The sequence below is a fragment of the Ureibacillus manganicus DSM 26584 genome (assembly GCF_000772945.1).
GTDB classification, from domain to species: Bacteria; Bacillota; Bacilli; order Bacillales_A; family Planococcaceae; genus Ureibacillus; species Ureibacillus manganicus.
Window position 1 is genome coordinate 1 of the sequence record NZ_JPVN01000010.1, and the last position, 115,343, is coordinate 115,343.

Annotated in this window: 107 protein-coding genes, 1 tRNA gene, 1 riboswitch and 2 other annotated features (1 of these 111 running past the window's edge); of the genes, 17 read left to right on the forward strand and 91 right to left on the reverse strand. The window is 34.4% G+C overall.

Features of this window, described 5'->3' with window-relative positions; all coding sequences use genetic code 11:
* Nucleotides 1–75 precede the first annotated feature (75 nt).
* The 8 genes from CD29_RS09265 to CD29_RS09300 all read right to left on the reverse strand — a co-directional run bounded on the left by CD29_RS09265 (nt 76) and on the right by CD29_RS09300 (nt 10,470).
* Nucleotides 76–972: a manganese catalase family protein gene (locus CD29_RS09265; protein ID WP_036185777.1), complete on the reverse strand. Its 897-nt coding sequence runs from the start codon at nt 970–972 to the stop codon at nt 76–78.
* A 291-nt stretch (nt 973–1,263) separates the two neighbouring features.
* Nucleotides 1,264–1,473, reverse strand: a complete 210-nt coding sequence (locus CD29_RS09270) for a DUF2642 domain-containing protein (RefSeq protein ID WP_036185778.1) — start codon at nt 1,471–1,473, stop codon at nt 1,264–1,266.
* A 64-nt stretch (nt 1,474–1,537) separates the two neighbouring features.
* Nucleotides 1,538–1,978, reverse strand: a complete 441-nt coding sequence (dtd, locus tag CD29_RS09275; protein WP_036185779.1) for a D-aminoacyl-tRNA deacylase — start codon at nt 1,976–1,978, stop codon at nt 1,538–1,540.
* Between the two features lie 21 nt (nt 1,979–1,999).
* A complete protein-coding gene (locus CD29_RS09280) occupies nt 2,000–4,192 on the reverse strand; it encodes a RelA/SpoT family protein (protein WP_036185781.1) in 2,193 nt (730 codons plus the stop codon).
* A 452-nt stretch (nt 4,193–4,644) separates the two neighbouring features.
* Complete coding sequence (locus CD29_RS09285) at nt 4,645–5,157, reverse strand: adenine phosphoribosyltransferase (protein ID WP_036185783.1); 513 nt, start codon at nt 5,155–5,157, stop codon at nt 4,645–4,647.
* 15 nt (nt 5,158–5,172) lie between these two features.
* Entirely contained in the window at nt 5,173–7,509 is a 2,337-nt protein-coding gene (gene recJ / locus CD29_RS09290; protein WP_036185785.1) for a single-stranded-DNA-specific exonuclease RecJ, read from the reverse strand.
* A gap of 163 nt (nt 7,510–7,672) precedes the next feature.
* Complete coding sequence (secDF, locus tag CD29_RS09295; protein ID WP_036185788.1) at nt 7,673–9,946, reverse strand: protein translocase subunit SecDF; 2,274 nt, start codon at nt 9,944–9,946, stop codon at nt 7,673–7,675.
* A gap of 209 nt (nt 9,947–10,155) precedes the next feature.
* Complete coding sequence (locus CD29_RS09300; RefSeq protein ID WP_036185791.1) at nt 10,156–10,470, reverse strand: post-transcriptional regulator; 315 nt, start codon at nt 10,468–10,470, stop codon at nt 10,156–10,158.
* Nucleotides 10,471–10,568: 98 nt separating this feature from the next.
* On the opposite strand from CD29_RS09300, the gene CD29_RS09305 reads away from it, so the two are divergent.
* Nucleotides 10,569–12,083 (forward strand): putative polysaccharide biosynthesis protein, encoded by a 1,515-nt coding sequence (locus CD29_RS09305; protein ID WP_036185794.1) that lies wholly within the window; start codon nt 10,569–10,571, stop codon nt 12,081–12,083.
* Here CD29_RS09305 and CD29_RS09310 read toward each other — a convergent pair.
* The 8 genes from CD29_RS09310 to CD29_RS20475 form a co-directional block, all read right to left on the reverse strand.
* Nucleotides 12,064–12,717, reverse strand: coding sequence for a DUF421 domain-containing protein (locus tag CD29_RS09310; protein ID WP_036185798.1), 654 nt, complete (start codon nt 12,715–12,717; stop codon nt 12,064–12,066). The two genes, CD29_RS09305 and CD29_RS09310, sit on opposite strands and share 20 nt — an antisense overlap.
* A gap of 127 nt (nt 12,718–12,844) precedes the next feature.
* Nucleotides 12,845–13,105, reverse strand: a complete 261-nt coding sequence (gene yajC / locus CD29_RS09315) for a preprotein translocase subunit YajC (RefSeq protein WP_036185801.1) — start codon at nt 13,103–13,105, stop codon at nt 12,845–12,847.
* A gap of 143 nt (nt 13,106–13,248) precedes the next feature.
* Complete coding sequence (gene tgt / locus CD29_RS09320) at nt 13,249–14,394, reverse strand: tRNA guanosine(34) transglycosylase Tgt (protein ID WP_036185803.1); 1,146 nt, start codon at nt 14,392–14,394, stop codon at nt 13,249–13,251.
* 85 nt (nt 14,395–14,479) lie between these two features.
* Entirely contained in the window at nt 14,480–15,520 is a 1,041-nt protein-coding gene (queA, locus tag CD29_RS09325; protein ID WP_036185806.1) for a tRNA preQ1(34) S-adenosylmethionine ribosyltransferase-isomerase QueA, read from the reverse strand.
* A 16-nt stretch (nt 15,521–15,536) separates the two neighbouring features.
* Nucleotides 15,537–16,535 carry a Holliday junction branch migration DNA helicase RuvB gene (gene ruvB / locus CD29_RS09330; protein WP_036185808.1) on the reverse strand — a complete coding sequence of 333 codons (999 nt, stop codon included), beginning with the start codon at nt 16,533–16,535 and terminating at the stop codon, nt 15,537–15,539.
* A 12-nt stretch (nt 16,536–16,547) separates the two neighbouring features.
* Nucleotides 16,548–17,174: a Holliday junction branch migration protein RuvA gene (ruvA, locus tag CD29_RS09335; protein WP_036185810.1), complete on the reverse strand. Its 627-nt coding sequence runs from the start codon at nt 17,172–17,174 to the stop codon at nt 16,548–16,550.
* Between the two features lie 117 nt (nt 17,175–17,291).
* Complete coding sequence (locus tag CD29_RS09340) at nt 17,292–18,134, reverse strand: phosphotransferase (RefSeq protein ID WP_052124097.1); 843 nt, start codon at nt 18,132–18,134, stop codon at nt 17,292–17,294.
* A gap of 1 nt (nt 18,135) precedes the next feature.
* The gene (locus CD29_RS20475; RefSeq protein ID WP_036185812.1) at nt 18,136–19,764 is read right to left on the reverse strand and encodes a LysM peptidoglycan-binding domain-containing protein; all 1,629 of its coding nucleotides are present in this window, start codon (nt 19,762–19,764) and stop codon (nt 18,136–18,138) included.
* 226 nt (nt 19,765–19,990) lie between these two features.
* Here CD29_RS20475 and CD29_RS09350 point away from each other — a divergent pair, with 226 nt between their 5' ends.
* On the forward strand, nt 19,991–20,521 hold the full coding sequence (locus CD29_RS09350) for a transcription repressor NadR (RefSeq protein ID WP_036185814.1): 531 nt from the start codon (nt 19,991–19,993) through the stop codon (nt 20,519–20,521).
* A gap of 62 nt (nt 20,522–20,583) precedes the next feature.
* Here the strand turns inward: CD29_RS09350 and pheA are convergent, their stop codons facing one another.
* The 36 genes from pheA to CD29_RS09530 all read right to left on the reverse strand — a co-directional run bounded on the left by pheA (nt 20,584) and on the right by CD29_RS09530 (nt 57,886).
* Nucleotides 20,584–21,459 (reverse strand): prephenate dehydratase, encoded by an 876-nt coding sequence (gene pheA, locus CD29_RS09355; protein ID WP_036185817.1) that lies wholly within the window; start codon nt 21,457–21,459, stop codon nt 20,584–20,586.
* A 31-nt stretch (nt 21,460–21,490) separates the two neighbouring features.
* Complete coding sequence (locus CD29_RS09360; RefSeq protein ID WP_036185820.1) at nt 21,491–21,946, reverse strand: ACT domain-containing protein; 456 nt, start codon at nt 21,944–21,946, stop codon at nt 21,491–21,493.
* A 96-nt stretch (nt 21,947–22,042) separates the two neighbouring features.
* Nucleotides 22,043–23,332: a GTPase ObgE gene (gene obgE / locus CD29_RS09365; RefSeq protein ID WP_036185823.1), complete on the reverse strand. Its 1,290-nt coding sequence runs from the start codon at nt 23,330–23,332 to the stop codon at nt 22,043–22,045.
* 12 nt (nt 23,333–23,344) lie between these two features.
* Nucleotides 23,345–23,866, reverse strand: a complete 522-nt coding sequence (locus tag CD29_RS09370) for a Spo0B domain-containing protein (protein ID WP_036185825.1) — start codon at nt 23,864–23,866, stop codon at nt 23,345–23,347.
* A gap of 210 nt (nt 23,867–24,076) precedes the next feature.
* Complete coding sequence (rpmA, locus tag CD29_RS09375) at nt 24,077–24,367, reverse strand: 50S ribosomal protein L27 (protein WP_036186075.1); 291 nt, start codon at nt 24,365–24,367, stop codon at nt 24,077–24,079.
* A 5-nt stretch (nt 24,368–24,372) separates the two neighbouring features.
* Complete coding sequence (locus CD29_RS09380; protein ID WP_036185826.1) at nt 24,373–24,729, reverse strand: ribosomal-processing cysteine protease Prp; 357 nt, start codon at nt 24,727–24,729, stop codon at nt 24,373–24,375.
* 14 nt (nt 24,730–24,743) lie between these two features.
* On the reverse strand, nt 24,744–25,052 hold the full coding sequence (rplU, locus tag CD29_RS09385; RefSeq protein WP_036176802.1) for a 50S ribosomal protein L21: 309 nt from the start codon (nt 25,050–25,052) through the stop codon (nt 24,744–24,746).
* Between the two features lie 14 nt (nt 25,053–25,066).
* Nucleotides 25,067–25,143: a sequence feature (ribosomal protein L21 leader region), on the reverse strand.
* 42 nt (nt 25,144–25,185) lie between these two features.
* The gene (locus CD29_RS19985) at nt 25,186–25,824 is read right to left on the reverse strand and encodes a M50 family metallopeptidase (RefSeq protein WP_140422904.1); all 639 of its coding nucleotides are present in this window, start codon (nt 25,822–25,824) and stop codon (nt 25,186–25,188) included.
* Nucleotides 25,797–26,351, reverse strand: a complete 555-nt coding sequence (locus CD29_RS09395) for a peptidoglycan DD-metalloendopeptidase family protein (RefSeq protein WP_052124098.1) — start codon at nt 26,349–26,351, stop codon at nt 25,797–25,799. Before CD29_RS09395 ends, CD29_RS19985 begins: the two co-directional genes overlap by 28 nt.
* 206 nt (nt 26,352–26,557) lie before the next feature.
* Complete coding sequence (gene minD, locus CD29_RS09400) at nt 26,558–27,355, reverse strand: septum site-determining protein MinD (protein WP_036185829.1); 798 nt, start codon at nt 27,353–27,355, stop codon at nt 26,558–26,560.
* Nucleotide 27,356: 1 nt separating this feature from the next.
* Nucleotides 27,357–28,025, reverse strand: a complete 669-nt coding sequence (locus tag CD29_RS09405) for a septum site-determining protein MinC (protein ID WP_036185831.1) — start codon at nt 28,023–28,025, stop codon at nt 27,357–27,359.
* A 23-nt stretch (nt 28,026–28,048) separates the two neighbouring features.
* Nucleotides 28,049–28,576 carry a rod shape-determining protein MreD gene (gene mreD / locus CD29_RS09410; RefSeq protein ID WP_036185833.1) on the reverse strand — a complete coding sequence of 176 codons (528 nt, stop codon included), beginning with the start codon at nt 28,574–28,576 and terminating at the stop codon, nt 28,049–28,051.
* Nucleotides 28,577–28,578: 2 nt separating this feature from the next.
* Entirely contained in the window at nt 28,579–29,478 is a 900-nt protein-coding gene (gene mreC, locus CD29_RS09415) for a rod shape-determining protein MreC (RefSeq protein WP_036185835.1), read from the reverse strand.
* A gap of 12 nt (nt 29,479–29,490) precedes the next feature.
* The gene (locus tag CD29_RS09420) at nt 29,491–30,510 is read right to left on the reverse strand and encodes a rod shape-determining protein (protein WP_036185838.1); all 1,020 of its coding nucleotides are present in this window, start codon (nt 30,508–30,510) and stop codon (nt 29,491–29,493) included.
* A 429-nt stretch (nt 30,511–30,939) separates the two neighbouring features.
* Nucleotides 30,940–31,638 carry a RadC family protein gene (gene radC / locus CD29_RS09425; RefSeq protein WP_036185840.1) on the reverse strand — a complete coding sequence of 233 codons (699 nt, stop codon included), beginning with the start codon at nt 31,636–31,638 and terminating at the stop codon, nt 30,940–30,942.
* A 7-nt stretch (nt 31,639–31,645) separates the two neighbouring features.
* On the reverse strand, nt 31,646–32,239 hold the full coding sequence (locus CD29_RS09430) for a Maf family protein (RefSeq protein WP_036185842.1): 594 nt from the start codon (nt 32,237–32,239) through the stop codon (nt 31,646–31,648).
* Between the two features lie 94 nt (nt 32,240–32,333).
* Nucleotides 32,334–32,990, reverse strand: coding sequence for a hypothetical protein (locus tag CD29_RS09435; RefSeq protein WP_052124099.1), 657 nt, complete (start codon nt 32,988–32,990; stop codon nt 32,334–32,336).
* Nucleotides 32,991–33,166: 176 nt separating this feature from the next.
* Nucleotides 33,167–34,423, reverse strand: a complete 1,257-nt coding sequence (locus tag CD29_RS09440) for a bifunctional folylpolyglutamate synthase/dihydrofolate synthase (protein ID WP_036185843.1) — start codon at nt 34,421–34,423, stop codon at nt 33,167–33,169.
* A 6-nt stretch (nt 34,424–34,429) separates the two neighbouring features.
* Nucleotides 34,430–35,716 (reverse strand): bifunctional folylpolyglutamate synthase/dihydrofolate synthase, encoded by a 1,287-nt coding sequence (locus tag CD29_RS09445; RefSeq protein WP_036185845.1) that lies wholly within the window; start codon nt 35,714–35,716, stop codon nt 34,430–34,432.
* 73 nt (nt 35,717–35,789) lie between these two features.
* Nucleotides 35,790–38,438, reverse strand: a complete 2,649-nt coding sequence (locus CD29_RS09450) for a valine--tRNA ligase (protein WP_036185847.1) — start codon at nt 38,436–38,438, stop codon at nt 35,790–35,792.
* Between the two features lie 64 nt (nt 38,439–38,502).
* Nucleotides 38,503–38,763 (reverse strand) — a binding site (T-box leader).
* Nucleotides 38,764–39,033: 270 nt separating this feature from the next.
* Nucleotides 39,034–40,053, reverse strand: coding sequence for a hypothetical protein (locus CD29_RS19690; protein ID WP_052124100.1), 1,020 nt, complete (start codon nt 40,051–40,053; stop codon nt 39,034–39,036).
* Between the two features lie 153 nt (nt 40,054–40,206).
* A complete protein-coding gene (hemL, locus tag CD29_RS09460) occupies nt 40,207–41,496 on the reverse strand; it encodes a glutamate-1-semialdehyde 2,1-aminomutase (RefSeq protein ID WP_036185849.1) in 1,290 nt (429 codons plus the stop codon).
* 1 nt (nt 41,497) lies between these two features.
* Nucleotides 41,498–42,478: a porphobilinogen synthase gene (gene hemB / locus CD29_RS09465; RefSeq protein ID WP_036185851.1), complete on the reverse strand. Its 981-nt coding sequence runs from the start codon at nt 42,476–42,478 to the stop codon at nt 41,498–41,500.
* An 11-nt stretch (nt 42,479–42,489) separates the two neighbouring features.
* Nucleotides 42,490–43,236, reverse strand: a complete 747-nt coding sequence (locus CD29_RS09470) for a uroporphyrinogen-III synthase (RefSeq protein WP_036185852.1) — start codon at nt 43,234–43,236, stop codon at nt 42,490–42,492.
* Complete coding sequence (gene hemC, locus CD29_RS09475; RefSeq protein ID WP_036185854.1) at nt 43,226–44,158, reverse strand: hydroxymethylbilane synthase; 933 nt, start codon at nt 44,156–44,158, stop codon at nt 43,226–43,228. The genes CD29_RS09470 and hemC overlap by 11 nt, the downstream gene beginning before the upstream one ends.
* Before the next feature lie 108 nt (nt 44,159–44,266).
* Nucleotides 44,267–45,094: a cytochrome c biogenesis protein CcsA gene (gene ccsA / locus CD29_RS09480; protein ID WP_036185855.1), complete on the reverse strand. Its 828-nt coding sequence runs from the start codon at nt 45,092–45,094 to the stop codon at nt 44,267–44,269.
* Nucleotides 45,095–45,229: 135 nt separating this feature from the next.
* Entirely contained in the window at nt 45,230–46,585 is a 1,356-nt protein-coding gene (hemA, locus tag CD29_RS09485; protein ID WP_036185856.1) for a glutamyl-tRNA reductase, read from the reverse strand.
* Nucleotides 46,586–46,967: 382 nt separating this feature from the next.
* Nucleotides 46,968–47,549, reverse strand: coding sequence for a ribosome biogenesis GTP-binding protein YihA/YsxC (yihA, locus tag CD29_RS09490; RefSeq protein WP_036185869.1), 582 nt, complete (start codon nt 47,547–47,549; stop codon nt 46,968–46,970).
* Complete coding sequence (gene lon, locus CD29_RS09495) at nt 47,536–49,869, reverse strand: endopeptidase La (protein WP_036185871.1); 2,334 nt, start codon at nt 49,867–49,869, stop codon at nt 47,536–47,538. The genes yihA and lon overlap by 14 nt, the downstream gene beginning before the upstream one ends.
* A 277-nt stretch (nt 49,870–50,146) precedes the next feature.
* The gene (gene clpX, locus CD29_RS09500) at nt 50,147–51,412 is read right to left on the reverse strand and encodes an ATP-dependent protease ATP-binding subunit ClpX (protein WP_036185873.1); all 1,266 of its coding nucleotides are present in this window, start codon (nt 51,410–51,412) and stop codon (nt 50,147–50,149) included.
* Nucleotides 51,413–51,608: 196 nt separating this feature from the next.
* Entirely contained in the window at nt 51,609–52,901 is a 1,293-nt protein-coding gene (tig, locus tag CD29_RS09505) for a trigger factor (protein WP_036185875.1), read from the reverse strand.
* A gap of 249 nt (nt 52,902–53,150) precedes the next feature.
* Nucleotides 53,151–54,149 (reverse strand): tetratricopeptide repeat protein, encoded by a 999-nt coding sequence (locus tag CD29_RS09510; protein ID WP_052124101.1) that lies wholly within the window; start codon nt 54,147–54,149, stop codon nt 53,151–53,153.
* 459 nt (nt 54,150–54,608) lie between these two features.
* Nucleotides 54,609–55,169, reverse strand: coding sequence for an energy-coupled thiamine transporter ThiT (thiT, locus tag CD29_RS09515; protein ID WP_036185878.1), 561 nt, complete (start codon nt 55,167–55,169; stop codon nt 54,609–54,611).
* Between the two features lie 113 nt (nt 55,170–55,282).
* Nucleotides 55,283–55,391: riboswitch (TPP riboswitch) on the reverse strand.
* Between the two features lie 178 nt (nt 55,392–55,569).
* Complete coding sequence (locus tag CD29_RS09520; RefSeq protein ID WP_036185880.1) at nt 55,570–56,451, reverse strand: NAD-dependent epimerase/dehydratase family protein; 882 nt, start codon at nt 56,449–56,451, stop codon at nt 55,570–55,572.
* A gap of 65 nt (nt 56,452–56,516) precedes the next feature.
* Nucleotides 56,517–57,569, reverse strand: a complete 1,053-nt coding sequence (locus CD29_RS09525) for a DUF4097 family beta strand repeat-containing protein (protein WP_036185881.1) — start codon at nt 57,567–57,569, stop codon at nt 56,517–56,519.
* Nucleotides 57,566–57,886: a PadR family transcriptional regulator gene (locus CD29_RS09530; RefSeq protein WP_036185883.1), complete on the reverse strand. Its 321-nt coding sequence runs from the start codon at nt 57,884–57,886 to the stop codon at nt 57,566–57,568. Before CD29_RS09530 ends, CD29_RS09525 begins: the two co-directional genes overlap by 4 nt.
* A gap of 161 nt (nt 57,887–58,047) precedes the next feature.
* On the opposite strand from CD29_RS09530, the gene CD29_RS09535 reads away from it, so the two are divergent.
* From CD29_RS09535 to CD29_RS09545, 3 genes are all read left to right on the forward strand, one after another.
* On the forward strand, nt 58,048–58,800 hold the full coding sequence (locus CD29_RS09535) for an SDR family NAD(P)-dependent oxidoreductase (RefSeq protein ID WP_036185886.1): 753 nt from the start codon (nt 58,048–58,050) through the stop codon (nt 58,798–58,800).
* A 127-nt stretch (nt 58,801–58,927) separates the two neighbouring features.
* Nucleotides 58,928–59,227: a hypothetical protein gene (locus CD29_RS09540; RefSeq protein WP_036185888.1), complete on the forward strand. Its 300-nt coding sequence runs from the start codon at nt 58,928–58,930 to the stop codon at nt 59,225–59,227.
* 32 nt (nt 59,228–59,259) lie between these two features.
* The gene (locus tag CD29_RS09545) at nt 59,260–59,808 is read left to right on the forward strand and encodes a hypothetical protein (RefSeq protein ID WP_036185891.1); all 549 of its coding nucleotides are present in this window, start codon (nt 59,260–59,262) and stop codon (nt 59,806–59,808) included.
* 316 nt (nt 59,809–60,124) lie between these two features.
* Here the strand turns inward: CD29_RS09545 and trhA are convergent, their stop codons facing one another.
* From trhA to CD29_RS09620, 15 genes are all read right to left on the reverse strand, one after another.
* Entirely contained in the window at nt 60,125–60,766 is a 642-nt protein-coding gene (gene trhA, locus CD29_RS09550) for a PAQR family membrane homeostasis protein TrhA (RefSeq protein ID WP_036185894.1), read from the reverse strand.
* Nucleotides 60,767–60,859: 93 nt separating this feature from the next.
* Nucleotides 60,860–61,429, reverse strand: coding sequence for a hypothetical protein (locus CD29_RS09555; RefSeq protein WP_052124102.1), 570 nt, complete (start codon nt 61,427–61,429; stop codon nt 60,860–60,862).
* Between the two features lie 124 nt (nt 61,430–61,553).
* A complete protein-coding gene (locus CD29_RS09560) occupies nt 61,554–61,973 on the reverse strand; it encodes a universal stress protein (protein WP_328286483.1) in 420 nt (139 codons plus the stop codon).
* Between the two features lie 165 nt (nt 61,974–62,138).
* Nucleotides 62,139–62,966: a C40 family peptidase gene (locus tag CD29_RS09565; protein WP_036185899.1), complete on the reverse strand. Its 828-nt coding sequence runs from the start codon at nt 62,964–62,966 to the stop codon at nt 62,139–62,141.
* The gene (locus tag CD29_RS09570; protein WP_235801814.1) at nt 62,963–63,748 is read right to left on the reverse strand and encodes a serine hydrolase; all 786 of its coding nucleotides are present in this window, start codon (nt 63,746–63,748) and stop codon (nt 62,963–62,965) included. The genes CD29_RS09565 and CD29_RS09570 overlap by 4 nt, the downstream gene beginning before the upstream one ends.
* 12 nt (nt 63,749–63,760) lie before the next feature.
* Nucleotides 63,761–64,693, reverse strand: coding sequence for a S66 peptidase family protein (locus CD29_RS09575; RefSeq protein ID WP_036185904.1), 933 nt, complete (start codon nt 64,691–64,693; stop codon nt 63,761–63,763).
* Nucleotides 64,690–65,637 (reverse strand): ATP-binding cassette domain-containing protein, encoded by a 948-nt coding sequence (locus CD29_RS09580; RefSeq protein WP_036185906.1) that lies wholly within the window; start codon nt 65,635–65,637, stop codon nt 64,690–64,692. The genes CD29_RS09575 and CD29_RS09580 overlap by 4 nt, the downstream gene beginning before the upstream one ends.
* Entirely contained in the window at nt 65,630–66,688 is a 1,059-nt protein-coding gene (locus CD29_RS09585; RefSeq protein WP_036185907.1) for an ABC transporter ATP-binding protein, read from the reverse strand. Before CD29_RS09585 ends, CD29_RS09580 begins: the two co-directional genes overlap by 8 nt.
* A 12-nt stretch (nt 66,689–66,700) precedes the next feature.
* Nucleotides 66,701–67,675, reverse strand: coding sequence for an ABC transporter permease (locus CD29_RS09590; protein ID WP_036185909.1), 975 nt, complete (start codon nt 67,673–67,675; stop codon nt 66,701–66,703).
* Nucleotides 67,675–68,619 carry an ABC transporter permease gene (locus CD29_RS09595; protein WP_036185911.1) on the reverse strand — a complete coding sequence of 315 codons (945 nt, stop codon included), beginning with the start codon at nt 68,617–68,619 and terminating at the stop codon, nt 67,675–67,677. Before CD29_RS09595 ends, CD29_RS09590 begins: the two co-directional genes overlap by 1 nt.
* A 123-nt stretch (nt 68,620–68,742) precedes the next feature.
* Nucleotides 68,743–70,569 carry a peptide ABC transporter substrate-binding protein gene (locus CD29_RS09600; RefSeq protein ID WP_036185912.1) on the reverse strand — a complete coding sequence of 609 codons (1,827 nt, stop codon included), beginning with the start codon at nt 70,567–70,569 and terminating at the stop codon, nt 68,743–68,745.
* Nucleotides 70,570–70,598: 29 nt separating this feature from the next.
* The gene (locus tag CD29_RS09605) at nt 70,599–71,666 is read right to left on the reverse strand and encodes a dipeptide epimerase (RefSeq protein WP_036185913.1); all 1,068 of its coding nucleotides are present in this window, start codon (nt 71,664–71,666) and stop codon (nt 70,599–70,601) included.
* Nucleotides 71,667–71,686: 20 nt separating this feature from the next.
* Nucleotides 71,687–72,481, reverse strand: a complete 795-nt coding sequence (locus CD29_RS09610) for a M55 family metallopeptidase (protein WP_036185914.1) — start codon at nt 72,479–72,481, stop codon at nt 71,687–71,689.
* On the reverse strand, nt 72,478–73,224 hold the full coding sequence (locus CD29_RS09615) for a M15 family metallopeptidase (protein WP_235801815.1): 747 nt from the start codon (nt 73,222–73,224) through the stop codon (nt 72,478–72,480). Before CD29_RS09615 ends, CD29_RS09610 begins: the two co-directional genes overlap by 4 nt.
* Before the next feature lie 253 nt (nt 73,225–73,477).
* Complete coding sequence (locus CD29_RS09620) at nt 73,478–74,533, reverse strand: DmpA family aminopeptidase (RefSeq protein ID WP_036185929.1); 1,056 nt, start codon at nt 74,531–74,533, stop codon at nt 73,478–73,480.
* Between the two features lie 424 nt (nt 74,534–74,957).
* On the opposite strand from CD29_RS09620, the gene CD29_RS09625 reads away from it, so the two are divergent.
* Nucleotides 74,958–77,228: a sensor histidine kinase gene (locus CD29_RS09625; protein WP_036185931.1), complete on the forward strand. Its 2,271-nt coding sequence runs from the start codon at nt 74,958–74,960 to the stop codon at nt 77,226–77,228.
* A 2-nt stretch (nt 77,229–77,230) separates the two neighbouring features.
* Nucleotides 77,231–77,860 carry a response regulator transcription factor gene (locus CD29_RS09630; RefSeq protein WP_036185934.1) on the forward strand — a complete coding sequence of 210 codons (630 nt, stop codon included), beginning with the start codon at nt 77,231–77,233 and terminating at the stop codon, nt 77,858–77,860.
* 108 nt (nt 77,861–77,968) lie between these two features.
* Here CD29_RS09630 and CD29_RS09635 read toward each other — a convergent pair whose 3' ends face one another.
* The 4 genes from CD29_RS09635 to CD29_RS09650 all read right to left on the reverse strand — a co-directional run bounded on the left by CD29_RS09635 (nt 77,969) and on the right by CD29_RS09650 (nt 81,195).
* Nucleotides 77,969–78,160 (reverse strand): hypothetical protein, encoded by a 192-nt coding sequence (locus CD29_RS09635; RefSeq protein ID WP_036185936.1) that lies wholly within the window; start codon nt 78,158–78,160, stop codon nt 77,969–77,971.
* A gap of 165 nt (nt 78,161–78,325) precedes the next feature.
* Nucleotides 78,326–80,326 (reverse strand): glycoside hydrolase family 3 protein, encoded by a 2,001-nt coding sequence (locus tag CD29_RS09640; protein WP_052124103.1) that lies wholly within the window; start codon nt 80,324–80,326, stop codon nt 78,326–78,328.
* Nucleotides 80,327–80,465: 139 nt separating this feature from the next.
* Nucleotides 80,466–80,690, reverse strand: a complete 225-nt coding sequence (locus CD29_RS09645; protein WP_036185937.1) for a transcriptional regulator — start codon at nt 80,688–80,690, stop codon at nt 80,466–80,468.
* A 253-nt stretch (nt 80,691–80,943) separates the two neighbouring features.
* The gene (locus CD29_RS09650; RefSeq protein WP_036185939.1) at nt 80,944–81,195 is read right to left on the reverse strand and encodes a hypothetical protein; all 252 of its coding nucleotides are present in this window, start codon (nt 81,193–81,195) and stop codon (nt 80,944–80,946) included.
* A 371-nt stretch (nt 81,196–81,566) separates the two neighbouring features.
* Between CD29_RS09650 and CD29_RS09655 the strand changes: the two genes are divergently transcribed.
* On the forward strand, nt 81,567–82,526 hold the full coding sequence (locus CD29_RS09655; RefSeq protein ID WP_036185940.1) for an aldolase catalytic domain-containing protein: 960 nt from the start codon (nt 81,567–81,569) through the stop codon (nt 82,524–82,526).
* Between the two features lie 56 nt (nt 82,527–82,582).
* Here CD29_RS09655 and CD29_RS09660 read toward each other — a convergent pair whose 3' ends face one another.
* Both CD29_RS09660 and CD29_RS09665 read right to left on the reverse strand, forming a co-directional pair.
* The gene (locus tag CD29_RS09660; protein ID WP_036185941.1) at nt 82,583–83,062 is read right to left on the reverse strand and encodes an ASCH domain-containing protein; all 480 of its coding nucleotides are present in this window, start codon (nt 83,060–83,062) and stop codon (nt 82,583–82,585) included.
* A gap of 19 nt (nt 83,063–83,081) precedes the next feature.
* On the reverse strand, nt 83,082–83,654 hold the full coding sequence (locus tag CD29_RS09665) for a YdcF family protein (protein WP_036185942.1): 573 nt from the start codon (nt 83,652–83,654) through the stop codon (nt 83,082–83,084).
* A gap of 241 nt (nt 83,655–83,895) precedes the next feature.
* On the opposite strand from CD29_RS09665, the gene CD29_RS09670 reads away from it, so the two are divergent.
* Entirely contained in the window at nt 83,896–84,183 is a 288-nt protein-coding gene (locus tag CD29_RS09670) for a hypothetical protein (RefSeq protein WP_036185943.1), read from the forward strand.
* A 243-nt stretch (nt 84,184–84,426) separates the two neighbouring features.
* Here CD29_RS09670 and CD29_RS09675 read toward each other — a convergent pair whose 3' ends face one another.
* Nucleotides 84,427–85,218 carry an alpha/beta fold hydrolase gene (locus tag CD29_RS09675; RefSeq protein WP_036185952.1) on the reverse strand — a complete coding sequence of 264 codons (792 nt, stop codon included), beginning with the start codon at nt 85,216–85,218 and terminating at the stop codon, nt 84,427–84,429.
* Nucleotides 85,219–85,861: 643 nt separating this feature from the next.
* Here CD29_RS09675 and CD29_RS09680 point away from each other — a divergent pair.
* The 3 genes from CD29_RS09680 (at nt 85,862) to CD29_RS09690 (ending at nt 88,926) form a co-directional block, all read left to right on the forward strand.
* Entirely contained in the window at nt 85,862–86,560 is a 699-nt protein-coding gene (locus tag CD29_RS09680; protein WP_197061749.1) for a response regulator transcription factor, read from the forward strand.
* A 492-nt stretch (nt 86,561–87,052) separates the two neighbouring features.
* Nucleotides 87,053–88,243, forward strand: a complete 1,191-nt coding sequence (locus tag CD29_RS20870) for an FtsX-like permease family protein (protein WP_169716173.1) — start codon at nt 87,053–87,055, stop codon at nt 88,241–88,243.
* Nucleotides 88,243–88,926 carry an ABC transporter ATP-binding protein gene (locus CD29_RS09690; protein WP_036185954.1) on the forward strand — a complete coding sequence of 228 codons (684 nt, stop codon included), beginning with the start codon at nt 88,243–88,245 and terminating at the stop codon, nt 88,924–88,926. The genes CD29_RS20870 and CD29_RS09690 overlap by 1 nt, the downstream gene beginning before the upstream one ends.
* 298 nt (nt 88,927–89,224) lie before the next feature.
* On the opposite strand, the gene CD29_RS09695 is transcribed toward CD29_RS09690, so the two are convergent.
* The 5 genes from CD29_RS09695 to CD29_RS09715 form a co-directional block, all read right to left on the reverse strand.
* Nucleotides 89,225–90,538, reverse strand: a complete 1,314-nt coding sequence (locus tag CD29_RS09695) for a short-chain fatty acid transporter (RefSeq protein WP_036185956.1) — start codon at nt 90,536–90,538, stop codon at nt 89,225–89,227.
* A gap of 558 nt (nt 90,539–91,096) precedes the next feature.
* Nucleotides 91,097–92,008, reverse strand: coding sequence for a DMT family transporter (locus CD29_RS09700; protein WP_036185958.1), 912 nt, complete (start codon nt 92,006–92,008; stop codon nt 91,097–91,099).
* A 179-nt stretch (nt 92,009–92,187) separates the two neighbouring features.
* Nucleotides 92,188–92,832: a CoA transferase subunit B gene (locus CD29_RS09705; RefSeq protein WP_036185960.1), complete on the reverse strand. Its 645-nt coding sequence runs from the start codon at nt 92,830–92,832 to the stop codon at nt 92,188–92,190.
* On the reverse strand, nt 92,829–93,536 hold the full coding sequence (locus CD29_RS09710; protein WP_081976213.1) for a CoA transferase subunit A: 708 nt from the start codon (nt 93,534–93,536) through the stop codon (nt 92,829–92,831). Before CD29_RS09710 ends, CD29_RS09705 begins: the two co-directional genes overlap by 4 nt.
* Nucleotides 93,537–93,644: 108 nt before the next feature.
* Entirely contained in the window at nt 93,645–94,514 is an 870-nt protein-coding gene (locus tag CD29_RS09715; protein ID WP_036185962.1) for a LysR family transcriptional regulator, read from the reverse strand.
* Nucleotides 94,515–94,806: 292 nt separating this feature from the next.
* On the opposite strand from CD29_RS09715, the gene CD29_RS09720 reads away from it, so the two are divergent.
* Complete coding sequence (locus tag CD29_RS09720) at nt 94,807–95,667, forward strand: YitT family protein (RefSeq protein ID WP_036185964.1); 861 nt, start codon at nt 94,807–94,809, stop codon at nt 95,665–95,667.
* Nucleotides 95,668–95,865: 198 nt separating this feature from the next.
* Here the strand turns inward: CD29_RS09720 and CD29_RS19995 are convergent, their stop codons facing one another.
* Nucleotides 95,866–97,374, reverse strand: a complete 1,509-nt coding sequence (locus CD29_RS19995; protein WP_081976214.1) for an S-layer homology domain-containing protein — start codon at nt 97,372–97,374, stop codon at nt 95,866–95,868.
* Nucleotides 97,375–97,600: 226 nt separating this feature from the next.
* Entirely contained in the window at nt 97,601–99,856 is a 2,256-nt protein-coding gene (locus tag CD29_RS09730; protein ID WP_036185966.1) for an ATP-dependent helicase, read from the reverse strand.
* A 250-nt stretch (nt 99,857–100,106) separates the two neighbouring features.
* Between CD29_RS09730 and CD29_RS09735 the strand changes: the two genes are divergently transcribed.
* The gene (locus CD29_RS09735; RefSeq protein ID WP_036185968.1) at nt 100,107–100,865 is read left to right on the forward strand and encodes a glucose 1-dehydrogenase; all 759 of its coding nucleotides are present in this window, start codon (nt 100,107–100,109) and stop codon (nt 100,863–100,865) included.
* Nucleotides 100,866–101,115: 250 nt separating this feature from the next.
* Here the strand turns inward: CD29_RS09735 and CD29_RS09740 are convergent, their stop codons facing one another.
* Complete coding sequence (locus tag CD29_RS09740) at nt 101,116–101,973, reverse strand: LysR family transcriptional regulator (protein WP_036185971.1); 858 nt, start codon at nt 101,971–101,973, stop codon at nt 101,116–101,118.
* A 392-nt stretch (nt 101,974–102,365) separates the two neighbouring features.
* Between CD29_RS09740 and CD29_RS09745 the strand changes: the two genes are divergently transcribed.
* The 3 genes from CD29_RS09745 to CD29_RS09755 all read left to right on the forward strand — a co-directional run bounded on the left by CD29_RS09745 (nt 102,366) and on the right by CD29_RS09755 (nt 106,252).
* Nucleotides 102,366–103,391, forward strand: coding sequence for an AbrB family transcriptional regulator (locus CD29_RS09745; protein WP_235801816.1), 1,026 nt, complete (start codon nt 102,366–102,368; stop codon nt 103,389–103,391).
* A gap of 95 nt (nt 103,392–103,486) precedes the next feature.
* Entirely contained in the window at nt 103,487–104,968 is a 1,482-nt protein-coding gene (gene tcuA / locus CD29_RS09750; protein ID WP_036185984.1) for an FAD-dependent tricarballylate dehydrogenase TcuA, read from the forward strand.
* 369 nt (nt 104,969–105,337) lie between these two features.
* On the forward strand, nt 105,338–106,252 hold the full coding sequence (locus CD29_RS09755; protein WP_052124105.1) for a LysR family transcriptional regulator: 915 nt from the start codon (nt 105,338–105,340) through the stop codon (nt 106,250–106,252).
* A gap of 2 nt (nt 106,253–106,254) precedes the next feature.
* Here the strand turns inward: CD29_RS09755 and CD29_RS09760 are convergent, their stop codons facing one another.
* The 9 genes from CD29_RS09760 to CD29_RS09800 all read right to left on the reverse strand — a co-directional run.
* The gene (locus CD29_RS09760) at nt 106,255–107,307 is read right to left on the reverse strand and encodes an ABC transporter ATP-binding protein (protein ID WP_036186097.1); all 1,053 of its coding nucleotides are present in this window, start codon (nt 107,305–107,307) and stop codon (nt 106,255–106,257) included.
* Nucleotides 107,297–108,292, reverse strand: coding sequence for an ABC transporter ATP-binding protein (locus tag CD29_RS09765; protein ID WP_156111887.1), 996 nt, complete (start codon nt 108,290–108,292; stop codon nt 107,297–107,299). The genes CD29_RS09760 and CD29_RS09765 overlap by 11 nt, the downstream gene beginning before the upstream one ends.
* Before the next feature lie 18 nt (nt 108,293–108,310).
* Nucleotides 108,311–109,228, reverse strand: a complete 918-nt coding sequence (locus CD29_RS09770; RefSeq protein ID WP_036185989.1) for an ABC transporter permease — start codon at nt 109,226–109,228, stop codon at nt 108,311–108,313.
* 13 nt (nt 109,229–109,241) lie between these two features.
* Complete coding sequence (locus CD29_RS09775) at nt 109,242–110,159, reverse strand: ABC transporter permease (RefSeq protein ID WP_036185991.1); 918 nt, start codon at nt 110,157–110,159, stop codon at nt 109,242–109,244.
* 75 nt (nt 110,160–110,234) lie between these two features.
* Nucleotides 110,235–111,824, reverse strand: coding sequence for an ABC transporter substrate-binding protein (locus CD29_RS09780; RefSeq protein ID WP_235801817.1), 1,590 nt, complete (start codon nt 111,822–111,824; stop codon nt 110,235–110,237).
* A gap of 18 nt (nt 111,825–111,842) precedes the next feature.
* Entirely contained in the window at nt 111,843–113,231 is a 1,389-nt protein-coding gene (locus tag CD29_RS09785) for a M20/M25/M40 family metallo-hydrolase (RefSeq protein WP_052124106.1), read from the reverse strand.
* Between the two features lie 1,026 nt (nt 113,232–114,257).
* Entirely contained in the window at nt 114,258–114,626 is a 369-nt protein-coding gene (locus CD29_RS09790; protein WP_036185993.1) for a hypothetical protein, read from the reverse strand.
* Nucleotides 114,627–115,006: 380 nt separating this feature from the next.
* Nucleotides 115,007–115,080: transfer RNA gene (locus CD29_RS09795), tRNA-Arg, on the reverse strand.
* Nucleotides 115,081–115,176: 96 nt separating this feature from the next.
* Nucleotides 115,177–115,343: the end of a metallophosphoesterase gene (locus CD29_RS09800; protein ID WP_036185995.1), read on the reverse strand. 328 nt of this gene lie beyond the right edge of the window; the window shows 167 of its 495 coding nt (coding positions 329–495); its start codon lies off the right edge, out of view; it ends in the stop codon at nt 115,177–115,179.

Genomic DNA, 115,343 nt, shown 5'->3' on the forward strand with positions numbered 1-115,343 from the left:
CACAGTGGACTTCCACCACCTAGATAGTTGCCATGCCTGGCACACATAAGAAAGACGGGATATTTCCCGTCTTTTTTACATTTTTGCTAACAATCTTTTTGCAATTGCTTGGAATTCTTCTGGACCAATTCCTGGAGCAAATTCTTCTGGTAGTTCATCTAAATTCGGTACTTTACCTGAATCTTCAGGTATTCCCTCTTTAACGATTAATTTTGCTCCTGTTTGAGGATGTGGACCTTTCCAAATTTTATTGATATCTGTATAATCACCAACATAATTCCAAGTAAATAACACATTGCCATATCCACGATCTTCATATTTTCTAGCAGCATCAAATACTCGGTTATCAAGATTTGGTATAGGTAACATTTTTCCAACATCGACCCCTGTTGCCATTTCAATAGCCTTAGCATAAGCAACTATGTGAGTTCCACCGCGCACAAGTAAGTATCCAATCATCTCTCTTGCCACAGGATGATCTGTCATTTCATATACTCTCATCTTATGTGTTCGTGCACCACATTCTAAGAAGAAATTATGCAATAAATCTAGTACTAAATTTCCGCTTGTGAATACATTTTCTCCGGTCCAAGGTAACCCCATAGAATCATGTGGAGATGAAGTTTGGGCTGTAGCAATAAAAGCTTTCGCATTTCTCATATTTTTGCCGTTTTGTAGCGGTGCAAGATCTGGTGCTCCAGGGAATGATGCGCCTTTATTTAATAAATTTATTGTTGTAGCAACTAATTCGACATGACCGAATTCTTCTGCTGTAATACTAGCTATTAAATCATAGAAGGGCTTCAACTTCACTTTTCCACGAAAATTAAAAGACTGATACATATAATTATTTAACGTACTCATTTCACCAAATTTACCACCAAGCAACTCTTGTACAGCAGATGCTGCATTCACATCTCCATATTCAACCTCGGGTAACTCAATTGCTAATCTATTCACACGTTGAAACAAAAAAACACCTCCTAATTGTCACTTGTAACATATGACTGAAAAGAGGTGTATATTCTATAGATATTGAATCAAATACGCCTTGGCGTATTTGCACCTGCCGCAAGCTTTCGGTGCAGCTTAAAACACGTGCGCCTAGATTTTATCGAGCTTGCTCGATAATTACCTTTAAAAATCTGTGGCATCCGCCGGAGGCTTTAACTTCATTCAGTCTATTTTAAACCCAATAGAATGATTTAACTCAGTGAATTATTCTCACCACATATAGAAGCAGAATACTTCTACTGAATGAAGTTAAACTTGTCGACCTAAAGTCACCCAAACAATTTCATCTGTACGGATAAAGAAAGGTACATGACAGATATCTAAAACAATATGATCTGGATAAACATGTGTTAAAAATCCATGTTGAAGTGTTTTTGCTGTCGTTTGAACTGCTACATAATTCCCAATAAACCCTTTCATTGTTTCAGAATAATAAGGGCTAGTTAAACCACTTACCATTACTCCACTCCTTTATAATCAATTCCCTTTTATAATATGGAATGGAAGAACGTAGTGATACTAACTACTTAGATTCTACAATAACAGTTACAGGTCCATCATTAATTAAAGAAACATCCATCATGGCACCAAAAACACCTGTTTCAACTTTTAGTCCATGTTTTTTCAATTCGTCATTAAAGGCTTCCCATAATGGTAACGCTGCTTCCGGTCTTGCTGCTTCAATAAAACTCGGTCTTCTGCCTTTCTTTGTTTCAGCATAAAGGGTAAATTGAGACACAGATAAAATATCTCCTCCATGTTCTATAATAGAGTGATTCATTTTACCTTCCTCATCTTCCCAAACCCGCATTTCAGCAACTTTTTTTGCTACGTATTTCACATCATCAATTGTATCAGTATGTGTTAATCCAACTAATAGGACATATCCTTTGTCAATCGCACCAGTGACTTTCCCATCAACAGTCACCGATGCCTGTTTGCTTCGCTGTATAACTACTCTCATTAATCTACCTCTACTATAAAGTTAATTGATTACTCGTTGAACTGAATATATATCAGGTAGTTGTTTAATTTTTTCAACTACTTTGTGCAACGCTGTTATATTTGATATAGATATTGTTAGATGAAGGGTAGCAATTTTGTTATAATCTGCTTTCCCTGTTACAGCTAAAATATTTACTCTCGTGTCAGTAACAGCATGCATAACATCATTTAATATTCCAGGACGATCATAAGCATATACTTCAATATCAACTGGATATTCTTTTCGTGACTGAATTTCACTATGTTCCCATTCCACTTCAATGAGTCTCTCATGTTCGCCTTCATTTACATTTGGGCAATCCGCACGGTGAACTGATACTCCTCTACCCTTTGTAATAAAACCAACAATCTCATCTCCAGGTACAGGTGTACAACAACGTGATAAGCGAATTAATAAGTTATCAATTCCTTTTACAACAACACCAGTCTCTGTGCGTTTTTTTGTTGTTGGGTTTTGCATTTCTTTCACAATTTTCGAAATCGCTTCTTCTTTTTCACGTTCTCGACGTTTCTTTTCTGCAAGACGGTTGACAAGTTGAAGTGCAGTAATTCCACCTACACCAACTGCTGCATATAAATCTTCTTCATTTGTGAAGTTTAATTTCTCGAGTACGCGTTTAACATTTTCAGAAGATAGCACATCTTTTGGATCAAAATCTTGAGCTTTAATTTCTTTTTCAACAAGTTCTTTACCCTTTAGTATATTATCCTCACGTAAATGCTTCTTGAAAAATTGCTTAATTTTATTTTTTGCTTGTGAGCTTTGGGCAATCTTCAGCCAATCACGACTTGGTCCAAAAGATTGCTTAGAAGTTAGAATTTCAATAATATCCCCAGTTTTTAAAGCGGTATCTAAAGGAACCATTTTGCCATTGACCTTAGCGCCTATTGTTCGATTCCCTACTTCTGAATGGACACGATAAGCAAAGTCTATAGGTACAGAACCGGCTGGCAGTTCAACCACTTCACCTTTAGGTGTAAACACATAAACCATATCGGAAAACAAATCGAATTTTAACGATTCCATAAATTCTTCAGCGTTCGAGGATTCATTTTGGAATTCTAATATTTCTCGGAACCACGTTAACTTTTGATCGATATTTTCTTTATTTTGTTTAACTGTTTTGCCTTCTTTGTATGCCCAGTGAGCAGCAATCCCGTACTCGGCAATTTCATGCATCTCTCGTGTACGAATTTGAACCTCTAACGGATCACCATAAGGCCCTATCACTGTTGTATGAAGCGATTGATAAAGATTTTGTTTTGGCATAGCAATATAATCTTTAAATCGCCCTGGCATTGGTTTCCATAAAGTATGAACAATTCCTAGCACTGCATAGCAATCTTTAATACTATCTACTAAAATACGAACCGCTAGTAGGTCGTATATTTCATTAAATTGTTTGTTTTGAAGGACCATTTTACGATAGATACTGTAAATATGCTTTGGACGCCCATAAATATCAGCATCTATTTCAACTAATTGTAGTTGGTCTCTTATTTCGTTCATTACATCTTCTAAGTAAGCTTCACGTTCAACACGTTTTCTCTTCATAAGACTTACGATGCGATAATACTGTTGTGGATTCAAATAGCGTAAAGCTGTATCTTCTAACTCCCATTTTACTTTGGAAATCCCTAGGCGATGAGCAAGTGGTGCGAAAATTTCTAACGTTTCATTTGATATTCTACGTTGTTTCTCGGAGGAAAGGTGTTTTAGTGTACGCATATTATGTAAACGGTCAGCTAGTTTAATTAATATCACTCGAATGTCTTGCGCCATAGCGACAAACATTTTACGATGCGTTTCTGCTTGTTGTTCTTTCTTAGAACGATATTTAATTTTTTCAAGCTTTGTCACACCATCTACTAACATTGCCACTTCTTCATTAAATTCGCGCACTAAGTCATCTCGTGTTACAGGTGTATCTTCAACCACATCGTGAAGAAACCCTGCTGCTACCGTTTCAGGATCCATTTGTAACTCTGCTAAAATGCCAGCTACTTGAATGGGATGTATAATATAAGGCTCACCAGAACTTCTAAGTTGCTCCTTGTGTGCTTCTCTTGCAACTTCGTACGCTTTTTTTACGAAATCCACATGTTCATCGTTCATATACTCTTTGACTTTCGAAAATACGTCCTCGGGCGTCAAAATTTGCTCTTTCGCCATTAGTTGTCCACCTTGCTAATAATTTTTCAAATTCGCCTTGGCGTATTTGCACCTGCCGCAAGCTTTCGGTGCAGCTTAAAACACGTGCGCCCAGATTTTTTCGAGCTTGCTCGAAAATTACCTTTAAAAATCTGTGGCATCCGCCGGAGGCCTAACTTCATTCAGTCAGAGTTTAAACCATCGCACATATGGGTTAACTGCTTGCATTTATCCACTAAGTATAGAAGTGCTAGACTTCTACTGAATGAAGTTAGATATATAAAGTTAATTGTATAAAAATTATGTATAGAATGTAAAGTTAAGTAGCTAATTACTTTGTTAAATCGTAGAATTATGAAAAATATACGAACTTTTTGTCAATATAAACAAAATCTTTCCAAAAAATTGTATAAAAATACCTCTTTTATTCTTTTTATAAAGATAAAAGAGGTACTAAAGAAATACTTTTTAAATTAATAAGAAATTAACGTTTTTACAGGGTAGCTGCCAATTTTTTCACGGCCATTTAAATCTTCTAGTTCAATGATAAATGCACAGCCTGATACAACGCCACCTAATTTTTCTACTAATTGGATTGTAGCATCCACTGTTCCACCCGTTGCTAATAAATCATCAACGATTAATACTTTTTGACCAGGCTTTACAGCGTCTTTATGCATTGTTAAAACATCCGTTCCATATTCTAAACCATATTCTACGCGAACAACCTCACGTGGTAACTTTCCTTCTTTACGAACTGGAGCAAATCCAATACCATGTGCATAAGCTACTGGGCAACCAATGATAAACCCTCGAGCTTCAGGTCCAACAATGATTTCTGCTCCAACTTCTTCTGCAAATTTGACAATTTCATCTACTGCATATTTAAATGCTGGTCCATTGTCCATAATTGTCGTTATATCTTTAAAACTGATTCCTTCTTTTGGCCAGTTTTCTACTGTTGTTACATACTGCTTTAAATCCATTAATAAATCCTCCTACTAGGAATATTGATATTCCTCTGATGTCAATTTTTCATGAAACCACTGTTTCAATTCTTGATAGTTTGCATATAAAAACTTTTGTTCGATTTCTAATTGTTGTACACGTTGTTTATATGTAGTTGCTTCTTCAAGAGTTTGTTTTGGTGCTCCTTCTACTACAGAAATCAGACCATTACTTATTGTAACAAATCCAAGTTCAAAAAACACGTTTGTCATAAATTTGATTAATTCAATATTTATTCCACTACTATTTGCTAATTGGTTAATGGAACCATGCAAATTAAAGGAAGGTCTTTGTTTTAAAAATGTATAGTACTTTGCAAACTGTTCGCGTGTAGGCATACCTGTAAAAAATTGTGGATTATGAGTATAAAATACAACATAAATTCTTTTAGGTCTTAGTTCTATTATTAACTGTTCCAACTCTTCAATTGTATTAGGCAAGTCTAAAAGGACAATATAAGAAGGGTCATGAATTTGTGGAACATTGTCAAATAAGTGTATCGGTTCAGAAATTAACTGTTGCAAGTTATTTGTTGTTTCTTTGTTAAATGCAAAATAACTTACATTTTGTTTTACAATTAGTTCAACCCACCGATTAGATTGTATCTTCCCACGTAAATCAAACAGCTGCCACTCATCGGTTTTTATATCTGTAATTAGTAACTGTGGTTTTTTCTTGCCCTGCCACTCATTAATTTGTAAATCACCAACAATTGATAACTTTACACCTGGAGAAATTTCTTCATGTAAGGCACCCTTATTAAATCCAACGGCATCAATTAAACCATATTGATCTTCTAATTCCATTTTCAAATGATTTTCAGCAGCGCCAATCTTTTTCATAGAACGTACGTTTACATCTTGTAATACATAAATTGGCTTAGAAAAACCAGTTCCAAATGGACCTAATTGTTTAATTTCTTCTATTGCCTCAACAGTAATTTCAGATAGTTCCAATGGTACATCAACCGTTAACTTTGGAGTTAACAGTTCTTCTGTTAAACACTGTTCAGCTTGTGAGTGAAGACGATTGCGAAGCTCATCCACATATTCATAAGCGAATGTCATACCAGCAGCCATTGGGTGTCCACCAAAATGTGGTAGAATGTCGCGATTTTTCGCTAACTCATTATACATGTGAAATCCTTCAATACTACGGGCAGACCCTTTTGCAGTCCCTTTTTCACGGTCAATCGATAAAACAATCGTTGGTTTATAATAGATTTCTACGAGTCGTGAAGCTACAATCCCAATAACACCTGGATTCCAACCTTCCTTTGCAATAACTATAACTTGTGAATTAGCAATTATTTCATCGGATTCAATAATTGCAATGGCTTCTTCTGTAATAGTTTTTACAATTTCTTTTCGTTCAGCATTTTTACTATTAAGTAATTTGGCCCCTTCAATCGCAGAATACGAATCATCACTGATTAGAAAATCAACTCCAGGTGATGCACTTCCAAGTCGACCAATTGCATTTAGTCTAGGACCAAAATAAAATCCTATACTGTCTTCATCTATTTCATGCTGGGATACTCCAGAAATTTCACAGATTGCACGAACCCAAGGATTATTAGACTTTCTTAAATATTTGATACCTTGTTGTACTAAGTAACGGTTTTCTCCTACTAAAGGAACTAAGTCTGCAACAGTTCCGATTGCAACAAATTCGAATAAGTGCACAGGTACCTTTCCATATAGAGCATGTGCAAGTTTAAATGCAACACCTACACCCGCAAGCTCACCAAATGGATATTGACCTTCTGGTACTCTTGGATGGATTATGACATCGGCTGGTGGCAATTCCTCTGATGCCTCATGATGGTCTGTGACAATGACATCCATACCTAATTCTTTTGCAATACGAATTGGTTCTATTCCACTAATTCCATTATCGACTGTAATAATTAAATTCACACTTGCCTCATGCAGCTGTCTAAAAATTTCCTCGTTCGGCCCATAACCATGGGTAAACCGATTTGGAATTATATAATCTACATTTGCACCTAAATCCTGCAAAGTTCGTAACATAACAGTTGTACTTGAAATACCATCGGCGTCATAATCGCCATAAATACATATGTTTTCTCCAACTTCAATAGCATGTTTAATCCGATCCACTGCTTCTTTCATTCCATGCATAAGAAACGGATCGTGTAAATGGCTATCATCCATTTTTAAAATTGATAGCGCATCATGCGCCAGTTCATAACCTCTTGAAATGAGTATCTTTGACGCAATGGATGAAATACCTAATTCAGTTTGTAATTGTTTAACGAGTTCTTCATTGTTTTTTTGAACAATCCACTTCTTTTGGGACTTAATCAATTTACTCACTTCCTTAACATAGTCCATTATACAGAAAAACTATTAGAATAAGTTATTTTTAATATTTTTAAAATATTTGAGAAAATATAAAACATACTTAATGAAAATGAAAATCCCAAAGACAATATTTGTCTTTGGGATTACTTTTAATTACTTTTAGTTATTATACAACTGGCTCATCTGAACCCCATTGTTTTTTCTCTTTCATAACAACTTTTGTACCTTGTTTCTTCATTTGACTTACCTTTAACGTGTACCAAATTTGAGCTGCAATACAAATAGATGAATACATACCAGTTACTAATCCAATTAGTAAAGCAATAGAGAAGTTTTGAATAGCAGGAGCACCTAATATTAATAATGCAACCACCACTATAATTACTGTTAAAACTGTATTGATTGAACGACCCATTGTTTGTCTTAAAGATTTGTTTACAATTTCAGCTAATTCTTCAGGTGTTGAAATTTCGCCTCTACGATCAACATTCTCGCGAATTCGGTCAAATGTAACGATGGTATCGTTAATAGAATATCCTACAATTGTTAAGATTGCTGCAATAAATGTGATATCTACTTCGATTCTAAAGAAACTAAACAGTGCGACGATAAAGAATACGTCATGTAATAACGAAACAATGGCACCTACACCCATACGCCATTCAAATCGTATCGCAACATAAATAATAATACCTAATGCTGCAATGGACAATGCGTAAATAGCATTTTTTACTAACTCTTGTCCTACTGTTGGTGATACCGTACTAACACTTGGTTCATGGCCAAAATCTTTCAATACGAATTCTTTAAATTCTAATATTTCAGCTTGAGTTAAATCATCTTTATAACGGATTACTGCTGTATTTTTATCTTCTCCAGAAATGACAATATCCTCTGATGGGTACCCAATAGTTGAAATATAATCACTTACTTCTTCTTGCGTTATTGCTTCATTTGATAATACTTCCACACGTGTACCACTTGAGAAGTCAATTCCTAAGTTGAGTTTGAAAATACTAATGATTACAATACCGATAACTAATATTAACACCGAGAAAATATAAAATTTCTTGCGATGATGTACAAAATCCAAGCGATCAAATCTTGTAGTTAAGTCTAAAGATATTAAACCTTCAGATTCATTATGAATTTTTGATTTTTGAACACCGTAGAAGAATGGACTATCAAAATAACCACTTTTTACTAGTAATCCTAATAATACACGAGATAACCAGACCGCTGTAACAAAGCTTAAGATAATTGAAATCATTAATGTTGTGGCAAATCCTTTAACAGAACTTGTCCCATACCAGAATAATACCGCAGCAGCTAGTAACGTAGTTAACTGAGCATCAATAATTGCAGATAAAGACTGTTTTGATCCAAGATGATAGGCCTCTTTTGCGCTTTTACCAACACGCATTTCTTCACGAATACGTTCTGCAGTTAAAATATTAGCGTCAACTGCCATACCAATACCTAAAACAAGGGCTGCAATTCCTGGTAAAGTTAAGACTGCTTGAATTGAATTGAATACCCATAGTACTAAGTATGTAAAAACAGATAATGTAATAATAGAAATGAAGCCCGGTAAACGGTAATAGAATAACATGAAGATAAATATTAATAGTACACCTATAACACTTGCATAAACTGTACTTTTTAATGCTTGCTCTCCAAATTGAGCTCCGACTGATGTGGAGTAAATTTCATTTAACTTAACAGGTAGAGCCCCTGCATTTAATACACTTGCTATATCTTTCGTTTCTTGAACAGTGAAGTTACCTTCAATCATTACATCTGTAGTATTTAATACTTGTCCAACACGTGCAGCAGAAACAAATTTCTGATCCTCTACAGGTTTTAAGACTTCTTGTACATAAGAGTCTACACCTTCTTCAAAATCTAACCAAACAACAAGTAAATTTTGACCTTCTGGCATTTGTGATACTTGTCTTGTTACTTCAGCAAATTTTGAAGCGTCTTTCAATGTTAATGTGACGATTGGTTGGTTTGTATCACTAAACGTACCGTTTGCTCCACCTTCAACTAAATCAGTACCATCTAATAGTATGTTATCATTCACATCGCGGAAAGTTAACTCAGCTGTACTTGACAACAACTCACGTGCAGATGATTGGTCGTCAATTCCTGCTAATTGAACTCGTATACGGTTTTCACCTTCTACTTGAATGCTAGGTTCACTAACACCAAATTGATTTATACGATTTCCTAATGCAGTTGTTGTATCTGCTACCATATCGGGAGTTATTTGTTGGTCATCTTTTAGTGGTAACACTTCATATAGTACTTCAAAGCCACCTTGTAAATCTAAGCCGAGTTTTACATCATCTAATATCCCTTTAACTGTTCCGCCCATTGCTGCAAATATTACAACAACAACAAGTAGAAAAGCTAAAATACGGCTTTTTAATTTCATGCATAATCCTCCTTGGGTGTATGTATACAACTTTGTCATACAAAAAAGCGCATAATGCGCGTCTTTAAGATGCTATCGTTAATTCTCGGACTAGCATAGTACGTAATGACAAAACAAACTTAAATATCTTTAAGTGCGACAGACTAATTATGTAACATGTATATCTTGCTGTCAAATCAAGACAAATAGCAATTTAAGTTGTTGTATATCTATTCTTTTTTAGGCTCTTTTCTAAATAGTTCATTTAATTCTGCTTTATTTAGTTCCGCGAACCAATCAGCTGTTTTAAAAGAATTAATTTGAGTAAAACTCACAATTTCAGACGCTGAAATTGAAAATATTGTTTCAACCACTTCATGTAATTTTAAATCTTCGATAATCTTTTTTCTCCATTTTTTATTTACACAATAATTCCACACATCTTCTATTGAGATGTGTTCATAACCAAAATGCTGAAATTCTTCGATTTTACTTTGTAAAGCTGGTAAAACTTTGTCATATAAATCAGGATGTGCATTGATCATTTGTTATCACCCCAAGCATTTGATTTGTTTTAACTTGTGTAGTACGAGCATACAAATATTGTAGCGGAAATTTCTTGAATTGAGAAGGGATTGAATAAATGGGATCGTTTGTTAGAGGGACCGTTTTTTTAATGATTGTTATTTTCTTATCTAAGTTGTTCGGCTTTGTATATAGAATGCAGTTTATGAAGGTTGCAGGTCCAGAAGCTGTAGGGGTGTACATGACTGCCTATCCTGCATATATCTTTTTTATCTCACTTGTCCAAATTGGACTACCTATCGCTGTTGCTAAAATAATCGCAGAATTTTACGCAAAAAAACGAATTGGACAACTTAAATCGGTAATGGCAACTTCGATTAAGTGGTCAATTGCTTCAATGATTGTATTTATACCAGTTCTATATTTCTTTATACCATTTTTAGCAGGTACACTATTACATAATGAAGCTACAAAAGTAACATTGTATATCGCGTTAGGTGCAGTTCCTATTGTTGTCTTTTCAGGGCTAATTCGAGGCTATCTTCAAGGGGTTACTAAGATTTCACCAACAGCTTGGTCTCAAATGATTGAACAATTAGTTCGTATTGCATTAATTTCAATGATTTTACCTGGTTTTATAGTTCCGGGTAATCCAGAGCTGACTGCCGCTTACGCAATGGCAATTACAGCTGTTGGTGAAGTAGTAGCTTTCTTATATTTATATGTGCAGTACTTATTTACAAAATCAAAATTAAAATCAACCGAAAAGGCAAAACCATATCCAGCGATGCCTTTACTTAGAATTGCAGTACCTTCTGCTGGTAGTAGATTATTTGGTACGTTTACTTGGTTTTTAGAACCTATTATCTTTTTAAAAGCGTTAACGATCGCAGGTTTAACTGCTGCAGGGGCAACCACTTTGTATGGAGTGATATCAGGGGTTCATATTCCTTTACTGCTGTTCCCTTCATTTATACCGAACGCTCTTGCAATTGTACTGATTCCTGCAGTGAGCAGCGCAATCGCAAGAAATAACTATTCTCTTTTAAATGACCGTATTGAAATATCTTTACGAATGTCTTCATTAATCGGTTGTTACGCAGCGGCATATTTCTTTATACATGGAGATGAACTTGCATTAATGCTTTTTGGACTGGAAGATACGAAAGGCTATATGCGAATATTAGCGCCAATTTTTTATTTTTACTATATACAAGCTCCCCTTCATTCAATTTTGCAAGCTGTCGATGAAGCAAAGGCTGCAATGATGAACTCAATTTATGGTGGGTTAGGTAAATTGTTTATTATGTTTGTTTTAGCTTCTCAAGCTTCCATCGCTGAGTATGGTGCAATAATAGCTATCGGATTTGGTGTTTTAATGACGTCATTTTTACACATAGCAACAATTCGCCAACATAAAATGATTTCTGGAGGCTTCCGCTTCTTCGTTATTCCATATGTGGTTTTTATCGTAACATGTATCATTCAAAGCTATTTATTACCTATGCTAAACTTTAATTTTTGGACAAATAGTGCCATTACATTAACAATCGTAACCGTCTTGTTATTATTATTACACCAATTCCGTTTAAGTGATTTCAAATACCTAAGATCTATTGTTTCCCGTCAATAGGGGTTCCTTTTAGTTGAACATGTAAATCATAGTCTTGGTAACAACAATAAAAGATTTCATTACTATTTGTATATCCTTTAGTTTTTAATGTTTCAAGGAGCCACTGTTCATCTTTTTCAATCATCTTAAGGTGTCTTTCGATAATATCACCATCTACTATTAGAGGTATTATTAAAGGGTCATCGTCTTTTAGAAAAATAGATAGTTTGCCTGAAGGTTCTAAATAAGCGTAAGCAATATTTTTTATAGACGGAACCCTTTCTTCACGTAATTGCTGAAATAAGTCATCTAAGTTATATCTTTGTTTTCTCATTTCTTCTTCGTTGATGATACCATCTTTTACGACTAATGATGGATCACCATCTATTAAATCTCGTACCTTTTTACTTTTTAAAGCGAGTAACGAGTTAAGATACTGGATTAGAAATAATAAAATGATTGGAAAAATCTGAGGAAATAATTCCTTTTCCATATCTTCTAATGCAAAAGCAACACATTCAGCGATTAAGACAAACACAACTAAATCCATAATACTTAACTCGCCAACTTCTCTTTTTCCCATTAATCTAAAAATAACGAGAATTAAAAGATATAAAATAACGGTTCGAAAAATGATTTCAAAATATTGTTCCATCTCAAAACTCCCTTTCTAATCTCATTGTTTGCACTCAATAAGGGAACTATTCAATTTTTTCAAAATGAAAAAAGCTTACGAATGAAGGAACTTGTCCCAATTCGTAAGCTTTTCTATTACTTATTACTTATTCTGTAATTACGCGACCAATTGCTTGACGCTCAAATTTCATACGAGTATTTCCATCAACTAGGATATACACCGCTGTATCTTCAATAGCATCGATTTCACCATGAAGTCCACCAATTGTTACAACACGATCTCCGCGCTTTAAGCCACTTTGCATTTGAACAGTTGCTTTTTGTCTCTTTTGTGCCGGACGAATTAAAATAAACCACATTGCAAGGAATAAAATAATTATCGGTAGTAAATTAACTAAAGTTTCCACGTTGAATAGCCCCCTTTCTAAATCTCACTTAAATAGTATAGTATAAAACCAATAGAAAAAGCGATTTGAAACTATTATTTTCCTCGAAATAATATATTTCTCATAAAAAATAAGAGTTTTTCATTTTCTATATTATACATAAACTAGAAGTTTTTTGCATCAGGTTTATTAAATCCGTATTTTTCGAAGAATTCTTCTCGGAAATCGCCTAAACGATCTTCACGTATTGCTTGTCGAACTTGCTCCATTAATTTCAATAAGAAGTGTAAGTTATGATAAGTCGTTAGTCTAATTCCAAAAGTTTCACCCGCTTTAATTAAATGGCGGATATATGCACGTGAATAATTTTTACATGTATAACAATCACAGTTTGGATCTAGTGGCCCAAAATCTTTTGCATATTGTGCGTTTTTAACTACCAGTCTACCTTCTGATGTCATCAGAGTCCCATTACGTGCAATACGTGTCGGTAATACACAGTCAAACATATCTACTCCACGGATAGCACCATCAATCAGCGAGTCTGGAGAACCTACTCCCATAAGATAACGTGGCTTATCAAACGGCATGAGTGGTGTAGTAAAATCTAGCACTTTATTCATTACGTCTTTCGGTTCACCAACGGAAAGTCCACCAATCGCATAGCCTGGGAAGTCAAGTTCAACTAGCGCCTCAGCAGAACGCTTTCTTAAATCCTCAAACTCGCCTCCTTGAATAATACCAAATAATCCTTGGTCCTCAGGACGGCTGTGAGCCTCTTTACAACGTTTTGCCCAACGAGTCGTACGATCTACAGAAGCTAACATATAATCGTAAGTTGCAGGATAAGGTGGACACTCATCAAATGCCATAATAATATCCGCACCTAAGTCATTTTGTACTTGAATTGACTTTTCTGGGCTTAAAAACAGCTTGTCCCCATTTAAATGGTTGCGGAAATAAACACCTTCTTCTTCGATTTTACGAAAATCACTTAAAGAGAATACTTGGAATCCACCAGAATCAGTTAATATTGCTCGATCCCAGTTCATGAATTTATGAAGTCCACCTGCTTCTTTTACGATTTCGTTGCCTGGTCGAAGCCATAAGTGATATGTGTTAGATAATATGATTCCAGCACCCATCTCCTTAACTTCTTCTGGCGACATCGTTTTTACAGTGGCTTGTGTACCAACTGGCATAAATGCAGGTGTTTCAAATGATCCATGCGGAGTGTGAACAATCCCTAGTCTTGCTCCTGTTTGTTTACAAGTTTTAATATGTTCATATCTTATTGCTGGTTGTGTCATAAATAATTCCCTTTCTTGTGGAGTAGAAACAGTACTCCGTTTTTTCCTTTAGGTTTCCCCAATTTAAAGCATTCTTAACAAATTTTTAATCGCGATCAGGGCGAATAAACATAGCATCGCCAAAGCTAAAGAAACGATATTTTTTTTCAACGGCTTGTCTATATGCATTTAATATTATATCTCTAGACGTTAGTGCACTTACTAACATTACTAGAGTAGATTTCGGTAAGTGGAAATTTGTAATTAGACCATCAATTGCTTTATAGTCAAAACCTGGATAGATAAAGATGTTTGTCCATCCTTGCTCTGCACGAATCTCACCATTATACTTTTGCGCAATCGTTTCAAGTGTCCGTGTAGACGTTGTTCCAACAGCAATTACTTTTCCACCATTTGCTTTTGTACGGTTTATGACCTTTGCTGCATCTTCTGATACACTATAAAACTCAGAATGCATGTCATGATTTTCGATGGAGTCTACACTTACTGGACGGAATGTTCCTAGTCCAACATGAAGTGTGATAAATACTATCTCCACACCATTTTCTTTTATTTTTTCTAATATTTCAGTAGTAAAATGTAAGCCGGCTGTCGGAGCGGCTGCAGAACCAATTTCTTTAGAATATACAGTTTGATAACGCTCACTGTCATCTAATTTCTCATGAATATATGGTGGGAGAGGCATTTCACCTAATTGGTCCAATATCTCATAGAAAATACCTTCATAACTAAACTTAAACATTCGACCACCGTGGTCTAGTTCACCTGTGCATGTTGCTTTCAATAAGCCTTCTCCAAATGTAAGTTCAGTCCCAACCTTTACACGCTTAGCTGGTTTCACCAATGTTTCCCATTCATCATCTTGCCCTTGTTTTAATAACAATAATTCGATATGGGCGCCTGTCTCCTCTTTAACACCAAAAAGTCTTGCAGGCATTACACGAGTATCGTTAAGGACAAGACAATCTCCTTGTTGTAATTCAGCGACTATTTGTGGAAAATGATTATGTTCTACATCCCCAGTCTTACGATCGACAACCATTAATCGACTTGCAGTACGATCTTCTAATGGTGTTTGGGCGATTAGTTCTTCAGGTAATTCAAAATCAAAATCTTCTACTCTCATGTTGAAACTTCCTTTTTTATGTTTGTTGTGGATAACCAAAGTGTTCATAAGCTAAGGGACTTGCGACACGACCACGAGGAGTGCGTTGAATAAATCCGATTTGCATTAAATATGGTTCGTATACATCCTCAATTGTTACCCTTTCTTCACCAATTGATGCAGCTAGAGTATCAAGTCCTACTGGTCCACCTTTAAAACCTTCAATCATACTTTTTAATAATTTATGGTCAATATGATCCAATCCCAATGGGTCAACTTGAAGTAGTTGGAGTGCTTGGTTGGCAATTGTTAGTGAAATTACTCCGTCCCCAATTACTTGTGCATAATCGCGAACTCGTTTTAACAATCGATTGGCAATTCTAGGTGTACCACGTGAGCGACGTGCAATTTCCCTTGCAGCTAACTCATCAATAGTAACTTCAAATAGTTTAGCACTTCTTATAACAATTTCAATTAGTGATGGTACATCATAATATTCTAAACGAAGCATTACACCGAAACGATCTCTAAATGGGGCCGATAAAGCACCTGCTCTTGTTGTGGCTCCTACTAAAGTAAATGGAGGTAAGTCCAAACGAACTGTACGAGCCTCGTGCCCTTTTCCAATGACAATATCTAATGAATAATCCTCCATAGCAGGATATAGAACTTCTTCAATAGCCCTTGAAAGTCGGTGAATTTCATCGATAAATAATACATCTCCTGGCTCTAGCGAACTAACGATTGCAGCCAAGTCTCCAGGTCGTTCAATGGCCGGGCCACTAGTCATTCGAATATTGACATTCATTTCATTTGCAATAATACTTGCAAGAGTTGTTTTCCCAAGGCCTGGTGGTCCATATAGCAGTACATGATCTAAACTTTCTTCCCGTAATTTTGCCGCTTGTATAAATATTTCTAAACTTTCCTTCACTTTAGATTGACCAATATATTGTGTTAATTTTTGTGGTCTAAGTGAAAGTTCGTATTGCTCATCTAATTCATTTGCATTACTTGAAATAATTCGGTCAGACATTCAATCTCCCCCTTACTTCAATGTTAATAATAGTTGCAAAGCCTGTTTCATATAGCTTTCAGTTGTTGTAAGTGAGTCATTTTCTTCAAGGTGCGGCTTAATTTTTGACAATTCTTTATCTGAATAACCAAGAGCACTTAAAGCTAAAATTGCCTCATCTAATTGATGTTGGTTTGGATTTACTCCAAATAACGGTAATTCATCATCTTTACTTGGAATAATGATTGTTTGGTCTGTCATAAGACTTCCAAGTTTACCTTTTAAATCAAGTATCATTTGACGTGCTGTCTTTTTCCCTACTCCTGGGAATTTAATTAAAAACGATTCGTCTTCACTTTCAATAGCAGTAATTACTTGAGATGGATTACCGCTTGCTAATATTGCTAGTGCACCTTTTGGGCCAATTCCTGAAACCTGTATTAGTTTTCTAAATAGTTCTCGCTGTTCAAGTGTTTTAAACCCGTATAACTGTTGTATATCCTCACGTACATGCATATGTAAAAATACTTGCTGATTGGTATCGGTAATTTGAAAAGCAAAAGGGTTCGGCGTATAAATGCACCAACCTATTTGGTTTTGCTCTAATACAATATATTCAGGTGTTACTCTTATCACTTGTCCAATAATATAGTCGTACATTACAATCCCTCACATTTCACATCCTCCCATTATACCATATTAAAACTAGAATACTAAACGGCACTTATGTAAAAGAAAAGACCGTCCTAATTAGACGGCCAAAGATTGCATCCTCTATTATTTTATTTTTTCACTTTTTGCAATTAATTCAGGCCAATGTCTTAATGCTCTTTCTGTAAATGGCATTATATAGTCTAAGAAGGCTTCCTTTTCCATATCTCCAAGTTGTAAAATATACAACCATTCCCTTAATAATTCATTTGGATATTGGAGATAGTGCAATTTATGAAGACACATTTCTTGTAAATATCGATTTTCATTTAATAATTCAAATAGATCATAATTTACTGTCGGAAGTGCACGATGTAACCATAAAATTAACTCATCAGCCGGATCCCCAATGACTGATAAATCAAAATCAATTAATTTCATACCTTCTCTTGTTATTAAAAAATTATGATGCACAACATCACCATGTAATAATGTGAGATTTGATGACGATTTTTCACCTTTTTTCCGCATTTTCCGTAGTGTCTTTTCTGCATATAATGTAATTTCATAATAAGCATGTTGTAAATATGGAACAAGCTCTTTTTCATGTGATAGAAATCGTTCAAGCCTTACAGTCCACTTATTGAATAGATTTTGAGTTGGTATTACTGGGTTACCTTTCCAGTTAACTACTTTATTCGTTTCATGTAAAGCTTTTAAGATTTTTATAGCTTGTTTTCGATGGTGTTTGTCAGAGAAGTCAGAACTATAGCTTCTATGCTGCCAGCTTTGAACTAATAGGTTAGGTTCGTTCGTTTTTTTTAAAGGTATTACATATGGAAACTCAATATCTTCTAATTGTTTATGGATAAATTTCACTTTTTCAGCTACTATATCATTTTCATATTTTTTTATAAATAATGTTTCATTTGGTGTTTCTTGCTTCCATATATTGTTCTTAATTTGCATTTTAGTAAGTCCAAGGCTTGAAATTTGAAGAGTTATGATTTGTATTTGGATAATAAGGGTGAGATTGATAATCCATATGTTGTTGTGGCATCATATGCTGTTGATCCATCGTGTGCGGTTGTTGCATCATGTGTTGTTGATCTATCATATATGGTTGTTGCATCATGTGTTGTTGATCCATCATATACGGTTGTTGCATCATGTGTTGTTGATCCATCATGTGCTGTTGATCCATCATATATGGTTGTTGCATCATAGGATAAGACATTGGTTGCTGCATATAATAGTCAGGCATATTGTAGTTGTAATGTTCTTGCATTGTTTGGTCTGGCATGTAATGTGTTCCTGGATAATTCATATCATGCATTCCGTATGTTTGTTCTGATGGACGATAACTATCTTCAGTTTTTCTCATTTGATGATAGTAGTCAGCTACTTTCCCATCTTTTTCATCATACATTTGTTTGTCGTTCATGCTTCGTTTTGGTTGTTCATGACTTACCCCCATTACAGGATGAGAAGACGAGTCAACTAACCAATCTGGTAAAGTAGAATCTTTCCCGTGATCATGATCATCCATTACAGGTGCTATATCATAATTTGGTTCGAAATATTGTGGTTGCATGAAATCATATCCCCTTGAACCTCCACAACCACATGGCGAAGCCATATGCATTGGCATTTGTTCCATATGCATTGGCATTTGCTCCATTTGCATTGGCATCTGTTCCATGTACATTGGCATTTGTTCCATGTACATCGGCATTTGCTCCATTTGCATTGGCATTATTTGATTACCACCACAGCCACATGGTCTGTGTTTTTTATGGCAACGATGATGTTTTTGGTGACACGAACATGGTTGTGGCATTGGAACAGGTACATGTTTTACATGTTCTACAACATGTGGAACGTATACTAAATATGGTTGAGGTATAGGTATGAATTCTGTCTTAGTAACTTCTTTTTCTTCAACCTCAACTTTAACCTCTTGTTTTGGAAATTCAATCATTATCGGTTGTGGCATCGGCATAGGCATCGGTTGTGGTTGTTGCACAATAATTGGCTGCGGTTGTGGCATCGGTTGTGGTTGTGTCATTATGATTTTCTCCGATGTTGGCATAGGCATAGGTTGTGTCATTATAGCTTTTTCAGTTGGTGGCGTTGGTTGTGTAAAGTGTAATTGTGGTGCAAAATGAAACTCAGGTTTCATCTGAGGCATTGGTGCTGGTGTTGGCATAACAGGTAATGGTTGTGTTAATTTTTCTTTTGATGGCCTAACTTCCCTAGTTGGTGACACAGGCATTGGCATTGGCTTTGTCATTTCTTCTTTTGATGGTGATACCTTTTGAACAGGCTTAGTTGATGGACTAATTTGTTCTGTCAGTTTTTCTTTATTACTAGTTCCGTGCGTGCTTTGAGCTCCATGACTGCCTTGAGTTCCTCGAGTGGCTTGACTTCCTTGACTGCCGTGTGAAGCATGGTCTGGTAAAATGATTTCCATTCCAGGAACAATATAATCAGGGTTCGCTAAATGTCCATTTAGTCGTTTTAATTCATCAAAACTAATGTTATACTGTTTGGCAATTTTCCAAAGTGTATCGCCTTTTTCAACAATATGAGTTTGCACAATACATCCTCCTTTTCTCGTTTTATAATATGACAATCAAATGAAAAGGACACAAAAATATAAGGATGATTTCATTCCTCGTGATAAACTATGTATGAGGTAGTATTTTTTATTCATTAGAAAAACATTTCGACTCAAATTTTGTCGAAAATAATTTCATTTCTGTGTGGATTATAATAGCGTTTATAATTTACTATTCGCTAAATATTATGGAAGGAGGATTCCCATGAAAAAATTGTTAGGAGACGAAAGAAGAAACGAGCTACTGAGACTACTTAAAAATGAGAAAGCACCTATAACAGGCACTGATTTAGCGAAGTTTGCAAATGTTTCACGACAAGTAATTGTAAATGACATGAATTTATTGAAAGCTCATAATGAACCGATTGTTTCAACAAGCCAAGGCTATGTCTATTTAAATTCAGATCATAATAGCGCTCTTTTTGAGCGTAAGATTGTATGTTTACATACCGCAGAACAAGCTGAAGATGAAATGTTAACGATTGTAGATTGTGGTGTTACTATTAAAAGCGTCATTGTGGACCATCCTGTTTACGGTGAGATTACCGCGTCTATGATGATTTCCAATCGATTAGATGTACAGAATTTTATCGAACGGGTAAACGATACACAAGCTACTTATTTATCTCTTTTAACCAACGGAACGCATCTCCATGTAATTAGCGCTCCAACAAAAGAACAATTAGATCTTGCTGAAAAGTTACTTAGGGAAAAAGGATATCTTGTAGAAAGCTAAAAAAGAAGTTGCGATTTTGTCTTATTGGCAATTCGCATCTTCTTTTTTTGTCATTAACTCTATTAAGTTTCAGGTGTATTGTAAGTATAGTAAGTTCCAAGAGATTTTACTGTAACGCCGATTGACTTTAATTCTTCAAAAGCTCCTCGCATCATTACATGATTTTCATCTGCCAATACGTCAGCTATAAAGAAATATTGACCTAAACCAGTCTTTAAAGGTCTTGATTCAATTTTACTTAAATTAAGCTTTCTCCATGCAAAGACAGATAAAACTTGATGTAATGTTCCAGATTCATCTGATGGTAGGGTAAGCATTAAAGTTGTTTTTGGTTCCCCGATTGATTGTTCTATTGGTAAACGTGAATTTTGTTTTGATAAAACAAAAAAGCGAGTATGATTAAAATGAAAGTCATGAATATTTTTTTCTACTATCTCTAAATTGTATTTTTCTGCAGAAGAAGAATTTCCTATAGCAGCTATACAACGATCTGGGTTCTCAGCAACAAATTTAGCAGCTGCAGACGTTGAAGAACTTTGAATTAGTGGAACACCACTAAAGCGATAAGATAAATATTTATGGCATTGGGCTAATGCATGCGAGTGCGAATGTATTTCTTCTACGTTATGCCAGTTCGCAAGTTGCACTCTATTTACCATCAAATGCTGCTGGATTTTTTCTAATATTTCCCCTACAACAAATAAATCTACCTCATGGTACAAATAGTCTATCGTCAAGGGCACTATCCCCTCTAAAGCGTTTTCCAGTGGAACAACGGCATACTTTACCTTTCCTTCAACAACTGCATCAATGCATTCAGGGATTGTTGTCATCGGTATATGTTGTTCTTGTGGAAATAACGACTCTGCCGCTATATATGTAAATGAAGCTTCTGGACCTAAATAAGCAATTTTTTGCTGCGAATACTCATGTATCACTCCTATGCCCCCAATCTATTTCTCTTTTACTTTATAACGCTCCTGAACTGATTACTTCAGCTGATTCCACAAATTCTAACTTTTTCATTTTTTCTATCAATTCATTTAAATCAATGTCCATGCTTGTAACATCTAAAGAAAGTGTCACATTTGCTCGCCCTTGAATGGGAATTGTTTGATGTATTGTCAAAACATTGCAATGAGCATTTGTAATAATCCCTAGTAAGTTGGCAAGGGTACCTTTTTGATCTTGCAATTGAATACTAACTGTTAAAATACGTTCTTTTACTATAGAGTGAAAAGGGAAAACTGCATCCCGATACTTATAAAAAGCACTCCTTGATAAATCGACTTTTTTTACCGCATCCCAAATAGAAGAGACCGAACCACTTTCCAGAAGGTGTTTTGCCTCTAATGTCTTTTGCATTGCGTCTGTTAGAACATCTTCTCTAACTAGATAATAACGCTGATTGGCAATGTTTTTCATACATATCCCCCTAAAAACATTTGCTAATTAAATAAATGTGAGGCCAAATAATAGTATTTGACCTCATATTCATTAAAACGGCATAGATCTTAATAGTTAATCTACAAATTCAAATTCAAATTCTAATAAGCGAACGATATCCCCATCTTTTGCGCCTCTTTCACGTAAAGCGTCGTCAACCCCCATTGCACGCAGCTGTCTTGCAAATCGACGTACACCATCTTCACGGCTGAAATCAGTCATTTTAAATAGACGTTCGATTGAATAGCCAGTTATTACGAAAGCACCGTCATCATCACGAGTAATATCGAACTCTTCACCTTTTTTCTCATGTTTATAAAGTACAGTCGCATTACTTTCTTCTTCCTCAATTTCATGCAATGTAAACTCAGGTGTTACTTCTAATAAGTCAGCGATTTCATATAAAAGAGGTTTTAACCCTTGTCGAGATACAGCTGAAATTGGATATACTTTTACCGATTCTCCAACTTTCTTTATAAATTCCTGCAGATTTTCTTCAGCTTCAGGTATATCCATTTTATTTGCAACAACGATTTGAGGTCGTTCCGTTAAACGAAGATTATATTGTTTTAGTTCTTCATTAATTGTTACGTAATCTTCATAAGGGTCTCGACCTTCCATCCCACTCATATCGACTACATGGACAATAACACGTGTACGTTCAATATGACGAAGGAATTGCATACCTAAACCAATCCCTTGATGTGCTCCTTCAATTAATCCCGGTAAGTCTGCCATTGCAAAACTTCGACCATCTTCTGTTTCAACCATCCCTAAATTAGGTACAATTGTAGTAAAATGGTATGCACCTATTTTTGGTTTTGCTGCTGATACAACAGATAATATCGTTGATTTACCAACGCTAGGGAAACCTACTAGACCAACATCTGCTAAAACTTTTAATTCTAATATAACATTTAATTCCTGACCTGGCTCACCTTTTTCTGCAAGCTCAGGTGCTGGATTTGCTGGAGTTGCAAAACGAGAATTCCCTCTTCCACCACGGCCTCCGCGCGCAATAATTGCACTTTGTCCATGCTCCACTAAATCAGCAATGACCGCGCCAGTTTCCTCATTGATTACAACAGTTCCAGGTGGCACTTTAATTACTGTATCCTCGGAATTTTTCCCATGCATTCCTTTGCTCATACCGTGTTCTCCACGTTCTGCTTTAAAGTGTCGCTTGTATCTGAAATCCATTAATGTGCGTAACCCTTCTTCAACCTGGAACACAATATCTCCACCATGGCCTCCATCACCACCGGCTGGTCCACCCATAGGAACATATTTTTCGCGGCGAAAGGCTACCATACCATCTCCTCCATCGCCACCTTTTACGTATATTTTCACGTGATCAACGAACAATTGATTTCACTCCTATTCTGAAGTTAACTCATACTTCCAAGATTGTTGTGTCTTTTCATATGTCTTAACTTTTAGTTTTTTCAATTCAATTGGAAATGTCATATTAGATTCCCAATTTCCCTTAAGATGAAATTGTAGTTTAAATGTATCTTGCTTTACATGAACATCAATAGCTAATTGACTTTCAACAAAAGGATCTAGACTATCATACACATGTTGAATTGCTTTTTCTAAGTATTCTACAATTTCATTGTCATTTTGCAGATTATTTGTATCTTCTATAGAGCTATTTAATGTAAAGTAAATCGCTGGAAATCGAAAGGAGAATGTATATAGCCATTCTACTGTTTTTGGTAACGTTAGTTTATTTAGAGTTGAAAATGATTTGTATGCCTCCGAGATTTCTTTAATCATTATTTTCGTTTCTTCAACCCTACCCAATTCTAAATTCATATGGATGAGCTGCAGATGATTAAAAAAATCATGATTTGCATATCGTAGTGATTCTACAATTGTAAGTGCTTTGTTTTTCATAATTCTCTCCCAAAATGTGATGTGGCATTATAGGAACCAGTATTAAAATGAACTATTTTCTAGTATACCAATTTTATCTATTTTTTTCTTGTCCACATACTTTTTAGAAGTTAAATTATACTTTTAGAAAAAAAGGACTGCGCTATGCAGTCCTTTTCATTCAAGATTATTGCAATATAAAAGGACTGCAGACTGCAGTCCTTATTATTATTATGCTTCTTGAGCTACTGGGTATACACTAACTTTTTTCTTGTCACGGCCCATACGTTCGAATTTCACAACGCCGTCAACTTTAGCGAAAAGTGTGTCATCTCCACCACGGCCTACGTTAGTACCAGGGTAAATTTTTGTACCGCGTTGACGGTAAAGAATTGAACCACCAGATACGAATTGACCATCAGCACGTTTAGCACCTAAACGCTTAGATTCAGAGTCACGTCCGTTCTTTGTAGAACCTACTCCTTTTTTCGAAGCGAAAAATTGAAGATCTAATGTTAACAATAATTTCATTCTGTTCCACCTCCTACTTGATTGTAGTTGATACGAATATATTGCCCGTAACTCTGCACCATAGAATAAACTTGAGCAGTCATTACTTGGACAATTAACTGTAGTTTTGCATCAATCTCAGAATCTATATCAGATGGAAGATCTATTCGCAAATAGCCTCCACCTTCATTAGCCTGTTCAATTTTAGGTTCAATATTTAGTAAAGCGTAAATGGCATTGACTGTACCAAAGGCAATCGTCGATGCACCTGCGCATACTAAATCTTTACCTGTTTGATCATACTCAGCATGACCTGAAAATTCAAATGCAGATACATGTCTATTTTCATCGTGATGAATCGTAACAGTAATCATCTCATCACCTCTAATTAAGCGTTGATTGATTCAACAACTAATTTAGTGTAAGGTTGACGATGACCTTGTTTACGACGGTAGTTTTTCTTCGCTTTGTATTTGAATACAGTGATTTTTTTAGCGCGACCTTCTTTAACAACTTTCGCTGTAACAGTTGCACCTTCAACAGTTGGAGCTCCAACTTTTACTGTTTCGCCACCTACGAATAAAACTTTATCAAAAGTTACTACTTCGTCAGCTTCAACACCTAGTTTTTCAACATAGATTTCTTGTCCAGCTTCTACTTTGATTTGTTTACCACCAGTTTCGATAATTGCGTACATTTAACTGCACCTCCTCTTAGACTCAGACTCGCCTGCTTTGAAAGGTGATCATTAAGATGCTTAAACCTTCCCAGAGCGGTTGTAGCACGGGTGCTACAAACAATAACATTAAAATACTAACACAGCACGTATTTTAAGTCAATCTTTTCATTACATGTTTTTCAAATGCTAATCGGTATTTTCGAAATCTCCACTCTTGAACAATTTTTATTAGTAAAAACAAACTTAAAACAAAGATAAAAAGTGAATTAGGTAAAAGTATAAAAGAAATAAGGGCAACTAAAAAGATTAATATTAATGAAATCAAAAGGAATAGTTCATAATTTTTTGATTTTGGGCTAAACATTAGTATAAGAGATAGCACAATTCTACCTCCATCTAATGGCCAAATTGGTACTAAGTTAACAATTAATAAGATTAATTGGATCTTTAAGAATGGATCTGCGAATAATGGATCCATCCATGGTGTAATCATTATACAAAAACAAGTTGCTATGGGACCTCCAATAGCAATTATCAACTGTTTTTTTGAATTTAGTGAACTTCCACTAGCTAGTTCTATCTCTCCACCATAAGGCATAATAACACATCTCTTAACCTTAACTCGAACAAGCCAAGCTGCAAACAAATGCCCAAGTTCATGAACAATTAATGACGTTAAAATCATCGCATAATACGCTACATCACCATATAAGACCATACCAAATAGTAAAGGTAAAAATAATGGATGAATGACCATTTGAGTCACGTTTGTACGAACTCTCTCATCCACTTAATCGTTTCTTCTAAATTCAACCGTTTACCATTTGTTTCAATTTGAATATATAAGTCCCCTGGTTCCTCTTTATTTGCGATGGTCTGTCCTTTTCCGATAGATGTATATGGTAGTATTGTAAAAGCATCAACGTATCCGTAAGTTACCGTTGTGTTATTTTCATAAAATACAGAAATCGTTTTTCCGGTATAAGTATTATGTCCAGTGTAAACTACTAGACCGTTTTCAATTGCGATAATCGGAAGTGTTTTTTCAAATGTCAATAAATATCCATTATTATATGGTTTTACTGCAATGAAAGAAAGCAGTTCATTGTTAACCGCTTCTGAAGATACTGCAATCGTTGGATCATCTTCAGTCACAAATACTTCCCTCAAAACATTCCGCATTAAATTTAGATCTTCTGAGCTATAAACTACACTTTTAATATTTAAATTAAAATGTCCTTTTCCCTGTAAGTCATTTACTACAAGGACTGTTATGCAGAGAATACCTGCAGCAATCCACTTCCATTTTTTAAACACCCTATCATCCATTCCCATTTTTCATAGTATATGAACAATAGAAATATATGATTCTACGAGAAATCAAAAAGATTATGTCATTATTATATATACATATCCAAAACAAATGTACATCTCACGTTTAACACATTAAATCTATTATTTTTCACATTAGAAAATAAAAAAATCCCTTAAGCTATAATACTTAAGGAATTTCATTTTAATTATTATCTTGAAAAAAGAGATTTAATCTTTGCAAATACGCCTTTTTGATCATCATCAATTGACATTAATGGTACAGATTCACCTAGAATTCTTCGAGCTACATTTCGATAGCCTAAGGCAGCTTTGTTATTTGGATCCATAACAATTGGTTCTCCCTTATTAGATGCACTGATTACATCGTCACTTTCTATTATTATTCCTAATAGATCAATAGATAAATGAGTTGTAATATCGTTAATGTCTAGGTTGTCTTCCTTATTCATAAGCTTTTTTCGAATACGATTAATGATTAAACGCGGTGGCTCAATATCTTCTTGTTCTAATAGACCAATGATTCGATCTGCGTCACGAACTGCAGATATTTCGGGAGTTGTTACTACAATCGCACGATCCGCACCAGCAACAGCATTTCGATATCCTTGTTCAATTCCAGCAGGACAATCTATTAAAACATAATCATATTCACGTTTAAGTTCTTCTACAAGACTCTTCATTTGCTCTGGATTGACAGCATTTTTGTCTGTCGTTTGAGCAGCAGGTAATAAAAATAGTTTTTCATCAACACGTTTGTCTCGTACGATTGCTTGATGAACTTTACAACGGCCTTCGATAACATCTACTAAATCATAAATTATTCGATTTTCTAGACCTAATACAACATCAAGATTTCGTAAACCAATATCAGTATCAACTAAACATACTTTCTTACCTTGAAGAGCCAATGCAGTTCCAAGATTTGCAGTAGTTGTAGTTTTACCAACACCGCCTTTTCCTGAAGTAATTACTATAGCTTCACCCACATTAGCTTCCTCCTTGAATAGTATTTAAAGATGGACGTAAATTTTTTGCTTCTTGTAAACGTTCATATGCAATAACGCCATTTTGATCGATATATGCAATGATTTGATCAACATGTTGACTTATAAATGTTTTTTCGTTTGACATGATATCAATTTGGTCAGCAATAAAGACATGTGTTGGTTCAAAATGAGATGCAACAATGATTGCATCCTTATTACCTTCAAATCCTGCATGTACTTGTCCCTTTAGTTTTCCAAGAACATAAATGCTTCCGCCCGCTTCAACTCGCCCATTTGGATTGACATCCCCTACAATCACGATATCTCCGGTTGCTTGAACTATTTGACCAGAGCGTACAATTCCTATATAGGTATCTCGCTTACTTGCAAGAACCATTTCATTACTCTCATTTACACTAATTACTTCACTAAACACACTAGATACATGCATATTACCAGATTTCTCTACAACTTGAACTAAATCATTTTTCTGTTCTTTAGTTAAAAAGCGAAATCCTAAATCAAGTTGTACATCAACTCTATTATCAAGACCGCCTTCAGAAACTCTATTTTCAAGTTCTTCTAATAAATCCGCGTAGGCGCAACAGTCATCCAGTCGAAGTACCAATCCTTCTTTTGTCCCTTTAATATGGACAAGCTGTTTTTTCATATAAAGTGACACCTCACGCATGGTTAAGTATTTTCACGTGCACGTTGTAATACCCGTGCATTGATTAAGTACTTGAATACCCAGCCTAACATAACTAAAAATAGTAAATTAGCTACTATTGTCGGTACTAAGCGGGTCATCATAAAGACTGTAAATGTAATAGTTGTAAAATTAATAAAATAGAAGAAATAGTAAAGAATGATTTCCATAATGGCCACTAATATTAAAGATAATAGTGTAGTAATCACCAAATGCTGATGTATAAACTTAACAGTAGAACCAGCTATTAAACAGATCAATGGGTACAAAACACTATATAGTCCAATAATATCAATGTAAAACACATCATACAATAGCCCAAAAATTAATCCATATACTACAGCTCGCCTACGATTGTAGTATATAGATACAAAAATTAAGTAAAGAATTAAAAATCTTGGAACTAAAAAAACTGTTTGCCCATTTAATTCAATTGGAGAAAATAGTGCAAATTCAGGTTCAAGTAAAAATAACAATATAGCTATAAATGGAATTAACAATCGAATAACCATTATTATTCACCTGTTCCTTGCGTTTGTTCAGTTGGCTCGTTTATTAGTTCCTCATGTTTATCGATTGTAATTATATTGCGTTTTGCAATGATCACATCTTGTAACATTGAAAAATCAGCGGCTGGTTTAATGTAGGCCATCTTTGTTAAGCCAAAATCATCCGTTGTAATTTCAGTTATTTCTCCAATTAAAATGCCTTTAGGGAATATCCCACCTAAACCAGAAGAAATAACAAGTTCCCCTTCTTTTACTTCAAAGCTTGAATCGATTCGCTTCATTATTAATTCATTACGTTCAACATCAAATCCTTCTATTAAACCGAAAATCTCTTCATTTTCCCCTTGAATCACAGCAGATACTCGAAAATTAGGATTGTTCGTTTGGATTAACTCCACTTCTGATGTAAGTGGTGTTACTAAACTTATTTTACCAATTAATCCTTGAGCTGTCATGACTGCCATATTCACTTGTACACCTTGGGTAGATCCCTTATCTAGTATAATTTTTTCTTCCCATTGGTCAGGATTTCTTGCAATTACAGTAGCTTGAATCGGAACATATTCTCTTAAACTACTTTCTTTTTCAACAATGTCTCGTAAAGATTTATTTTCATTTTTCAACGTATTTACTTCTGATTGCAATGCTGCAAAGTCTTCTAAACGCATTTTTAATCGTTTATTTTCTTCGTAAGTATTTAGTAAAGAATTAATATCGTTAAAAATTCCAGTTATGTAATTTGCTGGTTTAGCTACAAGACCTTGAACTAAACCAACAGTATCTTTAATGAATTGTTCGGGTAACGTTGCATTTTGACGGTCACGTAACGAGAAGCTAATCAATGCCACAATGAAAATCATGCTAACAAGTAGCAATATTAATTTCTTGTTTGAAAAATGTGGCATTGTTATTCCTCCTTATTTTTTCAATTGTTGTGAGCGAACTAAATCAATATGATCTAACGCTTTACCAGTACCGATTGCGACACAATCTAGTGGGTTTTCTGCAATAAATACAGGCATTTTCGTTTCATCACTAATGACTTTGTCAAGATTTCTTAGTAACGCTCCACCACCAGTTAAAACAATCCCTCGTTCCATAACATCTGCAGATAGTTCTGGAGGAGTTTGTTCTAGAGTCTTTTTAACACCATCAATAATTGTAGCAATGGCTTCTTTTAATGATTCAGAAATTTCTTTTGAAGAAATTTCAATTGTTTTTGGTAACCCTGTTACTAAGTCGCGTCCACGTATATCCATTTTTTCAACTTCTCCATCTACACGAGCAGTACCAATTTCAATTTTTATATTTTCAGCAGTACGTTCACCAATCGTTAAATTATATGCCTTACGAATATAGCTAGTAATTGCATGGTCTAATGCATCTCCACCAATTCGAACAGAATCACTTGTAACGATACCACCTAGTGAAATAACAGCGACTTCTGTCGTACCACCACCGATATCAACTACCATTGACCCCGTTGGATCCCATACAGGTAAATTAGCGCCGATAGCAGCAGCAAATGGTTCTTCAATCGTAAACGCTTCTTTTGCACCAGCTTGTCGACTAGCATCAATTACTGCACGTTGTTCTACTGATGTAATTCCGTATGGTACACAAATCATAACATTCGGTTTTTTCCAATTAGCACCTGAATTTTTTAAAGCTTGTCTTAAATAATATTGAATCATTGCTGTTGTAATATCAAAATCTGCAATAACCCCATCTTTCATAGGACGGATTGCAACGATTGAGCCTGGTGTACGACCAATCATATTTTTTGCGTCATTACCTACTGCGACAATATCACCAGTTTTTGTATTTTTAGCTACTACAGAAGGTTCGCGTAACACGATCCCCTTCCCCTTTATAAACACTAATGTATTAGCTGTGCCAAGATCGATCCCGACATCTTTATTTCCTAGTCCAAACAAGTTTTGTACTCCCTTTCTCTAAGCCAGGACACTAACAGTCCCTAAATCATACGATTTATTATAGCTGATTAATTTAAAAAATTATAGTGTAGAAGCTATCCTTCACTAAAATTTGTAGAACGTTGACGTTTAACACAATGAAATATGTGGTTTACTCAATGGCATATGAAAACATACATCCTCGAAAAAACTCTAAAAGTTTTTGTTTCAATTCAACATCTTACATTGTATTTCTATTTTGCCCTAAGAACAATTAAAAAATTTATTTAACTTATTACATTCATAAGACTAATTTCGACTATTTACATGACGAATTAATAATAATTAGGTTCTCTCGACATGTTTATGTAATATTGTAAAAAAAAACGACCCGAAATGGGCCGTATATATATCATAATATACTATTTCATTAAATTTTTATAAAAATTATTACATATATCCCTTTTCTTTTAAGCTAATAAACTGATGATCACCAATGATAATATGATCAATTAAATCTATTCCAATAATATACCCCGCCTCTTGAAGTCGTTTTGTAACATCAATATCTTCAGGACTTGGTGTTGCTATTCCACTTGGATGGTTATGAGCACAAATGATTGATGCAGCCGAACGCTTTACTGCTTCGCGGAATATTTCTCTTGGGTGTACAATGGAGGAATTGAGACTACCAATAAAAATGGTTTGTTTATGAAGCACTTGGTTTTTAGTATTCAAAAATAGCGTCACAAAATGCTCCTGATTCAAAGATGTCATTTCAGGCATAAGGTAACTTGCAGCATCTTGTGGAGATTTAATAGTAAAACGATTATTTACTTGCATCTGAGCTAATCTTCTACCAAGCTCTATAGCTGCTAACAATTGAACTGCTTTAGCTTCTCCAATCCCTTTAATTGAAACAATTTCCTCTAAAGTAGCATGTTTTAATTCATGAATTTTTTCAAAATAGTTTAAGATTCGATTTGCTAGTGTCAAGACGGACTCACTTTTTGTACCCGTACGAAGTAAAATAGCAATTAACTCTTGGTTGGAAAGGCTTTGTGCTCCTTGTCTCATTAATCTTTCCCTAGGACGATCATTAACATGAACATCACGAATCATTAACTCCGGTAACACGTTTACTCCCATTCATTAATCACTCCCGAATATGTAAAATATTTAAAGTGATCAACTTTTCAAAAACCGTAGCTAGTGGAAATCCTACAACGTTATTATAATCTCCTTCTATTCGATCGATAAATAGGGCACCACCTGTTTGGATGCCATATCCACCTGCTTTATCAAAGGGATCCCCAGAATCAACATACGCTTTAATTAGAGCGCTAGATAGTTTCTTAAAATATACTTTGGTTTCTTCTACAAACGTTTCTTCCGTTCCATTCTCAGTGAGTATGGCTATAGCAGTCATTACAGAATGGCAATTATTTGAGAGTTTCTCTAAATGAGATATCGCTTCTTCTGTAGTTTTTGGTTTATGGAGAAGTTGATTTTGAAAAACAACAATGGTATCTGCACCAATAATAGATTTGCCTTTTTCTCTTTTTGCAATGTCTCTAGCTTTTAATAATGCTACTTCCCGCACATAGTTTTCCATAGTACTCATCTTTACGGATGTTTCTTCAACATTACTCGCTATAACTTCAAAGGGTACTCCAAGTTTTGAAAATAATTCTTTTCTTCTTGGCGAAGCTGAAGCAAGCACGATACTGTGATTCGTAGTAAATTTCATGACCATTCCTCCTACTGCTATCATACCTCGAGAAAATTGTTTTGGAAAATTCCGCAGAACGTTAATAATCTAGTTTTAGTCAAAATCCACACTGTTAAAATTGAATTTTAAGACAGTCATTCAACTCGAAATAATGCTTTAATAAATGTACACGAGTCACATCTAGATCACTTGAAAGATTCGCCATTGCTACAGTAATCGTTTGCCAATCTTCGGGTAAATTTTCTGGGATTTCTGTACTTTCAAAATAAAATTTTGAGCGATCTTCACTAGATAGTAAAATTGGGATATTTTGAATCGATGGATTCGTACAACCTCCAGCAGAAAAATTTAATTCTTTTATAAAAGATTGTGGATTATCTGATCTAGTAATCCCTTCTTTTACCGTTGAAAGTTCTGACCAAATATAATAGTTATTCTCCACTTTAATGATGGCACTTGTATTTAAAGTGGGATATGCTGCCATATATTCCGTCGCTCCATTAAATGTTGAAAAAACACCGTACTGATTTGCATAAAATTTTTCAACAAATAAATCACTAGAAGGTGTATTTGTTTCGGTTCCATTTGACTGTACAGGGATAGTTTCTTCTTGTCCTTCTTGATTTGGTTCAACTGTCTCCGGAAGTTCCACCGTATTCATAGAATTTAAAATAAACACAAAAAATATTACACCTATTACTCCCGCTACTGATCCGAATATTGCAGCTTGTATCAGTTCTGTTTTACCGATTACTTTGTTAAATTTCATGCATATCACCTCTAGTCTACCGTATCAAAACTATAACAAAAAAAGACAAGGACGGTGTCGCCTCGTCTAAAAAAAATATCGCATCTTCCCCCAATATTTGCGTATAATTTACAAAAAACCGCACTACATTTCAAATACTAATAGGATTATATAAGTGTAGTATACCCACTACTAATTCATTTTCTACTTAAAAATTGCTGACGAATTTCAGCTAATAAATACAGTGAACCCGTTACAATAATTTTCTCTCCTTTTGAATTTAACTTTTGAAATAGAGAGTCATTTTTCTCAATAATATATTTCTCGTTTGCATTCGACAACATTACTAATTCTTCGGCATTCATTGCACGAGGGTTTGAAAAATCAACAAAATAAAACTGATCACTAATCGTTTCTAAAATGGAAAGTACAGCTTTTACATCTTTATCAGCCAACATCCCTATAATAAATATGATTTTTTCATTAGGAAATTGCTGCTTAATGGTTTGAACTAATTTTTCCGCACTATCAGGGTTATGTGCACCATCAAAAATTATGTTCTCAATTATTTCTTCAAACCGCCCTGGTACTCTAGTATTAGCTACTGCTTCTAGAACTTTCTCCGGTTCAATTCTCAAGCTGAAATGATTAGCCACTTCTATAAATGAAGTAATTGCTATTGCCATATTTAAGCCTTGATGATTCCCTAAAAGGAAACGTTTTAAATTGTTGATCTGAATCCCTTTTAGGTCATTTCTATAAATATCACCATCTATCGCTAGGTCCACTAGAAACTCCTTCCCTAAACGATATAACGGTGCTTTTTTATCGTTTGCTTCCATTTCAATCACTTTTATCGCTTCAGGAGGTAGATCACCAATTACTACTGGTCGATTCTCCTTTATAATACCGGCTTTATGTTTTGCAATACTCTCAATGGTATTACCTAAAAACCGAGTGTGTTCTAAAGCAATACTAGGGATAACGGATACAATCGGAGTAATAACATTAGTGCTATCTTCACGACCTCCCATACCAGCTTCTAATAATACTAAATCAACACCATTTTTATTAAAGTGAACAAATGCCGCGCAAGTAAGCAATTCAAAGTCAGTCAATAATTCACTGATAGAAGACTTTTTAAATAAATTAAAGATTTGATCCATTTCCTCTTCTGAAATGGGGATCCCGTTAATTTGAATTTGATCATGAACGTCCACTATACAAGGAGACATAAACTTACCAACTGACAGTCCATGACTTCTTGCTATATTTTCAATAAACGTTAATGTCGATCCTTTACCATTTGTTCCCGCAAGATGAACTACATTTAAACCTTTATGTGGTTGATTTAACAGCTTTAATGCATTATTTATTGACGCAAGTCCTGGTTTAATGGATGTATCACTGAAGACACCCCATTTTTCTTTGTATTCATCGAGTTTTGGAATCATTAGTAATTATCCTTCTTTCTTTAAAAAGTTCTTGAGAAATTGCCGCACATCTGCAATGAAATATAGAGAACCAGTAACAATTAGAATCTCATCTTCACATAGTTCAGCTAGTTCATTTTCAATTAATCTTCTCCAATTTTCATCTACCGCTATTGTATGATGGTTAGATTGGGAAGCTAAAATTTCAGCTTTCGCTCTACGTGGTAGTGAAATTTCAGTAAAGCTCATTTTATGTGCAACTTGATCCATCATTTCAATACTCTTATGATGGTCTTTATCTTGAAGCGCAGCGTAAACAAATTTATATTTTTTGTTTGGTTCAACCTCTTTTAAAGTGTTTATTAATGAACTTGTCCCTTCTGAATTATGGGCACCATCAATAATTACTTTTTCACCAATTCGTTCAAAACGTCCTTCCCACTTTGCATTTCGTAAAGAAGTACGAATGGTTTCCGCTGAAATGGTTAAATCAAAAAGAATTGAAGCCGTAATCGCTAATGCTGCATTTTCTACCTGATGTTCTCCTACCATTAAAAGAGGAATATCCATTATTTCATGAGAATTAAAGCTAAAGCTAAATTGTTGTGGATTGCCTTTCACAACATCAATTATTTGGATATCTTTTCCTAGGAAATAACTATCTGATTTCATTGCTTTTATTCTATCTTCTATTACTAGAAGAGCTTTTTCATTTTTTGCACCAACAACTACAGGTACTCCTTCTTTAATAATTCCTGCTTTTTCAAAAGCAATCTTTTCATAAGTATCCCCTAAAATTTCTGTATGCTCTAAAGAAATGGTTGTGATTACAGATACTTCTGGTGTAATAATGTTCGTTGAATCAACCCGACCACCAATCCCAGTCTCAATCAATGCTACATCCACTTCTTCATTCGCAAAATGTTGAAATGCAATTAACATCATCATTTCAAAAAATGTTGGATACTTTCCATCAAGTTTATCTTCAATGACCTCAGTTATTAAATTAGCATAATGTAAAAACTTTTCATCTGTTATTTGGTTTTTATTAATCGTCACTCGTTCGTTAGCTCTTTCTAAATGAGGAGAAGTAAATGCACCAACCTGCAATCCATGGGTCATTAAGATCTCACGAGTAGCATTTAAAGTAGAGCCTTTTCCATTTGAGCCTGCAAAGTGGATGAATTTCGTGGTGAAGTGCGGGTTCCCCAGTTCTTTTAATATGATTTGAACCGCTTCTAATGGCTTCCCTTTATATTGACTAGCTTTTAATTGAAAAATAAAGTTTGTACATTCTTCTATTGAACGAAACATGTAGAATCACCTCTATGTGTGTAAGAAATATGAAAAAAATGCCCTAGTTTACACTAGGACATCTTTAATCATATTACATATTCTTTAATTCTGCTAAACGTTTTTCAACTGCTTCGTGTTTTTCCTTATAATCTGCTAGTTTTTCACGTTCTTGAGCAACAAGTGCTTCAGGAGCTTTAGATACGAACTTCTCATTCGAAAGTTTTCCGGAAACTAATTTTACTTCCTTAGCCCATTTTTCAAGCTCTTTCGTTAAGCGCTCAATTTCCTCATTTAAGTTAATTAGACCAGCTAGCGGTAAGAACAACTCAGCTCCAGTAACGACAGCAGTCATGGATTGACTTGGAACTTCTAAATTCACACCAATTGTAAGTGTTTCTGGATTACAGAATTTTTCAACATAAGCACGGTTTTCTTCTAAAATCGCTTTTGTCTTTTCATCTTTTGCAGCAATGAATAAAGGTACTTGCTTACTCATTGGAGTATTTACTTCTGCACGAATATTACGTACCGCACGAATGATCTCTGTAAGTAACTTCATGCTTTCTGCATCTTGTGCAAAGTTAAATTCTTCTTTAACTGTTGGCCAAGCAGCTACAGTAATAGACTCTCCTTCATGTGGAAGGTGTTGCCATATTTCTTCAGTAATGAATGGCATCATTGGGTGTAATAATCGCATTGTATTATCTAAAACATATGCTAATACAGAACGAGTTGTTTTCTTCGCAGCTTCATTCTCACCATAAAGCGGAAGTTTCGCCATTTCAATATACCATGAACAGAAGTCATCCCAAATAAAGTTGTAAAGTTCACGACCTACTTCACCAAACTCATATTTGTCTGATAAAATTGTAACTCGATCAATTGTTTCATTCAGACGAGTAAGAATCCATTTATCTGCAACATTTAAATTACCAGATAAATCAATTTCCTCAAAAGTTAGACCTTCCATATTCATTAAAGCAAAACGGGAAGCATTCCAAATTTTGTTTGCAAAGTTCCAAGTAGATTCAACTTTTTCAGTTGTATAACGTAAATCTTGGCCAGGTGACGAACCAGTTGCAAGGAAGTAACGAAGTGAGTCTGCACCGTATTGATCGATCACATCCATCGGGTCAACACCGTTTCCAAGTGATTTACTCATTTTACGACCTTCACCATCACGAACTAATCCGTGGATTAATACGTCTTTAAATGGACGTTCACCAGTGAATTCTTTTCCTTGGAAAATCATACGACTTACCCAGAAGAATATAATGTCATAACCAGTTACTAATGTATTAGTTGGGTAGTAACGTTTAAATTCTTCGTTTTCAGTATCTGGCCAACCCATCGTAGAAAAAGGCCATAATGCAGATGAGAACCATGTATCAAGTACGTCTTCATCCTGCGTCCAGTTTTCGCTATCAGCTGGCGCTTCTTTTCCTACATAAATTTCACCAGTTTCATTATGGTACCAAGCTGGGATTTGATGACCCCACCATAATTGACGAGAAATACACCAGTCGTGAACGTTTTCCATCCAACGGTTATACGTATTTTCAAAACGGTTTGGTACAAAGTTTACTTTTTCTTCATCATGATTTTGAATTTCTAAAGCTTGCTCTGCAAGTGGTCCCATTTTAACGAACCATTGTGCTGATAGGTATGGTTCCACTACTGCTCCAGAACGTTCTGAATGTCCAACTTGATGTGTATGTGGTTCAATTTCTACTAACACACCTGCTTCTTGAAGATCTGTTACAATTTGTTTACGACATTCAAAACGATCCATTCCAGCATATTTTCCAGCTAGGTCGTTCATAGAGCCGTCTTCATTCATAACTAAAATACGCTCTAGGTTATGGCGATTACCAACTTCAAAGTCGTTCGGATCATGGGCTGGAGTCATCTTAACAACACCCGTTCCAAATTCCATATCCACATAATCATCTGCTACAATTGGAATTTCCCGACCTACGATTGGGAGAATTACCGTTTTACCAACTAAATGCTTGTAACGCTCATCTTCAGGATGTACAGCAACACCAGAGTCCCCCAACATTGTTTCTGGACGTGTAGTTGCTACACGTAATTTACCTGAGCCATCTGCTAAAGGATATTCCATGTGATAGAATGCTCCTTCAACCTCTTTATGAATTACTTCAATATCAGATAGTGCCGTTTTAGCAGCTGGATCCCAGTTGATAATACGTTCACCACGGTATATTAAACCTTTTTCATATAATTTAACAAATACTTCTTTAACGGCATCTGATAGACCTTTGTCTAATGTGAATCGCTCACGTGTATAATCTAATGCTAAACCAAGTTTAGACCATTGTGCACGAATATGACTAGCATATTCTTCTTTCCATTCCCAAGTTTTCTCAAGGAATTTTTCACGTCCTAAGTCATAGCGTGAAATTCCATCTGCACGTAATTTTTCTTCTACTTTAGCTTGAGTAGCGATTCCCGCGTGGTCCATACCAGGTAACCACAGTGCATCATAACCTTGCATGCGTTTCATACGAATAAGAATATCTTGCAAAGTCGTATCCCATGCATGACCTAAATGTAATTTCCCGGTTACGTTTGGAGGTGGAATTACGATTGAGTAAGGTTCTTTCCCACTTTCAGGTTGTGCTTCAAAGTATTTACCTTTTAGCCACCATTCATAACGTCCTGTTTCGATACTTTGTGGATCGTATTTTGTTGGCATTGAAATGTTTTGTTCTGTCATATCGATTGACTCCTCCTTTTAAAAGTTTGTAAAAAGAAAAAAATAAAAAAACCCCTATCGTCACAAAAAGGACGAAGGAGTTTTTAATTTATTTTCCGCGGTACCACCTTTATTCTAAGTCGAATGACATGGTTTTTAAAACCAACTGACATTTCGTCTTAGCTCTCGAATCGATAACGGTGTTTAACCGACATTTTGCTACTATCGTTCACAAAAGTTGCTCTTAGGCTACCTTCAAATGATTGCATTTGCGGAAACTTTTCAGCTACCGTTTCCTCTCTTTTGCAAGCAAGGTCATTTTACTCTTCCTATTCATCGCATCACATATTGAACTAAATTTTGAACTGTTCATATTGTATAATATACCACTAACAGTTTTCAAGTGACAACAATTTAAAAGGAGAGAAAATAATTGAAACGGAAAAAAAGAAGAGGTTATAACCCTTATTTGTTACCGCCCTTTTTACGAAAGATAAGATTTTATTGTAGACATTGCATTATTATTCCAATCGTGGTTTTTCAAGGATTTAGAGTATTGATTATACCAACGACAGGCGATTTCTTATTGTTACTGTTTTTAATGTGCATTGCTATTTTATTCTGGACTGACCTTATTTGACTTTAAATCTAAAGGTGTATACGATTCACTTAAGCTTGCTAAGAAATCATCATCATCAAAGAAATAATCACTTGGGTCTTTCCTCTGCATTACATTTTCTGTGTTAACTAACTCTTCTATTGTATCTTCTTGCGGTAAAACTTGTGCTACTTCTTCAGTTAAAATTTCATTTTCAGAAACATGATTTATTGTTTGTGCATTAATCTCTTGCAATTGCTCTTGCTCTCGTTCAACATAGTTTACACTCTCCACATAATTTGGAGCATCATCAACTTCAACTACTTCCGCTACTTCTTCTACTTGATCATGTTTAGTAAGTGGCTTTAATTCTTCTGTTTGATCCTCTAGAATAAGTGGTTCTAATCTTTCTGTTCGATCCTCTAGAATAAGTGGTTCTAATTTTTCTGTTTGATCATCTAGAGTAAGTGGCTCTAATTCTTCTTCAACAACTTCTACAACTTCAAGGTTTGTAGATTCAGGTTGTTGAATCAGTTCTGCAAATGCCGAAGCACTTGGAATTTCTAGTGGTATATTATTCGATTCTAAATATGACTCGAATTGAATTACTTCATCTACTTCGTTAACCGGCTCCATAACAGGGTCAGTAATTGTGCAACAAACATCCCAATTATATGTAGCACTTGATCCATCATAAACATCATAACGAACATCTTCAATATAAAGCTCAGGGTGACAACCAGTTGGAACTTTTTCTTTAGGGAAATTCACTTCTAATGGTAATGCATATTCAAAATACCCATTATTCCCTGTTAGCTCCAAATGTTCAATCAGTGTACCTTCGCTGTAATCTGGAAGCTCATGCGGGTCAAATTGAACGACTGAAGTAATATGATATATTCCAACGAGTCTAAGTGCCTCTTCTGTTTCAATTAGTTGAAAGCGTGGTTTTATATCAACAGAAACAACATCTTCTACGACCCCATATTCTTCAGGAAACACAAATTGTGTCTTTATATCCCAGTTATAATTTTGCATTATATCCCTCCCGCTAATACAATATGCGATAGGATTTCAAGTATGCAAAATCTAATAATCAAAATTATAGAGAAAAAAGCATGGATATGCCTGATTATTAAAAAGTGCCTTTCTCAAAAGTAGAGAAAGACACTTTTTGGTAGTGATTCAATTTTAGCGAGCTAGTTTTTCAAATACAGTATGGAATGCTTGTATTGTTTTATTAATATGTTCTTCTGTATGAGCAGTTGAAATAAACAATCCTTCAAATTGTGATGGTGGTAAATAAATACCTTCCTCAGCCATCAATTTAAAATACTCTGCAAATAAACTTAAATCAGACGTTTTAGCAGACTCGAAATCAACTACATTCTCATTAGTTAAGAATAAGCCAATCATGGAGCCGGCACGGTTAACTGTATGAGGAATGTTGTATTTCGTTGCAGCTTCACGTATTCCCGCTTCTAGTAAGTCACCAAGCTTTGTGAAATATTCATAAGATTCTGGTGTTAAACGTGATAATGTTTCAATTCCTGCAGTCATTGCAAGTGGGTTACCTGATAATGTACCTGCTTGATACACTGGTCCTGCTGGAGCAATATGTTCCATAATGTCACGACGTCCACCGTATGCGCCAACTGGAAGTCCGCCTCCCACCACTTTACCTAGGCATGTTAAATCAGGTGTAATACCGTAATAACCTTGAGCACAAGTATAGTCAACACGGAATCCAGTCATTACCTCATCAAAAATGAGAAGTGCGCCATGTTCTTTTGTGACTTTGCGTAAACCTTCTAAGAACCCAGGTTGAGGTGGTACAACACCCATATTTCCAGCAACTGGTTCAACGATTACTGCAGCAATTTGACTGCCATATTTTTCAAATACAACATTTACTGCATCAATATTATTATAAGGAACAGTCAATGTATTTTTAGCAATGTCAGCAGGAACTCCAGGACTATCTGGTAAACCTAGTGTAGCAACACCAGAACCAGCCTTAATAAGTAATGAATCACCATGTCCATGGTATGAACCTTCAAATTTTAAGATAATATCTCTACCAGTGAAGCCACGAGCTAAACGTAAAGCCGCCATTGTCGCTTCCGTTCCAGAAGAAACAAAACGTACCATTTCAACAGATGGAACACGTTCAATGACTAATTCTGCTAATTTATTTTCAAGTAAAGTAGGTGCTCCAAAAGATGTACCTTTAACTGCTTGTTCTTGAATTGCTTTTACAACATCAGGGTGTGAGTGACCAAGGATAAGTGGACCCCAGCTCAATACATAGTCGATATATTCATTGCCATCAATGTCTTTAATAACTGCACCACTACCTGATTCCATAAAAATTGGGTCAGTGTTTACAGATTTAAATGCTCTAACAGGGCTATTCACCCCACCTGGCATTAAATCAAGGGCTTCTTTAAAAGCATTAATAGATTTCCCAAAAGATTTCATATTATTTCTCCTCCAACCAACGAACTACATCTTTTGCATGATAAGTTAATATTAAATCTGCACCAGCACGTTTCATACCTAATAACGTTTCCAATACGACTGATTTTTCGTCAATCCAACCATTTTGTGCAGCAGCTTTAACCATTGCGTATTCACCAGAAACATTATAAGCAACAATAGGAACCGGGAAATTATTGCGTACATCTCTAATAATATCTAAATAAGATAAAGCAGGTTTAACGATTAAGAAATCCGCACCTTCATCAATATCAGATTGTGCTTCACGAATTGCTTCTAATCTGTTTGATGGGTCCATTTGATATGTTTTACGGTCACCAAATTGTGGTGCTCCGTCTGCTGCTTCACGGAATGGACCATAATAGCTTGATGCATATTTCACTGCATAAGACATGATAGGTACATCATGGAAGCCAGCTTCATCTAAAGCTGTACGAATAGCAATAACGAAACCATCCATCATATTTGATGGCGCTATGATATCTGCACCTGCTTGTGCTTGGGAAACAGCAGTACGCGCTAGAACATCAAGTGAAGGGTCATTTAAAATTTTCTCACCTTCAACAACTCCACAATGTCCATGATCAGTAAATTCACATAAACATGTATCAGCAATGACTAGTAGTTCAGGATGACGTGATTTAATTTGACGAGTTGCTTTTTGGACAATACCATGGTCATGGAATGCGCCAGTTCCAACCGCATCTTTTTCGGCTGGTATACCGAATAAAATTACTGCAGGAATACCCATTTCAACAACTTCATCTATTTCTTCATCTAACTTGTCCAAAGAAAATTGATAAACGCCAGGCATCGAATTGACTGGGTTTTTAATGTTTTCACCTTCCATTACGAAAAGTGGGTAAATTAAATCTTCTTTGTGTAAATAAGTCTCTTTCACCATTCCTCGCATAGTAGCTGATGTACGTAATCTGCGGTGTCTTCTAAAGTTCAATTGTGTCATATGAAACTCTCCTATTTCACGATTTCTTCTAGTACTGCTTCCATTGTATAAGTTTTAGGCTGATATGTAACATGAGCACCAGTTTTTCGTAAAGCATTACTTGTTATATGCCCAATGCTTGCTATCGTTACTTTTTCCCATCCCACATATCGTGCAATATGTGTTGCATATGCATCCACTGCAGACGGACTTGCGAAAATCAATATAAGTTCTTTTCGGGTTTGGATTAATTGAATAAGTTGTTGTATATAATCCATACTTTCAACTGTTGCATACACATTCCACTCAATAACTTCAAATGGTAAACCATCTTTAATTGTATTTTTCGCTTTTTTTCCTCTGACAAAGAAACATTTTGAATTAGGATGTGCAACCTCTGGAAATTCTTTCACAAAAACATCTGCACTAAAAACTGAAGGTACAAAATCCACTCTTAGCCCATTAGAAAGTAACTTATCTTTTGTTTTTGACCCAACAGCAGCTATTTTCCCTTTAAAGTGTGAGGGAGTTAAATTATACCTTACCATTTTAGCACAAAATGCCTCTACTGCATTTTGACTTGTAAAGATTAACCAGTCGAAATCCCTTCCCAGTTCTAACTGCGTAAAATCATCAGGATGTTCTATTTCTACTACCTTAATTAGTGGACATGCTATAGCATCTCCACCTAATTGCTCAATTTTTTGTAAAACAGATGTTGTTATAGTCGAACCTGTAACAACAACTGTTTTTCCTTGTAACGGTTTATCAGTTTGCATCAAGCTCAGCCTTTACCTGCTGAATTAACTCATATGCGCCTTGTTCTGTTAATTTTTGTGCTACTTCTTTACCTAATTCAACTGGATCTGTCCCTGTCATTGTTTCACTATAAAATACAGTTGCGTCTGGAGCGGCAACTAATCCAGTAAGTGTAATAGAATCACCTTCTGATTTTGCAAATCCAGCGATTGGAACTTGACAACCACCATCCATAGCAGCTAAGAAAGATCTTTCAGCAAATGCTTCATCCCAAGTAGTTTTGTCTGTTAATTTTGCTAGTTCAGCTAACAGTTCTTCGTCGTCAGCTCGGCATTCTATCCCTAATGAACCTTGTGCAACTGCTGGTAAACATGTTTCTGTATCTAAATATTCAGTAACTACATCGTCATTCCATCCAAGACGTTTTAAACCTGCTGCTGCTAAAATAATCGCATCGTAATTTTCATTTTCTAGTTTTGCTAAACGTGTATCAACATTCCCACGAATCCATTTAATTTCTATATCAGGACGCACTTTTTTTAACTGTGCACTTCGACGAAGCGAACTAGTTCCTACGATCGCATATTGTGGTAGGTCTTTAAATTTCACGTGTCCTTTAGAAATAAACGCATCACGTGGATCTTCTCTTTTTGGTATACAACCAATTACTAACCCATCAGGTAATACAGCAGGCATATCTTTCATGGAATGTACTGCAAAATCGATTTCTTTATCATATAAAGCTTGTTCGATTTCTTTTACAAACAACCCTTTTCCTCCTACTTTAGACAGCTGCACATCTAAAATACGATCTCCTTTTGTAACAATTTCTTTCACTTCAAATTCAAAAGGTGCTCCTGCTTTTTTCAATTGATCGATAAACCAATTCGTTTGTGTTAACGCCAGTTTACTTTTTCTAGAACCTACTATAATTTTTCTCAATATGCTCAAACCTTTCTAACTATAAATATCCGCAAGTTTATTCTTTAATGGTCACATTTTAGTGTCCCGTTTCTCGTTTCAAAGGGTATATGTTTTCAAATCTCACCCTTAATACCATAAATGGAAGCTTGAAAGTTTACTACCTAAAAAGAAATTAACAACTACAAGTAAAAATGTATAAATTTGTGCCCAGGAATAATTGATGCCGGAAAGTTTACCTTTTTGATGTAATATTAAAATAGTAAAGTAAATTACAAAAATGATAAATGATCCGATAATTTTCGCATCAATGATTGATAAACCCTCTAATGTAAGAAATGCCCATTCTAGGCCCAAAATTATACTAATTAAAAATATTGGATTCCCTATTAATATTGAGCCATTTACCCATTTACTAAGCTGCTGTAAAGACGGCAATCTACTCCATAACTTTGTATATTTTTTCCCCTTTAAAAGCTTATATAATATTAAGTATAGAACAGAGAACACAAAGGCTAGAGTGAACGAAGCATAGGATAAAATTGCAAAACTTATATGAATTATCAGCATCTCAGATACTAACGTCTCTCTTAATGGATGTTGTACATAATCTGGTGCAAATAAGTGAATCGTAACGAAGATAAATCCTAAAATATTTATAAAAAATACAGGTAAATCAACTCGTACAATACAATGTAATATGATTGAAATGGTTATTAATAACCATGCATAGAAGTATACTCCTTCTATCAAAGTTAGAACTGGGAATCTCTTCATTTCAATAATATATAGTAAAAAGAAAACTGTCTGCATAACCCATACAATCGACACAAGCCAAAACGCAACTCGACGTATTTGAACTTTCCTATAAAAATAGTCGATGAAATAAAGAACGATACTAATTGCATATAAAAGTACCATTATTTCATAAATCCGTGACATTGTTAGGTCAATCATTCGCAACCCTTCTTCACCTAAAATTAGATTTTATAACTAAGCCATAAATAAAAGCGTTTTTCGTATCTAGTCTAACATATAGATACGAAAACGCCTCAGAAGTTCCTTATAGCTAAATATCGAAACTGAACTTAATTAATAGGACAATTTAGGATTACCAACTGGCTCAGTTCGATCTAATTTTTGTTCTGCTTTTTGTTGTTGCAGAAGTAATTCTTCATTTACCTCATTTTCAATTCCAAAAATTTGTTGGAATAGTTGAAGTTGCTCATTAGCCTTTTTAGCATTCGCTAGTTCTTTTGCCTGAAGAATTGGTTCCTTCAACAATTGATTGATAATGGATTTCGTATGCTTATTTAATATTTTTCTTTCACGATCCGTTAAATTAGGCATCTTATTTTCAATGCTCGCCATTGTTTCTTCTTGAATAGTACTTGCTTTTTTACGTAGAGCTGAAATTATTGGTACTACTCCTAATGTTGCAATCCAATCTTTAAATTCGATTACTTCAGTAGTTATCATTTCTGTAATCTCCTGAGCTGCCTTCTCACGCTCAGCAAGATTTGCCTCTACAATACCTTGTAAATCATCGATATCGTACAAGAAAACATTCGGTAGGTCACCAATTTTTGGATCTAAATCTCTTGGAACCGCAATATCAACCATAAATAACGGTTTGCCTTTTCTTAATCGTTCTACAAATTCCATTAGCTCAAAGTCAATAACATAGTCAGTAGATCCTGTCGAGCTAATTAATATATCTGCCTCAAGTAAAGTGCATTGTAGTTCCTGCATAGATTTAGCTTGTCCATTAAACTTCTCAGCGAGCATTTGAGCTTTTTCGAAAGTACGATTTAGGACCGTTACTTTCCCAACACCACTACCTGCTAAATTTTGTGCAGCTAGCTCCCCCATTTTACCAGCACCTAAAATCGCAACGTGTTTATGTTTTAATGAACCAAAGATTTTCTTTGCTAGTTCAACTGCCGCATAAGAAACAGATACTGCATTTTCATTAATAGTTGTTTCATTATGTGCACGTTTTGCGAAAGTGACTGCTTGCTTAAATAACTGATTGTAAACGGTTCCAGTAGTTCCGACTTCTTGAGCTTCCAAGAAGCTTTTTTTAACTTGTCCAAGAATTTGAGTTTCACCTAATACCATAGAGTCAATTCCGCTTGTTACTCGGAATAAATGATTTAATGAATCATCATTTTCACGAATGTATAAGTGTTGTTCAAATTGTTCGACAGGGATATCAAACCATTTTGCTAAAAACTGTTTAATATAATAACGGCCAGTATGTAATTGGTCTACTACTGCATAGATTTCAGTTCGGTTACATGTAGAAACAATTACGTCTTCCAATATGCTTTTTTCTTTTTTTAACGCTGCCATTGCATTCGGTAATTCACTTTCAATAAATGATAACTTTTCCCGAATTTCGACAGGCGCAGTTTTGTAATTCAAGCCTACGACAAGTGTATGCATTGAACTTTACACCTCACATTTTATTTTCCAACCTCTATATTATCATAAAGAATGCCTCACCCAACATCAAATTGTGAACATGCTATGAACGGGTTAGTTTTAATCAAATCCGCCGGAGGCTAGTACTTCTTCACTACCACTACCTATTATTGTGCCAAACTTATTAACCTAAGTAAACTTTTGTTTTATAAAAATAATATTAACGAATGGTTATTAAGTAATTTAGAATTATTCTAATCTGAGTATAACAAAATATTTATCAAAATTCAACGTATTAAGTTATGTCATGATATTTTCCTACTAAAAAAAGATGTTTTGAAAACCGATAAATCGATTTAATTCAAAACATCTTTCGTAGAAATCATTCGGGTATGTACATCCTCTACATTCTTTTTTGTATTTCATTCCAAGCTTGATCAAATCCAAGTCCTAATTCAGAAGAAAAAACAATAATCGGATCATTAGGATCCATATCCAACGTTTCTTTAACTACCTTTTTATGCTTGTCCCATTTCCCTTTAGGAATTTTATCAGCCTTTGTAGCAATAACGATAGTTGGTATGTTGTAATGCTTTAAAAAGTCATACATCATACAATCATCATTGGTTGGGACATGCCTTAAATCTACAATTAATATTACAGCACGTAAAACATTACGCGCTGTAATATATCGTTCAATCATTTCTCCCCATGCTTGTCGGTCTGATTTTGAAACTTTTGCATAACCATAGCCAGGAACATCAACAAAAAACAATTTTTCCTCAATCTTATAAAAATTTAAAGTTTGAGTCTTACCTGGCTTAGATGACGTTCGAGCTAAGGCTTTTCGCCCAATCATTTTATTTATAAATGATGATTTTCCAACGTTAGACCTGCCTGCTAATGCAAATTCAGGAAGGTCATCAATTGGATACTGTTCTGGTTTTACAGCACTAATCACCATTTCAACATTATTTACTTTCATTTTTGAAACCTCCAACTAGTGCTATATTAAGCACTTCGTCAGCAGAAGATACAGGTTTAAAAGTTAGCTGTTCACGAATACTTTCTGGAATGTCATCAATATCGCGAATATTATCTTTTGGAATAATAATTGTTGTTAAACCAGCTCTGTGTGCACCAAGAGATTTTTCTTTTAGCCCACCAATTGGCAAGACTCTTCCGCGCAATGTGATTTCACCCGTCATACCAACTTCCCTTTTAATAGGTGTGTTTGTAATTGCTGAAACTAAAGCGGTACACATTGTAATACCTGCGGATGGTCCATCTTTTGGAACTGCACCTTCTGGGACGTGAATGTGAATATCATTTTCATCAAAATAGTTGTTATCAATTCCTAACTGGCTAGATAACGAACGAACATAGGATAATGCCGTTTGAGCAGATTCTTTCATTACTTCTCCAAGTTTTCCTGTTAGGAGAATCTTTCCTTTACCAGGAGTTAATGATACTTCAATTTGTAATGTATCGCCGCCAACAGTTGTGTAAGCAAGCCCTGTTGCTACACCAATTTGATTTTCTGTTTCTGCTTGACCGTAATGGAATTTATATTTCCCTAACATTTCTATTAATACTTTTTGGTTAACTGTCACACGTTTTTTATCGCCTGAAACAATTACTTTTGCTGCTTTACGACAGAGCGTAGCAATTTGGCGTTGTAAATTACGAACTCCTGCTTCTCGAGTATAGTAACGGATTAGGTCAACGATTGATTCATCTTTAATAATAAATTGTGACTTTTTCAATCCATTTTCTTCAATTTGCTTTGGTATTAAATGATTTTTTGCTATTTGGGTTTTTTCCATCTCTGTATACCCAGCAATCGATATTACTTCCATACGGTCTAAAAGCGGACCAGGAATTGTACTTAAATCATTAGCCGTTGCAAGAAACATGACTTGAGACAAATTGTATGATTCTTCAATATAATGATCACTAAAATTGTGGTTTTGTTCAGGATCTAGTACTTCTAGCATTGCCGCAGAAGGATCCCCTCTAAAATCATTAGACATTTTGTCAATCTCATCTAGTAAGAATACAGGGTTGATTGTTCCAGCTTTCTTCATGCCTTGGATAATACGTCCTGGCATAGCACCAACGTAAGTACGTCTGTGACCACGGATTTCTGATTCATCCCTTACACCACCAAGTGAAACACGTACAAATTTACGGTTCAAACTTTCTGCAACTGAACGTGCTAATGACGTTTTCCCTACTCCAGGTGGTCCTACTAAACAAAGTATTGGTCCACGTACTGACTGAGTTAATTGACGTACCGATAAATACTCTAGAATACGTTCTTTAACTTTTTCTAAACCATCATGGTCTCGATTTAATATATCTTCTGCATGCTTTATATCAAGTCGATCTGTAGTAGCTTCTGTCCATGGAATAGAAACTAGCCATTCAATATAGTTACGAATTACACCACTTTCTGCACTTGCAGCCGGTAATTTTTCGTAACGATCCAATTCTTTAAAGGCAACTTTTTGTGTAGATTCTGGCATTCCAGAGCTTTCAATTCTTTTACGAAGATCGGCTATTTCCCCAGTTTTCCCTTCACGGTCACCTAGTTCAGATTGGATTGCTTTCATTTGTTCACGTAGATAGTACTCTTTTTGAGTACGTTCCATTGCCTGCTTTACTTTTGAATTGATTTTCTTTTCAAGGTTTAAAACCTCTTGCTCATCATGTAAACGAATAATGAGATGATCTAATCGCTTTTTAATATTGTAGATGCTTAATATTTCTTGTTTTTCTGCAATTTTTAACGGTAAATGTGATGCTATTACATCCGCCAGTCTACCTGGTTCATCGATATCTGTAACGGAATCAATTGTCTCTGTAGTAATTTTGTTAGAAGACTTAGCATACTTTTCAAAATAACCTAATAATGTACGCATTAACGCTTCTGTCTCTGCATCTTTAGTTGTTGGATCTTCTTGTACTTCAACACTAACCGTTGTGAAGTTTTTTTCCTCAGAATAACTTTTTATTTCTCCTCGGCTAATTCCCTCAACTAAAATTCGCAAAGTACCATTTGGAAGCTTTAGCATTTGTTTTACATTTACTAAAGTACCAATTGTATATAAATCTTCTTTCTCTGGTGATTCAATTCGTAAATCTTTTTGAGTTGCTAAAAATATTTGGTTATCATTTAGCATAGCGTACTCTAATGCTGCAACTGACCTCGCTCTACCTACATCAATATGTAAAACCATTGAAGGGTAAACTAATAATCCACGCAAAGGCAATAAAGGTTTATTCTCTAATCTTTTGCTCATGCGCGTTTCACCTCCATCTATTTTCTCCGAAACATTTCGCACACTTAGTATGTGAAAAAAACATAACATTTCTCTAGGCTTATTGTTAGCAATTTTTAGAGTGTACATGTACAAAAAGCCATAACTTTTTATGTATAATGGTAAATTTCTAATAAATGTTATGAAAACTGTAGTTTTTTGTTAGAAAAAGCTGACTTACGACCATTACACGTAAAAACGCATATTGCGAAGTCAGCTTCCATATTTACTACCATTGATGTTAGTTCTTAGTTGCTATTTATGCTGAAGTTTTTTCATTAAAATTTTTTAGCTCAGAACCATCTTTCAAGAACAATTTAGGTGCTTTTTTATTTAAAATTGTGTCTTCCGTAATAACACACTTCACGATATCATCACGCGATGGTAATTCGAACATCATTTCTAACATTGTAGATTCAATAATCGATCTTAAACCACGTGCACCTGTTTTACGTTCAATTGCTTCTTTCGAAATAGCAGCTAAAGCAGAATCGTCAAATTCAAGCTCAACTTTGTCGAGCTCAAGCATTTTTTGATACTGTTTAACTAATGCATTTTTAGGTTCAGTTAGTATACGAACTAGTGCTTCCTCGTCTAATTGCTCAAGAGATGCTAAAACTGGAAGACGTCCAATAAACTCAGGGATTAAGCCGAATTTAAGTAAATCTTCTGGTATTAGATGAGCTAATACGGACTCATTTTCGTCAACTTTTGAAGTAGTTGAACCAAATCCAATTACTTTTTGACCTTGTCTGCGTTTAATAATCTGTTCAATACCATCAAACGCCCCACCAACGATGAATAAAATGTTCGTTGTATCAATTTGTAAAAATTCCTGATGAGGATGCTTACGCCCACCTTGTGGAGGTACGCTTGCAACAGTACCTTCAAGAATTTTTAATAATGCTTGCTGAACACCTTCACCAGATACATCACGTGTAATCGATGGGTTTTCAGATTTACGTGCTACTTTATCGATTTCATCAATATAAATAATTCCTTTTTCAGCACGTTCAATATCATAGTCTGCAGCTTGGATTAGTTTTAATAAGATGTTTTCTACATCTTCCCCAACATATCCAGCTTCCGTAAGTGATGTTGCATCTGCGATAGCAAATGGTACATTTAGTATTCGTGCAAGTGTTTGAGCAAGTAATGTTTTACCGCTACCAGTAGGTCCTATTAATACAATATTTGACTTCGATAATTCTACATCATCAATTTTACTGTTTGAATTTATACGTTTATAGTGATTATATACAGCGACTGAAAGTGCTTTCTTTGCACGTTCTTGTCCAATAACATATTCATCTAAGATTGATAATATTTCTTTTGGTTTTGGAATATCTTGAAATTCAATTTCTTCTTCCACACCAAGTTCTTCAACGACAATTTCAGAGCAAAGCTCGATACATTCATCACAAATATAAACACCAGGTCCTGCAACTAATTTTCTAACTTGTTCTTGAGGTTTACCACAGAACGAGCATTTTAAATTGCCTTTTTCATCATTAAATTTAAACAATTTGCTTCACCCCTATTCAAGCAACTATCTTACAAGATTCTGTTATCTTTATCAAATAAGTTGTCTTTATTTATGTTATGCAGCAAATAACTACTAACATATTTATGTATAAAAGAAAAATTTTATATGTTATAAAACAAGGCACGGGAATACCGTACCTTGTTATTTTCCACTTATTTTACCAAATAGTGAAATATTATTCAGTAATTTTTGCGTTTTCAACTAAAAATTCTACTGTTTTTTGAGTACGAACATCGTTCTCTAAAATTTCTGTAGTTCCACCTAAAGCTGTTAAGATTTGGTCTTTAGACATACCGAATTGAGCACCCATTTTTTCAAGTTCTGCATCGATATCTTCTTGACCTACTTCAATACCTTCTGCTTTAGCAATTGCTTCTAAAGTTAATGAAATACGAACGCGTTTTTCTGCATCTGGACGCATTTGTTCATGTAATGCATGCTCATCTTGACCAGAGAATTGATAGTAAAGATCAAGTGTCATACCTTGCATTTGTAAACGTTGACCAAACTCATCGATCATTCGGTGAATTTCGTTATGAGTCATTGCTTCTGGAATATCCATTTCAGCATTTTCTGCTGCTTTTTCAACTAATTCGTCACGTAAAGTAGCTTCTGCTTCTGATTTCTTTTGTTCAGCAGCTTGTTCTTTTAGTTTTGCACGTAATGCATCTAAAGATTCTACTTCTGGATCGATTTCTTTTGCGAATTCATCGTTAAGTTCTGGTAAAACTTTAGTTTTAACTTCTTTCACAGTTACTTTAAAAGTAGCTTCTTTACCAGCAAGTTCTGCTGCATGGTATTCTTCTGGGAATGTTACAACTACATCTTTAGCTTCGCCAGTTTTTAAGCCTACTAATTGTTCTTCAAATCCAGGAATGAATGAACCTGAACCGATTTCTAGTGGATAGTCTTCACCTTTACCACCTTCAAATGCTTCATCTCCAACGAAACCTTCGAAGTCGATAACAGCAGTATCACCTTCAACAATTGCTTCGTCTTCTTTAATTTCTAACTCAGCTTTACGAGCTAATTGAGATTGAATTTGTTCTTCAATTTCTTCGTCAGTTACTTCTGAACTTGCTTTAGTAACTTCTAAACCTTTATATTCACCAAGTTTAGGTTCTGGTTTAACTGTAACAGTTGCAGTAAATGTAAATGCTTCACCTTTTGCAAAAGATTCAGTTCCATCGATTTGTGGGTAATCTACTGGAACAATTCCAGCTTCATCGATTGCATTAGAATATGCATCTGGAACTAAAATTTCAAGAGCATCTTGGTATAATGCTTCTACACCAAAGCGTTTTTCGAAAAGTTGACGTGGCATTTTCCCTTTACGGAAACCAGGTACGTTAATTTCCTTTACAACTTTAGCAAAAGCTTTATCGATTGCTTTATTTACTTCTTCTGCTGGCACTTCAATTGTTAATACGCCAGAATTTCCTTCTTGTTTTTCCCATTTTGCTGACATATATAAATACCTCCAAAATTAGATTACAGTTTGACAAACATCTCGTTTTACCCCGCAATAACGGGCAGTAAATATCCCACTATGGATTTAAAGTTAGCGAATTGGGTCTACGGCAATTTAACTGCCTTTAAAGGTCCAATTGGTACAACTAACCATCCAAGTGGTTGAAACTCCTCGAATGGAAGTTTCAATTTATACGATTTGACAACCATTTTAGTATAACATAGTCTTCGATAGTTTCAACTTTTTTCATACTCCTCGTAGTTCTGTTATTTCTTCTAACTTTTGCAAAAAATCAATTAGCTCATAGTCTACTTCCTGAACACTTCCAAACATTAAACTGACAAAATCTATATAAGCATAAGCAATATCTTCTGATTCATAGTCGAGCCATTCAAATGGATAGTTAGCTATTGCATGTTTAGAAATCAAATATTCTACCATTTCAAGTTTTGAAGGCTCTTGTTCTAATCGATCAATAACAATCGATAAAACCTGCTGGTATTTTGGTAACTTTGTTGGTAATAAAAGTTTAGATGGGTTCACTTCCATTGTTCGTTGAAATTTACTAATTGTTAGAGTCACATTAACTTCTTGTTCTACAAGTAATATTAAAATTAAACTTTTTACAAATGGATGAGTCCATTCATGTTCAACAATGTCTTTCAAATTCTCAACAATTGGTCTTATATTTGACTCAGTTAATTCTTGAATTAGTAGTAACTGCTGATTAGACGTTAGAGATTGGAAATGGTTCAGTTCGAATTTTTCAGTTTCCTGTACCTCATCTGAAAAAGCTACTTCTTGGAAATGCTCACTGGATCCTACAATATTTGCATTTATATTTTTCAATCGCTCAAATTTATCAACTTGACTTGCAGGAATTGCTCCTTCTTCTAATAATGAAGAAATAATTGTTTCAACCTGTCTGTATTCTTTTAATTGCATAAGAATCGTTAAATACAATTCCATCACTTCTAAATACATAGTAGGTCCTATACTTAAAAGTTGGTCACATACTTCTTTCGCTTTTTCAAAAGCTTTAGATTCATACAATGAATACGCATACACACTTAACGTTAGATCATCGCCTTCTGTATATTGTAAAGCTTCTTGAAAGTGTTGATTTGCAAGGTCAAACTGATGGTTTTCTACATATTGATGAGCCGTTGAAATTAATCTATCAACTGTCCCAGGGAACACGACGACATTTTCATACTTTTGTATTTTCTTTTTCTTCTTTTTCAATGCCATCACCCCAAATCGAAACTTTTTGAAATAATATCCATAACAATTGTCATTCTAACGTTATTTTCATATCGTAACAATACTTTTTTTTGAAGTAGTACACTATGTAAACAGTTATTAATCAATGTTACCAGTGAAATGAAAATTTAATCTCTATATAAAATATTTAGATGGAGTGGCGTATTAGGGAGGCTGTGAAAAGATAGTTCAGTTCGTTTTATGTGTGTGAAATGTCTTGTTGTTTTATTATTATAAGCGACACTTCAAGCAGCTTTTCCTTGGTAAAATGTCTTTCATCACCCCTATGAACGACATTTCAAACACGTTTCCTCGGTCAAATGTCTTTCATTACCCCTATGAACGACATTTCAAACTCGTTTCCTCCGTAAAGTGAGTTTAAATATTCTAAACAGCAAAGAACAGAGCATCTCGCATGGAGAATGCTCTGTTCTTATCAATTTATGAAGCAGTTTTTAATAGTCTTGGTGCACTTGTAAATATAAATGAACCGACGATTGCAGTTAGAATTATTGCAGGGATCATGTAGGAACTATTATAGCTTAGTGTGTATATCCAAACGTTTTGATCTCCAGCGTATTCATAGAAGAAGATGGCTCCCGCAAGTGAGTGTGCAGCAAAACGAAGTAGTCCCCCGATAACAATTCCTAAAACAATATATATACTAAGTTTTTTCTTGTTTAACGATTTAGCCGCTTCAATAATTTGGTATCGGAAAAGTCCAGCTAAACCAACGACAGTGAAGGCAATTACATAGTCGAGTAACGCTTGCGCCCAATGCAAAATATAGGCACCTAAAGCCATTTGCAATACTCCGATTAACAATCCTGTTGTAAGTCCTGCAACTAGGCCCCAACGAACAGCCATAATTAATATTGGTAACATGACAAAGCTAATGGAACCACCTTGTGGCCATAATGAAAATGAAATTTTGTCTAACACTAGACCGACTGCCACAAATATAGCAATCTCCACAAGCATAAGTAATCTTAATTTGTTCATAACAATTCTCCTCTCTTTTATTCTGATGTAGAACATTTGAGAAGGAATAAAAACCGGTACTTAAATCAAAAAGAAAAAAATGACATCAGGACAGAGCCTGACGCCATTTTGGAGTCGGTTTCTATCCACATCCCTACGCAAGTACTAACTTACAGGTTCAAAGGGTTAGCGCAATTACGTGCGCAATCTCAGCTGACTTCATCAGCTCCCCCTGTGGGTCATACATCAAGTTATTTTTGTTCGAACACTTTTATTCTAGCAAATTATTACTTTTATTCAACTATTTTGTACTAATCATTCTTTTAATAAATTCAGGTTTTCATATACTCGTTTGTTTTCTATTATTTTTATCAAAAAACTACCTTGCAGATCATTAAGACCAATAAGGTAGTATCATTCTTCATTTCACTTCACTTGCTAATTTCTGTATTAAATTTGGCAACCATTCATTTAAATGAAGAAACTCATAACCTGCTTCAAAAGCTTTTTGTGGACTCATAAACCAATCTTTTGGTACACCAAATGGTGAACGACTTTCATCATCACCTACTAGTGTTATTTTCGCTTTTTTCCCAGTTGCATCTTCAATCAATTTAATTAACTCTTGCATTGAGTAAGAACCTGAAGAAGTTGCATTGTATGGTCCATCGATGTTAGAAATTCCAGCAAATCTTAGGAATCCTGCAGCATCGTCCGATAATATATAGGACATTCTAGCATTCATATTTGCAAAACCAATAACCTTTTCGTTTGCTACTCGTTCAATGTGGAAATGTAAACGTTTCGTATAGTCGTCTTCACCGAGGACAATTGGGAATCGAACAGCGACTACAGGAAACGACGCTTTCTGGAAGAAAACTGCTTCTGCTAAACGTTTTCCTTCACCGTAAGAAAAATCCTCTACGTCGCCATATCTAATTTCATATTCGTACGGATTAAAATCATCTTCAATTAGATCTGCGCCTAATTGTTGATCCAATGTTGAAAGTGTTGACGTTAAAATATATTTTTTCGTTTTCCCATCAAATATCTCACAGGCAGCTAACGCTTCGTTTGGTGAAAAACATATATTATCGTATATAACGTCCCAATTTTCTTCTCCTACTGCAAGTTTCAATGAATTTGTATCTTTACGATCAACCTTTACTTGTTTTACTTGTGTACCGAAAGTATGTTGAACATTCCCCCGTGTAGCAATCGTCACATCATGTCCTTCTTCTACAAGAAGTTGTACTAATTTCTTCCCAAAAAACCTAGTCCCACCTAGTACTAAAATCTTCATGTGTATCCCCCTTAATCAAGTGCACCAGCTAGCTGGCGGTACAATAAAAGATCGCGAAATCAAAGTTAAACTTCCTGCATACTGGCTGTAATTACTGTTATTCGGCCGGAATCTGTTTTTAACCGTATAGGGATATTACCTTCGCCAAACACAAAGCTTTTTCCTTTTTCTCCGTATACAGAAATTCTTCCAAAGTCAGATTTCGCTGTTAAAGTAGCGTTTTCAATTTTTTCATCTGTTTTCAATGTAAGACTTCCATTATCTGATTTGAACACGATTGGTTTAGTGATTGTTGGAATATATCCTTCAATTCGACCGTTATCAGTAGTTGCGTGTATTTCACCAAGTACTTCATTTAATTCTATTCTTCCATTGTCTGTTGAGAACTCAAACTTTTCTGCTTTCGAATTTTTTGCTGCGATTCGACCATTATCTGTTGAAAACACTCCATTTGTTACATTGCATTTTTCAATTTCAATTCTGCCATTATCTGTTTCAGCCTTCATTTTACTAGCTAATAGCGATTTCAAAATAATTTTCCCATTATCAGTTTCTAAGTACATCGATTTAGCCTGTTGCTCAGCCATTTGAATTTTTCCATTATCATTTTTAATCATAATTTGTTCATACAATTTTTGAGGGAGCTGAATAATTACGTGTACATCTGATGAGAAATTAACGTTAATTTGTATAAAGAAAAACTTTTTCACCGCATTTTCACGACTAATGCGAATTTTTAATGTATCATTTACAACATCCATTTTTGTAGTAGTTTTTCCATCTTTATCTCTTACATTAATATACGGCTTATCGTCTTTTGAAGGGATAATCGTTAAATCTGCAGAATCAGAAACAATGTCAACATTTCTAAAAGTTGGTACATTAATTGGTTCCATATCCACCGTTGTTTCAGTAGGTGGTTCGGCATATGCCTCTAACAATTCATCCGCTAATAAATCTACAGGACCAAGGGCTTCAATAATTTCTACATCTGTTTTACCTTCTGCTCTTGCACTCGCAAAATGTTCTCGAAAATCTCGAATAATATCCTTTTTTTCATCTTCACTTAAAGAACTTAACCCTTGTTCAAGTTGTATATAGAATTTTTCCTCTGTCATGACCTTTCCTCCCCATCAATTAATTCATTGACCCCTTTTATAAAATTCTTCCAATCAGTCTCTAGTTCCTTTAAATTTTGTCTACCCAATTCCGTAATTTGATAGTATTTTCTTGGTGGTCCTTCTGTTGATTCTTTTAAATAGGTAGTAAAATAACCTTCTTTCGTAAGCCTTCTTAAAAGTGGATATACAGATCCCTCAGAAATTTCAATCTGATTTGAAATTGCTTGAACCAATTCATAGCCATACATATCTTGCCGTTCTACCAAAGCAAGCACACACAAATTTAATACACCTTTCTTAAATTGAACGTTCAAATACCACACCTTCCTCACTACTAATCATTATATAGTAGTGTAACATAACGGTACTATTCATTGCAAGGTACTAGTTTATTTTCAGTATCAAGCAAACTAATTATTTTATCAATTTGTGCTAAAGTTAGATTATCGTTTTATTAATAACGGGAGGTCTATTAATGAATCATTTTCAAAATAAAGTTGTTGTTATAACAGGTGCAGCACAAGGTATTGGAAAAGAAGTTGCAAGACAATATGCAAAGCATGGGGCAAAAGTAGTTTTAGCTGATATTAATGAAGAACTTGGTCTTAAAACACGAAAAGAAATTAGCATAGAACATGATTCTATTATATTTGTACCTACAGATGTCCGACTTGAAACAGATGTCATCCACCTAATGGATAAAGCTGTTCAAGACTTTGGTAAAATTGATATCTTAATTAATAACGCAGGTATTTTCCACCCCGGATCACTTTATGACCTTTCACTGGAAGTATGGGACAATGTCATTAATACAAATTTAAGAAGTGTATTTTTATGTTCGAAAGAAGCAGCTAAATTTATGAAATTAAATTCAAATGGTGGTTCCATCATATCCATGGCATCTACACGTGCATTTATGTCTGAACCTAATACAGAGTCCTATGCTGCAACAAAAGGCGGGATTATCGCCCTTACCCATGCACTAGCAAGTTCATTAGCACCTGATCGTATTAGAGTGAATTGTATTTCCCCAGGTTGGATTGAAACTGGTGATTACGAACAACTAAGAGAGATTGACCATGAACAGCATTTTTCTCGCAGAGTTGGAAAGCCTGATGATATTGCAAGGGCATGTTTATATTTGACAGATGAAGGAAATGATTTTGTTACAGGAATCAATTTAACTGTAGATGGCGGAATGACAAAGAAAATGATCTATGAGGATTAATATAGTCTCATTAAAGAAAATAAATAATTCGAACTAATTGTAGCTATCCAATATTTAGTATACTTATATTAGAAAAAGTATCTAGAACACTTGCGTATCAACTTTTTAAAGATTGGAAGTGTTTTTTATGGAAGATTTATTCGCTACATTAATAGGATTTTTTGTTGTAGGGGGGATTATTTTACTTTTCACTATGTGGATTGTAACACTTATCCGGCTAATTATCGGAAAAAGTAAAGCCTTTAAATATTGGTTAAGTTTGACCCCTGAAAAAAGAAAAAACAATCGAAAAATGAATAGAACAGTTAAGCGGATTAAAGGTAAATCTAAGTATGGTTCAAGTTACGGGGATGGCGGATCTGGTGCTACTTACTATTCAAGTGGTGATAGTGAAAGTGGCGGAGACGGCGGTGGTGGTTGCGACTAATATATTGCTTTTGGAATCTTAGGAGGATAACGATGAAAATTATTAAATATGGAGTTCTAATTATGCTTGCACTCGGTTTATCTGCTTGTAGTTTTAACACAGAAGATTCACCTATTAAAGATATTACTGATGCAGTATCCGAAACTGTAACTACTACAACTGGCATTTTAGATGGTGCTGGTGAAGTTTTCACATATGTTCAAAATACTCAAAGTACTTTTGGAGAAATTATGAATCTTAGTGGTCAGTGGACAGAAGCATTCAACGCAGTAACAAATGGCGAAATGACAAATGCAGAGCTAACATCAATCGTAACAAACGAGATTCTACCTGCGAACGAAGATTTAATGACGCAAATTAAAAATTTCACACCACCTAATGAAGCTACTACTATCATCAATGATCTATTAGTAAATGCAGTGACAACTCAACAGGAAGCATTATTAAACGCAATCAATGGTATTCAAAATGGGGATGTATCTGTACTCAATTCAGCAAATCAAATGATTTCAGAAATTAAAGGTTTTGAAGGCCAATTTACAAACATGATTCAAAATATTATTACCGAATACGGATTTTAATTAGAAAAACACATCTCGACCCAAATTAATGAACAAAGCCTAAGAGCGCCACTTATCGTGGAAAATGCTACTTATTCCCGAAAACTCCACTTGTCGCCTAGAACGCTACGTCCTGTAGCAGCAGCGACATGACCAACTTCCTGTTGGCCTCTTTGGCATTGAATGCATGACCGACTTCCTGTCGACCCTCGTGTTGGCCTGAGATGATGTCTTTTCATATGCGGATTTCCTTAAAAACTTATACTTTCATATCCGCTAAATAAAACTCCAATGTTTAAGATTGGTCCCTCGCCAAATCTCACATTGGAGTTCTTAATTAACAATAAAGGTATATTGCAAAATACATAAACACGCTTCCACCCATTACAAAAACGTGCCATATCGCGTGATTATATGGAATCTTATTATTTTTATAAAAATAAGTTCCAACTGTGTAGCTTAGCCCTCCTGCAAGCAACAGCAGAACCCCATTTATTGTAAGGTAATTCAGTACTGGTTGATAGACAAAAACAACTAACCAACCCATTCCGATATAAACAAGTAATGAAACTCTTTTAAAACGGTGTACAAAAAACTGCTTAAGTATTATTCCAATAGCAGCTAAACCCCACTCTGTACCTACAAGTATCCAGCCAGTCGAACCACCTATGGCAATTAATGCGACTGGAGTATATGTACCTGCAATTAAAAGAAAGATTGAGCTATGATCTAGTTTTTTTAGTAAATTTTTATTAGTTGGTAGGCAATGATAGAGTGTTGAAGCTAAGTATAGGAGAAACATTGACAGTCCAAATATGATGTAACTAACGAGTGCTACATTTGATTGGTTACTAAATGCCTTTTCTACTAAAATAATTGTTGCTGGTATTGCTAAAATTGCACCAACACCATGTGTCAAAGCATTCCAAAACTCCTCTTTTTTACTATAAGTACTTTTTAAAGCTACATATTGAGCCATCTTCTTCACCTCTTTCTTTAGTATGTCAAAAAATCTCAAAAAAATATAGAGCGAGATGTAATGAATAAATTATGTTAAATGTCATATTCGATATCAATTTTTATTACTCTTAAATATATAGAACCCTATTAAAATAATTATAAATAGTAGTATTGAGATTAAAGTTATATTTAGAAAATGATTATTCATTTGGTTATCTTCATCCACTTGAACTTTTTCAGTTGGAGGTGCCCCTTGCCCGAGTTCGTTTAGATCTGTACTTGCATTTGCCAAAGGTGCTGTTCTAGAACATAGGTTTACTTGATAGTATCCTTCTTCGCCATTAGTATAGATTAAATACTCCTCATTTAAAGCAAATGTATATCCACAACTAGCAGAATCTCGTGATGTTTTTACCACAACATCTGAAACGCTTATTCCCTTCCATGTCTCGATAACTTGAAAATGAATTTCCAGTGGATCAGCAGATGATTTGAATATTACATTTTTATTATTATCAACAATCTTAACAACTTTACCCGAGAATACCGCGCTACTTTTATTTAATTCTTCACTTGGGGAGCCAGGTTGAGCACAAGAACATGCATATGTTACTGACACTGAATTAACGAAAACAAAGATTAACATGATAGTAAAAACAATTATTAACTTTAATATTTTCAAGATTCATCCCCTCCTTTTATGAATCCGACTACAATACCTTTAAAAAGTTACATAATGATATTTTTTTGAATGTAAAAACTCCAATTACTTATAATTGGAGTTTGAATAAGTGGACTATTAAAAATTAAGAACGTACAACAAGAACATCATATTTTGCTTGTCGTACAATTCGTTCTGCAACAGAACCGATGAGCATTTTTTCGATGGCATTATAACCAGTGGCACCACAGATAATTAAGTCTACATCAAGCAATTGAGTGAGGATTGTTTTTGTGGAACCTTCTCCAACGAACACTTCAACATTTTTTACTCCAGCAGCTTTTGCTTCATTTTTATAATTTTCTATATCTGAAACGCTTTTTTCTTTCAATTTTTCTGCATATTTCAAATCATAGGCTGCAATCGATCCAAAAGATTTTGTATCAACCACATGTGCTAATTGTAAAGTAGCGTCATTTTCAATGGCTATGTTTATTGCACGATGAAAAGCTCTTTTGGATTGGTCAGAAAAGTCAATAGCTACTGCAATTTTTTTATATGACATAATAATCCTCCTTTTAAATACTTTAATTATATCAATATCCAGGTGCTTCTTGCATTATTTTACATCACCATTAACAGATTAAAATAGTATTAAACACTTTATTTGCATAAAAAAAGCGCAGTTTTACCTGCACTTCATTCACCAATTTAATGCGAATTAGACATTTTAATGTACTAATTCCTTTGCAAAAAGACTTCCTACAGCTGTTATTGTTGTGGCTAAGTCTTTTCGATAATGAGGATGTTTTTCATTTAAACTATTTACACTTACTTCGTTACCACCTAGTGAAGAATGAACATATAGATCATCACCCATATACATAGCTATATGTCCAGGGAAATACAATAAATCCCCCTTTTGAATTTGTTCAAGTGTAATTTGTTTAATTGGGAAACCATCAACAATCTTGGCATCTCGGTAAATCAAGACACCATTTAACATATAAGCCATTGAACAGAGTCCAGAACAATCGATACCTAAAGGTGATTTACCACCCCAACGATATGGTGTGGTTAAATAACTTAATGCTGTTTGGACAACATTTTCTCTAAATTCTTCTTCTGAAACTGTATCGGCAATCGCATGTTGGATCCAATAGGATCTAGTATATCCAACATCACCAGATGCTAATTTTACTTTTGACCACTCTTGATTTAGGTCATTTTCTTCTACCACTATTACGACAGATCCTTTAACTAAAGTAGCGATTTTTGTACTTTGAATTTTAGGTCCTACCAGAATGTCAGCAAAGTTTTGGATAATGACGTTATTTGCTTCCCCTTGCCATTGACTAGCCTTTGCATCATCAATTATTAACTTTTCCTTCAAACAATATCCTTCATAACGATATGCAGTTTGAACTCGTACCCATAATTCATCGCAAAATTCCAAAATATTCACAGTCATCCCATAAAGTATTTCATCGACTAATTCCGAAGTTGTATCTGGCTTTCCATGTAAATTCACAATCATGTCATTTACAATTGCTTTCATATTGAAGACCTCCTTTCATTAGATCCAAAATATTCATAAGCGATTTTTGAAATGCGCCCAATAAGTCTTTTTCCAGCTTCAACGTCACTTAATTGAGTAGTAAAAACACCTATGATGTAATCCTTGGAATCGAGATAAACAATTCCTGTATCATGAAATACCGAATCAAGACTTCCTGTTTTATGCGCCATCTGAACGTCACCAGAAATGTATCTCTTTAATCCTTCATGAACTCTTTGTCTACTTAATATATCTAGTACTAGGTTGCTATATTGCTCTGATAGTAAAGTTTGTTCATATATACTTGTGAAAAGATAAGCCATATCGCGAGCATTCGTTACATTGTCATACCCTTGTTGAAGTCTTTCAAAATCCATCATTTTTCGTTGTAGTTTAGTAGCCTTTAAACCGATTCTGTTAAAATAGACATTCAATTTTTCCATACCAATAAAGTCAATTAATACATTTGTAGCTGAATTATCACTTGTAATGATCATCCATACTAACAATTCATAAAGGGTACATTCGTCTAAATCTTGTTCAGTTACTACACTAAAATCAACCTTATTTTGAGAATGGATTTTAAGTTCACTGTATAATGAAAGTTTGTTTTGCTCGATATAATCTAGTACAGCAACTAAAATAGGTACCTTAATTAGACTTGCACTTGAAAAACCATCATCAAGATTTTCACTTAAAATAAATTGTTCACTTTCCATCTCTTTTAAAAATAAATGCACCTTGAAATCGACTTCTTCAACTAAAGGACGTATTTTTTCCAACAATCAGCCCACCTACTCAATGACTGTAATTTTCTTCGTATCCGCATTAAATGTAATTGTTTTCCCTAAAGGTAATGTCAATGTTGGTAAAACATGACCACAAGTAATATCCATCAATACGGGCTTTCCAACTGGTACAAGTATTTCTTCAAAGATTGTTTGTAAACGCAAGCTGTCCTCAGGTTTTTCTGGGTTTGGTGCACCACAATTTGTCCAAGCCCCTAGTAAAATTCCTGCAGCATCATCAAGTTTACCTGCTAATTTTAGTTGAGTTAACATCCGGTCTACACTACGTTCGTATTCATCAATATCTTCTAAGAATAAGATTTTTCCTTTTGTATCTATTTCAAAAGGAGTTCCAAGTGAAGCTGTAACTAATGTTAAGTTACCTCCTACAAGAATACCGGTAGCTTCACCAGGTACAAGTGTAGTCGCTTCAGTTCCCTCAGCATTTTCAAGATCGTAGTCTTTTCTTTCTGTATTCATCACTTGAGTTATGAAGGAATTCCATGTGTACTCATCCATTCCAGGTTTTATAAACTCCGTAGATGGCATTGGGGAGTGATACGTTACAAAATCGCAAAGTTGATTAAAAATAATATGAAGTGCAGTTACATCACTATATCCAGCAAATACCTTTGGATTTGCTTTGATTAACTCTAAATCTAATAATGGTGTGATTCTATGAGCACCGTATCCATCACGAATACAAAAGATGCCATCAATATTTGGGTTTCCAAACATTTCGTTCACTTCATGTGCTCTTAATTCATCATTCCCTGCTAGGTATCCATGACGTGACGAACAAGTTTCTCCAACTACGACAGAAAATCCAAGGTTTTCAATAGCATCGATTGCTTTTTGTAAATTTTCAGGGGGTGTTGGGCTTGAAGCTGCAATTAAACCAATCGTATCCCCTTTTTTTAATGCTTTAGGTATTCTCACTGGCTTACCCCCAATTTTTGTGTTTCACGGTATCGCTCAATCTCTTCTTCATTTGCAAGGACAAAATGGCCTTCTTCTACCTCAACAAAGGAAGGTGGATTTTTTTCATAGTTATGTTGAGAAGGATCATAAATTTCAACTGTTTTATTACGTTCTTTATGCGGATTTGGTTCTGGTACTGCTGATATTAGAGCACGAGTATATGGATGAATTGGATTATTAAACAATTTTTCAGTTTCAGCTAATTCAACAATATTCCCTTTGTATATAACAGCTGTCCGATCCGTTATGAATCTTACAATGGATAAGTCATGGGCGATAAATAAATACGTTAAATTGTTTTCTTGCTGTAATTTTGATAAGAGATTTAACACTTGTGCTCGGATGGAAACGTCTAATGCAGAAATTGGTTCATCAGCTATTACGAACTCCGGTTCCATTACTAAAGCACGAGCAATCCCAATCCGTTGACGCTGACCACCAGAAAACTCATGTGGGAAACGAGAAGCAAATTCTGGTAATAATCCAACTTGAAGTAGTGCATTTCGAACTTTCTCTTGTCGTTCAATCTCGTTCGAAAATTTCTTTGTGTTTACTAAACCTTCACTAATGATATAGTCTACTTTTGCACGCTCATTAAGTGATGCCATTGGATCTTGGAAAATCATTTGGATTTTTTGTGTGATTTCGCGGTCCCAATCTCTTGGAATTTTTCCATTGATTTGTTTCCCTTTAAACAAAATTTGACCACCAGTTACTTCATTAATACGCATAATGGCACGGCCAATTGTTGTTTTACCAGAACCCGATTCACCTACTAAACCAAATGTTTCACCTTTATAAATTTCGAAACTTACATCTTTAATGGCTTCAAATTGGCTTTTTCCTTTACCAAAAGTAACATTTAAATTCTTAACTTCTACTAAAATTTCTTTTTCAGCCATTTGTGTATTGTCTCCCTTCTTCGAAGAATTTTTTCAACGTTTCAGGAGGCTCTACTTTAGGCGCACTTGGGTGAAGCAACCATGTTTTTGCAAAGTGAGTTTCACTTAACTTAAAGTATGGAGGACGTTCGACGTAATCGATCTTTAATGCATAAGGATTACGTGGAGCAAAGGCATCTCCTTTAATTTCTTTAAATAGATTTGGAGGTGTCCCTTTAATCGAATATAGTACTTCACCTTTCACCCCAAGTTGAGGAAGGGAAGAAATTAATGCCCAAGTATACGGATGTTGCGCATTAAAGAAGATTTCATCAGTCTTACCTACTTCGATAATGTCACCTGCATACATAACTGCTATACGATCTGCAACTTTCGCTACAACTCCTAAATCATGGGTAATATAAATGGTAGTAAGTAAATACTTTTCTTGAAGATTTTTTAATAGCTGTAAAATTTGCGCTTGAATGGTTACGTCAAGTGCAGTTGTTGGTTCATCACAAATTAATATTTTTGGGTTACAAGCAATTGCAATTGCAATTACGATTCGTTGACGCATCCCACCAGAGAATTCGTGAGGATATTGTTTGTATCTTTTTTCTACATCATATATTCCAACATCTCTTAGTAATTGGAGAACTTTTTCATATGCTTCATTCCCTGTTAAACCTTGGTGCAGAAGAACTGCTTCTTCAATTTGTTTTCCAATTGTTTTTAATGGGTTTAAGGAAGTCATTGGGTCCTGTGTAACCATCGCAATTTCTTTCCCACGAATTTTCAACCAATCTTTTTCTGTTTTGAATTGTGATAAATCATCGTCTTTATATATGATCTTTCCTTGGTCGATATATCCGTTTTTATCGAGCAAACCCATAATTGACTTTACTAAAACTGATTTCCCAGAACCAGATTCACCTACGATTGCAAGACTTTCTCCTTTATATAAATCAAGAGAAATATCACGAATAGCAGTAAGCACTTGTCCACGTAGTTTAAATTTAATAATTAAATTTTCGATAGATAGTATTTTTGTCTTTGTTTGTGTTTCTCCCATCGTAAATCCCTCCTATACGTGATTTTTCGGATCAGCTGCATCAGCAAATGAGTTTCCTATAATATAGAAGGAAATTGTAATTATACTTAACACAACACTCGGGAAAATGAGCTGGTAACGTAAGTCTGGAGACATCATTAGTACCCGACCTTCATTGATTAAGTTACCTAAAGAAGGCTCACTGATAGGCAATCCTAAACCGATATACGTTAAAAATACTTCTGCACCAATTGCAAATGGTATTGCTAAGCTCATACGTAACATAATAATCGAAACTAAGTATGGTAATAAGTTTTTCAAAATGATACGGTGACTCGGCGTACCTAAAGTTCTTGATGCTAAATTGTATTCACGATCACGTAAAATTACAATTTGGTTTCGAAGGAAACGCGCCATTTCTACCCAACCCGTTATACACATTGCAATAATAATTGTAGAAATACTAGGTCGTAGTATTAATGACATTAAGATTAAAACAATTGTTGTTGGAATATTCTCAATGACGTTATATGCATGGGAAATTGGTGTTTCTAGTCTTCTAGAATAGCCCCATAATGCACCGATTGTTATACCGACAATTACCTCGACAAAGGCAACGACAACTCCAATTAGCAAGGAAGTCCTAGTTCCTGCCCAAATACGTGACCATAAATCTTGACCAATTGAATTTGTTCCAAACCAAAACTCATCATTTGGTGATAAATTCCTTACTTGATACCCTGTTTCTTCGTCCAAATAGATCTCGGTTGGAGACTTTTGGTATGGTAAATAAGGCTGAATAAGTACAAAGAATACAATTCCAATTACTAAAATGAGTAAAAACACCGCAAGCTTATTTTTCAAAAATGACTTCCAAGTTGATCGCCAATACGAATAATTGGAGTAGCCTGACTGTTCTGCTTTGCTTTCATCAGACGATGCAAATTCAAACAATTGCTCACTTGATTTATCTGTAATATTGCGTATTTCTTCAGAATATAAGCCCATTAGCGAACACTCTCCCCTCTACCTAACTTAATACGAGGATCGACAAGCGCCATCGCAATATCACCTAAAAATAATCCGATGATTCCTAATGATGAGAAGATCAATACAAGACCTTGTACGACAGCGTTATCTTGACGTTGAATGGCATCAACTAGTAAACCACCCATTCCTGGAATGGAATATAAAGATTCGATATAAATGGAACCAGTAATTGTAAATAATATCGTTGCTGGTAAATATTGAGCAAGTGGAATAAATGCGTTTCTCATAACATGACTGAACATCAACGTGCGTTCTTTCACGCCTTTAGCGCGAGCTAACTTTATATAATCTTTATTTAGCTCATCGACCATATAACGACGCATCCACATCGCATATGAAGCAATTGGTCCTAAGGCTAGTGAAATGAGTGGTAACAACCAACTTATAGGTTTATCTTGGTCAAATAACATTGGCAGTTTAAAGATGTCAGTGATGTATACTTGTATTAACAAGAAATAGACCATGGAAGGTACTGCAACTATGAAAACTATATAGCCTGTCCCTAACCTATCAAGCCATCTACCTTTCATTTGTGCCATTAATATTCCAAGCGGTACCCCGACTAAAATTGATAATGCTACAGCTGCTAAACCAAATGATAAAGAGTACATAATTTTATCAGCAATAATATCTAGTACTGGTACATCCGTTCGATATGTAATAGATTTTCCAAAATCCCCACGAACTAAATCAGAGTAAAAGTTTCCTAACTGAACGAGTATTGGATCACGTAAACCTAAACTTGTTAAATATACTTCTTGTTGCTCTGGTGACATTTTATCAGCAGCTGCCCCTAAATAACCTTCTTCAGGTAATAAGCGTAATAGTAAAAATACTATTGTAATGATTACTAATAATGTAACTACTGACTGTAATAGCCGCTTTCCGATATACCCTAACATAATGGAACCCCCTTGCTACCTTGAGTAAGAAGGAAGGAGATGGTATAAGGCCATCTCCTTCCTCTTGTTAATACACTACGAAACTTCTATTTTTTTAATAGACTCGCATAATGTATTAATGTTTTAGTTACCTGCTTCAGCTAATGCTTCAGCACGTGCTTTCTCCCATTGCGCCTTTGCTTCTTTGAACTCATCATTACTCATTGGTTTTTCTAAAAGTTTTTGGCCTTTGAATTTCTCCATTGTTACACCGAATGGTGAGTATTGTGCTTCGAATGGATTTAATTTAGAAGCAAGGTAACCACTACCACCTACAGCGTAAGGAACTACAAATGCTTCTTCAATTAAGAATGCCTCAGCCTGAGCAAATAATGGATAACGTTCTGCTGGATCAATCGCAGCTTTAGCAGTGTTTGCTAAATTTTCATACTTTGGTTGACCGTTTGAATCAGTGTAACCTTCAGCAAGTTCTGGTTTGTTATAACTTCCACCGATCGTAAACGGATCTGTGTAAGTAGATGGGTCAGCAAAGTCTGGGCCCCAGTTTACTTCCATGAATGCATACTTACCTGGACGACGAACTTCTCCAAGGAATCCAGTTGAAGGTCCTGCATAAACGATAATGTCGATATAATCTTTACCTAATAAGTTTTCCATTTGTTGCTCAATTACTTGTGAACGGTTAGCCCAGTCTGGACTACCAGAGTTATAAGGCATTAACACTTTGACTGGGAATGTTGCTTTTCCAGCAAGTTCTGCCATAGCTTTTTCCTTAAATTCAACAGCTAACTTCGCGTCAAATGAATCTGTATTACTAAACTTAGCTAATGCATCTAATTGTGTATAATCTACACCGTCAACATCAACGAAGTTTTTTGGAGTAATTGTGTTACTTAATAACGTTTCTGGATTGTATGGCTCTACCGTCATCATTGCAGAAACACGGTCAAGACCGTGGAATAATGATTTACGGAAGTTTTTATTGTTTACTACTACTTGCCAGTTTTCTGGCTCATACTCAGCATCAAATTGTGGATTAAAGTTCAATGCATAGAAATATGTGTAGAAACTATTTGAACTTTGACGAACTAGATTTTTCTTTTCTGGATCATTGAACCAGTCGTCTAAAATCGCAGTTGGGATTGCAGCAGCATCAATTTCTCCACGAACAAATAACTCAGGTGCTACAGTTGCAGCCTCTTTGTTATATTTGTACTCAATTTTGTCAATTAGGACATTGTCTTTATCCCAATATGTTGCATTTTTTGTTAACACACGACGATTTTGTGGTTCAAATTCACTTAAAACATATGAACCGTTATATAAGAAGTTCTCTTTTGTTGTACCGAAGCTTTCCCCTTTTTCAGCTAAGAATTCACCATAAACTGGGAAGAAACATACATAGTTCAACATAGAAAGGAAATAAGGTGTTGGTCCTTCTAATGTGTACTCAACTGTATATTCATCAGTAGCTTTTACTCCTACTTGAGAGAAATCCGTAATCTCACCTTCATAGAATGCATTACCGTTTTTCACGACAGTTGCAATCCACGCAGTTGAAGACTCATTTTTTGCATCAAGTACATAATTTAAACCATCAACAAAGTCTTTTGCAGTAACATTCGCAACTTCTTTACCTTCATGATCTACCCACTTTACACCTTCACGAAGTTTGAATGTCCAAACAGAAGCATCATCATTTGATTCCCAAGATGTAGCTAAACCTGGTTGTACAATTCCGTACTTGTCATACTCGATTAAACCATCAACTAAGTTTGCTGCAACCGCAAACTCATTTGTGTTAGAAGTTTTTAAATAGTTTAATGTCGTAATTTCTCCTGAGTAGATAGTGCGGTAAACAGATTCTTCGCCTGCTCCTTCTTCACTTCCACTACAAGCTGCTAGAATGACAGTTACACAAGCTAACAGCAATAATAGATATTTCTTCATAGAAACCCTCCCCATTTATATCTCTATTTTTATATTGAAAATCCTATTCCAGGTTCTTCAGACATTTTAATCCACTGATTTTCAAATGTCGGTCCGCCCGTAACTGGATCTTTCAAACATAGGCTTGGCCCATCTAAATCAACCATCGTGATGTTTTTCTGTGAAGCGGCAAAATGAGCAGCTGCACTTACACTAATTTTTGTTTCTAACATACAACCAATCATGCACTCAATTCCATTTGCTTCTGCAATATGTGAAATTTTCTGAGCTTGATAGATTCCACCAGTTTTCATTAGTTTGATATTTATCAAATCGCATGCACGTATCTGAATTAGCTTCAACGCATCTTTTGGTGAAAAAACACTTTCATCAGCTAATATGTTTGTTTGTGTATGCATCGTTACATATTGCATTCCTTCTATATCAGAATAATGTACGGGTTGTTCCACTAATTCGATATTTGAACCAGCGTCCTCTAATTCTCTTATAATTCTGACCGCTTGTTTCGGAGACCACCCCTGGTTAGCGTCAACACGAATCGTTACGTTAGAGCCGACAGCCTTACGAATTTCTACTACGCGTTGAACATCAGTTTCAGGGTCTTTCCCTACTTTGACCTTCAAAATTTTAAAACCCCGTTTGACGGCATCTAAACTATCTTGGACCATCTCAACTGTATCGTTCACACTTATTGTAATATCAGTAATAAGCTCGTTTTTGTATCCGCCTAATACTTTATATAGTGGTGCGTTATAGCGCTTAGCAAATAAATCATAGATTGCCATATCTACCGCAGCTTTTGCACTTGTATTTTTATAAAGACAAGTGTCTATGCGGTCCATAATTAGTGCAATTTCTTCTATATCCATACCTAAAATTGATGGTTTGATAAAGTTTGTAATTGCGTGGGTAATTGATTCTTTCGTTTCACCAGTTATCACTGCAGTTGGAGCTGCTTCTCCAATTCCTACTTGCCCAGTATCTGTATATACATAAACACCAATGTTATTAATTTGATGTACTGTTCGAAGAGCTGTTTTAAAAGGTGTTATAAGTGGTGCTTCGACCTCAAAAAGTTTGATGTCTGTTATTTTCATATGATTCACCTAAATTTCTTTTAAGTTAAAAATTGTAGAATGCGTAATACATCGAAGTAATTTTCTGTTTCATATTCAACTGTATTATGCGGTTTGAATTTTGCTCCAGGATAGAATGAATTTCTAAAAGCACGTGTGTGATCACGATAAACGATCTCCACAACGAATTTCTCTGGTAAGTTAACTTGTAGAGAATTTTTTTCAACTTTCATAGCTTCTTCTACTAGCCTTTTTGTTTCACTAATGGCTAATTTCGGACTAACACTTAATGTTGCTCCGCCGATTCCCTCTTTTGTCGCATAGGTAACGATGTTTTCATTAACCGTCATAATTTCCTCAGTAAGGCCAACATCTCCACTTACAAAGGCTACTGGTACCCCATGTAGTGCTGCTGCATATGTATTAATTAAGAATTCACTTGCATACTCGCCATTAATTTTCACATCTGCGTTAACAACCAATGTATGTGCTAGTGGATTACGGTGGCTTCCGCCTTTACTGTGATATCCGATAAAAATTGCACGATCAAAACTTGCATCTAGACCTGCAACCATACACATTGGATCTCCCGTCCAGCCGCGAATAATTTTCACATTTTCAGGTAAATTTGAAATGTCTATATTTCTAGCAGAATCATGTGCATCTTTTAATAGTATTTCAGTTGCACCGCCAGCTATTGCACCTTCAATGGCTGCTTCTACTTCTTTAGTCATCTGTTGTTGAAATGGTGCATAGTCAGGTGTGTTTTTCTCTGTTTCGATCCATGTAGTAGATCCTGCAACTCCTTCTAAATCGGCACTAATAAAAACTTTCATATAAAACGATACTCCTTTACTTCATTATTTTGAATTTCAGCTACTATTGGACCGTACAGTACAATGTCCGATTCTAAACGTCTTGCCCATGAGACATTGCCATAATCATAGTGCCACCATTCTTCCGAATAGTTATTAAATCCAACATTTGTCATGCAGTTATATAAAATCCGCCTATTTTTAAGCGCAATTTCATTAACACCCGGATGATACTCAAAATAGCTTGTGGCGGACTTTTCACTCATTTCATCAAATTCCGTTCCAAGATCAAGAGCATTCCCAGTGAAATCACCTAAAGTTAAATCAACAGCACCTCCTGTAATGTGCGGTGAAGTTCTTGTTGGCTCGACACTTGGAATAGCAACATATTTTAAAGTTTCTTGATATACTTGTTCATTTGTCAAATCCGGGTTTCTTTTTTTTATATTTTCTGAAAAAATACGAAAGATTGATTCCTGAACCTGGATCGGTCGATAGCCATCATACAAGATAAAACTATATTCTTTTGGCAATAAATCTAGAGCTTTCTTTAATCGAAGATAAACACCTTCTCGTAGGTAAATTTCCTTTAGACTTGAGGGAATTTTTTGCTCTATGTAAATCGGCTTAATATAAAGTCTGTTTGGCTCAGCTTGAACTTTTATAAGTGGTTCCTTATTGTCAATAATTTTGGGATTTTTCGGATTGTAATTAGTTTGTATTTGATCAATTGGTCTCAATAAAAAGTTCTGTATGATTACCACCCCAAAATTTTAAGACTTGCATTATGTCATATAATACAATATTTAGACAATTCAGTATTTAAAATAAAATCTATCATACTTTATATATTTTTACTAGTTATAATTTGCATTTTTTGTAACTATACTAAATATTTTGTAAAAGCTTTATAGATGCATTATTAGATTTAATTCATATGTTTACATTGAATAAATACTATCCTTTTGCCACAAAAAAAGTTATTCAAGCAAAATAATAGCTTGAATAACTTTTTAACTAATTACCAAATATATAAGAATTAACTGTATGCTTATCCCTACCAGTTGTTGTAGTTGCCTGTGAAAGGGAGTTGATAATTGCTTCTTCAGTTGCTTCGGCTGCAGCTGTAAACAAAAGATTCATAACTACGTGATCCTCTCGTAGCTGCGTTCTAGTTTCAATAAACGCCTTAGTTGAATGAGGTATTTTATGTGCTGTTGTAAATCCAATGACAATATCCCCACTACCATGTGAGTAATGGCTACCAGTCCTACCTAGTCCAATACCACAACGTTTTATTACACGTTGTAATTGTCTACTACTTAATGGCGCATCTGTTGCAAGAACGATAATTATCGAACCATCTGTAGGTTTTATTGTAGATTCTTTTTGTTCTGGTATCGTTTTGTATCTTTCTGCTTGAAACTCTGTGCTCTCTCCAAAATTACTTAATACTAAACAACCAACAGTATAGGACAGATTTTCACTTTCAACCGTAACAAGGCGTGATGAAGATCCAATTCCACCTTTATATCCGAAACAAATCATACCTTTACCTGCCCCTACCGCTCCTTCATCTGCCACATTACTCGTTGCGTTCTGTATCGCTTCTTTGGCATGCTGCGGTGTAACAGGACATGAACGAATAGAATTTAAATAGCTATCATTACATTCACCTACAACAAGGTTAATTGTTCCTGTTGATATTCCTATTTCCGGATTATCTTTTAACATATACTCCAGAGTACCTTGTGTGACTGCAGGAACTCCAAATGTATTGGTTAACATGATTGGCGATTCTATAACTCCTAACTCATTTACTTGAACTAGTCCCGTTGTTTTACCAAATCCATTAATAACGTAACTTGCTGCTGTCACTTTTTCTTTAAATAAGTTACCACTATGAGGTAATATTGCTGTTACCCCAGTACATGCATATGTATTTTTTCCATCAATAGGAAAGTCTAAGGTTACATGGCCAACACTAACTCCCTCAACGTCTGTTATACAGTTTTTACTTCCAACAGGTAACTTACCAATGTTAACACCTAACTCCCTAATTTTACTTCGCATGAACATAAGCCCCATTCTATTATTTTAGCAATATTTTACTGGTAATTAGCAAAAATGAATAGAGGCTATTGGATACTATTTCTTTTTTACATTTATATATATAAATAAAAAACGCCCAAACTCCTTTTATTAAAAGAGCCTAAGCGTTGAGATAACAATTATGTATCAGTATTAACACAATATGATAAATTCAATCATCATGCAATGCATATACTCCTTTCTTCACATAACTTTCAAACTTTTAGTAACTTATAATTATTTTTTGCAATATTTCTTGAAATCCATGATATTTTAGTATTTAATTTATCAATTTCTAAAGATCACACATGAAGGATTATTTATATAAACTCTATTTCCAAAAGCTTAAAACTGTAAGATAATTATTATGGAGAAAACAATTTAAAATTGGAGAAATTTTATTATTATGATATCAAGAAAATATTTTTGGATTATTATTACAATTTATTTACTAATAGGATCTTATATTTTTTATGAGAGTTATCAGTCGCCGATAGTTGGAATTGAAGTTGAAAAAGAAGATAACGATTGGATTATTAGTGGATTTAAATTTTCTGAAATTGGAGAACTACATCAAATTCATAAAGGTGATATCCTTTTAGAGATTAACGATATAAAAATCGATGAAACTACGAAGTTAACATATGACAAAATGATTAGTTTTGCAAATAGTATAAAACTAATCACCTCCGATGAAGAAATTCGTTACATATATTTTAGCCATCATGATTTACCAACACAATTTTTTAATAATTATATTTTACCCCTTAGTTATTTTCTAATTGCCTGCTTTCTAGCAATATATTTATATCAACATCAAAAGGGAAATAAACAAGCTTTAAACTATTTAATTCAATTTATTTTAACTGTTGCAATTGCATGCGGAAGTATTCCTTTACTTATTCGTCTGAATTGGTTTGGACTTATTATTAATAGTGTATTTACAGTACTAAGTCCGATTTTATTACTCTCTTTTTTAAAACACTATTATAGTTTTCTCAATATCCGATGGAAGTTTTTTAATTTTATTCACTATTTATATGTGATTCCTATAATAGTATTTCTTTTAACAATTTTAGAGAAGTTCTTCACGTGGATGTACAGTATCGATACGGTTATTATATTATTATTCTTCTTTTTATTAGTCATTATTAACATAATAGTAATCTGTATCGGTTATGTGAAATATCCTAAATCCCAGATCAAAGTGTTATTATGGGGAATTGTCTTTCCATTTCTCCCCTTTTTAGTAATGTATGTAATCCCATTGATATTTTTACAAAAATACATATTCTCTACTTCAATACTAACTATCTTTTTCTTGTGTATTTCTTTCGGATTTACGTTTGCCCAATTCTCTGAACGTTTATTTGATATTGATTACTATATTTCTAGATTAAAATATTATTCACTCTATTCATTAGTAATAACAATGGTACTAGGAATAGGGATCTATTTCATTATTTCTATATCTATTCCTCTATTACTTACTATATGTATATTTATTTTTATAGTTATCTTGATAAGTTTTTATATTAAAGAGAAGTTGGATTATGTTAATCGCAAGGTTCTATTTACACCACATGGGAATTATATTCACCAGCTCTACTCTACTATTGAAGTGATAGGAAAAACAGTTGATATTAATGATTTATTTAATAAGTTATCAACTATACTTTCTAAACAACTCGAGTTTGAAGTCGTATATGTAGTAGCTTTTAACGTTAAAGAAAAGAAATTTGTTGAAAACAAAAAAAGTATAGTAAATCCAATACATCAAACTCTCCCTATATCTCTATTTGAAAATCTACATCTAATGGAGATTTTGAACACCGATGCTTGTTATGTAACATGTATACATCAAGACGTTGAGATGAAGCAGATTTTAATATTAGGAAATCGAAATCATTCGTCTTTAAAGCATGAGGAACTACTTTCTTTAGAACTACTAATTTTATTTACTAATAATTTTATTGATAATACAAAATTAGTTGAGGACTTATTATCGAAGTTAAATACGATGGAACAAAGGGATCAAGGCCATCCTTATTGGTTTGAAAAACTTGTTTTACTAAAACTAGAAGATGAAAAAAATCATCTGGCCCAAGATCTACATGATACTATTTTGCAAGAGCAGATTTTTCTAATTCGAGAAATGGACAGTATGCTTTATGAAAATAATGTGGAATGTTTACAAACAAAAATAGGTGATTTTCATCAGCAGCTCGTCTCTATTAATCACCAATTACGGGCTTATTGTGAAATTTTAAAACCACCATTGTTGGATACTTTAGGTTTAAATGCGGCTTTGAATAAGCTAGCTATACAAACAAAAAAACGCGCTAATTTTACATTAATTTTTTCGATTGAACAGATTGAAACGACAAATAAGTATATTCCTTTATTAATTTATCGATTAATCCAAGAAATGTTAACGAATGCTATTAAGCACTCTCAAGCCACATATGTAAAGATACAATTGTTAAAATATGAGGGCGGATTTGAAATATCATACATGGATAATGGTATTGGCTTTGATCAATCCATTTTAAAGAATTCAAAATCTATGGGGTTAACTGGCATGAGAGAAAGAATAAGAACATACAACGGATATTTTGAAATAGATACTTACCCAAATGAGGGAGTGCAAATTCAAATACGTGTGGGAGATGTCTAATAATGATTAAAATTATGATTGTTGATGATCATCAAGGTGTCTTAGAAGGAACAAAAAATCTTTTTCAAGACATTGATGATATTACCGCAGAAGCAAGTGATGATATATACGGAATACATCGAATGTTAAATGAAAAACAAGCGACTTATGATGTGTACCTAATTGATATAAATATGCCCGAGCAAAATGGGATAGTGTTATGTAGTAAAGTTCGTTCTTCCCAACCTACTGCAAAAGTAATTTTATACACAGGGGATAATATTGAAGATTACTATTCTTTACTATTAGATAAAATGGTCCATGGCTTACTATCTAAAACTGCAACGAAAGAGCAAGTAGTAAATACAATACGCGAAACTGTTAAAGATGGTCTTGTTATCCCTTTTAATTTTATCGACTTTGTGAAGGATCATTATAATGATGATGAGAATGAGGAATCTTTAAAATTGAATGACAGGGAACAGCAAATTCTTAAATATGTGGAGATGGGGTATTCAAATAGTGTTATTGCCAGTGAACTTCATGTATCACAGCGTACTATTGAAAGAAATTTGTCCCAAATTCTAGACTTATTAAATGTCACTTCACGTACGGAGGCTGTCATGGTTGCACGAGAAAGAAACTTAATTTAACTACTTTTAAAGAAAATTAATAGGCGCTGCTCAGAATTAATGTGCTAGAGCAGCGCCTTACTCAAATGAGTCTATATCATCATAACATTCAATTTGCTTTTCCAATTGTTAAGTGGCCTCCCGTAAATATGTTTTGTTATTTTCTAAAATTTTTATCATTTGTTGAAGAATTTTTTCTTCTACCACTGGGGTGGCATTTAATTCTTTACTAATAATTGTATACAAATCTAATACTGAGCCTACGTCGAGTCTATGTTTCTCCGCTAGTTGAAACGCTCGCTCTAACTGACCGGTTATCATCGGCAGTCCTCCTTTTTTGTTTGTTATTTCTATTTTATGATGTTTTAACTAAATTTTCATCTTAAATAGCAAAATTTTTTTATTTTTTTTATTTTTAGTGTGAATCGCCCGAGTCGAACGTGAGTAACCGGGCGATTTTTATTAGTATAGGCAATTTTTTAATTATTAATATGACAATCCAAAGTTATATTGGTAATCGTTTCCATCCTTATCTTGATAAACATAACCTTGCCCCTTCCTGAACCCAGGAATATCACCAGCAGAATTGTTTACTGCTTCTTGACTTGCTGGGATTGTAAATGGAAGTTTTCCTACGGGATTGAATTTACCACGAATTACTTCAATTAATATTTCTGGTTTCACGCCAAAGGTTGCTATAAAACTTGCTGCATTTGGTTCAATTTTATTGATTAGCCATGGATTTTTAAAATCAACTGCAGTAATTGTTGGAACTTTCTGCTGAATTTCACTGACACGTTCAATATTATAAATACCTGTATCTGGACCAATTGTTAATGTAATTTTACTTTTACCGAATAAATCCATGCTTGGTAGTATCCAAACAAAGGCCTGTGTTGCTTCATCCAAAGTGTCTACAATGGTGATATTCGGTTCTTGTTTTCTAATTAACTCTTTTAAATTTTGGGTATTTTGTCCATTTTCGCCGCCTGGGAATACTTGAACATATAATTTCATGTTTTGTAGCTTATTGTCCGTTAATGGTAATAATTTCGAATCATTTCTTAACAAGACAATGGATTTTCGATGGGCATCGTCTGCACGTTGCTGTGAATCAGGATCATCAACAACTTGAAGCGCTTGCTCAGGGTCAACATAAGGATTTTCAAACAGCCCTAGCATCATCATTTCAGTTATTAAGTAACGAGCAGAGCGGTCCACAACTTCCTCACTAACTAAACCTTGACTTACTGCATTAACAATAGGTGTTGGATTTGTAGCCCCAGAAAATATATTTGTTCCCGCATTTAATGCTTTCGCAAAACGTTCTTCAATCGATAAGTCAAGTGCTCCCCATGCTTTATCAATAACCGCAGTTGTATCTGAGTTTACATACCCTAAAAATCCAAGTTCAGCTCTTAAATAATCATTGATAAAGCTTTTATTTAAAGCAAAGCCAACTTCCTCAAACTGTTGCGTCTCACTAAACCACTGTAACCCTTGATTTGCACTCATATTACTCGGGAATGCATAATACGGCATAATTGAGGTTGTATCCGCCTCGATTGCCGCTCTAAATGGTGGTAAATGGTATCGTAATAGGCTTCCTTCTGTAGGGTAGATGTTATATCTGCCTTCCTCAAAATGAGGATCTTTTCCTTTTTCTCTAGCACCACCACCAGGATAATGCCTCACTGTTGTTGTTACACTTCGATTGTTGAGAATATCTCCCTGATACCCTTTCACAATTCGGTATATAATATCAGAGACTAATGCAGGGTGTTCTCCAAAAGTTTCATCAATCCTTGACCATAGTGGGTCTGTCGCGATGTCTGCTGAATAACCGTAAAGTTTTCGAATACCTGTTGCACGATATTCATTTGCAGTTATTTTTGAAAAATCTTCAATTAATCTTAAGTCACGTGTAGCTGCTAATCCTAATGTGTTTGGCCAATACGAAAATTGACCAGATTTACCTGGAGATTGATCGGCAAACGCCTGAATTGAATTTACATGATTTCTTGGATTGGAAATGATCATGACAGGTATTCCTAGTCTCGAACTCTCAGCAGCTTGTTGCAGCTGATTATTATAATCGGCGATTGTATTTACAGTTGGTGTTTCGCGAAAAATAAAGTATCTCGTATTTTGATCTAAATGGGTATTGGGTAAAACTAATTTACCATCTCTAAATTTCGGAAACTCAGGAATCATTAACAATCCAGCTTTTTCTTCAAGTGTCATTTTAGAAACCAAATCTCTAGCCCGTTCGTCTGCGGAAAGTTGCCAATTTTCATAAGGATCTAACTGTCCATTACCATTTAGGTCTTTAAAGGTTTTGTCATTTACTGTTAAGGTTGGCTTTACTTTAACAACAAGATTAGGTTGAGTTTCCTTTTGTGCTAATACTTTATGCAATGGAATGAAAGATGATAACGATAAAACGATTACGATAGAAGAAACTAACAATTTATATAGTTTAATCATTGATTCCCTTCCTTTACTCCTCAATATCCATTATTCTGTCGTTTCTTTCATTATTTATGTATGTAGCAATTGTTAAAAATTAAAAGCCATACTAACCTTTTAGATTAGGTTAGTATGGCTTAGCATGACTTTATTGTGGTTAATTAGAATTATCTCGTTCTTTTCGAATAACAGGAAGTAAGGATAATATATTATCTATTAAAAATGACCTACGAGCTTTTTTTACAAAACAGTATGCAGTAATTGATTGATTCGAAACATGAATTACCTTAATTTTACGTTTCGAAATCTCTCCATTTTTTGCAACATAGATTATTTCTACCAATTGATTGCGCATCATGCTTTTGACCAACTGTTCCTTCAATTATCCAGCTCCTTATAAGCTATTTCAGAACAAACGCTCCCAAATCAAAGGGTTTCTATACCAATTTATTATAAAACTAGTTATTTAAGAACTTTATGTTAGGCTTATAAGGGAATGTTGATATCTTTTCTTAATGCAGATTCTACTAAACATTATCTTCATGTAACAATAAAAAGGTGACTTCTTTGTTTTAAAAAGAGATCACCTAACTAAAATATGTAAGTATATTACATTTTATTCTTTATTTATTATTTTACTTCTCTATTCCACTAACCTTTTCGTAGGACATAACGGAAGTTGCAACACAATCGAAAAACTCATCAAATCCACTCAGGTCGCGTTTAGAAAAATTATCTTCTTTGTGATTGAAGGTAATAAATTTGATTAGGTAAAAATCGTGCCCTTCTTCATGAATTACTACGTCTAAACTACAAAAGAAATCTTCTAAGTCAGTTATTACTCTATCAATATGCATTGTCTTGATTAGATAAGATACAATTTCCAACTTAATCACCTCCCTTTATCCAAATTGAAAGTGGTTATATTTAGAAATATTCACATTTATTATAACAACAAATTTTATACAAATTTTTACAAATATAGCAACTTTATTTAATATTATTATTGCTGAGAAGATATTTTAGTTGCAATTTGCTATTGATATCGTATATATTTTATATTTTTAGCAAGAAATATCTGATTTAAAAAGTTTTTACTTCAATTATTAAACTTTTAGAATATTTTGATAAAAATTGATTTTTACCACCAATAATATGTTAATATAGCTTAAATAGTAATTCGTTTGCTATTATAAATTATTTAAATAAACTAACATAAATAAAACAAACTAAAGTCAATACGTGAAGGAGAAGTTCTATGAAACCAAATGTAAAAATTATCGATTGTACCATTCGAGATGGCGGACTTGTAAATAATTGGGATTTCAGTATCGAATTCGTTCAAGATTTATATAATGGATTAAATGATGCGGGTGTTGAATATATGGAGATTGGTTACAAAAACTCGCCTGCACTTTTGAATTCAACTGAGCCGAATCCTTGGAGATTTTTAGATGACGATTTTTTAAAACAAGTAATTCCTGAGAAAAAGACAACAAAATTATCTGCATTAGTGGATATTGGACGAGTTGATCCAAATGATATTTTACCTCGTGAGGAAAGTATTCTAGATATGATTCGTGTAGCATGTTATGTACGAGAAGTTGATAAAGGGTTAGAACTCGTTGAAATGTTCCATAATTTAGGATATGAAACTTCTCTTAATATCATGGCGCTTTCTAGTGTACCAGAACAACAATTGATTGAAGCTTTTGATATGGTACGTGAAAGCTCTGTAGATGTTGTTTACATCGTGGATTCCTTTGGTAGCTTAGACCCGAGAGATGTCATGCATCAAGTTAAAAAATTCAGTGAACTAATTCCTAACAAAACACTAGGAATCCATACTCACAATAACTTGCAATTAGCATTTGCAAATACTTTAACAGCAATGAGAAATGGCGTAACTTACCTTGATTCATCGATCTACGGTATGGGTCGTGCAGCTGGAAACTGTCATACTGAACTACTAGTAGGCTATATTCCAAAAACAACTTATGAATTAAAACCATTGTTGCATGTAATTGAAAAACATATGCTTACTATGCGTGAAAAATGGGAATGGGGTTATATTATCCCTTACATGGTTTCTGGCATTCTGAACGAACACCCACGCGTAGCAATGGCTTATCGTAATAGTGACGAACGTGATCAGTTCGTAAACTTCTACGATAAAGTTACAACACCTGAAGCATCGCATTCTCCAATGCCAAAATAAGAACATGAATTGTAAAGGGCGACACCTAGATTTGGAGTCGCCCTTATTTTTATATACTAAATAATTTGATACACAACTTCAAAATCTTCAAAAACTACTGGCATGTCTTCTGTGAATTCATAACCAAGTGATTTTCCCTCAGATTTGTAGAACCGTTCATGCCCTCTTTGCCAAGATTCTAAAGTATCGTCTTCACCTTCACGTTTACAAATATCATAAGTAATTTCTTTATAAGGTATAATTGTAACTGCAGTTGTCTCAATTACACACTTTGGATTTCCTTCCCAATCTGTAACTATACTTAAATCACCAACTTCAGGGACACGTGCACCTTCAATTTGATAAGCAAATAAACTACTTGCAGTAGCCTTTTTCTGGCCAACTAATACCAACTGTAAAAGTTCATTTGCCAATTTCTCAGTTAGTTCAAAATGAAATACATCAATGTATTTACTCGTTTCATTTCTGCCAGTTTCCGCTAAAAATTTATTCCAAAATAATTCTACACTTTTCTGAATTTGTTCCCCTTTTACCATCACTTAATCCCCTTTTATGTTATTTACCAAATATATATGTTTTTAGTAAAGCTAAACGCTCTCTCAACAGAGATTTTGTTCGCACGCTATTCGGAGTTGGTGCACCGATAACATCTGTTTCCAACCCGACAACTTTGGCTAAGTATTTAGCTCTAGTGAGATGAAAATCATTTGAAATAATAGTCACTTCTGTTACACCTTCAGGTAATAATTTCTTAGAATATAGTAAATTCTCATATGTTGAAGTAGAATTTTCTTCAAGATGAATACGCAAAGGGTCAATACCAGCATTTATTAAGTAATTTGCCATCACAGAGGCCTCTGTTGCAGGTTCATCGTGCCCTTGTCCACCAGATACAATGACTTGTACGTGTTCATACTGATTGAGATATTCAATTGCCACTTCTAGCCGATTTTGCAACGATAGTGATGGTACTCCACTCGGCTTCACTTTGGCACCGAGAATAATTAAGTAATCATTTGTTCCATCTGCTGTAGTTGTTTGTCCCTTCTCTATTTCAGCCCCTAGCCAAAAATATCCAAGGAAAATTAAGAGAACAAACAGTATGATCCCACTAATCCAATATTTCATAGACTCACCTCTCAATCATTTTAACGTTTTTGGAGTGGAAAGGCTCCGGAATTTTTCCAAGTATGTAATATTTTATTTTTAGCCTCTAAAAATTTGTTCAACAATTTTTTAAAATTCATTCTTATTAAATTTGATAGGTATAAATATTACGATAAATTCAAAACCAAAACAATTATTCCTAAACACTAAAAGGGTGACTGCATATGATACATCTAAGTGACTATGTTAGGAGGATAATTTGATGAAATATAAAAATCAAAATCAAAATATTAATCAAGAACCTAACACACTAAGTCAAGCCGATAAACTAGCAATCATCGCAAGCTTGATATCCACTTTTGGTGGTGGGCTAGGGACAATCGCTACTTTAGTTGCAATTCAAGAAGAACAACAAAACAAAGAGCAAAGTAAACAAACTAATGGAAATAATGATTATGTTATTAGTGAATTAAACAAAATAAAAAAGCAGGTAAATGCTTTAGAGGTGGAATTAAAGCAAATTAAAAAAATGTTATCTCGACTTACGTAATAGGTAAATTCTATTTAACTTTATATGCATGACTACATAAAATAACCTTTACCATTAACAAAAAGCATCAAATCATTGTGTATGATTCAATGCTTTTTGTTTAATTCGAGATCTATGTTGTAGAAGGAAGTAATAGGGATAAGCGATTATTTTAAAATATCCCCAACTTTTTCAATTGTTTTTTCTGAATTTGCGCATCGCTTTCGATGCCTCACGATAGCCCTATTCAGCTTAGGAGTTTACTTATGAGAAAATAACTCTTTTTCTATGTTTATAGGAATTTTGAATAACGCTTTGCACATGTTGGTCAACGGTTTTGTTATAAGTATCAGCTTGCTCGATATTTGATAGATGTCCCGTATTTTTTAATACGACCAATGATGAATCTCGAACAAATGATTTCATTAACATTGAATGGTGAAACGTAACTATTCGATCTTCAAGTGAGGAAATTATCGTTGTTGGAACATCAACGGAAAAAAGAGTAAATGCATAATTTCTTCCAAATGCAGCAGAGGTACTCTTTAAGAATGTATCTTCTCGTATTAAGAAAGCTTCTTTTGACATTGATTGCAGTGTTTCATCTTGTAATTGATAAAAACATGCATTAATAGATCTTTTTTGAAACTCCCCATACCCTATTCTATTGATTAATCGCTTATATTTTTCTAGTTGATATATCCCTAAAAAATTTGGAATATAAAAAGTTGTATTACTTAGGATCATGGACTTTACTCTGTGTTTTTGCTGTTTATATATTTCCTGTACAACTAATCCGCCCAAAGATAAACCACAAAAGTGGGACTTTTCAATATTTAAGTAATCTAAGACTTCTAAAATATCTTTGGCAAATGTTTCAACGTTTAAGTTTTCATTTTTATCTGATTGACCATGCCCTCGCAACTCAACTAAAATCAGTCGGTACTTTTCACTTAATATTAACTGAGGAAACCATGTTTCTTTTCGATTTCCTAAACCATGAATAAAGACAATAATTTCCCCATGTTTAGGTCCTACATCTAAATAGTTTAACATCTATTCCCTCCTTACACTAACACCATTCCACTTTAGCTTTAAGTGTTGGGGCTAGTATTAGTGATGCTCTATGCTTCTAAATTTAAGAGCTAATCACTAGTTAACAATTTTATATAAATAGCCAGGCCGTTTTAACCACAATCCACCTATTCCATTCATTTATAAGTATTCGCAATTCGATAATGCTTTTAAACACAAGATGTTCAATTATATAGTGCAATCGTTTACATATTGTTACTTGTAAATGTAGCTTTCATATATAGTATGCAAACATCTTCATTTGCATTGTATTAGAACTACAAATTATGACATTTTTTTGATTTTTTACACAAACCGTATCGATGTAACGTCGATTTTGACTAAAAAAATCCTTCATTCTAGTTTGAATGAAGGATAAAATTCATTATTAAATGATAATTGTTTAAGAAGGGATTTAAATAAGGGGGACTTCATGACTTTCTGGTTTTAAAGTCATTTGGACAATGCATTATTTGATTAAGTAGCAAACCAAACGAATTTCATTGACTATAGAGAAGATACAGAACTTTTGAATTGAATAAATCCTTATTTAAATAACACAGCTTGAATTTTGTTCACATTTCATTAACATTACTATGGGAAGATAAAGTAAGGAGTGATAATAATGAAGCGTCCTATAAAAGTTTTAGCAATTGAAGATGATCCAAATATTGTTGAACTGATGGATTTATATATAACAAAGATAGGGTTTACATTTATATCAGCATATGATGGTGAAGAAGGATTGAACCAATTTTACAATGAGTCTCCAGATTGCATTATTCTAGATATAATGCTACCTAAAATGAATGGCTTTGAAGTTTGTAAAATGATTCGTTTAGAAGATAAAAAAATTCCTATTATTATGCTGACAGGTAAAGGTGAAACCTACGATATCGTTAAAGGTTTAGATACCGGTGCAGATGATTATATCGTAAAACCATTTGACCCTAATGAATTAATCGCACGTGTAAAATCTGTATTAAGACGAACAGTTTTATCTGAAAGCGAAGATGATGTTCTTCAGTTTTCCAATATTGTGATTAACATCAATGAATATCGCGTAATAATTGATGGTAAACAAGTGTTGATGGCTCCAAGGGAAATGGAGTTATTCTACTTCTTAGCAATGAATCCAAATCAGGTGATTTCAAGACAGCAGTTATTGGACCGCATATGGGGTTATGATTTTGAGGGAGATCCTCGGACTATTGATGTACATATTAAAAGTGTTAGAGATAAGTTAACTGTGCATAATGCAGATTGGTCTGTAGTTACGATTCGCGGTGTAGGCTATCGTTTTGAGGAGAATATGCATGCTTAAAAAAAATACAATCTTTTCAAAATTGTTTTTAAGTTACTCTTTCATTATTGTAACGTCTCTTTTATTATTCATAGGTGTTTTTTCTATTTATTCCACATAACTCTTTACGATGAATATGAAGAAACCTATCAGCATCAATATGAACAAATAGAAAAGCAGCTATACAGTCAAAAAAATTTAAGTAATCATGAAACTGCAGAAAGACTTAGCTATGCTTTAAACCAGCCACGTTATCATATTTATATTATTGATGAAAATAGACGACAAATTTTCGGGCCGGATCCTAACCAAACCTCTCAGATTATTAGTATTCCGAATGAAATTATTAAACAAGTACTTGCCGGTAAAAAAATATCTGAGGGGAATTTTTACAATGGAGAACTTCGTTATATTGTATCTTCAACCCTCCCCTTTAGTATAAACGGAGTAAATACTCCCATTATGGTAAATATCTTTCACGATTTGACACATGAATATCAGCAGGTAATTTATATGATTTTATTTACATTCACTATCGCAATTGTTTTTGCAGGGTGCATTTTATGGTTTATTTCTAAAAAAATCACAGCTCCATTAAGAGAAATGAATGACATTGCAAGACTTTATGCAAAAGGAGATTTTTCAAAATCAGTTCATGTTAATTCTAATGATGAAATCGGACAGTTAGCAAATTCCTTTACGTATATGGCAAAAGAATTAAATCAATTGGAAAACACACGTAAACAATTTATTTCAAATGTATCGCATGAGTTACGTTCCCCTTTGACTTCAATAAAAGGATTTATCATTGCTTTAATGGACGGGACAATACCGAGTAATAAACGAGCAATGGGTAGCCATGTTGCCGTTGTGTTAAAAGAAGGAAACAAAGATGATAGTGAAAAGTTAGATGTATCAATCCTTGGAATTGAACCTGGTTCCTTTTTAGAACCTTCAGTCGTAGAAGGTAAGCCTTTAACAGAAGGTGACAATTACCAAGTTACCGTAAACAGTTCATTGAAAGATAAAGGTATTGAACTAGGAGATATATTAGAAATCGAAGGATTCGATGAAACTCTTGAAGTAATCGGGTTTGTTGAAGGTGAAACTTTTAACCATTTACCATCAATTTTTATCGACTTAGAACCATGGCGTTCGATACATTTTGCTGCGCCTGGCTCTGATATGGGTGTAGAATCCCCTGTTAACGCGATCATGCTACAAGGTGATACTATTGACACGGAGAAGCTAGCTAATTCAATCGATGGAATTGAAATTGCTACTAAAAAAGAAGCAATTAATGGATTACCAGGGTATACAGCAGAAAATGGAACGATTATGATGATGCTAGGATTTTTACTTGTCATTTCAGCTTTCGTTATTGGCGTATTCTTTTATGTTCTAACATTACAAAAGGCAAATCAATTCGGTGTAATGAAAGCAATCGGTGCAAGTAATGGATTTTTAGCGAAAGCGATTATTTCGCAAATTACTTTACTAGCAACAATTAGTATTGGTATCGGAATCATATTTACATATGGTACTGCTGCAATTCTTCCCCCGGGTATGCCGTTTGCATTAGATTCTTCGTTAGTATTTAGTTATGCCATTATTCTATTAGTAGTGTCTGTACTAAGCTCACTCATCTCTGTAAGAAGAATTACAAAGATTGATCCGTTACAAGCAATTGGGAGGGTAGAATAATGAGTGGAATTCAGTTTAATAATGTCACAAAATATTATCAAGATGGAGCAGGTACTAAGTTAACGATTTTAGATAATGTATCATTAAATGTACAGCCAGGTGAACTTGTAGCTGTCATCGGACCCTCTGGTTCAGGAAAAAGTACTTTCCTATCAATTGCAGGAGCCCTCTTACAAGCTTCAAGTGGTGAAGTAATTATTAATAATACTAACCTTTCTAAAATGTCGCCAAAGCAAGTATCTCAATTACGCTTAGATCAGATTGGCTTTATTTTGCAAACATCTAATCTAGTACCTTATTTAAATGTTCTTGATCAATTACTAGTTGTTAAGAAAATGAAGGGAAAAATTACAGGTGCTGACAAGCATTTTGCAAAGGATTTGCTTAAAGGCGTTGGATTAGAGAGCAAATTGAAAAAGTATCCTGAACATCTATCTGGAGGTGAGCGTCAACGTACTGCAATTGCTCGTGCATTTATGAATAATCCAGATATTATCCTTGCCGATGAACCAACTGCGAGTTTAGATAGTAAGCGAGCATTTGAAGTAGTTGAGCTAATAGCTAATTTCGTGAAATCTAGAAACAAAGCGGCCATTATGGTAACCCACGACGAAAGGATGCTTTCTTATTGCGACCGTGTTTATCATATAAATGATGGAAAGTTGGTACTAGTAGAGCATTAAGATTGGGTTGTTACTAAGCGAGGCTTCGTGCAATTATTATTGAAGTTCATCTTTAAATTAAGAAATGGAGTATTTGCTTCTAAGCAGTATTCCATTTTTTAATCTTTTATACTGCTTTTGAAATGAAAAACCTCGACAAGTATAAGACCTAGTCGAGGTACTAATTTTAATTACTGAAAAACAGGAGCGACATACGGCTAAAATTGAACTTAGAAAAGTACAACTGGAAAACTAAGTTAACAATCTTGCGTTTTTATTTGATAGATTAGGTGTTTTTTACACCATTTGTACTCAAAATTTAGAAGAATAAAAAACCTATACTGATAATAATCCCTGTAAAAATAAGAACAAATAAACAGAATCCCATGATATCTTTTGCTCTTAAGCCAGCAATAGCTAGTGCAGGAAGCGCCCAGAATGGTTGAATCATATTTGTCCAAGCATCCCCCCATGCAATAGCCATTGCTGTTTTCGCATAATCAGCACCCATTGCTTGAGCAGCCTCGATCATAACAGGTGCTTGAACAGTCCACTGACCTCCACCTGAAGGAACAAAGAAGTTTACCAAACCAGCGGAGAAGAATGTAAATAGATAAAATGTATGCTCATTTGATATTGCAATGAACCACTCAGAAAATACAACTGCTAATCCTGATGCTGTCATCATGCCCATAATTCCAGCATAGAACGGGAATTGAAATACGATACCACCAGTTGTTTTAATGGCATTTTGTACAGCAGCTAAGAAACGTTGTGGCGTACCGTGAAGAATTATACCTGATATGATGAAGATTGTATTTACAATATTTAAATCTAAAGCAAAGCCTTTTGTTGCAAAGTGATAGATTAAATAAGTTACACCAATAAGGCCAATTAAAATTGTTAATAGATAACTTCTTTCTGCCCAAGAAGCAAATGTTTTTTCAGCTGGAGGGAATTTTTGTTCTTCCTCCACTAATAGTTTTGGATCAACTTCAACAACATCTTCTTCTTTAGGCATCATGAATCGGTTAAAGAATGGTAATGTAATAATGATAACGATAACGATAAACAGGTTATATGAAGAAAAGATTGTTTGAGTTGTTGGGATTACACCTACTAAGTCTTCATAAAAATGCCCACTTGTTGCAATTGTCAATGGAATTGATCCTGCTAGACCTCCATGCCAAATAACAAATCCAGAGTATGCACTTGCAATTAATAATCGATAGTCTACCTTTTTCACATGACGTGCAATTTCTTTGGCAAATAGTGCACCAATTACTAAACCAAAGCCCCAGTTAATCCAACTAGCAAGCAAAGATACAAAAGTAACCACAATTATAGCAGTGCTTGGTTTTGTTAATTTACTAGCAGAAAAAGTTAATAATTTTTTAAACACAGGGCTATTTGCTAGAACATGTCCAGCAGCTAGTACAACAACCATTTGCATTGTAAATGCTAATATCCCCCAAAATCCATTTCCCCAATGAACAACCATATCTAATGGTGTAGATGGAGTTAAAACAACACCTAGAAATAATACGAGTACGGTTAAAATTGCAACGAAGATATAAGGATCTGGTAAGTATTTTTCCATAATTGTATTTGCGACCTTAGTCATAAACTTCATCTCAAATACCTCCTACTACGTTATTTTAAATTACATTTGCTGAGTATTAAGTTTAGTATGAAAGGAAAAGTATTTGGTTCATTTAAACAAGCTGTTGCAGATAAATAGTTTATGGATTCTATTAACAGCAGTAAGTTGTCCAAATTTAACAAGAACTCAACTTTTCTCCCAAATAAACTTTCAAGTACTCCCTTACCTTCTATTAATCTAGCTAACTACATTTTCTCTCTCCTAAGCTAAACTATTTTTTGTTTATATAGTTAGATAGGACATGATTGTGATTTTTTATCTCACTCTCGATTACAATAGTTTTATTATTATTTTTTAATAGTATCCTCCTTTTTATAATTTCGAATTTTCTGATTTCAACTATAATTTTACAATAATCGAAATTAATGTCAATGCAAAAAATAGAAATAAAGCTACTTATTGTAGAAAATTTATTATATTTACAAAAACTTTATATTATACCGATAATAGATTCATTAAATAGCAGAATATTAAAAAATATGAAATTTAGATGTTGTAATGTGCAATTGGTTAGTGCAATTATCATTTCTAATTTGTATGTAATGATTCTTCATTTTCCTTTCCATTTATAACGTTTGAGGGCTTATTAATTAAATAAATACTAAATATAATCAATACCATTCCTATAAATAAAGTTATTGTAAATGGTTCATTTAAGAAAATTGTGCCGATTAATACAGCTATCAAAGGAACAAGAAATGTAAATGAGCTTACTTTCCCCGCCTCGCCTTTGCCGATTAATTGATAATACAAAATAAAAGCTAATGCTACACCAAAAATCGCACCATAAACTAAGCAAACAATAAAGGAAACGTTCCATTCAATTGTACGTATATCCTCCACTCCCAAGCCATAAAAAAACATACAAAGGCCACCAATTACATTATGTAAAGCAACCAACCATAGTGCATGCACGACATTACTTTTTACTTTTACATAGATTGTACCAATCGCCCAACCGATCGCCGTTATTAGTGCAAGCACAAATCCAATAGGTGCAATCTTACCGCTAATTCCATCTAAACTAACGATTACAACACCTAAAAATCCTAGAAGTACTCCGATAAGTTTGATTCTAGTAAGTGGTTCTTGCAATATTGCCCAAGCAAGTATCACGACAAGTACTGGTTGTAAATATACAATGACCGAATATAAACCCGCTGGTAAATATTGCAGACCAATCGATTGAACTCCATAGAAAAGAATGACATTAAATATACTTGAGATTACATAGACGGACCAATTTTCTTTCCAATTAATTAGTTTCCATTGAGGGATTAAGATTATAGAAAAGAAAAGTCCTGCAATAATTGAACGGATTCCTGAAAATAATACTGGTGGTGAAAACTGTAAAGCATACTTATAAATAGGCCAAACAGATCCCCAAATACAGACAATCGACACTAGACTAATAATGGTTTTAATATTGCTATTTTTCACGTTAATTTATCCCTTCATCAAAGTAATACTTAACAATCCCCAAAAATTAGAAGATATTAACATTTAAAAAAGCTTCAAAACCTTATCATTAAGGAGTTGAAACTTTTTTGTTAAGCTCAAATCTCATTTGAACTAAAAGTACGTCCAGAAGGGTATCAACAAGTGAACAAAACTATCTATTAAATTAGTGCAAAGTTAGTAGTATTAAATTTAGCTTCTGTTTTCTCTTTTAATTCTTCTAGAGTTACACCATCAGCGAGTTCAATTAATTCCATTCCGTTTGGGGTAAAGTCGAATACAGCTAAATCCGTGATTAACCGATCTACCACACCCTTACCAGTTAAAGGTAATGAGCAACTACTTTTCACTTTAGACTCACCGTATTTGTTTACATGTTCCATAATAACAACAACACGTTTAGCACCTACAACAAGGTCCATTGCTCCACCCATACCTTTAATCATCTTGCCGGGTATTACCCAATTCGCTAAATCACCATTTTCTGAAACTTCCATCCCGCCTAAAATGGCAACATCAATATGTCCACCACGTATCATAGCGAAGGATTCAGCACTATCAAAAAATGATGCACCAGGATTTGCAGTTACAGTTTCTTTACCAGCATTAATTAGATCAGCATCAATTTCAGCTTCTGTTGGATATGGTCCTATACCTAGTAAACCATTTTCTGACTGTAACATAACATTGATATCAGGTGAAATTGCATTAGCAACTAAGGTAGGTAAACCTATACCTAAATTCACATACATACCATCTTTTATTTCTTGTACTGCTCTTTGAACAATTGTGTCTCTACTGTTCATACAATTGACGCCTCCCTTACTGTACGACGTTCAATAGTTTTTTCATAATTATCTCCAAGTAAAATATGCTGAACATATACACCTGGAGTATGGATTTCATCTGGATCTAGTTCTCCAACTTCAACAAGTTCTTCAACTTCTACAAAGGTAATCTTCCCAGCAGTTGCAGCTAATGGATTAAAGTTTCTAGCAGTTTTACGATAAACTAGATTTCCAGACTTATCGCCCTTCCATGCTTTTACAAAGGCAAAATCTGCTACAATGGCTTTTTCTAAAATGTACTCTTTTCCATCAAACACTTTAGAATCCTTGCCATCCGCGATTACAGTTCCCACTCCAGTAGCTGTATAAAAGGCTGGGATGCCAGCACCACCTGCACGAAGTCGCTCTGCTAATGTACCTTGCGGACAAAGTTCTACCTCTAAATCGCCGTTTAATAATTGTTGTTCAAACGTTTTATTTTCACCCACGTAAGAAGCAATCATTTTTTTTACTTGTTTGTTTTCCAATAATACGCCTAAACCATGATGATCCGTTCCACAGTTATTACTAATAATTGTTAAATTTTTTACACCTGTTTCTTTAAGTGCATAAATGAGTTTTTCTGGAATTCCCGATAAACCAAATCCACCAACAGCTATTGATGCTCCATCTGGAATTTGTCGAACGGCTTCTTCAAAAGAATCTAATACTTTACCAATCATATAATTCCACCTCACTTTTTATTCATTATAACAATTTTCATAAAATAACAAAAATTCATAATAATTATATGGTTTATTCTAAAATGGAATAAATTACACAGACTATTGCTAATTAATACACTCTAACAAGAATTTTTGCACAGCATAGGGAATATAGGCATTGCGTTTGGTAATGACCCCCACTTTCCATTCCATTCGTTCAGACAACTTAACTATTTTTATTTTAGGATTAGATTGTTTAGTATAAATAGCACGTGGTAATAAAGTGACCCCAAGATTCGCAGCGACTAATTCAATAATTACATCCCATTGAGAACTTTCAAATGCTATAAAAGGATTAAAACCAGCTGTATTACAAGCATCAATCACACGATCATGAAGCGTAAAATCTCTGTTAAATAAAATAAATGACTCCTCTTTTAACTCTTCAATTGAAATAATCTCCCTATCTGCAAAAAAGTGGTCATCACTAACAAATAATACAAACTCATCTTCGATAAATACTTTCGTATCAAATTTTTGTTCATCTATTGGCAATACTACAAAACCAACATGTACTATGCCTTCTTCTACAAGTTCTCCTATTCTTTTTGCTCCCAGCTCAGTTAATTGTAAAGTAACATTTGGATAAACAGTATTAAACTTTGAAGCTATTTTTGAAAAAAAAAGTGTACCTATTAAAGGTGGTATACCAACTTTCACCTCTCCAAATTCTACTTTTTTTAAATCACTCAATAATACCTCAAGCTCATCTACTAGCTGAAAAATCTTCATGCTTTGTGAATACACAATACTCCCTGCATCGGTTAAAGCTAGGGATTTTGTTGAGCGCTCTAACAATTTTACTTGCAGTTCCTTTTCTAATGATTTTAGGCTCTTACTCAATGTTGGTTGTGATACATACATTTCTTCAGCAGCCTTTGTAAAACTACCCTGTTGTACTACTTTTAGAAATACGTATAAATCTTTAAGTTCCATAGAAATCTCCTATTCACTTTTATAGATTCTAAAAAAAGCGAGTAAAACATTATCTTAAATGCTTACTCACTTTTAGACTTACTATTTAATAGACCATATTCAAACCTATTTTAACATAAATACTAATCTCTTTAATTGTATTTATCTGAATTTTTAGTTACTGATAATCAATTGATAAACTAGATCATTCCAGAAAGTTAATTTTCTTTAAATTATATTCACAAGCTTTTAAGAAATATTGTAACTTTTATGTTAAAATACGACATGTATTTACAGAAAGGTTAAATCTAAAATGAAGATAATAAAAAAGCAGAAAAAGATATACACTGAATATTTTACGATTATCATTGGATCAGTATTAGTTGGATTAGCCTATAATATGTTTTTTTTACCGGCTAAATTGGCAGCGGGTGGGGTATCTGGTATAAGTACAATTCTTTACGAAATGTATCTGTTTAATCCCGCTTATGTACAATGGTTGATTAATATTCCATTATTTTTTATCGGTCTTATTCTTCTAGGAAAAGACTTTAGCTTAAAGACATTAGTTGGGACTTTTTTCGTCCCTTTTACGATTTGGATTAGTGCTGATATTCCCTTTAAAATCGATAATCCTTTGCTAGCCGCAATCTATGGGGGGATTCTCTTAGGGGTAGGTCTTGGTATTGTTTATCGTGGAAACGGATCTACAGGTGGGTTAGCAACAGTTGCTCAAATCCTAAAAAAATATACGGGGTTCTCAAGTGGGTATTCCCAGTTAATCGTCGATGGTGTTGTTGTTATTAGTTCTGCTCTAGTATTTAACTTGGAGTTAGCTTTATATGCAATGATTGCCATATATGTGACAAGCAAGGTAATTGACTTTGTCCAACTGCAAACTTCGCCATCAAAACTCGTCCTAATTATTACTGAACAGGAAGAACAAATACAAGCCATTATTAATGAGGAAATTGATCGAGGTTTAACTAAAGTACGTTCTATAGGTGGATATTCGAACAAAGAGAAAACAATGATTTTATGCGTAGTCGAACAGCAAGAAGCGATCTATTTGAAAAAAGTATTGAATGAACAAGAACCGAATTCCTTTGTCGTATTCCTTAATGCTTCTGAAATACTTGGTCGTGGCTTCTCTGTACCAAAGTATTATGAATAGTTTTTTGACGAATTACCCTTCGTGAGCTAGTAGAGTCAATTTACTTACATTACACAATCTACGGTATTGCTCTACGCACAAATAAAAATGGAATACACGCTACTAGCTGTATTCCATTTTTTATATTATTTAGTTTGGACTTACTAGAATTTTCCCTAGGTTTTTGTCTATTAATATTGAAAGGGTTCAAGCCCATTTCTATTTTAATCTGTAGCTTTTTTCTATAGCACGTGCCAAGAAGACTGCGAATTCTTCTCTTTTAATAGTAGATTTCGGATTAAACGTGGTAGCTGTTGCACCACTTGTAATACCTGCTGCATACAGACGAGCTACTGAGTCGGCGAACCACTGGTCTTTTATATCAGTAAATGGATGGCTACTAGATGGTGCTGGAAAATTATAAATTCTTTGTAAAACTGCTGCCATTTCACTTCTTGTCAGTATTTTATCAGGTTCAAATGTGCTAGCACTATAACCCATAAATAACCCTTCGTCAACCGATGCAGCAATTGCATCATAATATTTATGATCCTTTGGAACGTCCTTAAATCCAGGATCAGGTCGGTTGGCAAGTGAAACATTTTGCGCACGGTTGATCAATAATACGGCTTGCCAACGAGTTAAACCTTGACCTATCCCAAAGTTGTCTACTGAAACTCCTTTTATAATGTCTTTTTCAGCTAAATAATAAATTTCCTCTTTAGCCCAATGATTGGTAGGTACATCTTTAAAAGTGATAGTCGGAGTTGGTGTTGGTACTGTTGAAGTAGAGTAGTCTAAATAGCTAGACGCTACATATCCCACTGTCCCGTTACTTGTTTTCACAGGATACCAAACAAAATGGTTTTTATTCGTAGCTCCTTCGTCATATTCAAATGGACCTGTTATCGTTACAATTTCGCTTTCACTCAAAGTACCTTTAATGGTACTAGTTGAAGTAGTAGGACGTGGTCTAATTTTCACATTATTAGCAGTTACTTTAACCTGTTGATTTGTATTAAATTGATGCTTGGATTTTGTAAATGGTGCATCAAAGTCATAATTCAAAGTAACAAATTTAATATTTTCACTACTGCTAGATTCATACTGGAAATTTTCCCGTGAAAAAGGCAGCTCTGCTAAATCTATTAATCCGAAATTCTCAATGATTCGGAAAATCTTTTCTTGATACGCACTTGTATTTCTTTCACCAGTTGCTTGGACAATTGGACTATTTACCGGCTTAGTACCGTTATAAGCCATGACAGCAAAGTACCAATTTTCCAATACATCCCTGTCTCCATCATTTATACGAGGTAAATCCTTTCGGTCAAACATACGAGCAAGAATTTCTACCCCCGCCTGTATATTATAGACAATATCATTTTTTAGGCGATCTTCATCATAGCCAGCCTGATTGGTAATCTGCATAATCCCGATTCCGTTGTCGGCTGTTACAATCACTTCACCGTTTTTATCGAAATGTCGCCAACCACCGCTTTCACCTTCAGCTATTGCCTTCACTATTTCAGGAGGAACATCATAGTGTAGCGCAGTTTCAGTTAACAAACAGTTCATCATAGAAAAATCTGGGTTTATCTTCGCTACCGAATCATACTCACATGTGTTGGTAATATCATTAGCAAATACATTGTTTTCTACATTAATCGATAAAGAAAAGGCGCCAATGGCCATAACACTAATCAAAGGTTTCAACATTTTTTTCATATTTGACTATAACACTACCTTTCATATTATCTTAAATTAAGAGCCTTTAAATTAATGGTAACATAAACCCAAAAGTTGGGACAGAGGAATATATAATGTTTCATTAGGGAGTTGGTTGGGATAATGGACATAAAAAAACCTTCCATTTCAATTGAATTGGAAGATAATTTATTGAAGATTTTATAAAAAAGGGTACTACTAACCCAGTACAAAGATCAAATGCTTTTTACTCCAATTTCTCAATATATCCATGTTTTAAACAAACTGAAACCTGAAATTTTTTAATTTCACTTTCGAAACGTATTTCTAGTACTTCAGAATTACAACTAATTATTTCACCTTGTCCAAATAATATATGCTTTACAAACATCCCTACTTTTAGCAAAGTTCTGTCTTGAATAGTATTTGAGTTAAAGATGAATTTATTTTTAGGTTCCTGTTTTGAAAAGACTTTTTTAGGTTTCGGTTGAGGCGCTTCAACTGGAGTGACTAAATTTTGAACTTGTTTAAAAAACTCTGATAGTTTTACTTTTTTATCAAATCTTTTAAAATAAGTAACTAACTCTAAGTTTAATTTTGCCCTAGTCATACCTACATAAAATAATCTTACTTCTTCTTCCATTTCTTCTTCTAAATTTAGCAGTTCTTCCTCAAGGATTTTACTTTTTTCATCTGATTTTTCACTCTTTGATGTAGATGGAATGATTCCTTCTATTAAATCAATCATAAAAACCGTCTCAAATTCCAAACCTTTTGAACTGTGGAGTGTTGAAAATGTAACTGCATTTTCACCCTTATTAAATTTGGATGATTTCATTAGGGAATCCAGATACTTAATACGGTTAGCAAATTCAATCATCGTGTTTGTAGATTCGGAAATTATTTCGAGAGTATTTACTATTTCAAGAGCATACTCGAGGTTATATCCCTTACTTTTACAAATAAATTCAAGTGAACTTTCATAGCCTAACTCATTTCTAATAATTTGCATTACACTTTTTGGGGAGGCTGTTTTAATTTTATTATACGAATCCTTAAATTTTTTTACTTTTTCAATTTGATAATCTTCTAATTTTACAAGAGAGAGTAAGTTATCAAAAACAGATTCTTTAGTAAGAGGTTGATTGGTATAAAACTTTTTCAATTCCTCGAATTGGGATTTTTTTATATAAGCATTAAATTTTGAGTAGATTGTTTCAAATACATCTATACGGCTAAAATCATAAGAAAGCCGCATAAAATTGAGAATATCTTGAACTACCCAATGAGTGAAAAAGCGATTGTCTGAATCTTTCATGTAAAATGGGATATTCGCCTTGTCGAAAGAATCTATTAATAGGATTGCCGATGAATTATTTCTATATAATATTGCTACTTCAGCTAAATCTTCTAATTTTAAGATTTGATTTACTAAGTAAACTGATTGAGTTTTATATTCTGTTAAAGCCTTAAACTTAATCGGTTTATATTGTGGGTTACTAGTAAACATATTTTTCTCATACCGCTTCTTGTTTTGCTTAATAAACACATTTGCAATATCAACTATATCTTTCGAGGATCTGTAGTTTTGAAGCATCATTAAAATTTTCGCATCTGGATATATACTTCTAAAATCCAACAAATACTGAGGTTCAGCTCCGCGCCAACTATAAATGGATTGGTCCTCATCTGCAACTACACATAAGTTTTTATGCTTATCGACTAGTTTTTGAATAATCGAATGTTGTACAAATGAAGTATCCTGGCTTTCATCCGTTAGAACATAATCAAACAATGTTTGATATCTAAATAAAATGGCATTATCTTTTTCTAATACCTCATTAGCAATCGTAAGCATGTCATCATAATCAAGTAGAAGTTTGCCAGTCCCGTATTTCTTATAGTTTTCATATTCTTTCACAATCAGTTCTTTTTTAGGTACGTTTATTGGAACTAGTGCCCATTTAGATTCAGGTAATAACTTATTCTTTATAAAGCTAATAAAAGTAATCAGTTCTTCCAATTGATCTTCTGTTGCTGGTTCGCCATTTAACGATTTATATATATTTCTAATAATCTGTTTCTTATTTAGCTGTCGTTGTTGAATATGATTATTTTGGCTGGTGAAGTTATTATTTCCTTCTATCAACTGATACTCAATTCTTTGTTTAGCAAAATATTCACGCACCACTTGAAAAGCCAAGCTATGAATTATTGAAAACTCAACCATAGGAAGATTCGGAAAAAAACGCTTAAATCTCTCTTTCATATCGTTTGCCGATGCCCTGCTAAACGTAACTGCTTTTATCCTTGATGGAACAACACCGATTACCTCTATTAAATAACCTATTTTCATAATTAGTGTAGTTGTTTTACCAGAACCAGGCGAAGCTAATAAGAGCAGTGGGCCATTATTAGTTATCACCGCTTCTTGCTGAATATTATTTAGCGATACGCCCAATTCCCTTTTCTTATTATCAAAAAAATCATTACTTGAAACCATAAGCGACCCCTTTGGATAGAAAAATATATAAATATTATCTGCAATTTATTATTAATACTATCTTATCACAGTAAATGTAAGTGAAATCCAATAAACAACTTGAGATGAACTACAATCCTTTTATAGCTTATATATAGATTCAATTATTCTATTAATAGTATTGAGTGCATAATATATTTTGACAGCCTAGTATACGCTTTTAAGTTTAAGAGTTTATAGACTCGTAATGACTAAATGGGGAGGTATTTTTGTGGGGAGATTAGAAAACAAAGTAGCGATTATTACAGGGGCAGCCGGTGGACAAGGGGCTGCAGAAGCAAGATTGTTTGCAAGTGAAGGAGCATACGTTGTTGCAACAGATATGCAAGAGGAATTACTTTCAAAAACAGTTGAAGAAATTAACAAAGAATATAGTGGTAAAGTAATAGGATTAAAACATGACGTATCCAAAGAAGATGATTGGAACACAGTTATTGAAGAGACGATCAAACATTTCAAAACAGTAGATATTTTAGTTAATAATGCAGGGATTCCAGGAAAGATATCTGCAAGTGCTGAGGATTATGAAAAGAGCGATTGGGCAAAAGTTTTAGATGTAAACGTAACAGGAAATTTTTTAGGTATTAAAGCAGTGGCTCCAATTATGAGAAGTAAAGGATCGGGTTCGATTATTAATATTTCATCTATCGCAGCAATTGTAGGAGAACAAGGAGGATTACCTTACCAAGCTTCTAAAGGTGCAACCCGTGTATTAACAAAAGCTGCAGCCCTTGATCTAGCAAAGGATGGAATTCGCGTAAATTCAATACATCCTGGTCTTATAAAGACACCAATGTCCGATGCAGCACTAAATGACGAAACAAGAGAGCACATGATATCTACAATACCATTAGGCTTTATTGGAGAACCAGATGATATCGCATACCCTGTCTTGTTTTTAGCATCTGATGAATCTCGTTTTATGACAGGTTCAGAAGTCGTTGTTGACGGTGGTACTATCGCACGATAAAAACAACCAATGACCTCATATATTCAATTAGCGTGAAAACAATTTAATGTATATAGGATAATTTGAATGAAAAAAGAGTTCAGCTATATTTAGCTAGAACTCTTTTTTATTGTAAAAATGAAGATTACTTGCTGCTATCGAAATTAACATAGTTATGCAACTCTAATAAATTCCTGAATAACAGCAACCTGGAATTTGTGAGTTGAAATTATTGTAAATCACTGCATTTGTACAAAGGAAAATCTTCTTTTTAAGAATGCCAGTTCTTTAAAAAATCTAAAAATAAATTTACATGTCGAAGATTTTGAACATATTTGTTGTAGTATAAATTTGTTTCACGAAAATATTCTTCATCACCAAACTCATTAAGCGAAATTTTATATAAATCTTCTCCTTCAATACTTATCTCTGATAATACGGCGATTCCCATCCCGTACTTGACCATTTCTTTGCACGTTGCTGCTTGGTCGGTTTCAATAGATGGTTTAATAGGCTGTGTAAAATTCACGCGCCACCATTTATCGATCATTTGACTTAATGATAAATCAGTTTTATATGTAATGAATTGTAAATTTGGAATGTCTTCCTTTGTGAATGGAGTTTTGGATACAACATATAGTTCTTCCTTGTTTAGTAGATGTTGCTCAGTGTTAATTGTATAATTCCCTCGAATAATTGCTACATGAATTTGCTCTTGAGTAAGTGCCTCTTTAATATCACTACTCCAACCGGTTTTCAAATGAATATCAATAAGTGGGTACTTATTTTTAAATGCATTCAATAATTTTGGAAGTTTATATAAGGAAAAGAGTCCTGAAGCACCTATTTTAATCATCCCTCTTACTTCTGCAGAAGCATTTGCAAGTTGCTCAATAAATAATTCTTCATTCTTAATAATTGTTAATGCATGTTCATGTAAAAGTCTCCCTTCCTCTGTAAATTCAATCCCCTTTGAGCCTCGAACTATAAGTGACACTTTATACTTTTTCTCTAATTGCTTAATACGATATGTTAAAGCTGGCTGTGAAATATAAAGGTTTGCTGCTGTATGTGTAATATTTCCTGTTTTATATAAATCAATCAATAATAGAGAATCATATAAATTCATTGATTTCACCCCGAAATAAAAAAGTTTTATAGTAATATTCAAAAAATAACTATTTTATTTATCTGAAAGTATCATGTATTCTGAATCAAGACAAGAGAGTCTTCCATTTTGTTGAAGAAAATTGAAGCTTATGTATTGGGTTAATTTCTCTAGATGTAATGGAGAGATGACTCTTGGGGAGGACCAGTTGAACGTACAATCGTTTCAATAGGTTCCGATTTTTTGGAGTTTTTGCATCACTAATCTCAACAGTGACTGTCGGTACTTTTTGGGTATTGTTATTGCATTTGTTTTAGGTAAAAGTGAACAGAACGAATCAGGATTCATTTTACTAATCACAAAATACCTACTTTATTAGGACGATTAGTATTTGAATTGAAAGGGTGAGCAATTTGCATGTAGTTTTCCCTATTATAACAGTATTTTTAGTAGCTCTTTTAGGTGTTAGTATATTTAGTCTCCTCTCCTTTCCGATGCCATGGATGCTAGGATCCCTATTTGGTGTCCTTTTATCTCAGTTTCTGCTTAAAGTTCCATATCAGTGGCCAGTTTCGTTTAGAAATATTGGACTAGCCATTGTTGGCACTGCGATTGGACAACTTTTTACTTTAGAACTTTTATTATTGATAAGACATTCACTTATTTTTATTCTCATATTAAATATATTTCTTTGCATATTTAGCATTTTTTTAGCATTTATCATCCATCGTGTCACAAAGATCTCATTGCCTACTGCAATTACAGCTAGTATCCCAGGTGGAATCTCCCAGTTAGTAGTGTTTGCGGAAGAACAAAAAAATTTGGATGTAACTGTCATAACATTCTTTCATATCGTCCGTGTCATTTCTGTTGTCGGTTTTATTCCTTTTATTGTCTCAATAACGAATCAGACTAACACAGCGGTTACTATTGAAACTCCAGATTATTTGTATAACCTGTTTATTATTTTTCTTGGCTTTTTAGTTATACCTATCGGGAAGAAACTTCGACTTCCCGTACCATATTTTTTAACGCCTGTTATTTTAGGACTATTACTTAGTTTTACTCCTCTGGAACCAGTGGCAATGAATGATTCATTTTTACATATTGCTCAGCTAACGATTGGTGCTTACATTGGATTAATGTTAAAATCACAATCTTTACATTTAAAGAAATCAATTTTAATAAGCGGCGTACTGAGTGCCCTATTATTAATAACACTGACATTTGGAATTGCAGAGATTATGGTTTGTTTATATGATATGGATTTTAAAACGAGTTTTCTAAGTACAGCCCCTGGTGGCATGGATCAGATGGGATTAATTGCAACTGCTGTTCATGCAGATGCTACCCAAGTAACAGTATTCCAATTGTTTAGAATGCTTTTTATTTATGTTGTAATTTTACCGATTTTGAAATGGTATTTCACTAAGGAATAGAAAAATTTTATGGTCAACATAAAAAAGTTGTATTTAATTTATTACAATATATAAACTATGATAATTTTAATAACCAAGCAAAGGGGAAATATACATTGTCAAACTATGATGTAATCGTTGTTGGTGCTGGTAATGCAGCTTTATGTGCAGCCATTTCTGCAAAAGAACAGGGGAGCCGTGTATTAGTATTAGAAAAAGGTCCAATTGAAAAACGTGGAGGTAACTCATTCTTCACAGACGGCGCTATCCGTGTAGCCTATAACAATTTTAATGCTATAACAAATCTTATTGATTTAGATGAAGAAACGTATAAAAAAATTGATATGCCCGAATATTCAGCGCAAGACTTTTACGATGATATCATGCGTGTTTCACAAAACCAAAGTAAACCAGAACTAATTAACCAACTTGTAACACAATCACTTCATACGATTGAGTGGATGAAATCCCATGGTGTTGAATTCGAATTAAACTATGCTAACCAATCATTTGAAAAAGAAGGTAGAATTCAATTTTGGGGTGGCCTGCCAATTAAAACAGTTGAAAAAGGGATTGGTTTAATGCGTAGCTTATTCAACCGCTGTGAAGAATTAGGAATTGATGTTTGGTATGAATCTGCAGCTACGAAAATAATGACAGAAAATAACGAAGTAACAGGGTTAGAAGTAAAGACAAAAGAAGGTACACAAAAGATACCTTGCCAAAGTGTTGTGCTTGCTTGTGGTAGTTTCGAAGCTGACAAGAAAAAACGTGCAGAAGCACTAGGTGAGGAATGGAATGCAGCACTTGTACGTGGAACAGAGTTTAACACTGGTGATGGTATTGATATGGCTGTTGAAGTTGGTGCACAAAAGTTTGGTCAATACGATGGCTGTCATGCAATTGGTACAGATGCAAACGCACCAAGAGTTGGTGATTTCCAAAAACCTGGAGACATTTTCAAGAAGCACTCATATCCGTACAGCGTTATGGTTAACGTAGATGGTAACCGCTTCGTTGATGAAGGTGCAGATTTCCGTAATTACACATACGCAAAATATGGTAAAGAGGTATTAAAACAACCAAAAAATATTGCATACCAAATTTATGATGCAAAAGTTCGACCAATATTACGTGAAGAATATAATTTAGAAGAAGCAACATTTTTTGAAGCGCCAACTATAGAAGAACTAGCTGTAAAAATTGATATTAATAAAGAACAATTTTTACAAACCATAAAGGAATTTAACGAAGCTGTACAAGAAGGTGTGTTCAATCCTTCTGATAAAGACGGCAAAGGAACGAAAGGTATTACACCGCCAAAATCAAACTGGGCACAAACAATTAGTGAAGGTCCGTTTTATGCATTCCCAGTAACATGTGGTATTACGTTCTCGTTTGGTGGTTTAGCTACTACACCAGATGGAGAAGTCCTTCGTGAAAATGGGGAAAAAATTGAAGGTCTTTTCGCTGCTGGTGAAATGATTGGTGGTATTTTCTATGAAAACTACCCAGGTGGATCTGGTTTAATGTCGGGATCTGTATTTGGAAAATTAGCTGGTAAATCAGCTGCAACACATGCCCAAGCGGTAAAATAATTAAATCTTAAATACAAAAAAGTATTAACTTTGTTATTAAATAAAACGACCTTCCAAAATTGGATTGGTCGTTTATTTTTTCAAAAATAGTATTTCGAGCTTTTTCAATTCTTGAAATAATCGTTATTTGACTAACACGGTCAAAATGTAACTCTTGAATCTGCAACAAATAATCACTAAAAAACCTTCTGTCTTAAGTGCCATGCTTCTTAAATTATACAGAAGGCTATAGATGATTAATTTAAATAGGTAGAATATTGATAGTATTCATACTACTCTATTGACCAAAAGTAAATACAGAAATACTATATTATAGTATCTAGTAGATTAATGTAAAAATCCACACTATAAATCGAAAGGAGATTACGAATGAATATAAAGGACTGTACTCTTTTAGTAACACTATTTAATGAAAAAAGCTTAACTAAAGTTGCAGATAAACTTTTTATCTCTCAGCCGGCAATTTCTTATAGACTTCGCCAAATTGAGGAACAATTTGATGTTAAAATTGTAGGTAGAAACAACAAGGGTGTTATTTTCACTCCTGAAGGTGAGCATATTGTGAAGTTTGCCCAGCGAGTGCTTAACGATTATTCTACGACTCGAGACTATGTTCTAAATTTGAGTAATGAAATTCGCGGTGTTCTACGACTCGCAGTAACTAGTAATTTTGCTCATTACGTAATGCCCAAAATATTACAACGGTTCTCAGAAATCTATCCACTTGTACAAATAAAACTTGAAACTGGCACTAGTATAAATGCGCTTAAAATCTTAAATGATGACGAAGTCCATATTTCCATACTTAGAGGTGAACATTCCTGGTTTGAGGGAAAAAGTTTAATACAGCGAGAACGGTTACATTTAATTTCCTCCACTCCTATAGACTTTGAAAGTTTACCTCATCAACCTAGAATATATTACAGAACGGATCCATTACTCAGTCAACTTATTGAGAACTGGTGGACAGAAAACTACGAAGTACCATCAAATATTGTCGTTGAAGCAAATAAAGTTGAGGCATGTAGAGAATTAGCTAGAACCGGAATGGGCTATACAATCATTCCAGAAATTTCACTAAATCATACCCATTTTAAAGAAATGTATATATATCCACTTAAAAATGCATCTAATGAATTGATTTTAAGAAATACGTGGCTCTTTTATAAGAATAAGTCTCGAGGTCTTACTGTGGTTGATGCATTTATAAAATTTATTGAAAATGAGATTTCTATTGGGCAACTGACAAAATCGTATGATTTGAATGAAAATGAAAATTTGTAGTATTAATTTACAACTGATTCTTTTACCAAGATTCCTTTACTGTTTACTATTGGATAATGGCAGGAAACTGAATGACCTTTTTCAAATTCTAGTAATTTTGGAGTCTCATTTTTGCATAATTGTGTTGCATATTGACAACGTGTATGGAAGCTGCACCCACTCGGTGGATTTACTGCGCTAGGCAAATCGCCTTCCAATACGTTTCGATTTCCCCTTTTTCTAAGAGTTGGATCTGGAATTGGAATAGCGGCTAGAAGACCTTCAGTATAGGGGTGGAGCGGTCGGCTAAAAATCTGCTCCTTTGTTGCAATTTCAACAATTTTTCCAAGGTACATGACAGCAATACGATCACTTACATGTTTAACTGCAGGTAGTCCATGCGCAATGAAAATATAAGTCAAATTGTATTCCTTTTGTAGTCTGGCGAGCAAATTTAAAATTTGAGATTGAACCGACACGTCCAATGCTGAAACTGGTTCATCACATATTATCAGTTTCGGATTTAATGCAAGCGCTCTTGCAATTCCAATTCTTTGTCTTTGGCCACCACTAAATTCATGTGGATAGCGATTCAACTGATCCTTTCTCAACCCAACCGTTTCTATTAATTCTTGAACTTTTTCCTTTAATTCTTCTCCTTTAAATAAATTATGTGATATTAACGGTTCTGCAATAATATCAAATACTTTTAATCGGGGATTGAGTGAAGAATAGGGATCTTGAAATATCATTTGAATATGTTGACGTTCTTCACGTAACTCTTCTTTCGATATTTTACTTAGGTTCTTTCCGTTGAAAAGAATTGAACCTTCCGTGGGCTCTAATATATTCATTATTAAGTTTCCTGTTGTCGATTTACCACAACCTGATTCCCCTACAATTCCTAAAGTCTCCCCTTTTTCCAAATGAAAACTTACTCCGTCAACAGCCTTCAAATATTCTTTCTTCCTATTAAACCAGCCCGAATCCAAAATGAAATATTTTTTTAAGTCGGTTACTTCCAACAATACATCACGCTCAGTTTCAATGCTTTGCTTTCTTTCTTTACTTGGCATATTCACTTTGCTTCACCACCTCTTCATTTTGTAACCAACATCGGACAATATGATTTTCGTCCCCTAGCAATTCAGGCGCATTATCGTTACAATGATTCAATCTCATTGAACAACGTGAATAAAAGCGACAACCCTTAGGCCAATTTGAAGCACTTGGCACCGATCCAGGAATTGATTTCAGTTCATCTTCTAATTCATGAACTTTAGGAGTACTCTCTAACAATCCCTTTGTATAGGGATGTTTAGGGTTCTTAAAGAGGGTAAAAACATCGGATTCCTCGACTACTTGTCCTGCATACATAACAATAACTTTATCTGCCATTTCAGCAACTACACCCAAATCATGGGTAATTAATATAATTGATGTTCCAAACTCTTTTTTTAAGTCCAACATCAAAGTTAGGATTTGTGCTTGTATACTTACATCTAGGGCCGTTGTTGGTTCATCCGCAATGAGAATTTTGGGATTGCATGATAATGCCATAGCAATCATTACTCGTTGCCTCATACCTCCGCTTAGTGAATGAGGATATGAATTAAATATTTGTTCTGCACGCCCGATACCTACCTTTTTCAAGAGTTCTATACTTTTCTTCTTCGCTTCTTTTTTGTCCACGTCTTGATGCAATAAAATAGTTTCCGCAATTTGATCTCCTACTTTAAACACTGGATTTAACGAAGTTAGAGGTTCTTGAAAAATCATTGATATATCATTTCCTCTAACATCGCGCATTTGGCTCTCTTTTATCTTCGTCAAATCTTTATTTTCAAATATAATCGAGCCTTCTTCTATTTTTCCAGGGGCTTTAATAAGTCTCAATATTGAAAAAGAGGTTACGCTTTTCCCGCAACCCGATTCCCCAACAATTGCCACCGTCTCGCCTTTATTTACATTAAAAGAAACCCCATCGACTGCCTTTACTACTCCATCTTCAGTGTGAAAAAAAGTTTTCAAATCCTTTACTTCTAAAGCAACGTTCTCCATAGTCATCATCTTTCCCCCTTACTTTGTTAACCGCGGATCCAATACATCGCGTAGCCAGTCCCCTAAAAAAATTATCCCAAGAACGGTTATAGTAATTGCAATTCCAGGAAATGTAGAAATCCACCAAGCAGTAGCTAGAAAATTCCTTCCGCCTTCTAAAATCCCTCCCCAGGAAATCATCGGAGGCTGTATTCCAAGACCAAGATAACTCAATGAAGCTTCTAGCAAAATAGCAGTTGCGATACTTAATGTAGAAACTACTATAAAGGAGGAAATAACATTTGGTAAAATATGTTTAAAAACAATTGTGCGGTCTTTAGTCCCCAATGTTCTTGAAGCTTTTACAAAATCTCTTTCTTTTATAGATAAAACTTCACCTCTAACTAAACGGGCATATGTAACCCACTGGGTTGCACCGATTACGAGAATAAGTGTAAGCAAACCAGGCCCAAACACCCCAAGAACGACTAACATAAACAAAATGTTAGGAATAGCTAGAAAAGAATCTACTAATCTCATAAAGAAATTATCAATAAACCCTCCATAAAATCCTGATACTAAACCAATAATCATTCCAATAAAACCAGCAATAGCTATTGAGCATACGCCGACAATTAAAGAAACTTTAGTACCTATAATTATTCTACTTAGTAAATCACGACCAAGATTGTCTGTTCCAAGAAAGTGTGCAAATTCCCCACCTTCAAGCCAAGCGGGTGGTTTGTTAATGAGCATTGGATTTATCGCATTTGGATCAAAAGGTGCCAATTGTTCGGCGAATATACCGATTATTGTGACAATTAACACAATAACTAATCCTATAAGACCTGTCTTACTTTTAATAAGTAATTTTAACATTCGATTTACTGAGTTCTTTTTATATTCTGGGAGTGAGTCCTCTACTAATTCACTAACTTCAATTTTGTTTATTTGCATAAACATTCTCCCTTCAGTTATATTTTATCCGTGGATCAAAGACTTTGTATAACAGATCGGCAAGTAAATTCAACAGGATTACCATAATTGCTACGACAAAAATTGCTGCTTGTATAATGGCCATGTCTCTTCCGCTAACTGCTTGTACTAGTAGTTGACCTAAACCAGGATAAGCAAAAACGACTTCAGTAACAAGAGCACCACTTACAAGCGTAGATATTTGTAGAAACATAATTGTAATTACAGGAACTAAGGCATTTTTAAAGCCATGTTTTAAAATTAATGAAAGTGGCTTTACTCCCTTACTTATAGCCGTTCGTATATAATCTTGCTGTAAGATCGCCAACATATTGGAGCGGACTAATCTTGTCATTTCTGCAGAAACTGCTGTACCTAATGTAATAGATGGAAGTACTAGATGTGCCCATGTTCCATTTCCTGAGACAGGTAGAATTTTGAAAATGACACCAAAAATCAATATGAGCATAATTCCAAGCCAAAAACTAGGCATCGCTTTACCGAGAATGGAAAAGCCCGTAACAAAAACATCCGTGGCTGAATTACGTCTTATTGCTGAAATGATTCCAGCTGGGATTGCTATTAATACAGCAATAATCATTGATGTAAATGCTAATGTTAGCGTAGAAGGTAATCTTTCAAGAACAATTGGCAAAGCATCCTCACCATATCTAAAGGATTTTCCAAAATCTCCTTGAACTACATTTGATACAAAATAACCAAATTGAACGAGCATTGGTTCATCTAGCTTTAGAGCACTTCGAAGATTTTCAATATCCTCTTGCTTAGCATCTTCTGGAAGCATAAGCGCTACTGGATCCCCCACCCAAAATACAAGAAAAAACACTATGAAAGTTATAAATAGTAAGACAGGGATAATTTCTAACAATCGTTTCCTTAGATACTTTGCCATTTCAGCCCTCCTAAAAGAAAGAGAAGTGAAGAAAAGAAATTATTTTCTTTTCTTCACTTGTCCTTTTTATAAATATTATTTCAACGTAATATTTTCAATTAAAATCATTTCATCGATCCGTGGCTCGTAGTTAATACGATCATTTACACCGGTGAAGCTATAGATTTGGAATAATGGTATAATCGGAACTTCTTCAGCAACAATTTCCTGAACTTTTTGATATTGTTTCTCACGTTCTTCAGTATTTAAGTTCTTATCTGCCGCATCCAATAATGCATCCACTTCAGGATTACTATAATCATTAATAGTGGACGATCTTTCTGAGTGATAGTAGTCCAATGCTTGAGCTGCATCGAATAATGAATTTCCTAAAGCTATGAAATAAGCATCTTTATGCTGTTTTGCAGTTCTTAGGTCAACAAAAGTACCCCACTCCATAAACTCTAATTTTGCAGTTATTCCAACTTGAGCAAGCATGCCTCCAATCATCTCTACAGTTTCCTTATCTTGGAAATACCTTCCACTCGGTGAGTGGATTACAATTTCTACTCCATCTTCATATCCTGCTTCTTTAAGTAGCTCTCTAGCTTTTTCTGGATCGTAATTTGATCTATCAAATAAACTCTCGTTAAAGCCAAAGTTTCCAGGATTTAGCCTTGTTAATGTAGCCTTACCTCCGCCGCCTAAAATGGACTGTATAATAGTATTATCATCAATAGCATAGTCAATTGCTTGGCGAACTCTTACATCAGAAGTTGCATATCCCTCAGTGGCCCTTAGGAAAAGCATCATTGTCCTATTAACAGGTCCTTGGGTTACTGAAGTACCATTGTTGTTGTTAATTCGATCCCAATCTATAGGTGGCACTTCCGTAGCTATATCAATCCCACCCGTTAAAAGTTCACCGACTCGTGTTGAACTTTCGAGAATAGCTCGGAAGACTACTCTATCCCATTCTGTAGTAACACCATTAAAATAATCGTCATTTCTTTCCAATACTACACGGTCATCTTTTTTCCATTCAACAAATTTAAATGGTCCTGTTCCAACAGGATTTTTCAAAAATTCATCAAAACCTTTTTCTTCAATATACTTACTCGGTATCATACCCGATCCCAATCTTGACACACGATTCAATAGTACGGGATCTATTTCATGAGTAATAATCCTAACCGTATATTCATCAATAATTTCAACTTCCTTAATTTGCTTGTAATTAGGATGTTCGCGAAGTGAATCATCTTTTGCTACTCTTTCCAAACTAAACTTAACATCTTCTGAAGTGAATGGATCACCATTATGAAACTTTACATCATCCCGAAGTTTGAACTCCCAGGTTTTATCGTCGATTAGTTCCCAACTCGTTGCCAAATCGGGGGTAATTTCACCGTTGTTATTTTTGACCAAATAATTATACATATTAATATGAATTGTCTCTGTTGCCGTTGTTTGGTGATTATGTGGATCGAATGTTAACATGTCTGTTCCCATTCCAATTGTAATCGTTTTAATTTCATCAGCCTTAGCATCAGCCTGTTTATCACCACTAGTCGATGTAGTCGATGTAGTCGATGTAGTCGATGCGTTCTCCCCTGAACATGCGGAAACAATAAGAATTAATAGTAGTAATAACGGAAATACTCTCACAATTTTCATAAGCCTCATCAAACTTCCCCCTATGTTTTAGTGTATTGCCTCTTTATCAAAGTATTTTTCTTTGTTGTCTTCAAACTCGCTGAACTCTTTCATCACCTTACACACAAATTTTATACCCTCGATATAATCCATAACTCGGATATTTTCATTAGGTGCATGAATTTTGGAATTTTCATAACCTACACCAAAGCTAACGGCTGGAATATTGTATTGTTTTGCTAGTTTATACATTGGGCCTGTTCCAGGGGACATGGACAAAACTTGTGGTTTTTTTCCATAGAATTCTTCCGCTTCTTTAATGACAACCTGTGCTAGTGGGTCATTAGGATTAGTCTTCGCCGCCTTTTTTTCACTTATTTTCAATATCTTTATATCATTGAAACCGTGATCATCAAGGTGTTTTCTCAATAATCTGACTATTCTGCTCGGATCTTGACCAGGTACTAACCGGAAATCAATTTTTGCTTTTGCTTTAGATGGAAGTACTGTTTTTGAACCTTCTCCTGTATACCCAGAAACGATTCCACAAATTGTGCAAGTAGGTTGGAAAATTAGTTTTCTCTTTAAATCAGTTCCTTTAAGATTGAGTAAATACCCATCCAATCCAAGATTCTCCTTCATATGATCTTCATGGTATAATATATTTTCTAATATTTTTTCTTCCAACTCATTCGGAGGCTCAACATTATCATAAAAACCCTTAATATTTACCCTTTCATTTACATCTTTTAGAGTACTAAGAGCCCAGACTAAACGCCAAGCAGGATTTTTAATTATGGCTGCATTGGAGGAGTGTAAATCAGTATTCGCTCCTTCTGCCTGTAATTCAACGTAAAGCATTCCCTTCAATCCCAATCTAACAGAGATTGCACCGTCAGGGGTTTTGTAACCAGACTCCCAAATGTAGCCATCCGTTTCAATAATTTCTGGAACACTTTCAATTGCGTCATGTGTATATTGGCTACCAGTTTCCTCTTCACCATCAACAAAAAATTTTATATTAACTGGTAATTCTCCATAAACTTGTTGATACGCATGTATCGCTGCAATTCTAGCCATCAAATTCCCCTTATTATCAGCCACTCCACGTGCGAATAATTTTCCATCATGGATTTCGGCAGCAAAAGGAGGGTAGTTCCATAATTCAATTGGGTCTTCTGGTTGTACATCATAGTGGTTGTAAAAGGAAAGTGTTTTCTTTTTATCTTCCATTATTTTTCCATAAACAACTGGATGCCTTCCGGTCGGTACTATTTGCACTTTGGCATTAAGATTTTTTAAATAATTTGCTACTTTTTGGGACATCTCAGTAATGCCTCGATTTTGTGTGGATACACTCGGTTGCCTACACGCATCTTGCAACCATTCAATGTACATGTCTTGGTTCTCATCTATATACTTAAATAATTTCTCCATTTATTTGTCACCTTTCCAAACTATTTTTTTGATGATAAGTAAAGCAATCGCTTTCTATCAATATAGCAAATATTTTGAATATTTAGTAATATCCATTTCTTTGGCTTGGCCATAAATTTATTTTATAAAGGAATAAATTTCATAAATTGATTTTTTAGTAGCTTAGACTACCCCCATGTTTAAATTGAAAAAATGAATGGATTGAAAGAAGTAATATTTTAAAAACCCCACAATGGTAGAATCTTCTACCATTGTGGGGTTTTTAAAGTTATTTGCTAATTAAAAATAAGGTCAGTTGACATGTTTTTGAGGAACTACAAGAAACCGCAACTTATTATATATGCTATGCATGATATAACTACTATAACGAATTACTATTTTACGCCCCACTTCAGAAGAATGAAGGTTTTCCCTCTATATAATAAAAGAAACTTACTAATCATGGCTAACTGATTTAGTCATTGTTTTTGAAAAGGTATGGGAATGATGGAAAAGTTCACGTCATGACAAGTTATCACGTGAACTTCTTTCCATCATGCCCTGTGTACTTATCGCATTTGACAAAAATTTATACATCTCTGTCGTAGATTCAACTACGACAACAAGCTTAAATCGCTTGCTGTGGCAATCAAATTTAACATAGTTGTGCAACTCTAAAAAATTCCAGCACTATGTGAACCTGCACCATCGTACCGGAATTAAAGAGTTAAAATTTTTATAAAATCATTATAATTTATTTTTATCCAAATTTTTGAATATTATCCTATCACTCTTTAACTTCCTCAATTAAAAAGTGTGCCACTACAACCTCAACTGGCTCTACTAGTATATAATTTCTATACAAGAGCACTGTTGTTCGAATAGCTATGATTGTATGCATAAAAACTTACCGATTAATAGAAATCATATAGTAAATTGTAGTAAAAATAATTTAGCGGTCGTTTATTGGTTCAATAAAATTCAATATAATTAAAGCCTTCGTTAGTTCAAGAAGAAAGGGCATTTCTTGTTAAAGAAAAGCCCTTCCTATTTTATAACCTTTATTTCCGTAGCAGTAATATCTCTTTTATTTACGCTAATATCTGCTATTTCTTTTAAAATAACATTAACCGTTTGTCCTTGTTGCAAGTCCTCAATTGTTATAGATTTCCCTTTATTATCAGTTATAAGAGTATCTTCAGTGACGTTAACATTGCAAAAATATCCTATGGATGGAATATCTCCTTTTTTATCTCTATTAACAGCATCAGTACAATCTACCTCAATACTATTTTGATGAACATTACCAATAAGCCCTTCAATCGAGGAAATTGGCGAACTACAACCCGCTATTAACAGAAGTAACATAAAAGTTGATAAATACTTCGTTATCCCCACTCCTTTTACCTTATTCAATTAACCTGCCCCGTTAGCCATACATGAATCAAAAGATTCACCACAGAGAATGAAAGATAATTACGTTCTTTCATGGTAGTTTAAGTGAATTTCTTCACAATAATATGAAACATTATAATCAATAATCATGTTTTAATTTAAACGAACATCTATTCAAAGTTAGAGTTAAAATGTGCAGCAATTTATAATGGAATTCACATTATTTTAAGTACAATTCATATTAAAACACTGTAGAAAATGTGTAGAATTTGTGTAGAAACTTTTCAACTTCTATCTTTTTCTTTCGTAATCAAAAATATAAAAAAAGCTTCAAACCCTCATTGTATAAGGATTTGAAACTTTTTTAGTTGGTTCAAAATTCTTCTTTCTGAACCTTATTACGTCCCAGGAGGGATTCGAACCCCCGACCGTACGCTTAGAAGGCGTATGCTCTATCCTGCTGAGCTACTGAGACATGGTATTCAAGAGAATATTTCCCTTAAAGACAAGATTTATTATATCCCTAAAACAGATAAGTGTCAACACTTTATGAAAAAGTTTTTTAGGAAATTTAAAATCTTTTTATGAAGATTTCTTTCCCTTCATCAGTATAGCCTGAAACGATCCATTGGTCATTAATATACTCCATGATCACATAACTTTTATCGTCAATTCCTCTAGGCTTTAAAAGACTACCTGGGTTCACAAATAATACGTTATCCAAAAGTTCGCAGCCTA

Bases quoted from the DNA above. Each gene is read 5' to 3' on its own strand.
- queA (WP_036185806.1), bottom strand. From the start codon at position 15,520: ATGAGAGTAGAAGATTTTGATTTTGAATTACCTGAAGAACTAATCGCC.
- CD29_RS09430 (WP_036185842.1), bottom strand. From the start codon at position 32,239: ATGAAATTTACTACGAATCACAGTATCGTGCTTGCTTCAGCTTCGCCA.
- CD29_RS09565 (WP_036185899.1), bottom strand. From the start codon at position 62,966: ATGAAAGCAATTGTAAATGACATGATTGTGAATTTACATGGAAAGCCA.
- CD29_RS09520 (WP_036185880.1), bottom strand. From the start codon at position 56,451: ATGAAGATTTTAGTACTAGGTGGGACTAGGTTTTTTGGGAAGAAATTA.
- CD29_RS19995 (WP_081976214.1), bottom strand. From the start codon at position 97,374: ATGAAAAAAATGTTGAAACCTTTGATTAGTGTTATGGCCATTGGCGCC.
- CD29_RS09680 (WP_197061749.1), top strand. From the start codon at position 85,862: ATGAAGCGTCCTATAAAAGTTTTAGCAATTGAAGATGATCCAAATATT.
- CD29_RS09305 (WP_036185794.1), top strand. From the start codon at position 10,569: ATGGGATCGTTTGTTAGAGGGACCGTTTTTTTAATGATTGTTATTTTC.
- CD29_RS09300 (WP_036185791.1), bottom strand. From the start codon at position 10,470: ATGATCAATGCACATCCTGATTTATATGACAAAGTTTTACCAGCTTTA.
- CD29_RS09405 (WP_036185831.1), bottom strand. From the start codon at position 28,025: ATGAAAAAACAGCTTGTCCATATTAAAGGGACAAAAGAAGGATTGGTA.
- CD29_RS09720 (WP_036185964.1), top strand. From the start codon at position 94,807: ATGAAGATAATAAAAAAGCAGAAAAAGATATACACTGAATATTTTACG.
- lon (WP_036185871.1), bottom strand. From the start codon at position 49,869: ATGAGCAAAAGATTAGAGAATAAACCTTTATTGCCTTTGCGTGGATTA.
- CD29_RS09705 (WP_036185960.1), bottom strand. From the start codon at position 92,832: ATGAACAGTAGAGACACAATTGTTCAAAGAGCAGTACAAGAAATAAAA.
- CD29_RS09760 (WP_036186097.1), bottom strand. From the start codon at position 107,307: ATGCCAAGTAAAGAAAGAAAGCAAAGCATTGAAACTGAGCGTGATGTA.
- CD29_RS09450 (WP_036185847.1), bottom strand. From the start codon at position 38,438: ATGACAGAACAAAACATTTCAATGCCAACAAAATACGATCCACAAAGT.
- yihA (WP_036185869.1), bottom strand. From the start codon at position 47,549: ATGAAAGTAAATAATGTTGAAATGGTGATTAGTGCTGTAAAACCAGAA.
- CD29_RS09535 (WP_036185886.1), top strand. From the start codon at position 58,048: ATGAATCATTTTCAAAATAAAGTTGTTGTTATAACAGGTGCAGCACAA.
- CD29_RS09340 (WP_052124097.1), bottom strand. From the start codon at position 18,134: ATGCAAATTAAGAACAATATATGGAAGCAAGAAACACCAAATGAAACA.
- radC (WP_036185840.1), bottom strand. From the start codon at position 31,638: ATGGGAGTAAACGTGTTACCGGAGTTAATGATTCGTGATGTTCATGTT.
- CD29_RS09600 (WP_036185912.1), bottom strand. From the start codon at position 70,569: ATGAAGAAATATCTATTATTGCTGTTAGCTTGTGTAACTGTCATTCTA.
- CD29_RS09780 (WP_235801817.1), bottom strand. From the start codon at position 111,824: ATGAGGCTTATGAAAATTGTGAGAGTATTTCCGTTATTACTACTATTA.
- ruvB (WP_036185808.1), bottom strand. From the start codon at position 16,535: ATGTCTGACCGAATTATTTCAAGTAATGCAAATGAATTAGATGAGCAA.
- ccsA (WP_036185855.1), bottom strand. From the start codon at position 45,094: ATGATTGACCTAACAATGTCACGGATTTATGAAATAATGGTACTTTTA.
- CD29_RS19690 (WP_052124100.1), bottom strand. From the start codon at position 40,053: ATGCAAAATTATAACTGGGATATAAAGACACAATTTGTGTTTCCTGAA.
- CD29_RS09785 (WP_052124106.1), bottom strand. From the start codon at position 113,231: ATGGAGAAATTATTTAAGTATATAGATGAGAACCAAGACATGTACATT.
- CD29_RS09580 (WP_036185906.1), bottom strand. From the start codon at position 65,637: ATGGCTGAAAAAGAAATTTTAGTAGAAGTTAAGAATTTAAATGTTACT.
- CD29_RS09370 (WP_036185825.1), bottom strand. From the start codon at position 23,866: ATGAAAAACAAAGCACTTACAATTGTAGAATCACTACGATATGCAAAT.
- CD29_RS09560 (WP_328286483.1), bottom strand. From the start codon at position 61,973: ATGTCATATAAAAAAATTGCAGTAGCTATTGACTTTTCTGACCAATCC.
- CD29_RS09605 (WP_036185913.1), bottom strand. From the start codon at position 71,666: ATGAAAATAACAGACATCAAACTTTTTGAGGTCGAAGCACCACTTATA.
- trhA (WP_036185894.1), bottom strand. From the start codon at position 60,766: ATGGCTCAATATGTAGCTTTAAAAAGTACTTATAGTAAAAAAGAGGAG.
- CD29_RS09440 (WP_036185843.1), bottom strand. From the start codon at position 34,423: ATGATTCCAAAACTCGATGAATACAAAGAAAAATGGGGTGTCTTCAGT.
- hemA (WP_036185856.1), bottom strand. From the start codon at position 46,585: ATGCATACACTTGTCGTAGGCTTGAATTACAAAACTGCGCCTGTCGAA.
- CD29_RS09545 (WP_036185891.1), top strand. From the start codon at position 59,260: ATGAAAATTATTAAATATGGAGTTCTAATTATGCTTGCACTCGGTTTA.
- CD29_RS09660 (WP_036185941.1), bottom strand. From the start codon at position 83,062: ATGGTAAAAGGGGAACAAATTCAGAAAAGTGTAGAATTATTTTGGAAT.
- thiT (WP_036185878.1), bottom strand. From the start codon at position 55,169: ATGAACAAATTAAGATTACTTATGCTTGTGGAGATTGCTATATTTGTG.
- CD29_RS09770 (WP_036185989.1), bottom strand. From the start codon at position 109,228: ATGCAAATAAACAAAATTGAAGTTAGTGAATTAGTAGAGGACTCACTC.
- CD29_RS09655 (WP_036185940.1), top strand. From the start codon at position 81,567: ATGAAACCAAATGTAAAAATTATCGATTGTACCATTCGAGATGGCGGA.
- mreC (WP_036185835.1), bottom strand. From the start codon at position 29,478: ATGCCACATTTTTCAAACAAGAAATTAATATTGCTACTTGTTAGCATG.
- CD29_RS09590 (WP_036185909.1), bottom strand. From the start codon at position 67,675: ATGGGCTTATATTCTGAAGAAATACGCAATATTACAGATAAATCAAGT.
- rplU (WP_036176802.1), bottom strand. From the start codon at position 25,052: ATGTACGCAATTATCGAAACTGGTGGTAAACAAATCAAAGTAGAAGCT.
- CD29_RS09755 (WP_052124105.1), top strand. From the start codon at position 105,338: ATGAATATAAAGGACTGTACTCTTTTAGTAACACTATTTAATGAAAAA.
- secDF (WP_036185788.1), bottom strand. From the start codon at position 9,946: ATGAAATTAAAAAGCCGTATTTTAGCTTTTCTACTTGTTGTTGTTGTA.
- CD29_RS09470 (WP_036185852.1), bottom strand. From the start codon at position 43,236: ATGCAAACTGATAAACCGTTACAAGGAAAAACAGTTGTTGTTACAGGT.
- CD29_RS09640 (WP_052124103.1), bottom strand. From the start codon at position 80,326: ATGATTAAACTATATAAATTGTTAGTTTCTTCTATCGTAATCGTTTTA.
- CD29_RS09285 (WP_036185783.1), bottom strand. From the start codon at position 5,157: ATGGATTTAAAGCAGTATGTAACAACAGTAGAAAACTGGCCAAAAGAA.
- CD29_RS20870 (WP_169716173.1), top strand. From the start codon at position 87,053: ATGATTTTATTTACATTCACTATCGCAATTGTTTTTGCAGGGTGCATT.
- CD29_RS09540 (WP_036185888.1), top strand. From the start codon at position 58,928: ATGGAAGATTTATTCGCTACATTAATAGGATTTTTTGTTGTAGGGGGG.
- CD29_RS09710 (WP_081976213.1), bottom strand. From the start codon at position 93,536: ATGATTGGTAAAGTATTAGATTCTTTTGAAGAAGCCGTTCGACAAATT.
- CD29_RS09690 (WP_036185954.1), top strand. From the start codon at position 88,243: ATGAGTGGAATTCAGTTTAATAATGTCACAAAATATTATCAAGATGGA.
- CD29_RS09595 (WP_036185911.1), bottom strand. From the start codon at position 68,619: ATGTTAGGGTATATCGGAAAGCGGCTATTACAGTCAGTAGTTACATTA.
- CD29_RS09525 (WP_036185881.1), bottom strand. From the start codon at position 57,569: ATGACAGAGGAAAAATTCTATATACAACTTGAACAAGGGTTAAGTTCT.
- CD29_RS09635 (WP_036185936.1), bottom strand. From the start codon at position 78,160: ATGATAACCGGTCAGTTAGAGCGAGCGTTTCAACTAGCGGAGAAACAT.
- CD29_RS09765 (WP_156111887.1), bottom strand. From the start codon at position 108,292: ATGGAGAACGTTGCTTTAGAAGTAAAGGATTTGAAAACTTTTTTTCAC.
- CD29_RS09270 (WP_036185778.1), bottom strand. From the start codon at position 1,473: ATGGTAAGTGGTTTAACTAGCCCTTATTATTCTGAAACAATGAAAGGG.
- hemB (WP_036185851.1), bottom strand. From the start codon at position 42,478: ATGACACAATTGAACTTTAGAAGACACCGCAGATTACGTACATCAGCT.
- CD29_RS09585 (WP_036185907.1), bottom strand. From the start codon at position 66,688: ATGGGAGAAACACAAACAAAGACAAAAATACTATCTATCGAAAATTTA.
- CD29_RS09675 (WP_036185952.1), bottom strand. From the start codon at position 85,218: ATGTTAAACTATTTAGATGTAGGACCTAAACATGGGGAAATTATTGTC.
- CD29_RS09670 (WP_036185943.1), top strand. From the start codon at position 83,896: ATGAAATATAAAAATCAAAATCAAAATATTAATCAAGAACCTAACACA.
- CD29_RS09665 (WP_036185942.1), bottom strand. From the start codon at position 83,654: ATGAAATATTGGATTAGTGGGATCATACTGTTTGTTCTCTTAATTTTC.
- CD29_RS09310 (WP_036185798.1), bottom strand. From the start codon at position 12,717: ATGGAACAATATTTTGAAATCATTTTTCGAACCGTTATTTTATATCTT.
- CD29_RS09715 (WP_036185962.1), bottom strand. From the start codon at position 94,514: ATGGAACTTAAAGATTTATACGTATTTCTAAAAGTAGTACAACAGGGT.
- CD29_RS09730 (WP_036185966.1), bottom strand. From the start codon at position 99,856: ATGGTTTCAAGTAATGATTTTTTTGATAATAAGAAAAGGGAATTGGGC.
- CD29_RS09350 (WP_036185814.1), top strand. From the start codon at position 19,991: ATGAAAAAATTGTTAGGAGACGAAAGAAGAAACGAGCTACTGAGACTA.
- CD29_RS09280 (WP_036185781.1), bottom strand. From the start codon at position 4,192: ATGGCGAAAGAGCAAATTTTGACGCCCGAGGACGTATTTTCGAAAGTC.
- CD29_RS09610 (WP_036185914.1), bottom strand. From the start codon at position 72,481: ATGAAAGTTTTTATTAGTGCCGATTTAGAAGGAGTTGCAGGATCTACT.
- ruvA (WP_036185810.1), bottom strand. From the start codon at position 17,174: ATGTACGACTATATTATTGGACAAGTGATAAGAGTAACACCTGAATAT.
- dtd (WP_036185779.1), bottom strand. From the start codon at position 1,978: ATGAGAGTAGTTATACAGCGAAGCAAACAGGCATCGGTGACTGTTGAT.
- tgt (WP_036185803.1), bottom strand. From the start codon at position 14,394: ATGACACAACCAGCAATAAGATATGAACATATTAAAACTTGTAAACAA.
- tig (WP_036185875.1), bottom strand. From the start codon at position 52,901: ATGTCAGCAAAATGGGAAAAACAAGAAGGAAATTCTGGCGTATTAACA.
- CD29_RS09435 (WP_052124099.1), bottom strand. From the start codon at position 32,990: ATGAAATTTAACAAAGTAATCGGTAAAACAGAACTGATACAAGCTGCA.
- CD29_RS09775 (WP_036185991.1), bottom strand. From the start codon at position 110,159: ATGGCAAAGTATCTAAGGAAACGATTGTTAGAAATTATCCCTGTCTTA.
- CD29_RS09695 (WP_036185956.1), bottom strand. From the start codon at position 90,538: ATGAAGTTTATGACTAAGGTCGCAAATACAATTATGGAAAAATACTTA.
- CD29_RS09380 (WP_036185826.1), bottom strand. From the start codon at position 24,729: ATGATTACTGTTACGATTCATCACGATGAAAATAGACATGTATCTGCA.
- CD29_RS09620 (WP_036185929.1), bottom strand. From the start codon at position 74,533: ATGCGAAGTAAAATTAGGGAGTTAGGTGTTAACATTGGTAAGTTACCT.
- mreD (WP_036185833.1), bottom strand. From the start codon at position 28,576: ATGGTTATTCGATTGTTAATTCCATTTATAGCTATATTGTTATTTTTA.
- CD29_RS09630 (WP_036185934.1), top strand. From the start codon at position 77,231: ATGATTAAAATTATGATTGTTGATGATCATCAAGGTGTCTTAGAAGGA.
- CD29_RS09740 (WP_036185971.1), bottom strand. From the start codon at position 101,973: ATGAATTTATATGATTCTCTATTATTGATTGATTTATATAAAACAGGA.
- CD29_RS09360 (WP_036185820.1), bottom strand. From the start codon at position 21,946: ATGAAAAACATTGCCAATCAGCGTTATTATCTAGTTAGAGAAGATGTT.
- hemL (WP_036185849.1), bottom strand. From the start codon at position 41,496: ATGAAATCTTTTGGGAAATCTATTAATGCTTTTAAAGAAGCCCTTGAT.
- CD29_RS09625 (WP_036185931.1), top strand. From the start codon at position 74,958: ATGATATCAAGAAAATATTTTTGGATTATTATTACAATTTATTTACTA.
- CD29_RS09445 (WP_036185845.1), bottom strand. From the start codon at position 35,716: ATGTTTCGTTCAATAGAAGAATGTACAAACTTTATTTTTCAATTAAAA.